Annotated in this window: 110 protein-coding genes (2 of these 110 running past the window's edge); 25 read left to right on the forward strand and 85 right to left on the reverse strand. The window is 66.9% G+C overall.

All coding sequences use genetic code 11. The features are described 5' to 3' along the window. Positions 1-160, reverse strand: partial view of a hypothetical protein gene (locus ACE37B_RS02635; RefSeq protein ID WP_409921725.1) — the 5' portion only. 38 nt of this gene lie to the left of the window's left edge; 160 of the gene's 198 nt are visible here — the first part of the coding sequence; it begins with the start codon at positions 158-160; the stop codon falls past the left edge of the window. Between the two features lie 152 nt (positions 161-312). Here ACE37B_RS02635 and ACE37B_RS02640 point away from each other — a divergent pair, with 152 nt between their 5' ends. Beyond that, a complete protein-coding gene (locus ACE37B_RS02640) occupies positions 313-1,092 on the forward strand; it encodes a ParA family protein (protein WP_409921726.1) in 780 nt (259 codons plus the stop codon). A 36-nt stretch (positions 1,093-1,128) separates the two neighbouring features. Here ACE37B_RS02640 and ACE37B_RS02645 read toward each other — a convergent pair whose 3' ends face one another. From ACE37B_RS02645 to ACE37B_RS02655, 3 genes are all read right to left on the reverse strand, one after another. After that, on the reverse strand, positions 1,129-2,292 hold the full coding sequence (locus tag ACE37B_RS02645) for a ribonuclease D (RefSeq protein WP_409921727.1): 1,164 nt from the start codon (positions 2,290-2,292) through the stop codon (positions 1,129-1,131). An 88-nt stretch (positions 2,293-2,380) separates the two neighbouring features. Then, positions 2,381-2,971: a molybdenum cofactor guanylyltransferase gene (locus ACE37B_RS02650; protein ID WP_409921728.1), complete on the reverse strand. Its 591-nt coding sequence runs from the start codon at positions 2,969-2,971 to the stop codon at positions 2,381-2,383. 3 nt (positions 2,972-2,974) lie between these two features. Further along, entirely contained in the window at positions 2,975-3,406 is a 432-nt protein-coding gene (locus ACE37B_RS02655) for a DUF3151 family protein (RefSeq protein WP_409921729.1), read from the reverse strand. 50 nt (positions 3,407-3,456) lie between these two features. Between ACE37B_RS02655 and ACE37B_RS02660 the strand changes: the two genes are divergently transcribed. Together ACE37B_RS02660 and ACE37B_RS02665 are read left to right on the forward strand one after the other, a co-directional pair. Continuing rightward, entirely contained in the window at positions 3,457-3,780 is a 324-nt protein-coding gene (locus ACE37B_RS02660; RefSeq protein WP_409921730.1) for a hypothetical protein, read from the forward strand. After that, on the forward strand, positions 3,777-4,988 hold the full coding sequence (locus ACE37B_RS02665) for an MFS transporter (protein WP_409921731.1): 1,212 nt from the start codon (positions 3,777-3,779) through the stop codon (positions 4,986-4,988). The genes ACE37B_RS02660 and ACE37B_RS02665 overlap by 4 nt, the downstream gene beginning before the upstream one ends. Here the strand turns inward: ACE37B_RS02665 and pyk are convergent, their stop codons facing one another. Then, the gene (gene pyk / locus ACE37B_RS02670) at positions 4,989-6,458 is read right to left on the reverse strand and encodes a pyruvate kinase (RefSeq protein WP_409921732.1); all 1,470 of its coding nucleotides are present in this window, start codon (positions 6,456-6,458) and stop codon (positions 4,989-4,991) included. A 20-nt stretch (positions 6,459-6,478) separates the two neighbouring features. On the opposite strand from pyk, the gene ACE37B_RS02675 reads away from it, so the two are divergent. Both ACE37B_RS02675 and ACE37B_RS02680 read left to right on the forward strand, forming a co-directional pair. Next, positions 6,479-7,102, forward strand: a complete 624-nt coding sequence (locus tag ACE37B_RS02675) for a histidine phosphatase family protein (protein ID WP_409921733.1) — start codon at positions 6,479-6,481, stop codon at positions 7,100-7,102. Between the two features lie 5 nt (positions 7,103-7,107). After that, positions 7,108-8,391 (forward strand): M18 family aminopeptidase, encoded by a 1,284-nt coding sequence (locus ACE37B_RS02680; protein ID WP_409921734.1) that lies wholly within the window; start codon positions 7,108-7,110, stop codon positions 8,389-8,391. Positions 8,392-8,415: 24 nt separating this feature from the next. Here ACE37B_RS02680 and ACE37B_RS02685 read toward each other — a convergent pair whose 3' ends face one another. From ACE37B_RS02685 to ACE37B_RS02695, 3 genes are read right to left on the reverse strand one after another with little or no spacing between them, the layout of a single operon-like run. Next, positions 8,416-9,090 carry a lysophospholipid acyltransferase family protein gene (locus ACE37B_RS02685; RefSeq protein ID WP_409921735.1) on the reverse strand — a complete coding sequence of 225 codons (675 nt, stop codon included), beginning with the start codon at positions 9,088-9,090 and terminating at the stop codon, positions 8,416-8,418. Then, positions 9,087-9,761, reverse strand: a complete 675-nt coding sequence (cmk, locus tag ACE37B_RS02690) for a (d)CMP kinase (protein WP_409921736.1) — start codon at positions 9,759-9,761, stop codon at positions 9,087-9,089. Before cmk ends, ACE37B_RS02685 begins: the two co-directional genes overlap by 4 nt. Continuing rightward, positions 9,761-11,194: a GuaB1 family IMP dehydrogenase-related protein gene (locus ACE37B_RS02695; protein ID WP_409921737.1), complete on the reverse strand. Its 1,434-nt coding sequence runs from the start codon at positions 11,192-11,194 to the stop codon at positions 9,761-9,763. The genes cmk and ACE37B_RS02695 overlap by 1 nt, the downstream gene beginning before the upstream one ends. An 89-nt stretch (positions 11,195-11,283) precedes the next feature. Between ACE37B_RS02695 and ACE37B_RS02700 the strand changes: the two genes are divergently transcribed. Both ACE37B_RS02700 and ACE37B_RS02705 read left to right on the forward strand, forming a co-directional pair. Continuing rightward, a complete protein-coding gene (locus tag ACE37B_RS02700; protein WP_409921738.1) occupies positions 11,284-11,982 on the forward strand; it encodes an alpha/beta fold hydrolase in 699 nt (232 codons plus the stop codon). Positions 11,983-11,995: 13 nt separating this feature from the next. Further along, a complete protein-coding gene (locus tag ACE37B_RS02705) occupies positions 11,996-12,922 on the forward strand; it encodes an L-threonylcarbamoyladenylate synthase (protein ID WP_409921739.1) in 927 nt (308 codons plus the stop codon). A gap of 4 nt (positions 12,923-12,926) precedes the next feature. On the opposite strand, the gene ACE37B_RS02710 is transcribed toward ACE37B_RS02705, so the two are convergent. Genes ACE37B_RS02710 through ACE37B_RS02725 form a run of 4 tightly spaced genes read right to left on the reverse strand, consistent with a single transcriptional unit; the run spans position 12,927 to position 16,418 of the window. Then, complete coding sequence (locus ACE37B_RS02710) at positions 12,927-13,493, reverse strand: J domain-containing protein (protein WP_409921740.1); 567 nt, start codon at positions 13,491-13,493, stop codon at positions 12,927-12,929. Then, positions 13,490-14,899 carry a xylulokinase gene (gene xylB, locus ACE37B_RS02715; RefSeq protein ID WP_409921741.1) on the reverse strand — a complete coding sequence of 470 codons (1,410 nt, stop codon included), beginning with the start codon at positions 14,897-14,899 and terminating at the stop codon, positions 13,490-13,492. Before xylB ends, ACE37B_RS02710 begins: the two co-directional genes overlap by 4 nt. After that, positions 14,896-15,525 (reverse strand): nitroreductase family protein, encoded by a 630-nt coding sequence (locus ACE37B_RS02720; RefSeq protein ID WP_409921742.1) that lies wholly within the window; start codon positions 15,523-15,525, stop codon positions 14,896-14,898. The genes xylB and ACE37B_RS02720 overlap by 4 nt, the downstream gene beginning before the upstream one ends. A gap of 2 nt (positions 15,526-15,527) precedes the next feature. Next, complete coding sequence (locus ACE37B_RS02725) at positions 15,528-16,418, reverse strand: enoyl-CoA hydratase/isomerase family protein (protein WP_409921743.1); 891 nt, start codon at positions 16,416-16,418, stop codon at positions 15,528-15,530. Between the two features lie 105 nt (positions 16,419-16,523). Between ACE37B_RS02725 and ACE37B_RS02730 the strand changes: the two genes are divergently transcribed. Further along, positions 16,524-17,942 (forward strand): ABC transporter substrate-binding protein, encoded by a 1,419-nt coding sequence (locus ACE37B_RS02730; protein WP_409921744.1) that lies wholly within the window; start codon positions 16,524-16,526, stop codon positions 17,940-17,942. Positions 17,943-18,018: 76 nt separating this feature from the next. On the opposite strand, the gene aspS is transcribed toward ACE37B_RS02730, so the two are convergent. The 30 genes from aspS to npdG form a co-directional block, all read right to left on the reverse strand. Next, positions 18,019-19,773 (reverse strand): aspartate--tRNA ligase, encoded by a 1,755-nt coding sequence (aspS, locus tag ACE37B_RS02735; protein ID WP_409921745.1) that lies wholly within the window; start codon positions 19,771-19,773, stop codon positions 18,019-18,021. Further along, the gene (hisS, locus tag ACE37B_RS02740; protein ID WP_409921746.1) at positions 19,770-21,023 is read right to left on the reverse strand and encodes a histidine--tRNA ligase; all 1,254 of its coding nucleotides are present in this window, start codon (positions 21,021-21,023) and stop codon (positions 19,770-19,772) included. The genes aspS and hisS overlap by 4 nt, the downstream gene beginning before the upstream one ends. Positions 21,024-21,045: 22 nt before the next feature. After that, positions 21,046-23,304, reverse strand: coding sequence for a RelA/SpoT family protein (locus ACE37B_RS02745; protein WP_409921747.1), 2,259 nt, complete (start codon positions 23,302-23,304; stop codon positions 21,046-21,048). A gap of 11 nt (positions 23,305-23,315) precedes the next feature. After that, the gene (locus tag ACE37B_RS02750) at positions 23,316-23,870 is read right to left on the reverse strand and encodes an adenine phosphoribosyltransferase (protein ID WP_409921748.1); all 555 of its coding nucleotides are present in this window, start codon (positions 23,868-23,870) and stop codon (positions 23,316-23,318) included. A gap of 44 nt (positions 23,871-23,914) precedes the next feature. Beyond that, positions 23,915-25,069 carry a protein translocase subunit SecF gene (gene secF / locus ACE37B_RS02755; RefSeq protein ID WP_409921749.1) on the reverse strand — a complete coding sequence of 385 codons (1,155 nt, stop codon included), beginning with the start codon at positions 25,067-25,069 and terminating at the stop codon, positions 23,915-23,917. Continuing rightward, positions 25,066-26,643 carry a preprotein translocase subunit SecD gene (gene secD, locus ACE37B_RS02760; protein ID WP_409921750.1) on the reverse strand — a complete coding sequence of 526 codons (1,578 nt, stop codon included), beginning with the start codon at positions 26,641-26,643 and terminating at the stop codon, positions 25,066-25,068. Before secD ends, secF begins: the two co-directional genes overlap by 4 nt. A 14-nt stretch (positions 26,644-26,657) precedes the next feature. Then, entirely contained in the window at positions 26,658-27,044 is a 387-nt protein-coding gene (gene yajC, locus ACE37B_RS02765) for a preprotein translocase subunit YajC (RefSeq protein ID WP_409921751.1), read from the reverse strand. Positions 27,045-27,065: 21 nt separating this feature from the next. Further along, positions 27,066-28,166 carry a tRNA guanosine(34) transglycosylase Tgt gene (tgt, locus tag ACE37B_RS02770; protein WP_409921752.1) on the reverse strand — a complete coding sequence of 367 codons (1,101 nt, stop codon included), beginning with the start codon at positions 28,164-28,166 and terminating at the stop codon, positions 27,066-27,068. Beyond that, the gene (queA, locus tag ACE37B_RS02775; RefSeq protein WP_409921753.1) at positions 28,163-29,215 is read right to left on the reverse strand and encodes a tRNA preQ1(34) S-adenosylmethionine ribosyltransferase-isomerase QueA; all 1,053 of its coding nucleotides are present in this window, start codon (positions 29,213-29,215) and stop codon (positions 28,163-28,165) included. The genes tgt and queA overlap by 4 nt, the downstream gene beginning before the upstream one ends. 11 nt (positions 29,216-29,226) lie before the next feature. After that, positions 29,227-30,372: a hypothetical protein gene (locus tag ACE37B_RS02780; RefSeq protein ID WP_409921754.1), complete on the reverse strand. Its 1,146-nt coding sequence runs from the start codon at positions 30,370-30,372 to the stop codon at positions 29,227-29,229. A gap of 94 nt (positions 30,373-30,466) precedes the next feature. Further along, positions 30,467-31,546, reverse strand: coding sequence for a Holliday junction branch migration DNA helicase RuvB (ruvB, locus tag ACE37B_RS02785; RefSeq protein WP_409921755.1), 1,080 nt, complete (start codon positions 31,544-31,546; stop codon positions 30,467-30,469). Continuing rightward, positions 31,539-32,129 (reverse strand): Holliday junction branch migration protein RuvA, encoded by a 591-nt coding sequence (gene ruvA / locus ACE37B_RS02790; protein ID WP_409921756.1) that lies wholly within the window; start codon positions 32,127-32,129, stop codon positions 31,539-31,541. The genes ruvB and ruvA overlap by 8 nt, the downstream gene beginning before the upstream one ends. Continuing rightward, positions 32,126-32,698, reverse strand: a complete 573-nt coding sequence (ruvC, locus tag ACE37B_RS02795) for a crossover junction endodeoxyribonuclease RuvC (protein ID WP_409921757.1) — start codon at positions 32,696-32,698, stop codon at positions 32,126-32,128. Before ruvC ends, ruvA begins: the two co-directional genes overlap by 4 nt. A 40-nt stretch (positions 32,699-32,738) precedes the next feature. Continuing rightward, entirely contained in the window at positions 32,739-33,191 is a 453-nt protein-coding gene (locus ACE37B_RS02800) for a peroxiredoxin (protein ID WP_409921758.1), read from the reverse strand. Beyond that, positions 33,188-33,937 (reverse strand): YebC/PmpR family DNA-binding transcriptional regulator, encoded by a 750-nt coding sequence (locus tag ACE37B_RS02805; protein ID WP_409921759.1) that lies wholly within the window; start codon positions 33,935-33,937, stop codon positions 33,188-33,190. The genes ACE37B_RS02800 and ACE37B_RS02805 overlap by 4 nt, the downstream gene beginning before the upstream one ends. A gap of 12 nt (positions 33,938-33,949) precedes the next feature. After that, positions 33,950-34,513, reverse strand: a complete 564-nt coding sequence (gene pdxT / locus ACE37B_RS02810) for a pyridoxal 5'-phosphate synthase glutaminase subunit PdxT (protein WP_409922882.1) — start codon at positions 34,511-34,513, stop codon at positions 33,950-33,952. Between the two features lie 11 nt (positions 34,514-34,524). Further along, entirely contained in the window at positions 34,525-35,412 is an 888-nt protein-coding gene (pdxS, locus tag ACE37B_RS02815; RefSeq protein ID WP_409921760.1) for a pyridoxal 5'-phosphate synthase lyase subunit PdxS, read from the reverse strand. A gap of 105 nt (positions 35,413-35,517) precedes the next feature. Further along, on the reverse strand, positions 35,518-36,633 hold the full coding sequence (locus ACE37B_RS02820; RefSeq protein ID WP_409921761.1) for a DUF3048 domain-containing protein: 1,116 nt from the start codon (positions 36,631-36,633) through the stop codon (positions 35,518-35,520). Positions 36,634-36,647: 14 nt separating this feature from the next. Continuing rightward, a complete protein-coding gene (locus ACE37B_RS02825) occupies positions 36,648-37,553 on the reverse strand; it encodes a M48 family metallopeptidase (RefSeq protein WP_409921762.1) in 906 nt (301 codons plus the stop codon). Beyond that, on the reverse strand, positions 37,553-38,104 hold the full coding sequence (locus ACE37B_RS02830; RefSeq protein WP_409921763.1) for a LemA family protein: 552 nt from the start codon (positions 38,102-38,104) through the stop codon (positions 37,553-37,555). The genes ACE37B_RS02825 and ACE37B_RS02830 overlap by 1 nt, the downstream gene beginning before the upstream one ends. A gap of 124 nt (positions 38,105-38,228) precedes the next feature. Further along, the gene (locus ACE37B_RS02835) at positions 38,229-39,416 is read right to left on the reverse strand and encodes a glycosyltransferase family 4 protein (RefSeq protein WP_409921764.1); all 1,188 of its coding nucleotides are present in this window, start codon (positions 39,414-39,416) and stop codon (positions 38,229-38,231) included. Beyond that, positions 39,409-42,075 carry a putative bifunctional diguanylate cyclase/phosphodiesterase gene (locus ACE37B_RS02840; protein WP_409921765.1) on the reverse strand — a complete coding sequence of 889 codons (2,667 nt, stop codon included), beginning with the start codon at positions 42,073-42,075 and terminating at the stop codon, positions 39,409-39,411. The genes ACE37B_RS02835 and ACE37B_RS02840 overlap by 8 nt, the downstream gene beginning before the upstream one ends. A 76-nt stretch (positions 42,076-42,151) precedes the next feature. Then, entirely contained in the window at positions 42,152-43,126 is a 975-nt protein-coding gene (locus ACE37B_RS02845) for a phosphatidylinositol mannoside acyltransferase (protein WP_409921766.1), read from the reverse strand. A 15-nt stretch (positions 43,127-43,141) separates the two neighbouring features. Continuing rightward, entirely contained in the window at positions 43,142-43,834 is a 693-nt protein-coding gene (locus tag ACE37B_RS02850) for a CDP-alcohol phosphatidyltransferase family protein (RefSeq protein ID WP_409921767.1), read from the reverse strand. A gap of 32 nt (positions 43,835-43,866) precedes the next feature. Continuing rightward, on the reverse strand, positions 43,867-44,412 hold the full coding sequence (locus ACE37B_RS02855) for a hypothetical protein (RefSeq protein WP_409921768.1): 546 nt from the start codon (positions 44,410-44,412) through the stop codon (positions 43,867-43,869). Positions 44,413-44,462: 50 nt separating this feature from the next. Continuing rightward, entirely contained in the window at positions 44,463-44,966 is a 504-nt protein-coding gene (locus tag ACE37B_RS02860; protein WP_409921769.1) for an HIT family protein, read from the reverse strand. A 10-nt stretch (positions 44,967-44,976) separates the two neighbouring features. After that, positions 44,977-46,971, reverse strand: coding sequence for a threonine--tRNA ligase (gene thrS / locus ACE37B_RS02865; protein ID WP_409922883.1), 1,995 nt, complete (start codon positions 46,969-46,971; stop codon positions 44,977-44,979). 64 nt (positions 46,972-47,035) lie between these two features. Continuing rightward, complete coding sequence (locus ACE37B_RS02870; protein ID WP_409921770.1) at positions 47,036-47,815, reverse strand: lysophospholipid acyltransferase family protein; 780 nt, start codon at positions 47,813-47,815, stop codon at positions 47,036-47,038. A 137-nt stretch (positions 47,816-47,952) separates the two neighbouring features. Beyond that, positions 47,953-49,083 carry a cysteine--tRNA ligase gene (gene cysS / locus ACE37B_RS02875; RefSeq protein WP_409921771.1) on the reverse strand — a complete coding sequence of 377 codons (1,131 nt, stop codon included), beginning with the start codon at positions 49,081-49,083 and terminating at the stop codon, positions 47,953-47,955. Then, on the reverse strand, positions 49,080-49,817 hold the full coding sequence (gene npdG, locus ACE37B_RS02880; protein ID WP_409921772.1) for an NADPH-dependent F420 reductase: 738 nt from the start codon (positions 49,815-49,817) through the stop codon (positions 49,080-49,082). Before npdG ends, cysS begins: the two co-directional genes overlap by 4 nt. A 70-nt stretch (positions 49,818-49,887) precedes the next feature. On the opposite strand from npdG, the gene fabI reads away from it, so the two are divergent. Together fabI and ACE37B_RS02890 are read left to right on the forward strand one after the other, a co-directional pair. Beyond that, a complete protein-coding gene (gene fabI / locus ACE37B_RS02885) occupies positions 49,888-50,679 on the forward strand; it encodes an enoyl-ACP reductase FabI (protein ID WP_409921773.1) in 792 nt (263 codons plus the stop codon). Between the two features lie 75 nt (positions 50,680-50,754). After that, a complete protein-coding gene (locus ACE37B_RS02890; RefSeq protein WP_409921774.1) occupies positions 50,755-52,821 on the forward strand; it encodes a thioredoxin domain-containing protein in 2,067 nt (688 codons plus the stop codon). Between the two features lie 21 nt (positions 52,822-52,842). Here the strand turns inward: ACE37B_RS02890 and ACE37B_RS02895 are convergent, their stop codons facing one another. The 5 genes from ACE37B_RS02895 to ACE37B_RS02915 all read right to left on the reverse strand — a co-directional run bounded on the left by ACE37B_RS02895 (position 52,843) and on the right by ACE37B_RS02915 (position 59,640). Continuing rightward, complete coding sequence (locus ACE37B_RS02895; protein ID WP_409921775.1) at positions 52,843-53,451, reverse strand: nitroreductase family protein; 609 nt, start codon at positions 53,449-53,451, stop codon at positions 52,843-52,845. A gap of 19 nt (positions 53,452-53,470) precedes the next feature. Further along, entirely contained in the window at positions 53,471-54,127 is a 657-nt protein-coding gene (locus tag ACE37B_RS02900; RefSeq protein WP_409921776.1) for a hypothetical protein, read from the reverse strand. A gap of 68 nt (positions 54,128-54,195) precedes the next feature. Then, positions 54,196-57,798 carry a DNA polymerase III subunit alpha gene (gene dnaE, locus ACE37B_RS02905; RefSeq protein ID WP_409921777.1) on the reverse strand — a complete coding sequence of 1,201 codons (3,603 nt, stop codon included), beginning with the start codon at positions 57,796-57,798 and terminating at the stop codon, positions 54,196-54,198. An 84-nt stretch (positions 57,799-57,882) separates the two neighbouring features. Then, positions 57,883-58,473: a proteasome activator gene (locus ACE37B_RS02910; protein ID WP_409921778.1), complete on the reverse strand. Its 591-nt coding sequence runs from the start codon at positions 58,471-58,473 to the stop codon at positions 57,883-57,885. 36 nt (positions 58,474-58,509) lie between these two features. Further along, positions 58,510-59,640, reverse strand: coding sequence for an alkaline phosphatase family protein (locus ACE37B_RS02915; RefSeq protein WP_409921779.1), 1,131 nt, complete (start codon positions 59,638-59,640; stop codon positions 58,510-58,512). Between the two features lie 71 nt (positions 59,641-59,711). On the opposite strand from ACE37B_RS02915, the gene ACE37B_RS02920 reads away from it, so the two are divergent. Then, positions 59,712-60,167, forward strand: a complete 456-nt coding sequence (locus ACE37B_RS02920) for an RrF2 family transcriptional regulator (RefSeq protein ID WP_409921780.1) — start codon at positions 59,712-59,714, stop codon at positions 60,165-60,167. A 43-nt stretch (positions 60,168-60,210) separates the two neighbouring features. Here the strand turns inward: ACE37B_RS02920 and ACE37B_RS02925 are convergent, their stop codons facing one another. From ACE37B_RS02925 to ACE37B_RS03040, 24 genes are all read right to left on the reverse strand, one after another. Further along, positions 60,211-61,140, reverse strand: a complete 930-nt coding sequence (locus ACE37B_RS02925; protein WP_409921781.1) for an RluA family pseudouridine synthase — start codon at positions 61,138-61,140, stop codon at positions 60,211-60,213. After that, on the reverse strand, positions 61,137-61,733 hold the full coding sequence (gene lspA, locus ACE37B_RS02930; protein ID WP_409921782.1) for a signal peptidase II: 597 nt from the start codon (positions 61,731-61,733) through the stop codon (positions 61,137-61,139). Before lspA ends, ACE37B_RS02925 begins: the two co-directional genes overlap by 4 nt. Positions 61,734-61,777: 44 nt before the next feature. After that, positions 61,778-62,710 (reverse strand): TraR/DksA family transcriptional regulator, encoded by a 933-nt coding sequence (locus ACE37B_RS02935; protein WP_409921783.1) that lies wholly within the window; start codon positions 62,708-62,710, stop codon positions 61,778-61,780. A gap of 89 nt (positions 62,711-62,799) precedes the next feature. Continuing rightward, positions 62,800-65,976 carry an isoleucine--tRNA ligase gene (ileS, locus tag ACE37B_RS02940; RefSeq protein WP_409921784.1) on the reverse strand — a complete coding sequence of 1,059 codons (3,177 nt, stop codon included), beginning with the start codon at positions 65,974-65,976 and terminating at the stop codon, positions 62,800-62,802. Between the two features lie 104 nt (positions 65,977-66,080). Then, positions 66,081-67,058 (reverse strand): DivIVA domain-containing protein, encoded by a 978-nt coding sequence (locus ACE37B_RS02945; protein WP_409921785.1) that lies wholly within the window; start codon positions 67,056-67,058, stop codon positions 66,081-66,083. 136 nt (positions 67,059-67,194) lie between these two features. After that, complete coding sequence (locus ACE37B_RS02950; RefSeq protein ID WP_409921786.1) at positions 67,195-67,818, reverse strand: cell division protein SepF; 624 nt, start codon at positions 67,816-67,818, stop codon at positions 67,195-67,197. Between the two features lie 65 nt (positions 67,819-67,883). Continuing rightward, positions 67,884-68,576, reverse strand: a complete 693-nt coding sequence (locus ACE37B_RS02955; protein WP_409921787.1) for a YggS family pyridoxal phosphate-dependent enzyme — start codon at positions 68,574-68,576, stop codon at positions 67,884-67,886. Beyond that, positions 68,573-69,274: a polyphenol oxidase family protein gene (locus tag ACE37B_RS02960; RefSeq protein WP_409921788.1), complete on the reverse strand. Its 702-nt coding sequence runs from the start codon at positions 69,272-69,274 to the stop codon at positions 68,573-68,575. The genes ACE37B_RS02955 and ACE37B_RS02960 overlap by 4 nt, the downstream gene beginning before the upstream one ends. A gap of 18 nt (positions 69,275-69,292) precedes the next feature. Next, entirely contained in the window at positions 69,293-70,402 is a 1,110-nt protein-coding gene (ftsZ, locus tag ACE37B_RS02965) for a cell division protein FtsZ (RefSeq protein ID WP_409921789.1), read from the reverse strand. A gap of 146 nt (positions 70,403-70,548) precedes the next feature. Then, positions 70,549-71,613: a cell division protein FtsQ/DivIB gene (locus ACE37B_RS02970; protein WP_409921790.1), complete on the reverse strand. Its 1,065-nt coding sequence runs from the start codon at positions 71,611-71,613 to the stop codon at positions 70,549-70,551. 155 nt (positions 71,614-71,768) lie between these two features. Beyond that, positions 71,769-72,749, reverse strand: coding sequence for a UDP-N-acetylmuramate dehydrogenase (murB, locus tag ACE37B_RS02975; RefSeq protein WP_409921791.1), 981 nt, complete (start codon positions 72,747-72,749; stop codon positions 71,769-71,771). Beyond that, positions 72,730-74,187 (reverse strand): UDP-N-acetylmuramate--L-alanine ligase, encoded by a 1,458-nt coding sequence (murC, locus tag ACE37B_RS02980; RefSeq protein WP_409921792.1) that lies wholly within the window; start codon positions 74,185-74,187, stop codon positions 72,730-72,732. Before murC ends, murB begins: the two co-directional genes overlap by 20 nt. A gap of 8 nt (positions 74,188-74,195) precedes the next feature. Further along, positions 74,196-75,350 (reverse strand): UDP-N-acetylglucosamine--N-acetylmuramyl-(pentapeptide) pyrophosphoryl-undecaprenol N-acetylglucosamine transferase, encoded by a 1,155-nt coding sequence (locus tag ACE37B_RS02985; RefSeq protein WP_409921793.1) that lies wholly within the window; start codon positions 75,348-75,350, stop codon positions 74,196-74,198. Positions 75,351-75,358: 8 nt separating this feature from the next. Continuing rightward, positions 75,359-76,624: an FtsW/RodA/SpoVE family cell cycle protein gene (locus tag ACE37B_RS02990; protein ID WP_409921794.1), complete on the reverse strand. Its 1,266-nt coding sequence runs from the start codon at positions 76,622-76,624 to the stop codon at positions 75,359-75,361. Between the two features lie 2 nt (positions 76,625-76,626). Further along, entirely contained in the window at positions 76,627-78,072 is a 1,446-nt protein-coding gene (murD, locus tag ACE37B_RS02995; RefSeq protein WP_409921795.1) for a UDP-N-acetylmuramoyl-L-alanine--D-glutamate ligase, read from the reverse strand. Then, on the reverse strand, positions 78,069-79,124 hold the full coding sequence (mraY, locus tag ACE37B_RS03000) for a phospho-N-acetylmuramoyl-pentapeptide-transferase (RefSeq protein ID WP_409921796.1): 1,056 nt from the start codon (positions 79,122-79,124) through the stop codon (positions 78,069-78,071). The genes murD and mraY overlap by 4 nt, the downstream gene beginning before the upstream one ends. Then, positions 79,121-80,539, reverse strand: a complete 1,419-nt coding sequence (locus ACE37B_RS03005; protein WP_409922884.1) for a UDP-N-acetylmuramoyl-L-alanyl-D-glutamate--2,6-diaminopimelate ligase — start codon at positions 80,537-80,539, stop codon at positions 79,121-79,123. The genes mraY and ACE37B_RS03005 overlap by 4 nt, the downstream gene beginning before the upstream one ends. A 166-nt stretch (positions 80,540-80,705) precedes the next feature. Beyond that, positions 80,706-82,370: a peptidoglycan D,D-transpeptidase FtsI family protein gene (locus ACE37B_RS03010; protein WP_409921797.1), complete on the reverse strand. Its 1,665-nt coding sequence runs from the start codon at positions 82,368-82,370 to the stop codon at positions 80,706-80,708. A 278-nt stretch (positions 82,371-82,648) separates the two neighbouring features. Further along, entirely contained in the window at positions 82,649-83,137 is a 489-nt protein-coding gene (locus ACE37B_RS03015; protein WP_409921798.1) for a hypothetical protein, read from the reverse strand. Further along, the gene (gene rsmH / locus ACE37B_RS03020) at positions 83,137-84,114 is read right to left on the reverse strand and encodes a 16S rRNA (cytosine(1402)-N(4))-methyltransferase RsmH (protein WP_409921799.1); all 978 of its coding nucleotides are present in this window, start codon (positions 84,112-84,114) and stop codon (positions 83,137-83,139) included. The genes ACE37B_RS03015 and rsmH overlap by 1 nt, the downstream gene beginning before the upstream one ends. Further along, the gene (locus tag ACE37B_RS03025) at positions 84,111-84,545 is read right to left on the reverse strand and encodes a division/cell wall cluster transcriptional repressor MraZ (RefSeq protein WP_409921800.1); all 435 of its coding nucleotides are present in this window, start codon (positions 84,543-84,545) and stop codon (positions 84,111-84,113) included. The genes rsmH and ACE37B_RS03025 overlap by 4 nt, the downstream gene beginning before the upstream one ends. A gap of 282 nt (positions 84,546-84,827) precedes the next feature. Beyond that, a complete protein-coding gene (locus ACE37B_RS03030; RefSeq protein WP_409921801.1) occupies positions 84,828-85,325 on the reverse strand; it encodes an HNH endonuclease in 498 nt (165 codons plus the stop codon). Between the two features lie 300 nt (positions 85,326-85,625). Further along, positions 85,626-86,846 (reverse strand): acyl-CoA dehydrogenase family protein, encoded by a 1,221-nt coding sequence (locus ACE37B_RS03035; RefSeq protein WP_409921802.1) that lies wholly within the window; start codon positions 86,844-86,846, stop codon positions 85,626-85,628. Positions 86,847-86,931: 85 nt separating this feature from the next. Then, complete coding sequence (locus ACE37B_RS03040) at positions 86,932-87,813, reverse strand: ROK family protein (RefSeq protein WP_409921803.1); 882 nt, start codon at positions 87,811-87,813, stop codon at positions 86,932-86,934. 88 nt (positions 87,814-87,901) lie between these two features. Between ACE37B_RS03040 and ACE37B_RS03045 the strand changes: the two genes are divergently transcribed. From ACE37B_RS03045 to ACE37B_RS03055, 3 genes are read left to right on the forward strand one after another with little or no spacing between them, the layout of a single operon-like run. Next, positions 87,902-88,897 (forward strand): AAA family ATPase, encoded by a 996-nt coding sequence (locus ACE37B_RS03045; RefSeq protein ID WP_409921804.1) that lies wholly within the window; start codon positions 87,902-87,904, stop codon positions 88,895-88,897. Positions 88,898-88,922: 25 nt separating this feature from the next. Further along, entirely contained in the window at positions 88,923-90,167 is a 1,245-nt protein-coding gene (locus ACE37B_RS03050; protein ID WP_409921805.1) for a DUF58 domain-containing protein, read from the forward strand. Continuing rightward, positions 90,164-92,482, forward strand: coding sequence for a DUF3488 and DUF4129 domain-containing transglutaminase family protein (locus tag ACE37B_RS03055; protein WP_409921806.1), 2,319 nt, complete (start codon positions 90,164-90,166; stop codon positions 92,480-92,482). The genes ACE37B_RS03050 and ACE37B_RS03055 overlap by 4 nt, the downstream gene beginning before the upstream one ends. Before the next feature lie 110 nt (positions 92,483-92,592). Here the strand turns inward: ACE37B_RS03055 and ACE37B_RS03060 are convergent, their stop codons facing one another. After that, entirely contained in the window at positions 92,593-92,922 is a 330-nt protein-coding gene (locus tag ACE37B_RS03060; protein ID WP_409921807.1) for a DUF3040 domain-containing protein, read from the reverse strand. Between the two features lie 31 nt (positions 92,923-92,953). After that, entirely contained in the window at positions 92,954-94,255 is a 1,302-nt protein-coding gene (dinB, locus tag ACE37B_RS03065; protein WP_409921808.1) for a DNA polymerase IV, read from the reverse strand. Between the two features lie 242 nt (positions 94,256-94,497). Between dinB and ACE37B_RS03070 the strand changes: the two genes are divergently transcribed. Genes ACE37B_RS03070 through ACE37B_RS03090 form a run of 5 tightly spaced genes read left to right on the forward strand, consistent with a single transcriptional unit; the run spans position 94,498 to position 98,427 of the window. Further along, positions 94,498-94,785: a hypothetical protein gene (locus ACE37B_RS03070; RefSeq protein WP_409921809.1), complete on the forward strand. Its 288-nt coding sequence runs from the start codon at positions 94,498-94,500 to the stop codon at positions 94,783-94,785. Further along, the gene (locus ACE37B_RS03075; protein ID WP_409921810.1) at positions 94,782-95,636 is read left to right on the forward strand and encodes an inositol monophosphatase family protein; all 855 of its coding nucleotides are present in this window, start codon (positions 94,782-94,784) and stop codon (positions 95,634-95,636) included. Before ACE37B_RS03070 ends, ACE37B_RS03075 begins: the two co-directional genes overlap by 4 nt. Before the next feature lie 56 nt (positions 95,637-95,692). Further along, a complete protein-coding gene (locus ACE37B_RS03080) occupies positions 95,693-96,373 on the forward strand; it encodes a response regulator (protein WP_409921811.1) in 681 nt (226 codons plus the stop codon). Between the two features lie 18 nt (positions 96,374-96,391). Continuing rightward, positions 96,392-97,831, forward strand: a complete 1,440-nt coding sequence (locus tag ACE37B_RS03085; protein WP_409921812.1) for an ATP-binding protein — start codon at positions 96,392-96,394, stop codon at positions 97,829-97,831. Beyond that, positions 97,831-98,427, forward strand: coding sequence for a GerMN domain-containing protein (locus tag ACE37B_RS03090; protein WP_409921813.1), 597 nt, complete (start codon positions 97,831-97,833; stop codon positions 98,425-98,427). Before ACE37B_RS03085 ends, ACE37B_RS03090 begins: the two co-directional genes overlap by 1 nt. Before the next feature lie 73 nt (positions 98,428-98,500). Here ACE37B_RS03090 and ACE37B_RS03095 read toward each other — a convergent pair whose 3' ends face one another. Beyond that, on the reverse strand, positions 98,501-99,535 hold the full coding sequence (locus ACE37B_RS03095; RefSeq protein ID WP_409921814.1) for a 6-phosphofructokinase: 1,035 nt from the start codon (positions 99,533-99,535) through the stop codon (positions 98,501-98,503). 75 nt (positions 99,536-99,610) lie between these two features. On the opposite strand from ACE37B_RS03095, the gene ACE37B_RS03100 reads away from it, so the two are divergent. Next, a complete protein-coding gene (locus ACE37B_RS03100) occupies positions 99,611-99,964 on the forward strand; it encodes a hypothetical protein (RefSeq protein WP_409921815.1) in 354 nt (117 codons plus the stop codon). Positions 99,965-100,094: 130 nt separating this feature from the next. Continuing rightward, entirely contained in the window at positions 100,095-101,561 is a 1,467-nt protein-coding gene (gene glpK / locus ACE37B_RS03105) for a glycerol kinase GlpK (protein WP_409922885.1), read from the forward strand. A 19-nt stretch (positions 101,562-101,580) separates the two neighbouring features. On the opposite strand, the gene ACE37B_RS03110 is transcribed toward glpK, so the two are convergent. Both ACE37B_RS03110 and ACE37B_RS03115 read right to left on the reverse strand, forming a co-directional pair. After that, a complete protein-coding gene (locus ACE37B_RS03110) occupies positions 101,581-102,195 on the reverse strand; it encodes a hypothetical protein (RefSeq protein WP_409921816.1) in 615 nt (204 codons plus the stop codon). Positions 102,196-102,222: 27 nt separating this feature from the next. Next, complete coding sequence (locus ACE37B_RS03115) at positions 102,223-103,428, reverse strand: aminotransferase class I/II-fold pyridoxal phosphate-dependent enzyme (protein ID WP_409921817.1); 1,206 nt, start codon at positions 103,426-103,428, stop codon at positions 102,223-102,225. Positions 103,429-103,471: 43 nt separating this feature from the next. On the opposite strand from ACE37B_RS03115, the gene ACE37B_RS03120 reads away from it, so the two are divergent. Then, the gene (locus ACE37B_RS03120) at positions 103,472-103,975 is read left to right on the forward strand and encodes an inorganic diphosphatase (protein ID WP_409921818.1); all 504 of its coding nucleotides are present in this window, start codon (positions 103,472-103,474) and stop codon (positions 103,973-103,975) included. A 46-nt stretch (positions 103,976-104,021) separates the two neighbouring features. Here ACE37B_RS03120 and ACE37B_RS03125 read toward each other — a convergent pair whose 3' ends face one another. From ACE37B_RS03125 to queG, 5 genes are read right to left on the reverse strand one after another with little or no spacing between them, the layout of a single operon-like run. Next, positions 104,022-104,969, reverse strand: coding sequence for an ROK family protein (locus ACE37B_RS03125; RefSeq protein WP_409921819.1), 948 nt, complete (start codon positions 104,967-104,969; stop codon positions 104,022-104,024). Then, the gene (locus ACE37B_RS03130) at positions 104,966-105,400 is read right to left on the reverse strand and encodes an SRPBCC family protein (RefSeq protein WP_409921820.1); all 435 of its coding nucleotides are present in this window, start codon (positions 105,398-105,400) and stop codon (positions 104,966-104,968) included. The genes ACE37B_RS03125 and ACE37B_RS03130 overlap by 4 nt, the downstream gene beginning before the upstream one ends. Then, the gene (locus tag ACE37B_RS03135; protein WP_409921821.1) at positions 105,393-105,923 is read right to left on the reverse strand and encodes a hypothetical protein; all 531 of its coding nucleotides are present in this window, start codon (positions 105,921-105,923) and stop codon (positions 105,393-105,395) included. Before ACE37B_RS03135 ends, ACE37B_RS03130 begins: the two co-directional genes overlap by 8 nt. Before the next feature lie 25 nt (positions 105,924-105,948). After that, complete coding sequence (locus ACE37B_RS03140) at positions 105,949-107,070, reverse strand: glycosyltransferase family 4 protein (RefSeq protein ID WP_409921822.1); 1,122 nt, start codon at positions 107,068-107,070, stop codon at positions 105,949-105,951. Between the two features lie 23 nt (positions 107,071-107,093). Continuing rightward, the gene (gene queG, locus ACE37B_RS03145; protein ID WP_409921823.1) at positions 107,094-108,185 is read right to left on the reverse strand and encodes a tRNA epoxyqueuosine(34) reductase QueG; all 1,092 of its coding nucleotides are present in this window, start codon (positions 108,183-108,185) and stop codon (positions 107,094-107,096) included. 176 nt (positions 108,186-108,361) lie between these two features. On the opposite strand from queG, the gene ACE37B_RS03150 reads away from it, so the two are divergent. Beyond that, positions 108,362-108,760, forward strand: coding sequence for a DUF6174 domain-containing protein (locus ACE37B_RS03150; RefSeq protein WP_409921824.1), 399 nt, complete (start codon positions 108,362-108,364; stop codon positions 108,758-108,760). Between the two features lie 230 nt (positions 108,761-108,990). Here ACE37B_RS03150 and ACE37B_RS03155 read toward each other — a convergent pair whose 3' ends face one another. The 4 genes from ACE37B_RS03155 to ACE37B_RS03170 form a co-directional block, all read right to left on the reverse strand. Next, positions 108,991-109,254 (reverse strand): hypothetical protein, encoded by a 264-nt coding sequence (locus tag ACE37B_RS03155; RefSeq protein ID WP_409921825.1) that lies wholly within the window; start codon positions 109,252-109,254, stop codon positions 108,991-108,993. Between the two features lie 80 nt (positions 109,255-109,334). Continuing rightward, a complete protein-coding gene (locus ACE37B_RS03160) occupies positions 109,335-110,405 on the reverse strand; it encodes a hypothetical protein (RefSeq protein WP_409921826.1) in 1,071 nt (356 codons plus the stop codon). Then, a complete protein-coding gene (locus tag ACE37B_RS03165; RefSeq protein WP_409921827.1) occupies positions 110,405-111,424 on the reverse strand; it encodes an MDR family oxidoreductase in 1,020 nt (339 codons plus the stop codon). The genes ACE37B_RS03160 and ACE37B_RS03165 overlap by 1 nt, the downstream gene beginning before the upstream one ends. 17 nt (positions 111,425-111,441) lie before the next feature. Further along, positions 111,442-112,668 (reverse strand): NYN domain-containing protein, encoded by a 1,227-nt coding sequence (locus ACE37B_RS03170; protein ID WP_409921828.1) that lies wholly within the window; start codon positions 112,666-112,668, stop codon positions 111,442-111,444. Between the two features lie 131 nt (positions 112,669-112,799). Here ACE37B_RS03170 and ACE37B_RS03175 point away from each other — a divergent pair, with 131 nt between their 5' ends. Further along, positions 112,800-114,473, forward strand: a complete 1,674-nt coding sequence (locus ACE37B_RS03175; RefSeq protein ID WP_409921829.1) for a DEDD exonuclease domain-containing protein — start codon at positions 112,800-112,802, stop codon at positions 114,471-114,473. 46 nt (positions 114,474-114,519) lie between these two features. Continuing rightward, positions 114,520-115,343, forward strand: partial view of a phospholipid scramblase-related protein gene (locus tag ACE37B_RS03180; protein ID WP_409921830.1) — the 5' portion only. The gene runs 49 nt beyond the window's last position; 824 of the gene's 873 nt are visible here — the first part of the coding sequence; the start codon lies at positions 114,520-114,522; its stop codon lies off the right edge, out of view.

Consider the following 115,343-nt stretch of genomic DNA (forward strand, 5'->3'; position numbering starts at 1 on the left):
TGACGCCGTACTTCTCCGCCAAGGCGGCGTACTCGTCTTCGTCATCGTCGTCGTCGTTCGACGACACTTCGCGGTCGCCAAAGCCGAGATCGAAAGCTCCCGGCCCGGACTGCTTGAGTTTTCTCGCCTCTTCGAAACGGCGATGCCGACCCTTCTTCACGACAGGGCTCCCACACTCTAGAAATCGGACATTGCAGATCATTGTACCGCCTGGACCTGGGACTTCGCGGATCGTGATCGAACATTGATTCGAGTCGACCGGATCGCGTCGCCCCTGGGCAACGGCGTCGTCCTGTGGCAGCATGTGAGCAAATGACCGATCGGACCGTTGCGGTACTGAATCAGAAGGGCGGGGTCGGCAAGACCACCGTCACCCTCGGATTGGCGTCGGCAGCCATGGCTGCTGGTCGTCGCGTCCTCGTCGTCGACCTCGATCCGCAGGGCTCGAGCACCTGGGTGCTCGGCGTCGATCCCAGCGACGTCGAGGTGTCGGTCGGCGACGTGCTCGACGCGAAACCCAAGGCCGATCTCCTCGCGGAGGCGATTCGCGTCTCGGCGTGGGGAGACCTCGTCGACGTCGTGCCGGCCCGCCCCGATCAACAGCGACTCGAGGACGGCACGGCGACCCGTCTCGCGAAGGCCCTGCAGAAGACCTCGGTCGATCTCACCCAGTACGAGGTCATCCTCATCGACTGTCCCCCGTCGCTGGGCAACCTGACCGTCAACGGACTCGCCGCTGCTCGCCACGCGCTCGTGGTGATCGAGCCGTCCGCGCTCGGGCTTCGCGGCATCGGCGGGGTAGCCGACACGATCGACGACATCTGGGATCTGCACAACCCCGATCTCGAGTTGAGCGGGGTGCTGCTCAATCGAGTTCCAGCGGTGTCGTCGGAGGCCGAGCGCCGTATCGACGAACTCACCCGCATCGTGGGATCCTCCGCGATCTGGGAGCCGTCGATCCCTCAGCGGGTGGTCTTCAACCAGGCGGTCGGCGAGCGGCGCCCGATCCACTCCTACGGCAGCCGGGCGGCCGAGCCGATCGAGGTCTTCGATCGGTTGTGGGGACGCCTGCGGCGCACCGTGCACGCCTGAGCGCTTCGACGGCGCTGCTGTACAAACGGAACCGCACTACACGGGCTGGAGCGTCAGGCGCCCCTGCGGGTCGAACGTGAGGCCGGCTTGGCCCGACACGAGGCGACGAATGCCCTCGCCCAGCAGCTCACCGCGCCATCCCATCGACAACCGAGCGTCCGGATCGTCGCGCAGGAGCGCGACGATGTCCGAGCGAGTCGCGAGCAGTGCGTTGTCGATCTTTTCGTCGCGGGCGAGCTGACCGACCCATGCCGAGATCAGCGTGATCGCCGGGCGGAGGTTCCGATCGAGATCGTCGGCCGAACGGGGCGCTTCCGGTGGATCGGCGTCACGAGCTGACTTCACCGCCTCGAGGATCTCGTCGGCGATGCCACCACGCGTGTGCCGTTCGTCGACACCGCGGGCCTGCTTGAGTTCGTTGATCGAGCTCGGCGCGCGTTGCGAGATACCGAGGATCGCGAGGTCGGGAAGCACTTGTCGAACGGGGATGTCGGTGCGCATTGCCCGACGCTCACGCCAGGCGGCGACCGCCTGCGCCACGGCGCGCCCTCGCGGCTTGAGCGACCGAGCGTCCTTCAGCCGAAGCCACGCATCGTCGGGGGACGCACCCGACACCGGCCGTGTCCGGAGCTCCTCGCACGCATCGAGGACCCAGTCGACCCGACCGGCCCGTTCCAACTTCGCGACGAGCAGATCATGCACGTGCAGCAGGTACTCGACGTCGGAGGCGGCGTACTGCTGCTGAGCCTCGGTGAGCGGCCGACGCAGCCAATCGGTCAGGCGATCACCTTTCGCCGGGGAGATGCCGATCTCACCCTGGAGCAGCGACACCAGCGACGGGGTGCCGTAGCCGACGAAACCGCCCGCGATCTGGGTGTCGAACATCCGGCTCGGCACGGCGCCGACCGAGTGGGTCAGGACGTCGAGGTCCTGTTGGGCCGCGTGGATGACGCACAACGAGTCCGTGGCGAACAGCCGCTCGAACACGCGCACGTCGACGGTCAGCGGATCGATGAGTGCCGAGCCCTGTCCCGACCCGTCGGAGCGGAGCCAGGCGACCTGCACGAGCGCGAGCTTCGGGTAGTAGGTCCGCTCCCGGTGGAACTCGGTATCGAGGGCGTAGCGAGGACAGGCGACGAGCTCGTCGACGAGCGCATCCAGTTCGGGCTGCGAGTCGATCCACTGAAAGTCGATATCCACGGCCCCGGACCCTACAGCGCGCACTCTGGCACGACGTGGAGGAGCCGACGATGCAGTGCACGCTGCAGTACACGGACCGACGACCGCGTCACGGCGTCGGTCGCCGCTTCCTGGCGGCGACGTCACCGGGCGTGTTGAGGTTGCGTAGGCCGCGAGCCGGCACCGAGACCGGCAATACGCGCAGCCCTCGCAGGGCCCGATGCACGGCGCGTTCGCCGCCCTCGAAACAGCGCACCAACTCGTCTCGAGCCGACGCATGCCACACTGCGCACATCGGTTCGAGGCGACCGGTGTCGGCCACGACCACGTCGGGCGACTCGCCGTCACCGACTCCGGCAAGAGCGGCCTCGGCGGCAGCCAGCAGCGGCCCCAGCACGGTTTGGTCGAGGTCCGGCGCATCGCAGGCGACGACGAGCACGGTCGTGACGTCGAGCGTCTCGAACACCCCCACGATGCCGCCGAGCGGACCGGACCCCGGATGACGGTCGGGCACCACGTCAGCATCGAGTCCGGCGAGCTCGTCCGGATCCCCGCCGTAGACGATGACCGGGGCACACCCAGCCGTCCGCAACGCCCGCAGGACCCGGTTGCCCATCGGCTCGCCATCGATCTCGATCAGCGCCTTGGTTCGCCCCATCCTCGAGCTGGCACCGCCGGCGAGCATGACTCCCGACGGCATGGCTCAGTTCGGGATGCCGGAAGGATCGAGCTGGAGCAGGAACTGTGCGCACCGTTCGGCTTCGTCGTCTTCGCCGATCGCTGCGGCCATCTGGCCGAGTCCGCGCAACGAGCGCAGGAAACCATGGTTCGTCGGCTCACTCCAGCGCACGTAGCCGCTGCCCCGCCATCCGTTGGCGCGCAACGTGTCGAGGCCACGGTGGTAGCCGACCCGGTAGGCCGCATAACGCTCGATCACGTCGCGTCCGAGATCGCCCAACTCGGCCCAGGCCGCGAGGAACCTCGGGGAGGCAGCCACGACGTCCACGACCGCCGAGCGTCGTTCGTCGGCCGGGAGCGCCAACGCAGTAGCGAGGCGCTCCGCGTCGGCGGCGTCAGGCGCAGGGATCACGGTCGTCGGGAGACCGCTGGAGAACTGGATCGGCGTGTCGCTCACCGCGACGAGGGTACCGGTGTCGAGACGATCGACGGGTCTACTCTGTGGCGGTGGATGGACTCGACCTCGACGCTGCCAAGAACATCGCCATCGGCATCGCCGTCATTTTCGCAGCGGGCTCGCTGCTCGCTGCGTGGTTGATGAAGACGATCGTCCAGAAAGTCGCCGTCGGTGCCGTCTTGGCGCTGTTGGCGTTTGCGGTCTGGTCGCAGCGCACGTCGTTGCAGGACTGTGCCGACCGTGTGACGAACGCGTTCGAACGGCAGGGCACCGATGTCAGCTTCATCGACACCGACTGCTCGTTCTTCGGATTCACCGTCACGATTTCCGATCCGCGTGACGAGTCAGCAGTGCGCGCCGAGTCGGCCGCGTGACCGGCGCCGCTCAGGCGCTTCCCCGTCTGACGGCCGCCAAGGCCGTTGCGAACACCGCGTTGCGGTGGGTCCCGCCCTTCCTGCCGACGCTCGAGCGTGCGTTCGGAGCGTCGACCACTCAATTGACCACGATTCTCGGCGCCAGCGAGGTCGCCGGGTTGTCGACGGTCGCCATCGGCCGACACCTCGACCGCGGCCGAGAGCGGCTCATCATCACCGTCGGACTGGCCGCGATCGCCGTCGCCTCCTTCGTCGCCCTGGTCGGCACGACGTTCACGTTCGCCATCGGAACCGTGCTCATCGTGTTCGGTGTGGCGAACTGCACCGTGGCAGGCCACGCCTTCATCGCGAGCCGCGTGCCGTACGCGCAACGCGCTCGATCGATCGGGCTGTTCGAGACCTCATGGGCGTTCTCCCTGCTGCTCGGCGCCCCGTTGATCGCCGTCTTGATCTCTCTGTTCGGATGGCGAGCGCCCTACGTCATGCTGGCCGCCGCTGCCACCGTCCTGGCCGCCGTGATCGCCCGGTCGGCGGTCTTGACGGTGCCCCCGCTAGCACCGGTGGGACCGAGCACACGAGCCGATTCGGTGACCGTCGTGGCGGGCCCAGCAGCGACCTCCGGGGCCCCTCGTGGCATGTTCCGATCGGTCAATCTCGCCGCGTGGCTGACGATCATCGGTTCGGCGTTCGTCGCGATGGCGGGCCTGTCGGTGTTCGCGATCTCCGGCAGTTGGCTGGACGACGCGTTCGGCGTGTCGACCGGTGGGCTCGGGCTCGTCGCGATGGGGTTCGGAGCGGTCGAACTGCTGTCCAGCGTCTCGTCGGCTGCGTTCGCCGACCGCATCGGCAAGTTACGCGGCACGGTGGCTGCGATCGTGCTCCTCATCGTCGGACTGGGCGTGATGGCGGCCGCCGACGCGACCCTGTGGATCGGTGTCGTCGGCATCCTTGCATTCCTCATGGGGTTCGAGTTCGCGATCGTCACGTCCTTCTCGCTCGTCAGCGAGGCGATGCCGGAAGCCCGCGGCACCACCCTCGGCATCTCCAACGGCGTCGGCACCCTCGCTCGGGGCACCGGCACGATCGTGGGCGGATGGCTTTACGGCATCCACGGCGTCGAAGGCACGATCACCCTGTCGGCCACAGCCGCAGTCCTGTCCGCGATCGCGTTCGCGTGGGGACGAAGCGTGCGGCCTGCGATCGCCTGATCAGTCGACCTGGACGAGGCGGAGCACGTCGGTCGCCGCATTGGGGCCGCTTCGCGGCATGCTGCCGCTACGCCCGCCGGTCGGAGCGCCGGCGAGCACCAGCACGGTGTCGCCGTGGTCGATCAACCCGCGCTGCAGCGTGGTCTCGACAGCGAACCACACCATCTCGTCGGTCGACTCGTACATCTCGACCTCGACCGGCTCGACGCCCCACGACAACGCCATCGTACGGACGGTCTTGGGATCGGGCGACAACCCGATCATCAATGAATCGGGACGAAAACGCGCCATCGCCCGGGCCGTTCGTCCGGTGCGAGTGCAGCACAGGATCGCCGAGGCATCACAGTCCATCGCTGCCTGCGACGCCGCGTGCGACAAGGCCATCGTGATGCGGCTCCCGACGTCGACGGCACCCACCTTGTGCTCGCGCTGTAGCCGGCCCAGGCGGTTCGCCCATTGCCGATAGCTCGCCTCGCGCTCGGCGCGGCGAGCGACCGCTGCGATGGTGGTGATGACGGCGACCGGGTCGCGGCCGATGGCAGTCTCGCCGGACAGCATCACCGCATCGGTTCCGTCGAACACGGCGTTGGCCACGTCGCTGACCTCGGCGCGCGTCGGCGTCGGGGCCACGATCATCGATTCCATCATCTGCGTCGCGGTGATGACCGGAACTCCGGCCTCGACACAGGCTCGGATGATGAACTTCTGCAGGTGCGGCACATCCTCGATCGGGCAGTCGATGCCCAGGTCCCCACGCGCGACCATCACGGCGTCGGACGCTGCGATGATCGAGTCGAGGTGGTCCATCGACGCCGCGGTCTCGATCTTCGACACGAGGTGCGCTCGATCTCCCACGACGGCGCGGACCTTGTCGACATCGCTCGCTCGACGGACGAACGACACGGCGATGAACTCCACACCGGCATCGGCCATGATCTCGGCGAGCACGAGGTCCTCGTCGGTCGGTGTGGTCAGGCGGAGCGATTCCGACGGAAGATGGAAACCGGGCGAGCCGTTGACCCGACCACCGGTCACCACGCGTCCGAACGCACGGTCATCGGACATCTCCACGACCTGCAAGCAGATCGCGCCGTCGCCGAGTTGGACCGAGGCGCCGACGGACAGATCGACCAACAAGGTCTCGTAGTCGACCGAGATGCGTTCGGCAGAACTGTCGTGGTCGCCCGGGACGAGTTCGATCAGCGACCCGACCGCGAGGTCGACGCCGCCGTCGGGGAACTCGCCGCACCGGACCTTGGGACCCGGAAGGTCCGCCAGCACCGCAACGGGCCGACCGACCTGTTCGGCCACCGTGCGAACCCGCTCGAGCACCGCGAGATGCTCGTCCACCTCGCCATGGCTGAGGTTGAGTCGCACGACGTCGACACCGGCCGCGATGAGTTCGCGCAAGGTCTCGGGATCGTTGCTCGCCGGGCCGATGGTCGCCACGATCTTCGTTCTGCGCGTCATATCTGCTTGTCTATCCGTCGATGGAACTGTTACTGATCCGCCATGCCCTGCCCGTTCGCCGAGAACTCGAGGAAGGAATCGCCGACCCCGAACTCTCGGAAGCGGGGATCGCGCAAGCGGTGCATCTCGGTCAGTATCTCTCATCGGAGCACCTCGATGCCGTTTATGCGAGTTCGCTGCAGCGAGCGCGTCAGACGGCGGAGCCCGTCGCCGACGGCCGCAGCCTCGATGTCGTCATCGAGGCGGACGTCGCCGAGTACGACAAGGACAGCCCGCAGTACGTGCCCGTCGAGGAGCTGAAAGCCGCGAACGACCCTCGCTGGCAGCAGATGCTCGACGGGGCCTGGGAGGGCACCGAAACGCAGCAGGAGTTCAACGAACGCACCGTGGGAGCGATCGAGCGGATCATCGGCGATCACCGGGGAGGCCGCGTGGCGATCGTCTGCCACGGCGGCGTGATCAACGCCTACGTCACCCGCGTGCTCGGGCTGCCCGAGGACACCCGAGGGTTCTTCTACCCGAACTACACCTCGATCCATCGCATCGCTGCTGCGTCGAGTGGCGAACGATCGATCGTCACCATCAACGAAACCAGCCACCTTCGCAACACCGGGTTGCCAATGGGAATGTTCCAGCGAGGCTGATCATCATGAACGCCGGCATCACGAGCAGCATCACGACCGACATGACGCCCGGTGCGGATCTGATCTCGTTCCTCGACGAGTCACCATCGCCGTGGCACGCGGTTGCATCGACGGTTCGACGACTCGACGGCTTCGTCGAACTCGACGAGCGCGAACCGTGGCCGTCGATTCCCGACGCCGGTCTCGTGGTGCGAGAGGGTGCCGTCATCGCCTGGCGCCTGCCTGCGAATCCCGACGCCGCGGCCGGATTCCGCATCGTCGGCGCACACACCGACTCGCCGTGCCTGCGAGTGAAGCCGAATCCCGACTCGTCCACGGTCGGGTGGAAACAACTCGCCGTGGAGGTCTACGGCGGGATCCTGAACAACACGTGGCTCGATCGCGACCTGGGCGTCGCCGGCCGGCTCGTGTCGAGTGACGGCAGCACGAGGCTCGTCGACGTACGTCGACCCGTGGCGAGGGTGCCGCAACTCGCGGTCCATCTCGACCGTGAGGTCAACTCGGGCGGACTCCGGCTCGATCCGCAACAACACCTCGCACCCGTGTGGGGGGTCGGCGGAGCGACGCGCGGGGAGTTCGCTCGATGGATCGGCGCAGAAGCCGATCTCGATGAATCCCCGTCGTGGTGGGAGCTGTGCCTCTACGACGTGCAGGGAGCCGCTGTGCTCGGCGCCGACTCGTCGCTGCTCGCATCGGGCCGCCTCGACAACCTCGCGTCGTGTTGGGCAGCCACGACGGCGCTCGTCGCCGCCGAGCCCACCGACCAGGTCGCCGTCCTCGTCTTCAACGATCACGAGGAGGTCGGATCCGCCTCGACGACCGGCGCGCAGGGCCCCTTCCTCGAAGCGGTACTCGACCGCCTCGTACGAGGACTCGGCGGCGATCGTGATGCGCTGCTTCGAGCGCTGGCCTCGTCGGCCTGCGTGTCGGCCGACAACGCCCACGCCGTGCACCCCAACTACGTCGATCGGCACGAGCCCGACCACCGGCCGATCGTCAACGCCGGCCCCGCCATCAAGATCAACGCGAACCAGCGATACGCCACCTCGGCCGAGACGGCGTCGATGTTCCAGCAGGCGTGCGAGCGCGCCGGGGTGCCGTGGCAGGTCTTCGTGTCCCGCAACAACATGCCGTGCGGGTCGACGATCGGACCGATCACGTCCACTCGTCTGGGGATCTCGACCGTCGACGTCGGCGTGCCGCAGTTGTCGATGCACTCGGCTCGCGAGTTGTGCGGCGCCGACGACCCCGGTCACCTGGCCGCTGCGCTCACTGCGTTCTTGACGTGACCTGACGTGACCTGGTGCGGTTGCTCAGCCGGCGACGGCTTGGGCTTCGTCGAAGAGTCGCTGCAATTCGACGTACAGATGCGCCGTCGCCGCGTTCAGCATCTCTCGTGTCGGCCGCCCCTTGTCGTTCGTCTCGACGTGAAACGGCTCGCCGACGACGACGTGCACCTTGTGCGGGAAGACGAACTTCGCCCCACGAGGCATCACTTTGGCCGAGCCGCCGATCCCCACCGGCACGATCGGCACCCCAGCCTTCGCGGCGACGAAGGTCGCACCATCGAACAGCGGTTGGACGATCGGGCCGTCCTTGCGTTCACCCTCCGGGTACAGCACCAAGGGCTCACCCGACTCGAGCACGTCGATGCACCGCTTCAGTGCCTCTCGATCGGCCGTTCCACGACTCACCGGGAAGGCCCCCAGCGCAGAGAACAGCCGACCGAGCCGGGGGTACTTCCACATCGAATCCTTGCCCATGAAGCGCATCCGGCGCGGCGAGACCCATGCCGAGATCGGGGTGTCGATGTAGCTGCGGTGGACGGGAGCAAAGACGTACCCTCCGGTCGCTGGCAGTCGCTCCTGGCCGTCGATCGACATCCGCGTGTACAGCCGCGTCGAGCCCGAGACGATCAAGCGGACGACGCGGTACAGCAACAGGCTGGCACGGCTGTTGCCGGCGAACGCCGTCGGCACGCCGCTCATCGATCGAGCATTCCCATGATCTCGAGCACGACGGCGTCGATCGACAGACCTGTCGTGTCGACCACCGTGGCACCGGCAGCCTCGACGAGCGGGCTGTCGTGGCGCGAGGAGTCCTGACGATCGCGCTCGATGATCGACGCCTCGACCTCGTCGACATCTCCGCCGATCTCCGCGACTCGCCGTTCGGCACGGACCCGCGGCGAGGCCGTCACGAACAGCTTCAGCGACGCATCCGGGAACACGACCGAGCCGATGTCGCGTCCTTCGACCACACCACCGCCGTGCTCGGTGACCCAGTCGCGCTGGCGTCGAACCAACTCGCTGCGCACCGCGCTGTTCGCGGCCACCGCACTCACCGCGGAGGTCACCTCTCGTCCACGGATCTCGATGGCCGCATCGACCCCGTCGACGACCACGCGGCCATCGTCGACGTCGAGTTCGATCGCCGCCGCAACCGCCGCGACGTCGTCGATCGACTGCGGGTCGATCCCGCGACGCAGCACGCCGAACGTCACCGCCCGGTACATCGCGCCGGTGTCGAGATAGTCGAGTCCGAGACGTTCGGCGACGGCGCGCCCGACCGTCGACTTCCCGGCCCCTGCCGGCCCGTCGATCGCGATCACCAACGGTGAATGGCCCGCTGTACCCGTCGGGGTCCTGGCCGCGGACATCACCAGCTCACCCCCAGCGGGCGACCTTCGTCGTAGCCAGCAGCGCCCTGTACCCCGACGACGGCTCGCTCCTGGAACGAGAGGATCGAGTGGGCGCCGGCATAGGTGCACGACGAACGCAACCCGGCGACGATCTGGTCGATGATGTCTTCGACCCCGGGACGGTGATGGTCGATGTACATCCGCGAGGTGCTGATCCCCTCCTCGAAGAGTTCCTTGCGAGCCCGGTCGAAGTCCGATTCGGTCTGCGTGCGGTTCTTCACCGCCCGGTGCGACGCCATCCCGAAGCTCTCCTTGTACAGACGCCCGTCGGAGTCGCGCAACGTGTCGGCAGCCGACTCGTAGGTGCCGGCGAGCCACGAGCCGAGCATCACGTTGGCCGCTCCGCCCGCCAGCGCCAGTGCGACATCGCGAGGGAACCGCACGCCCCCGTCGGCCCAGATCGCTCCGCCGAGGCGTGCCGCCTCCGCTGCACACTCGACGACGGCCGAGAACTGGGGGCGTCCGACCCCCGTCATCATCCGGGTCGTGCACATCGCCCCAGGCCCGACCCCGACTTTCACGACGTCGGCGCCCGCCTCGATGAGCTGGCGAGTGCCGTCGGCCGTGACGACGTTGCCAGCGACGATCTTGCCGTCGGGCACCGCTGCCCTGACCGCTTCGATCGCCGTCAGCATGCGCGTCTGGTGGCCGTGCGCCGTATCGATGACGAGCACGTCGGCGCCCATCCACGCAAGCCGCTCGGCACGCTGTCCGGGCTCCCCGTTGATGCCCACGGCGACGCCGATCATCAACCGACCGTCGGCGTCCAACGCTGGCCGGTAGATCGCCGAGCGCAACGCTCCCTTTCGGGTCAACACCCCGAGCAGCCGTTCGTCGCTGCCGACGACCGGCGCCACGTGAAGTCGGCGCTTGCCGAGCTCCGCATGCGCAGTCTGCGGATCGACGTCGGAGCCCAGGATGTGCAGGTTGGACGACATCACGTTGTGCAGTTGCGTGAAGCGGTCGAAGCCGTCGGCGTCCTTCTCGGTGAACACGCCGACCGGCACCCCGTCATCGACGACGACCACCGCACCGTGCGCACGCTTGTGGATCAGTGACAACGCATCGCCGATCGTCGCGTCACGCTGCAGGGTGATCGGTGTCTCGAAAACCGGATGCGACGCCTTGACCGCCCGGATCACGTTCTCGACGACGTCGAGTGGGATGTCCTGCGGCAGGATCGCGATGCCGCCCCGGCGCGCCACCGTCTCGGCCATGCGTCGACCGGCCACGGCAGTCATGTTGGCCACGACGAGCGGGATGGTGGTGCCGATCCCGTCGGGGGTCGACAGGTCGACGTCCATCCTCGACGAGACGTCGGACAGGCTCGGAACCATGAAGACGTCGTTGTACGTCAGGTCGTAGCCCGGTTCGGTGTGCAGCAGTCGCATGATCTCGGCTCCACCTCGTGTCGCTGGCCGGGCAGATCCCGACCTGAGAGGCGCACCGATGATAACGGCACCTCGCTACTGTGCTCACGATGAGCGCAGTGATGCTGATACACGGTTGGGGTGGCTCCTTCGAAGCGACGTGGCAACGCAGCGGGTTCACCGCCTTACTCGAAGACGGGGGCAAAGAGGTCATCGGCGTCGACCTGCTCGGTCACGGCGAGGCCCCGAAGCCACACGATCCCGACGCGTACAACGATCTGACCGAGCGGGTGATCGACGCACTGGACGACCACGACGAACCGGTCGCGGCGATCGGTTTCTCGCTCGGCGCGCTCACGCTCATGAGAACGGCGATGGCGCAGCCCCACCGCTTCGAGCGCATCGTGCTCGCCGGCGTCGGACGCAACGTGTTCGATCGCGATGCCTCGTCGTCAGCGATCATCTCCGAAGGACTCGATGCGCTGATCGCCGGAGCGGATCCGGCCAGCCTGCATCAAACGGCACGCCTCTTCGCACAGTACGCCCAGCAGCCGGGCAACGACCTGGAAGCCTTGGCGGCGATCATGCGTCGTCCGCCCGGGGTCGAGATCACTGCTGCGGGACTCGCAGCGGTCACGTGTCCCGTTCTGGTCGTGATCGGCGAGAACGACTTCGCACATCCCGCCGACGAGTTGGTCGATTGTTTTCCGAGCGGTCGGCTCGTGACGCTCCCCCGCACCGACCACTTCGCCACGACCGAGTCGTTCGGATTCTTCGACGCCGCCCTCGAGTTCGTCGGCGCGATCTGATCGTCTCGCCTCGATGTCGCCGTTGATCACCACCGACGTCGAACGGGCCGCGGCGGCGATCCGCTCCGGCGGCCTCGTCGCGGTACCCACCGAGACCGTCTACGGACTCGCCGCCGATGCCACTGATCCGGCCGCGATCGCCCGGATCTATGCGACGAAAGGACGACCGAGCGAACACCCGTTGATCGTGCACCTGGCCGACCCGCTCGACATCGAGCGGTGGGCGCCTGACGCCTCGAAGGCGGCTCGCCTGCTGGCCGCTGCGGTCTGGCCGGGGCCCGTGACCGTGATCGTGCCGCGATCGCCGGAGCTTCCCGCCGAGGTGGCGGGCGGCCGCGACACCGTCGGGCTCCGCGTGCCCGCGCATCCGATGACCCAGCAGCTGATCCGGTTGGCGGGTCGGCCGATCGCGGCACCGTCGGCCAACCGGTTCGGAGCCGTGAGTCCGACGACCGCGACCCACGTGGCCGACGATCTCGGTGACCGGCTCGATCCAGCGACCGATCTGATCCTCGACGGCGGTCCGGCGCCGATCGGCGTCGAGAGTACGATCGTCGATTGCACGATCGACCCGCCCCAACTCCTGCGCGCTGGCGCCGTGACCGCTGACCAGGCAGCGGAGTTGATCGGCGCGAGCGTCGCTGCGGCGTCCGGGCCCGCACGAGCCAGCGGGATGCTGGCATCGCACTATGCACCGCGTTGTCAGGTCCGTCTCGTCGACCATCCGGACGACGCGGCAGCGCTCGCCGCCGGAACCTCGCGAGCACGGATCCTCGACCACGGCGACGACCTCGCCCGCTACGCGCGAGACCTCTACGCGGAATTGCGGCGTGCCGATGCCGACGAGATCGGCACGCTCATCGCCGTACTCCCGCCCGCCGAAGGGCTCGGCCACGCGATCATCGATCGCCTCACCAAGGCTGCTGCCCCGCGCGGCTGATCGTTCAGAGCTGTGACCAGTCGAGACGGTTGAGCGAGTCGATCCAGGCGTTGCGGACCTGCTCGATCGCCGGTGGCGGCGCGCCGTCCGCCGGGGCGATCGACAAGCTCACCGTCGACGCTCCCGCGTCCGGGACGACGTCGAGGCGACACCAGCAGGCGAACGGTGCCGCCAGCAACACCTGCAACTCGTAGGGAGGATCGTCGTCGACCACCTCGCCCAGTTCGGCGGCGGCGAGCAACAGCGCTTCGAACGTCTCGACCGGCAGCGCCTCGACCGTGAACGACGGAGCGTCGCGACGACGATTCCGCCACACGTCGTCGGGCGCACCGGCCGCCTGCGACGTAGGAGCGGTGCCCGCCGATGTCGGAGACGGCGCCACGGTCGGGCCAGCCCCGTCGTCGGCGAGGCGGCGGAGCGCGGCGGCCGCCGCGGCGTTGACGCGACGCATGTCGTCAGCATCGCCTCCCGCGTCGGGGTGCATCGACTTCGCGAGCTCTCGCCGTGCACGGCGGACGTCGGCGGCGCTCGCATCCGCTGCGAGTCCGAGTTCGGTGAACGGGTCGCTCATGCGTCGCGCAGTTCGCGGTAGCGAGCCCGGATGTCGCCCCCGTCGACACCGTCGACCGCCACCGACTCGCCCAGTCCCCACCGTCGTTGGATCTCGGTCGGATCGACCTGCTCGAGCACGGAGGCCGCCTGGACGGCAGCACCGACCGCCACCGCCTCGTCGACGCGGCCCACCACGACCTCCAGGTCGCACAGCCCCGCCACGACACGTTGCACGGCGAGCGAACGCGCTCCTCCGCCGACCAGGACGAGGCGACCCGTGACGTCGGCATGGCTGCGAAGCGCGTCGAGGCCGTCGAGCAGGCCGCACACGACCCCGTCGACCGCCGCCCGAGCGAACTGCTCGCGGCTGACGTCAGGCCGCAGGCCCGCGAGCACGCCGGTTGCATCCGGACGGTTCGGCGTGCGCTCCCCGCCGAAGTACGGGAGCAGCACCGGTCCACCTGGTGTCGCATCGAGAGCGAGGCGGTCGAACTCGGCATGGTCGACGCCGAGCAGTCGGCGTACAGCGTCGAGCACGAGCGTCGCATTGGACGTACAAACGAGCGGGAGGAATCGTCCGGTCGCATCGGCGAAACCGGCGACGGCGCCGTCAGGATCGGCCGCCGGCTGCTCCGCGACGGCGAACACCGTGCCCGACGTGCCGAACGACATGACGGCGTCGCCGGCGCGAAGCCCGACGCCCAACGCTGCGGCCATGTTGTCGCCGGTACCGGGGCCCACCACGGCGTCGCGCCACGATCCGGCCGACTGCATCGGAGCGAGGACCTCGGGGACCACGTCGCTCCAGTCACGAGCCTCGTCGACGAGCCCGAGCAGATCCCAGCGGTACGAGCCCGTCGAGGGCGACCAGTATCCCGTCCCCGATGCGTCGCCACGATCGGTGGTGAGGCGACCGGTGAGTCGATGCGTCAGGTAGTCGTGCGGGAGCAGCACGGTGGCCAGCCGGGACCACGCTTGCGGGTGCGTGCGGTGCAGCCACGACAGCTTGGTGATCGTGAACGCGGCAACCGGCACACTGCCGACCGCTTCCGCCCACGCTGCTGCCGAACCGAGCTGGTCGATCAACCAGTCGGCGTCGGCGCTGGATTCGGTGTCGTTCCAGAGTTTTGCCGGATGGACCGGCACGCCCTCGCGATCGAGCGCCACCATGCCGTGTTGTTGTCCTGCGACCGAGATCGCCGCGACGTGATCACCACGGCGGAGGTTGCCGACCGCGGTGTTCCACGCGTCGTCGAACGCTCGGGCCCACGCCATCGGGTCCTGCTCGCTACACGGACCAGTGGCCGCAGGATGCGATGCCGACGCCGTCGCGGCCACCGCGCCGGTCTCGAGATCACGAATCGCGATCTTGGTCGACTGCGTGGACGAATCGACACCCACCACGAGCGTTGACGATGTCGTCATTCGTCCGCCCAGTCAGGGTGTTCGCCCCATCGGTCGACGAAGGTGACCTCGGCGACCGGTTTGCGCTTCAAGGGACCGTGCCGACCCTCTGGAACCCCCAGCGTGATGCATGCCGACAGCGCGACATGGTCGGGTATCTCCAGGGTCTCGCGGAGTTCGTCCTCGACCATGAGGTGCCACATCGTGAGCGCTCCTCCGTAGCCGAACGCACGGGCGGCGAGCAACAGGTTCTGGCAGGCCGGATAGACCGACGCGCCTTCCATCGGGTCGGGATCGCGGTACCGATCGAGGCACACGAGCACGACGATCGGCGTCTGTTCGAAGCGGTCCACGTAGCGCTGCATCGAGTCTGCGAAACGACTGGGTCGATAGCCGTCGGCGTTCCGTTTGGCATTCCACCCCGCCCGAAACGCCTCACCCAACAGCCGGCGCGCGACCACCGAGCGTTCGCCGTCGCGTAACACCAGGAAACGAAAACGTTGACGGTTCGATCCCGAGGGGGCGCGCCCGGCATACCAGAGGATCTCGCGGAGATCGTCGTCCGACACCGGCTCGTCCGTGTAGCGACGGATCGCGCGGGTCGTCGCCAGGCCCTCGAGCAATCCAACCGGGTCACGGGGCGGCATGGTCAGCGACCGCGGAACTCGGGCTCGCGCTTCTCCATGAACGCTGCGACGCCTTCGGAGAAGTCGTCGGTCCGCAGCAGCGGGAGGAGTTGCAAGAACACGTGATGCACGTTCTGTTCGAACGTCTCGGTCTCCGCGGCGCGCATCATCCGCTTGATCGCTCGGACTGCGAGCGGCGCGTTCGATGCGATCTCCTCGGCCATCACGCGCACTCGATCGTGCAACTCCTCCGCTGGCACGACGTGGTTCACCAGACCGAGCTCGAGTGCCTCGCTGGCCAGGAGCGTCCGGCCCGTGAAGGCGATCTCGGCGGCGCGGGCGTAGCCGACCATCCGCGGCAACAGCCACGTGCCACCGCTCTCGGGCAGGATGCCGCGCTTCGCGAAGCCGGGGTTGAGTTTCGCCGTGTCGGCCGCGATGCGGATGTCGCAGCCGAGCGCGAGATCGAGTCCGTAGCCGGCAGCGCCACCGTTGAGTGCGCAGATCGTCGGCGTGTCGAGCTCGTGCAGCACGATCGGCGGGGCGTCGCGGAGCTCGAACTCGCCGGTGAAGCCGCCGTCGTCACCTCCGCCCGACAGGTTGCCGAGACCGCCCTTGGGGCCGGCCATCTGTGCCTGCAGGTCGAGGCCGGCGCAGAAGGCGCGCCCGGCTCCGGTGAGCACGATGCAGCGAGCGTTGCGGTCTCGATCCGCGTCGAGAAGGCGCTCGCTGATCTGAGTCAGCATCTTCGACGAGATCGTGTTGAGCCGCTCCGGAGCGTCGAGCGTGATCCACGCGACGTGGTCGATCACCTCGTAGTGGACCTCGTCGCGCTCCGTTTCGACGGATTCGAGGGGATCGGAGCCGCCCGCCGCGTCTGTGACCGAATCGTTTCCTGCGTGCTCAGAGTTCATGAACTGGAACGTAGTGCGTGGCGCGCTCTGCATTCGATGCCTAGTATTCGCCTACCTGATACGTGTCGGCAATCCCGTCGACACCTTGATAGGGGGAGAAACAACATGCAGAAATCACGCGTCAAGCGCGTCGGTGCGCTGCTCGTCGGTCTCTCGCTCACCGCTGCCGCTTGTGGCAGCGATGACGAGCCCGCCGAGGAAGCACCCACCACGGAAGCCCCGGTCGAAGAAGCTCCTGAAGAGGAAGCTCCGGAGGAAGAGGCTCCCGAAGAGGAAGCACCTGAAGAGGAAGCACCTGAAGAAGAGGCTCCCGAAGAAGAGGCTCCCGAAGAAGAGGCTCCCGAAGAAGAGGCTCCCGAAGAGGAAGCGCCTGCGGGCGGTGCCGACGGCATCCTGCGCATCGGTGGCATCCTGCCCGAGACGGGCAACCTCGCCTTCCTCGGCCCCCCGGAAATCGCTGGTGTGAACCTGGCGGTCCAGGAGATCAACGAAGCTGGTGGCGTGCTCGGCAATCCCGTCGAGTACCTCCCGGGCGACTCGGGCGACAACGGTGAAGTGGCCAACGCCACGGTCGACCGTCTCCTCGCCGAGAATGTCGACGCCTTCATCGGTGCCGCCAGCTCGGGCGTGTCGTTCACGGTGATCGACAAGATCACCCAGGCCGGCAAGGTCCACTTCTCGCCCGCCAACACGTCACCCGCCTTCACCGACTACGACGACAACGGCCTGTACTTCCGTACCGCGCCGTCCGACGTCGTGCAGGGTGCCGCCCTCGCCGATCTGATGATCGACGACGGTGCCGCCACGGTCGGCTACCTGGTCCTCAACGACGCCTACGGCCTCGGTCTCCTCGAATTCTCGAAGGGCCCGTACGAGTCGCAGGGCGGCGTCGTCGTCGCCGAGCAGATCTACGATCCGGCGGCAGAGAACTTCGACGCCGAAGTCGGCGCCGTCGTGGCTGCCGATCCGGACGCGATCGTCATCATCGGCTTCGAGGAGACCTCGCAGATCCTCACCAGCCTGATCGAGGCCGGATTCGGCCCCGACAACAAGCTGGTGTACGGAACGGACGGCAACATGGGCAACGCCCTCGCTGCCAACTTCGACGATCCCTCGGTCGTCGCCGGCATGAAGGGCACCCTCCCGGGTGTCGACGTCAGCTCGCTGGGCGACTTCCGTGACCGTCTCCTCGCCGTCGATCCGGCGCTCGAGGACTTCAGCTACTCGGCAGAGTCCTACGACGCCATCGTCGTCATGGCGCTGGCAGCCATCGTTGCCGGCTCCGACGACGGTGTCGCCATCGGCGCCGAGATCAACGAGATCACCCGCAGTGGCGAGAAGTGCACCACCTTCGCCGAGTGCTTGCCGCTCGCCGAAGCCGGTACCGACCTCGACTACGACGGTGTCTCCGGTCCGCTGGAGTTCATCGACGCTGGTGAGCCGTCGCAGGCCTCGATCCTCATCCTGGAATTCGACGCCGACGGCGTCATCCAGGTCGTGGGTTCGGTCGACGGTCAGATCTGATCCAGATCACCTGAACACCTGAAAACGTGAACGGCCCGGGGCTTGCGCCCCGGGCCGTTTCGCGTCCGGCGTTGGCTCAGTCGATGCGTGGGAGCACCTTGAGCCCGAGCTCATCGAGCGCCTTGGGATCACCGGGGATCGGTGAGTTCGTCATCGGGTCCTGGCCGGACTGGGTCTTGGGGTAGGCGATGACCTCACGGATGTTCTCCTCCCCCGCGAGAATCGCCACCAGGCGGTCGAGGCCGAACGCGAAGCCGCCGTGCGGGGGTGCCCCGTAGTCGAACGGATTCAGGAAGAACCCGAACTTGCGCTCGGCCTCTTCGTCGCTGATACCCAGTGCAGTGAACACCTTGCGTTGCAGTTCCGGCTCGTGGATCCGGATCGAGCCCGAACCGAGCTCCCACCCGTTGAGCACCAGGTCGTACGCGATCGAGCGGACCTGCATGGGGTCGGTATCGAACTTGTCGATGTCGTCGGGGTGCGGCATCGTGAACGGATGGTGGCCTGATTTCGGGGCGCCGGTCTCTTTGTCACGGCCGACGAACAGCGGAAACTCGACCACCCAGACGTAGCGGTACGGACCCTCGTGAACGGGAGGCCGGCCGATCTCGTTGCGGAGCATGCCGAGCACCTCACACGTCGTCATCCAGTCGTCGGCGACGATGAGGAGGAGATCCCCCGGCTCGGCCGACATCGCGTCCTTCAACGCGCCTACTTCGGCATCGGACAGGAACTTCGCCACCGGCGAGTCGAACCCGTCGGCGGTCGCCTTGAGCCAGACGAGGCCCTTGGCACCCGCCGACTTCGCCCGATCCGTGAGCTTGTCGAGTTGATTGCGCCCGTACTCCTCGGCCGCGCCATCGACCTTGATCCCCTTGATCGCTCCCCCGCCCTGGGCTGCACCGGCGAACGCCTTGAACTCGGTCTCCGCGAAGATCGACGTGAGTTCGATGAGTTCCATACCGAAGCGGAGGTCCGGCTTGTCGATGCCGAATCGGTTCATCGCGTCGTGCCACGTGATTCGCTCGATCGGTAAGGGTCGCTCGCCGGTCGCCGCCTCGGCGGCCGCCAGGACCGCCTCGGACACGGCGTCGAGCACGTCGTCTTGTCCGACGAAGCTCATCTCCATGTCGAGTTGCATGAACTCGTACTGCCGGTCAGCGCGAAGGTCTTCGTCACGCAGGCAACGTGCGATCTGGTAATACCGGTCGACGCCGCCGACCATCAGCAGCTGCTTGAAGAGCTGCGGCGACTGCGGCAGCGCGTAGAACGAACCAGGTTCCTTGCGAGACGGGACGAGGAACTCACGAGCGCCTTCGGGAGTCGACGGTACGAGCATCGGCGTCTCGACCTCGACGAATCCCTGCTGATCCATCGCAGTGCGAACCGCGGCATTGACAGTCGAGCGGAGCCGCAGATTCTTCTGCATCCGTGCCCGACGCAGATCGAGGTACCGGTACTGCAGCCGAATGTTCTCATCGACGTTGTCGGCGCGCTCGTCGATCGGGAACGGGGGCGGTTCTGCGACTCGCAGGATCTCCACGTCGCACTCGCCGATCTCGACCGCGCCGGTCGGCAACGCTTCGTTGCGCGTGCCCTCTGGGCGCTCCCGGACCACCCCCGTGACCCGGACCACGTACTCGCTGCGGACGTCGACGTCGTCGTTGACGACGCACTGGATGATGCCGGAATGGTCGCGCAGGTCGATGAACGCGAGATGTTCACCGTGCTCGCGGCGTCGGCCGACCCAGCCGCAGACGCTGACCGTCACGCCGATCTGCTCGGGGCGGAGTTCGCCGCACAAATGGGTTCGCATCGAGGTGGAGCTCATGGTTCGTTTCTCTGGAGGTGATCGATCAGGTCGGTACGGGGGATGGTCACTTGCTCGCCGTTGCCGTGCATCGGCTTCACCGTGAGGGTTCCGGCGGCGAGTTCGTCGTCGCCCAAGATGATGGCGTGGGCAGCACCACTTCGGTTCGCCAGCTTCATCTGGGCTTTCATGCTGCGCTGGTCGAAGCTTCGGTCGGCGGCGAGTCCCGCGGCGCGGAGTTCGGCGGTGATCGCCACCGCCGCCGCGCCGCCGGTGACATCGACGACGAACGCGTCGAGCTCGCGGGTTGTCGCTGCGAACACCCCTTCGTCGTCGCAGGCGAGCAGCGTTCGATCGAGGCCGAGCGCGAACCCGATCCCAGCCGTGGCCGGGCCGCCGAGCGCTTCGACGAGTCCGTCGTAGCGCCCACCTCCGCCGAGCGCGTTCTGCGCCGACTCGAGCGTGCCGCCCTGGAATTCGAAGATCGTCCGGCGGTAGTAGTCGAGGCCGCGCACCAGCTTGGGTTCGACGTCGAAGGGGATGTCGAGCGAACGCAGACCGTCCAGCACGGTGTCGAAGTGATCAGCCGCCTCAGCGGAGTAGAAGTCGGCGATCTGCGGCGCAGCGTCGATCACCGCCCGATCACGCTCCCGCTTCGAATCGAGGACGCGTAGCGGGTTCTTCTGCAGTGTCTCGCGGCTCTGCTCGCTGAGCGCGTCACCGGCCACTTCGAAGTGCGCTCCCAACGCCTCGACGTAGCGGGCGCGGTCGTCGGGTTCACCGAGGCTGTTCACGATCAGGCGAACCTGACGCAATCCGATCCGCTGGTAGAACTCCCAGCCGAGGGCGATCACCTCGACGTCGAGGTGCGCATCGTCGACGCCGAGCGCCTCGATGCCGACCTGGTCGAACTGGCGATAGCGACCCCGTTGCGCCTTTTCCTGCCGGAAGTTCGGGCCGGCATACCAGACCTTCCAGGGAGCGATCGGGCGGTGCTGTGCGAAGGCGCGACACACGCTCGCCGTCATCTCCGGACGCAGCGACACGTGGCGTCCGCCACGGTCTTCGAAGGCGTACAGCTCCTTGGTGACCACGTCGGTCGCCTCACCGATACGCGTGAAGACGCCGACGTCTTCGATCAGCGGGGTGATCAACTGTCCGTATCCCGCCGACTCGACCAACTCGGCGAACACGAGCTGAAAGGCCCGCCAGCGGCCACTTTCGGGTGGCAGGATGTCCCGCATCCCGGGACTGGTCTGGAACGTCGGCACGGCCCGTCAGGCTATCGAGCCGTCAGGCAACGGGCTGTCTTGCACCCGGAATCGTGCGGTACGCGTCGTACACCGACGGGATGCCCTTGATGGTCCGCAGCACCGACTCCAGGTGGCCGGGGTTGGCGAGCTCGAACTCGAAGCGCATCCGCGCCTCGCGGTCGGCTCCGGTGACCGTCTCGCAAGACACGATGTTCACGCGATGCTCAGCCATCGCCGTCGCCACGTCGCGCAGCAGCATCGAGCGGTCGAGTGCGATCACTTCGATCCCGGCCGTGAAGGTCGCCTTCGACCGGGCTTCGCCATCCCAGTCGACTTCGATCATGCGTGTCGTCTGCTCTTCCATCAGCGACACGGCGTTGGCGCAATCGGCACGGTGGACGCTCACACCGCGACCGCGCGTGACGTAGCCGGTGATCTCGTCGCCCGGCACGGGCGTGCAACAGTTGGCAAGTCGCACGAGCATGTCGTCGAGCCCTTCGACATGTACGCCCACCTCGGGTCGCTGCCCCTCACGACGCTGGCGGCGTGGCGTCTCGATCGTCGCAGGTAGCTGCACGTGGTCTTCGCCGTCGCGATAGCCCCGTGCGATGCGCTGTGCGACGCCGACCGCCGACACGTGGTGCTCACCGATCGCAGCGAGCAACGCATCGAGATCGACATAGCCGAGGTCGGAAATGACCTCGTCGAGCTGCTCCGATTTCCACACTTGCGTGACCGGCAGGCCTTCGCGACGCAACCGGTCGGTGAGGTCGTCCCGACCGGCCTCGATCATGTCGAGACGCCGCTCGCGGCTGAACCATTGACGGATCTTGTTGCGCGCACGTGGCGATGCGACGAACGTCAACCAATCCTGCGAGGGACCAGCGGTGTCGACTTTGGAGGTGAAGATCTCGCAGTTGTCACCGCTCTGCATCACGTGATCGAGGCCGACGAGACGACCGTTCACCTTGGCGCCGATCGTGGCGTGTCCGACTTCGGTGTGTACCGCGTACGCGAAATCGACGGTGGTCGAGCCGACCGGCAAGGTGATGACCCGACCCTTTGGCGTGAACACGTACACCTCGTCCTGTTCGAGGTCGGTCTTGAGGCTCTGCATGAACTGGGCAGGGTCAGAGACCTCTTCTTGCCAGTCGATGATGCGTGCGAGCCAGTCGATGTCGGCCAGCGGCGACGTGCCCTTGCCGGAGCGGTCCTTGTACGCCCAATGGGCGGCCACGCCCCACTCGGCTCGCTGGTGCATCTCGTGCGTCCGGATCTGCACCTCGATCGGTTTGCCTGCCGGTCCGATGACCGTCGTGTGCAAGCTCTGGTAGAGGTTGAACTTCGGCATCGCGATGTAATCCTTGAAGCGGCCCACGACCGGTCGCCAGCGACCGTGGATCGAGCCCAACGCCGCATAGCAGTCCTTCATCGTGGGCACGATCACTCTGACGGCGACGAGATCGAAGATGTCGTCGAACTCGAGGCCCTTCACGACCATCTTCTCGTAGATGCTCCAGAGATGCTTCCCTCGACCGGTGACCTCGGCCTCGATCCCGAGCGCAGCAAGCCCCGACCGCACTTCGGCGACCGCTTTCGCCAGGTACACGTCGCGCTCGGGTGTGCGGATCCGAACGAGATGATCGAGCTCGGCGAAGCGCTTGGGATGCAACGAGGAGAACGAGAGGTCCTCCAGTTCCTGCTTCAGCTCCTGCATGCCGAGGCGGTGCGCGAGCGGCGCGTAGATGTCGAGCGTCTCTTGAGCGATGCGCTGCTGCTTTTCGAGCGGCATCGCTGCGATCGTGCGCATGTTGTGCAACCGGTCGGCCAGCTTGATGACCAGCACACGCAGGTCTTTTGCCATCGCCACGAGCATTTTCCGCATGGTCGCGGCCTGTTGCTCTTCGCGAGAATCGAAACGGATACGTTCGAGCTTGGTCACACCGTCGACGATCGCTGCGACATCGCTCCCGAAGCCTTCGTGGACATCGGCCAGGGTGATCTCGGTGTCTTCGACCGCATCATGCAGCAACGCCGCGGCGACCGACACTTCATCGAGGCCGATCTCGGCCACGATCTGTGCGACGGCCAGCGGATGGTTGATGTAGGCCTCACCACTTCGGCGCATCTGCGACTGGTGCGCATCAGATGCCACCCGGTACGCACGGTTGATCGTGCTGATCGGTGACTTCGGATGCCGACGTCGATACGCGGTGAGCAGCGGACCGAGTTCGCCAACGGCTGCAGCGGTCGCCGCCTGGTGCCGGCGCCAGGGAAGAACTCGATCGACGGTGCCCACGGTGCTCGACCTCAGTTGTACCGCAGCAGCGACTTCACCGAGCGCTCCCCGAGTCGGCTCCTGCCACCCAACGAGTCGAGTTCGAGGACGAACCCGAGCCCCGCGACCACCCCGCCCAACGTCTCGACCAGCTTGGCGGTCGCCTGCGCGGTGCCGCCGGTGGCGAGCACGTCGTCGACGATCAGGATGCGTTCTCCGGGGTGAATCGCATCTCGGTGGATCTCGAGCTTGTCGGATCCGTATTCGAGTTGGTATTCCTCACGCACCACCGCCCACGGGAGCTTTCCCGGCTTGCGTACCGGCACGAATCCAGCGCCGATTCGGTACGCGACGGCGGCACCGAAGATGAAGCCCCGAGCTTCCATCCCGACCACTCGGTCGACCGCCACCCCGGCGAACTCGTCGACGAGACCGGACACGGCTTGGGAGAAGGCGACCGAGTCACCGAGCAATGGCGTGATGTCGCGGAAGGTGATGCCGTCCGTTGGATAGTCGGCGACGTCGCGCACGAAGCCGCGCAGCGAGGAGTGGTCACGTACGTGGTCTGGACTCGTCTCGACTGCCATGGTCGGAGGATATCTCCGTCCGTCGCGTCCGACGGTGACCGCCGTCAGCGCCGCTTCTTCTTACGCGGACGCGGTGGGTGCGAGAGAATGCGCTCAGCGGGCACGTGCACCGCTTCGGTCCGGGCGACGTCGTCGTGCTCGTCGAATGACGATCGGTCGGCAGGCTCCTCCGTCAACACACGACCACTCACGCCGGCACCGATCACGGCAGCGCGCAGATCATCGCCGATCAGCCGTTCTCGCCGCGACGTGCGGCCGGACTTCGACTTCAGCACCGCGAGGAGGGGCGAAGCGACGAAGATCGACGAGTAGACACCGGCAATCATGCCGACGAGCAGTGCCAAGCCGAACTCGCGGAGTGTGACGGCGCCGAGCAGGCCGGATCCGATCAGCAACAACGAGATCACCGGCAGGATCGACGACAGACTCGTGTTGATCGAGCGCATCATCACCTGGTTCATCGAGATGTTGACGATGTCCTCGTAGGGCATGCGAACGCTGGCGTACTTCCCCTCGTTCTCCTTGATGCGGTCGAACACGACGATGGTGTCGTAGAGCGAATATCCCAGGATCGTCAAGAACGCGATCACGGTTGCCGGGGTCACCTCGAATTGCAGGACCTCGTACACGCCAACAGCGAACACGACGTCGTGGACCATCGCAGCCAGCGCGGCAACCGCCATGCGCCATTCGAACCGCAGCGAGATGAAGATCGCGACCACGATCAAGAAGATGACCAGTGCTCGCACCGCTTTCTCGGTGATGTCGTTACCCCAGGACGCGCTGGTGAACGAGAAGCTGACCTCGTTGACACCCACGCCAGCGGCCGCGGCGAACTCGCTGGTCAATCGATCGGCGGTCTCGGACGGGACCTCTTTGATCTGGATCGTGACGAAGCTGTCGGCATCCGTCGACCGAGTCTGGATCTTGGATCCCGTAATGGAGACGTCGTTGGCCTCGAGGATGTTCTCCGCCTCGTCGACGTCAAAGGTCTCACCGGCGGGAACGTCCCACGCCTGACCGCCTTCGAAGTCGAGGCCGAGGTTGAGGCCACGGGTAAACATCGACCCGAAGGTGACGACGAACACCACGATCGCGATGATGAGACCGATGCGGCGACGACCGTAGAAGTCGATCGCCGTCTGGCCTCGGAACAGACGCCCCAGTCGGCTCGCTGCGATGTGATCGGCACGACTCACTTGGCCACCTCCAGTCCGAACGCCTTCTTGCCGACCATGAATTTGCTCCGGGCGAGCAGCAGCACCGACGGACGGGTGAAGAAGTAGCAGACGAACAAGTCGCACAGCGTCGTGATGCCCAGGTACAACGCGAACCCGCGGACCGAACCCACGCTGAGCCAGAAGAGGATGGCGGCACCGATCATCGAGACCAGGTCGGCCGACCAGATGGTGCGCCACGTCGACGTGAAACTACGCGGCGCCGCGTTTCTCAGCGTACGTCCGTTGCGGATCTCGTCTTTCATTCGTTCGAAAAACACGACGTAACTGTCGACGGTGACGCCGACCGCGACGATGATGCCGGTGATGCCGGCCAGGCTGAGCGAATAATTGGTCGCGCTCGACACGAACGCCGACACGCTGAACACCGTGGCCGCCCACACCACCATGCCACCCACGATCACGAGAGAGAACCAGCGGTAGTAGGCCAACAAGAGCGCGAGGACGACCATCACGCCGAGCAGGCCGGCGATGATCGCCGCACGCAGCGAATCACTGCCCGCCGACGCCGACACGGTGCGGGCTTCTTGCGCTTCGATCTCGACGGGGAACGCGCCGCGGTTGAGGACCCGAGCGAGGCTGCGCGCCTCGTCCTCCGTGAAGTTGCCCGTGATGGACACCTGATCATCGAAGTTCGGCTGGTTCACCGTCGGCGCCGACTGGATGACGCCGTCGAGCACGATCGCCAACTGGCCCGAGGCACAGGTGGAGGTCCGCGAGAAACACTGCGAAGCCAGGCTGTTCCAGAAGGCGCGACCGTCGCCGCCACGCAGGGTTGCGACGACGCCCCAACCCGGGTTCAGCGTCGCCTCGGCGCCACCACGCTCGAACACGAGCACGCCGGTGGTGTTCTGGTCGGGACCGACACAGAGCGGCAGACCGTCTCGCGAGGGCAGGAGTTCGGCCCCCGGGGTCACCGGCGCGGTCGGCACCGGATCGAGGATCGGCGGCGCCGGATCGACCACCGGATCCGTCGTCGGCACCTCGGTCGCCGGAACCTCCGTCGTGGGCACCTCGGTCGCCGGCACCTCGGTCGTCGGAACCTCCGTCGCGGGCGGTTGGCGAAGTGGTTGCGGGCCGTCGGCGTCGCCGGTCGCGTCCGGGTCGGTGCTTGCCGGGTCGGTGCTGTCGGTCGTCGCAGTGGACAGATCGAAATCGGGAGTCAGGGCGGTCGGTGCGGCCTGGCACTCGAACGGGTTGACCACAGGACGGAGTTGGACTACGCCCGAGACGTTGACCGCCTCGAGCGCCTCTTGTTGATCGTCGACGCCGGGAAGATCGACCACGATCGTCTGCCCTTGAACCCGCACGTCGGGTTCGGCGATCCCGAAGTTCTCCAACTCCTGGCGCACCAGGTCACGGATGACGATGAGGTCCTCGCCGGAGGCCTCCTCGACCGGGGCGAGAATGACCGAGACACCACCTTGCAGGTCGAGCCCGAGAATAGGAGTGTTTCCGGTGACGAGGTTTCCACCGAGCGCTGCAGCGACGACGAGAATCGTCCCGACGAGCGACATCCACAAGCGACGAGTCATCGGGCCAGTCCGGCTCAGTCTGCGTCCGCGGACTGCGCGTCAGCGGCATCATCGACATCATCGGCGTCGGCCGGCTCGTTCGCATCGTCGCTGGTCCGCCCTTGGATCGCAGCTCGGGCGATGCGAACCTGCACGTCGTCGTCGATTTCCAACCAGAAGCGTGTCGGCCCGTCTTCACCGGTGATCGTCCCGAAGAGTCCAGACGTGGTGACGACCTCGTCGCCGACTCCAAGCGCCGCCTGCAGAGCTTGCTGCTCGCGCAGCTTGCGCCGCTGGGGGCGGATCATGAAGAAGTACATCGCGAACGGGATCAGCAAGAGGAGCCCGAGCGAGAACAGCGAACTCGCGCCACTGTTGGTTTCGGCCGATGCAACGAGCGCGGAGAATGAGGGCGAAGACATGACGGGACGAGATGCTAGCGCTCAGGCGTCCCAGACACTGAGCACCTCGGATCGAAGTGTCGCGAACGTGCCGTCGCGGATCGCTGTTCGCATCGCCGCCATCAACTCGATGGTCCACGCCACGTTGTGCACCGACAGCAATCTCGACGCTGTCGGCTCCCCCACCTGCAGCAGGTGCCGGATGTAGCCGCGACTGTGGCGGGCACACACACTGCACGAACACGCCGGATCCAACGGCTCGTCGAGTTCGGCATTGCGGGCCGCCTTCGCTTGGAAACGTCCCGTCGAGGTGAGCGCTGTGCCGTGGCGTCCGAGCCGGGTCTGCATCACACAGTCGAACTGGTCGACGCCGAGTGCCACCGCCTCGACCAAGGAGGCCGGGTCGCCGACCCCCATCAGGTATCGCGGCCGATCGGTCGGCAAGTGTTCGATCGCTGCAGCGAGGGCCGGCAACATCTCGGCTCGGGTCTCCCCCACTGACAAGCCGCCGATGCCGTACCCGTCGAAGCCGATCTCCACCGTGCGGCGGGCACTCTCGGATCGCATCGACTCGCTGATGCCGCCTTGAACGATTCCGAACAGCGCCTGATCCGGCCGCGTGTGGACGGCTTTGGCTCGCGCCGCCCACGTCGTGGTTCGTTCGAGCGCTGTGCGCACCACCTCCGGAGCGCTCGGCAACGGCGGGCACTGATCGAGCACCATCTGGATGTCGGCACCGAGTTCTTGCTGAACTCGCACCGCGTCCTCCGGAGTGAACCGGACCGTCGAACCATCGTAGGTGCTCTTGAACGTGACCCCGTCGTCGTCCACTCTCGGATCGAGTGAGAAGACCTGGAAGCCACCCGAGTCGGTCAAGGTCAAGCCGTCCCATCCGGCGAACGACCCGAGGCCGCCGAACTGTTCGATCAGTTTCGACCCGGGTCGCAGCATCAGGTGATAGGTGTTGCCGAGCACGATCTGGGCGCCGACATCGGCGTAGTCGGCAGCACTCAGGTACTTGATCGCGCCTCGGGTGCCGACGGGCATGAACAACGGCGTCGTGTACGAGCCGTTCGCCGTCGTCGCAGTTCCTGCGCGTGCAGCGCCGTCGACGGCGTCGACGCGAAACTCGACGGGCTTCACGAGGTCGACCGCTCGAGCAACGCCGACCGCTCCAGCAACATCGCGTCGCCGAACGACAAGAACCGGTACTGCTCGCGCAGCGCCACCTCGTACAACTGGCGCCATCGCGGCCCGACGAATGCATCGATCATCATCAACAGTGTGGTCTTGGGCAGATGGAAATTGGTCAACAACACGTCGACCATCTGCCACTCGAACCCACGCGAGATGAACAGGTCGGTTCGACCCGACAGTTCTCCTCGGGCCGCCGCTGACTCGAGGGCGCGTACGGCCGTGGTCCCGATGGCCACCACACGGCCCCCTTGGGCACGCGCCGCAGCGCACGCGTCGATGGTGCTGGGCGGGACCCGATAGCGCTCGGTGTGCATCGGGTGGTCCAGCGGGTTCGTCGTGCTGATCGGTTGGAACGTGTCGAGCCCGACGACGAGTTCGACCGTCGCCACCTGCACGCCTCGCGAGCGCAAACGGTCGAAGAGTTCGTCGGTGAAATGCAGTCCCGCCGTCGGGGCGGCCGCCGACGCCGGTTCGGCTGCGTAGACGGTCTGATAGCGATCCGGATCGTCGAGACGCGTGCGGATGTACGGTGGCAGCGGCATGTCGCCGAGCCGATCGAGCAGATCGAGCGGGTCACCGTCGGTCAGTAACTCGACGTGGAACGTGTCGCCAGCATCGCTGCGTCCGAGCATCCGTACGACCGGTGTCTCATCGTCATCGGTGTGGAGTTCCTCACCCGGTCTGACCTTGCCGCCCGGACGAACCAGCGCCTCCCAGCACCGTCGCGTCTCGTCGAGCGACTCGAGCAACAACACCTCGGCGGCGCCACCCGTGGTGCGGCGCAGCGCGAGGCGCGCCGGGATCACCTTCGTGTCGTTGACCACGAGAAGGTCGTCGGGTCGGAGCAGCTCAGGCAGGTCACGAACCCGTCGATGCTGCGGGACCATGTCGCCCTGGTCGACGAGCAGGCGCGCTGCGTCGCGAGGCGCGATCGGCGTTTGGGCGATCCGGTCCTCGGGCAGCTCGTAGTCGAAATCGGACAGCTGGAGGGGCATGTGCAGGGGGATCAGTCGACGAAGAACGACTCCGTCACCGTGGTCCAGATCGCTTCGTCGCCGGGCTCGAAGATCACCCCGAGCAGCCAGAACAGGTCTCCGGCGCCGTTGGTGCCTCCAGCGAAACGCGTCGTCGCATCGGTACCGGGGCACTGGTAGGTGTTCTCCGTCCCGACGTACACGCCATCGTCGTAGTCGATGCTCTCGACCAGCGTGCAGCCGTCGGCGCCGATGCTGGTGGCAATCCCCTCGAGTCCGGCCGCGCCGGCCTCGGCGCCGTTGCCCGCCGGCGCATCACCCGCCACGATGATCACACCGGGTCGGTTGAACGCCGCCAGGAAGGCGGCCGTGTCGGGCGCGGCGACGAGCTGACGGAGATCGCCATCGGGCCGGCCGTCGACCTGCGTCCACGTCGACGGGACGTCGACGGTGATCGTGCCACTCTCATCGGACACGGACTGCACGTCCGATGACGGGTCTGGCTCCGGCTCCGGCTCCGGCTCCGGCTCCGGGCCTGGCGCTGTGGCGACTCGATCGGCGGCCGCTTCAGCGGCGACGACGAGCGTGGCCTCGTCCAGACCGCAGGACTCGTCGAGGAAGCCAAGCAACTCCCCCTGCAGACCGCCGAAGTCCGCGAGCGCGCTGTTCACCTCGTCCTCGTTGGCGAGGGAGCCCAGTGCGCCGATGTCGTAGTCGACCTCATCGAACGCTGGAAGCATGATGTCGAGCAACTCCTGCGCTCGCCGCGGCGCTGCAGCGAACTCCTCGTCGGGCGCGTTGAGGAGGGCTCCCGAAAGCGAAACCGTCATCTCGTCGAACAGGGAGCGAGCTGCGGTGTCGTCAGATCCTGCGATGAAATCCAAGGCTCTCGCCTGCGAGTAGAAATCCGCGCTGGCGCTGCAGAACGCATCGAGGTCACCACCCTGCGGGTCGGTCGCAGGCGGCTCCGCGACCGGCGGCTCGGTCGCAGACGGTTCGGTGACGGGCGGCTCGGTGACGGGCGGCTCGGTGACGGGCGGCTCGGTGACGGGCGGCTCGGTCGCAGGCGGTTGCGTGGGGTCGGCCGCCAGCAGATCGGAGGCGTTGTCGCCTCCACATGCGGCGAGCCCGAGCAACGCGACGACGGCAAGACCTGTGGTTCGCTTGGTGGAGATCACGAATCGCAGTGTAGAGAAGCAGTGTCAACGCAGCGTGACCCGATCGCGCGTGCGGATCCCACTCCCGGGTTCGCAACGCCCTGAGGGACCCAGATCAGGTCTCGAACAGCGTGGACCCGCCGTCCGAGCGTTGCGACGGCGGCGTCTCCATCCCGATGTGCTCGTACGCCGCGGCCAGCGCCACTCGCCCGCGCGGCGTGCGCGCCAGCATCCCTTGCGTGATCAGGAACGGTTCGTAGACGTCTTCCACGGTCTCGGGCTGTTCGCCGATGCTGATGGCCAGCGTCGACAGGCCGACCGGTCCGCCGCGAAACTGTCCGCACAGGTTCGCGAGAATCGCCCGGTCGACCTTGTCGAGCCCGCGATCGTCGACCCCGAACAGCGCAAGGCCGTCGGAGGCCACGCTCGACGTGATCGCTCCGTCGGCGCGCACTTCGGAGAAGTCCCGAACCAACCGCAACAGCCGGTTGGCGATGCGTGGGGTACCGCGCGATCGACGCGCGATCTGTTTGGCGCCATCGGTGTCGATGTCGACGCCGAGGATGCCCGCAGCCCGCTCCACGATGCGCCGCAGTTCATCGGTGTCGTAGTAGTCGAGCCGAGCGACCAGCCCGAAGCGGTCGCGGAGCGGCCCGGTGATCATTCCGGTTCGGGTCGTTGCCCCGACCAGGGTGAAGGGCGGCATCGTCAAGCGAATACTCGATGCTGCAGGGCCCTTCCCGACCACGATGTCGAGCTGGAAGTCCTCCATCGCCGGATACAAGATCTCCTCCACCGCACGAGACAGCCGGTGGATCTCGTCGATGAACAAGACGTCGCCTTCTTCGAGCTTGGTGAGAATCGCGGCGAGATCGCCCGCACGCTCGAGGGCCGGGCCAGACGTGATGTGGAGCTGTGCGCCCATCTCGACGGCGACGATGCTCGCCAGCGTGGTCTTGCCGAGGCCTGGCGGTCCGGCGAACAGCAGGTGGTCAACCGCCTGCTCGCGGCCGCGCGCCGCCTGCAACATGATCGTCAGGTGTTCTTTGAGCTCACCTTGGCCGACGAACTCGTCGAGCGCCCGAGGCCGGAGTCCAGCATCGACATCGACCTCGTCGCCGGTGGCGACCTGCGGATCGACGGTCGCCCGGTCGCGGGACTCGCTGATGTTCGGGTCGTGGAATTCTTCACGCACGTCGGGCTCCCAGCGCCTTCAGCGCCTCTCTGAGCAGCGTGGCACTGTCGCGGTCGCTGGGCAACTCGCGCAGAACCTCGCGGATCTCGTCGGTGCCGTAACCGAGCCCGGTGAGCGCTTCGCGCACATCCGCCACCGACGAACCACCGCCCGATGCGTTCGCAGACCCGTCCAGCACCGCGATCGACAACCGGTTCTTCAACTCCACGATCAACCGCTCCGCCGTCTTCTTGCCGACCTTCGGCACGAGTTGGAGTGCCGCGACGTCGTTGTTCGCGACCACGTCGATGAGCGCAGCGGGCGGATGCGTGGCCAGCACCGCCATGGCAAGCGATGGACCGACGCCGTGGGTCGCGAGCAGCGTCTGAAACGTGGTCTTGTCGTCGATGGAGGTGAACCCGAAGAGCGTCTGCTCCTGCTCACGAATGTGGTGGTGAATCAGCAAGAACGCCGTCGAACCCGGTTCGAGTTCCGGAATCGCCCGCAGCGAGACCGTCACCAGATAGCCGACGCCGCCCACTTCGAGGAGCACGGTGCCGTCGACGTGACGCTCGATGATCGTTCCACGCAGCGAGCCGATCACGATGTCACCTCGGCAGTGCTGTGGTGTGCCGCACGCTGGCGCAGGTGGCGTCCGATCGGCGACATCGCCAGATGCGTCAACGCCAACGCCGCAGCATCGGCAGCGTCGGCGGGCTTGGGCAGCGCCGAGAGACCGAGTCGCGTCTGCACCATCTTTTGCACTTGTTCCTTGCTGGCGCCGCCCCATCCGGCAACGGCGTCCTTGACCTGGTTGGGCGTGTATTGCGTGACCTCGCAGCCGGCGAGCGCCGCCTCCGCGAGCGCGAGTCCGCTCGCCTGCCCGGTCGCCATCGCCGTGCGCACGTTGACCTGGAAGAACACCTGCTCGACAGCGACCACGTCCGGTGCGAACTCGCGAATCAATGCGGCGAACTCCAGACGCAGCGAAGCGAGACGCGTCGGTAGTGGATCGGATGCCGGCGTTCGGATCACGCCCATCGATACGGCGCGAGCCGTGCTGGCACCCCGACCGTCGACGACGGCGTAGCCGCAACGAGTCAGGCCAGGGTCGATACCGAGCACGCGAGTCGTTCGACTCGTCGTTGCGGAACCGACACCGTTGGCGAACACAGGTTCGTACTGTACTGCTCCGGACACGCCGGCGTGTGGATCAGTCGAGCTTCTCCAGCTCGGCGACGAGTTCTTTCACCGGCCGGAACGTGAGACCTGCGATCGCACGGTGTGCGTAGCGCACGATGCCGTCTGCGTCGATGATGAACACGCTGCGGCGAGGAAACCCGATCGGCCCGAGCGTGCCGTAGGCGCCGGCAACCGCTTTGTCGGTGTCGGCGAGCAGCGGGAACTCGAATCCGTGCTTCGATGAGAACGCTTCGTGGCTCGACACGTCCTGTGCCGAGATCGCGACCACCTGTGCGTCGAGTGCCTCGAACTGCTCGAGCCCTTCGTTGTAGCTGGCGAGTTGGCGAGTGCACACCGGCGTGTCGTCACCCGGGTAGAAGACCAGCACGAGTGGTTTGCCGGCGAACTCCGACAGCGAGTAGGACCGGCCGCCCGTCCCGGTCAGGGTGAATTCCGGAGCCTGCTCGCCGACCGACAAGCTCACGAAGACGCCTCCTCCATCAACTCGTCGCTGATGTCGAAGTTCGAAAAGACGTCTTGAACGTCGTCGTTGTCCTCCAGCGCTTCGAGAATCCGCAAGATCGCCTTCGCATCCTTCGGGTCGGTCACCGGCACCAGATTCTCCGACACCATCGGCGAATCTGCCGACACCACCGGGATCCCGGCCGCTTCGAGTTGTTCTCGCACGCGATAGACCTCCGATGGTTCGGTCATGATGCGCCACCCATCGCCTTCGGCGACGATGTCGTCGGCGCCGGCGTCGAGTGCTGCGAGCATCACGTCGTCTTCTTCGACGCCGGGACCGGTGACGATCACTCCCCTACGGGAGAACTGCCAACCGACCGCGCCGGGCTCGGCCATCGATCCACCGAGCTTGCTGAAGACCTGTCGCACGTCGGCGCTGATCCGGTTGCGGTTGTCGGTCAACACGTCGATCAGCAGCGCCACGCCACCCGGGGCGTACCCCTCGTACATGATCGACTCGTAGATGATGCCCTCGCCCGACTCCCCCGAGCCTCGCTTGACCGCACGGTCGATCGCTTCGTTGGTCATCCTCGCCGCTTTCGCCTTCTGCACGGCGGTCCGCAGCGTCGGATTCATGTCGGGGTCACCGCCCGTCTTGGCGGCCACCTCGATCTGGCGGGCGAGCTTGGCGAACAGCTTGCCGCGGGCGGCGTCGGCAGCGCCCTTCTTGTGCTTGATGGTTGCCCATTTGGAATGGCCGGACATCTCGGTTCTCCGTCAGCAGATCGAGTGGATGAACATTTCGTGGAGCCGCCCGTCGGGAGTCAGCTCGGGGTGGAACGACGCCACGGTACATGCTCCGTGGCGAAGCAGAACAGGCACACCCTCGTGCTCGGCCAACACCTCGATGTCGGGGCCCACCCGCTCGACCGCCGGCGCACGAATGAAGACGGCGTGAAAGACCTCGTCGAGACCGGCAACATCGATGTCGGTCTCGAAGCTCGCCAGTTGGCGCCCGTACCCGTTTCGACGGACGGTGATGTCGACCGAGCCGAAACTGCGCTGGTCAGGGCGCCCATCGAGCACCTCGGCCGCGCACAGGATCATCCCGGCGCAGGTGCCGAACACCGGAAGACCACCAGCGATCCTCTCCTGCAAGTCGTCGAAGAGGTCGTTGGTGGTCAACAGATGCGACATCGTCGTGCTCTCCCCTCCGGGGATCACCAGTGCGTCGAGGTCGTCGAACTGTTCGGCCTTGCGGACGAGCGGCGCCTCGACACCGAGTTCGTGAAGTCGTTGCCGATGAGCGCCGAACGCGCCTTGCAGCGCGAGCACGCCGATTCGCAGCGTCGTCACCAGCCCCGCTCTGCGTATCGCTGGTTGATCTCGTCCATGGCGATGCCGGTCATCGGTGCGCCCAGACCACGGCTGACCTTCGCGAGGATCGCCGGATCGCTGAAGTGTGTCGTTGCCTCGACGATCGCCTTCGCACGTGGGGCGGGATCGTCCGACTTGAAGATGCCCGAGCCGACGAAGACTGCCTCGGCCCCGAGCTGCATCGCCAGCGCCGCGTCGGCTGGCGTGGCGAGACCGCCAGCACAAAAGAGCGGCACCGGAAGCTTGCCGGTCTCGGCGATCTCCTGGATCAGCGGCAGCGGAGCCTGGAGTCGCTTGGCCCAGTCGAACAGCTCGGCCTGATCGGCCTGCGTGATGCGCTTCATGTCGCCGATGATCGAGCGAAGGTGGCGAACCGCCTCGACGACGTTGCCGGTGCCGGCCTCGCCCTTCGAGCGGATCATCGCTGCGCCCTCAGAGATGCGTCGGAGCGCCTCGCCGAGGTTCGTCGCACCACACACGAAGGGCACATCGAACGCGAACTTGTCGATGTGGTGTGCCTCGTCGGCCGGGGTGAGCACCTCGGACTCGTCGACGAAGTCGACGCCGAGCGACTGCAGGATCTGCGCTTCGACGAAGTGACCGATACGAGCCTTGGCCATCACCGGGATCGACACGGCAGCCTGGATGCCGTCGATCATCTCCGGATCACTCATCCGAGCGACACCGCCATCTTTGCGGATGTCGGCCGGCACTCGCTCCAGCGCCATCACGGCGACCGCGCCAGCGTCTTCGGCGACCTTGGCCTGCTCCGGTGTGACGACATCCATGATGACGCCACCCTTCATCATCTCGGCCAGCCCTCGCTTGACGGGGAACGTGCCTGTGCTACGCGTCTCGCTCATGGCGGGGAGCGTACTTTCCGATGCGTTGATTCTGCCTGATCGTTTGCGCGATCAGCCAGGTGTCACCGACACCCGCTCGGTCTCTGGGGCTCGACGTACCGACGATCAGCGGCCGCGGATGATCATGGCGACCGGCGACTCGCCTTCGCCGACGCTGCCATCGAACTCGGCGAGCTCGATCCACGTGTTGCCCGGTGTGAGCGGAATCGGGTTGCCATCGAGATCGTTGAAGCGAATCGGCGCAACGGCGAGCGTGCGGTCCCATTTGCCCTCGATCAGTTCGCCGTTGCTGAACACGTACACGAGTCCTTCGCCGAGGGTCTGCGCCTCGGGCGAGCGAGCGTCGACAGCGCTCGGGCGGTACTCCACCACCATCACGATGACGTTGGTGGCATCGATCGGTCCGTAGGTCTTGTCGACGTGGAACTCGCCGTCCATGATCCGCATGAACCGGGAGGTCTCCGGGTTCCACTCCCAGGTGATGTCTCGGCGGCGCATCTCCAGGTCGAAGCCGGCGACCTCGACACCGGCGAACTCCGAGTTCGCGGCGACGTAGTTCCACTGGATCGGCGGCGCGCCGGGATGATCTTCCGGCGTCTGCTCGTACAGCGCGTCGGTCGAGCTGTACAGGTCGTGCGGGGCGCTCCCCGGGCCGCGGAAGTACCCCGGGCTGCGCTGCGCGTTGAGATCGGTGAGGAACGATTCACGAATGATCCGTGTGACGCCCGGGTTGCCGCCGCTCCAGGCGAAGAGCGGCTCGTTGAACGACGACAGGATGTCGACGTCTTGCGATCGTCCCGACCGGATCGGACCCACCGGGTCGGCATCGTTGGTGTGGAAAACGGCCGCGAAGCGCGTGTTGTTGTCTTCGACGATCTCTTCGAACACGATGTCGGCCACGGCGAGACCAGTGTGATTGACCCGAGCCTGGTTCGCGTTGTCGATCTTCACTGCCAGGGCCGGACGGGTGATCAGTTCGTCGTCGGAGGCCACCGGTTCGCCGGTCAGCGGCTGGCGAATCGCTTCAGGCAGCGTCGTGGTCGTGGTCGCGGCTGGCCGCGTCGTGGTGGTGGTGGTGGTGGTCGACGAAAAGATCGGAGCCTCAGTTGTCGTGGTCTCCTGGGTGGTCGTGGTCTCGTCGGCGTCGCCTCCGCCTCCGCCGCACGCGGCGGCGAGCACGGCAGCAGCGGTCAACACGCCCACGAGGCGCAGCGAAGTCATGGGGGATGTGATCATCAGAGTTCTCTCAGCAGTGCGATGCGCTCGTCGAGCGGTGGATGGGTAGCGAACATCTTGTGCACGCCGGCGAGCTTTCCGCTGTCACCCACGCCACTCATCGGTTGTTCGATCCACAAGTGTGCCGTAGCGGTCGACGCACTGTGCGTCACGGTGGTGTCTTGTTGGAGTTTCTCCAGCGCGGAGATCAATCCAGGCGGGTACCGAGTCAGCTGGCAGGCGCTGACATCGGCAAGTGTCTCGCGGCGCCTCGAGATCGTCGCTTGCATCGCCTTGGCAATCAAGGGCGCGAGGATCAGCAGCGCGAACCCGACGATGGCCAGCGGGTTGTTCGTGTTGTTCCGATCTCCCGAGCGCGGCACACGCCCACCGTTCCACCACATCATGCGGATGGCGAGGTCGGTCATCAGTGCGACGGCGCCGACCATCGTGACCGCGAGCGTCGACACCAGGATGTCGTAGTTGCGGATGTGGCTGAGTTCGTGCGCCACGACACCTTCGAGTTCGACCCGGTTCATCGTGTCGAGCAGACCCGTGGTCACGGCGATCGCCGCATGGTTCGGGTTGCGGCCCGTCGCGAATGCATTGGGAGCGGGGTCGTCGACGATGTACACCCCCGGCTTGGGCAGTCCGCCGGCGATGCAGAGGCCTTCCACCAGGTTGTGGAGGCGCTGATACTGCTGTGGGTCGGCCGGGACCGCCCGGCTCATCCGCAGCGCGATGGCATCGGCCTTCCAGTACGAAGCGAAGGCGAACGCGCCGCTGAGGACGAGCGCTACGACGGTGAAAATCGGACCGTTGCCGACCAGGAAGCCGATGACGGCACCGACGAGTGCCACGACGATGACGAAGCCGGCGACCAGCAGGACACTGCGCCGCTTGTTGGCGCGGATGAGCTCGAACATCAGAACTCGACGTTCGGCACCGAACGCGCCGCTTCGTCGGCTTCGAAATACTCTCGCGGCACGTACTTGAGCGACTTCGCCAAGAAGTTGGTCGGCACCGATTCGATCTTGTTGTTGTAGGCCAACACGCTGTCGTTGTAGAACTGCCGCGCGTACGCCACCCGGCCCTCGGTCGCCGAGAGCTCTTCTTGCAGGGCCAGGAAGTTCTGGTTCGCCTTCAGGTCGGGATACGCCTCTCCGAGCGCGAACAGTTGACGCAGGGCACCGGTCATCAGGTTGTCGGCAGCGGCCTGGTCGTGCGGTGTGTCGGGCGCCGCGATCGCCACGTTTCGGGCCTGGATGACGCCTTCGAGCGTCTGGCGCTCGTGGGCGGCGTAGCCCTTCACGGTCTCGACGAGGTTGGGGATCAGATCGATGCGCCGCTTCAGCTGCACGTCGATCTGCGACCACGCGTTCTCGACCTGGTTCTTGCTGCGTACCAGCCCGTTGTAGAGCACGACGCCGACGACGAGCACCAGCACGACGACCACGATGAGGATGATGATCTCCATTGCGCCAAGTGTACGGCGGGGCGCCTCGCCCAGCGGCGATGCGCCAGCGATGGCCATTCGAGCGCCAGCCGCGCCGCCAGCCGCGCCGCCAGCCGCGCCGCCAGCCGAGCCGCCGTTCACGCGGTCAACGAGCGCCGGAGCGGTCCGCGATCACCTCGTGGTAGATCTTCAGGTATTCGTCGGCGAGCGCTGACATCGCGAACCGTTCGGCTCGGTGAGCTCCCGCTTCGCGGAGTCGTGCTGCCAGGGGTGCGTCGACAAGTGCTCGTTCGAGCGCGACCGCCAGTCCGGCGACGTCGCCGGGAGCCGACAGCAGTGCATCGACGTCATGGGTCGCGACGTTCTGGTAGCCGTCGAGCGAACTCGCCACGACCGTGGTCTGCGCGGCCATCGCCTCGATCAGCACCACGCCGAACGATTCGCCACCGAGCGACGGAGCGCAGAACACGTCGGCGGTTCGCAATCGGGCGAACTTCTCGGCGTCGCTGATCCGGCCAAGCCACTTGATCCGATCGTCGCCGACGGTCAGGGCGGTCAACTCTGCGGTGTCGGGTCCGCTGCTGGCGATCCACAACTCGGCATCGACCGGAACGTGCCGAAACGCCTCGAGGAGCACGCGGAGTCCCTTTCGGACCTCGTGGCGACCGCAGAAGAAAACCGCAGGAGGCGCGCCGACCGGACGATCGAGGGGTCGCGCCGAACGGATCTGAGCGACCTCGACGCCATTGAACAACACGTCGTAGTCGCCGCCGAGGTACGACTGCACCAGCGCGAGCGCGTCTTTCGACACCACCACCTTGCGATCGATCCGATTGATCAAACGGGCGAGAAAAGGACGCAGCATGCGATACATCGCGGACACGCCCGCGGCATGAAACGTGCCGACGGTCGGATGGCGATGGGTGAGGGTCGCCGTCACGGTCGGGCCGGGGGCGAGCGGTTCGTGGACGTGCACGATGTCGAAGTGCTCCTCGTCGAGCGCGCGGATGGTACGCATCACCGCCGGCGGATCCGGCGCCAGCGGAGCGATCGAGCCGTTGGCCGCAGTCGGCAGCGACTTGCCGAGCGGGGTGACGAAGCTCTCCGGCGGCGGGCCATCGCACGGTCCGAGCACTCTGGCCTCATGGCCTCGACGCCGCAGTTCACGAGCCAGGCCGAGCACCTGCATCTGCACCCCACCGGGCACCGTCAGGCTGTAGGGACACACGATGCCGATGCGCAACGAGCGCGTCGGCGACGACGCGAGCGACGAAGCAGCCGGCACCGAGTTCGGGACAGCACTCGGGACAGCGCGTGGGACGATGTCAGCCATTGGTGGCAGCGTAGACCGACGGCTCGTCGCTGATGCCGAAGCGTCGGTGGAGCACGGCGACTTCGAGCGGACGGGACAGCAGGTACCCCTGACCGATGTCGCAACCGAGTTGACGGAGCGCGGCGAGCTGCGTCGGCCGCTCGATCCCTTCCGCGACGCTCGTGATCTCGAGCGTCGCCGACATCTGCAGGATCATTCGCGCCAGACTCGATCGTTTCGCATCGCCGTCGACCTCGTCGACGAACTGGCGGTCGATCTTCAAGATGTCGACGGGGAATCGTTGCAGGTACGACAGCGAGCAATAACCGGTGCCGAAGTCGTCGATGGCGATGCGGACCCCGAGGTCGCGCAGCTCCTGCAGCACGCTCGACGCCGACTCGACCTCTTCGACGAGCACGGTCTCGGTCACTTCGAGCAGCACGTTCGCTGGCGCCAGCCGGTTCGTCACCAGCGCGCGTCGGACGTCGTCGACGAAGCCTTCGGCACGGAGCTGGATCGCCGACACGTTGATGCTCACGTACCGACGGCCGCGCGCCTGCCAACGCTGCGCCTCGCGCATCGCCTCGTTCATCACCCAGGTGCCGATCGGGCGGATCAGCCCCGAGCGCTCGGCGATCGGGATGAACTCGCCGGGAGAGACTTCGCCGCGCACCGGATGCCGCCAGCGAACCAGCGCCTCGGCACCGAGCACCTCACCGGTCGCCAGCGACACGAGCGGCTGGTAGACCAGTCGCAACTCGCCGTTGTCGAGCGCGTTGCCGAGCTCGGATCGGAACTCCAGTTGACTCGTCGCTCCCAGGCGCATCGCCGGATCGAAGATCTTGATCTGCCCTTTTCCGGCCCGCTTGGCTTCGTACATCGCGATGTCGGCATCGCGAAGCAGGCTCGACGTCGTCATCCCCGGCGCGGCCACTGCGACACCGACGCTCGCAAGTACCGCGAGGTCGTAGCCGGCGAGTTGGACCGGCTGACGCAGTTCTTCGAGCAGGCGCTGCGCCACGTCGAGCGCGCGATCCACGCCGCCACGGTCTTCCAGCAACAGCGCGAACTCGTCGCCGCCGAGTCGTGCCGGAGTGTCGCCAGATCCAGCGACGTGACGAATGCGGTCGGCGATGGTCCGCAGCAATTGGTCGCCCACGCCATGGCCGAGCGCGTCGTTGACCGACTTGAAGTCGTCGAGATCGACGAAGAGCACGACGACCGGGTCGGTTTCGGGACGCGCCACTCGCAACGCGTGGTCCATCCGGTCGAGGAACAGCGCTCGGTTCGCCAAGCCGGTCAGCTCGTCGTGGTACGCACGGTGGCTGAGCTGGCGTTCGAGGTTGCGCTGCTCGGTGACGTCACGGAAGGTGGCCACGATGCCGTCGACGGCATCGCCACCGAGCAGGTTGGCGATCGTCGACTCCATCCGTCGACGCTGCCCGTCGACACGGACGAGGTTCGACTCGAATTTCACCGTGCCCTCGGCACCCATCTCGATCACGCGTTCGAGTTCCGAGCGTGCCCGCTCGCGATCCTCGTCGGCGATCAGATCGACCACGGGACGTCCGATCCAGTCCGACGACCGATGACCGAGCGTGCCGATGAGACCGGGGCTCGCGTACTTGATGCCACCCGACTCATCGATCAACATCACGACGTCGCTGGAATGCTCGACCATGGCAGCGAGACGATCCTGACCTCGTCGTTCGGTCAGCGTGCGCACCGAGTCCATGAGGCCCCACATCCGCGCCAACGCGAGGACGACCGAGACGACCGCAGCGAGTGCGACGGCGAATCGGGTGGCGATCGACCCCAGGTCGCTGATCGTCAGGGCGAGCAGCACCGTCAAGGGGGTCAGCACCGCGACGCTCAAGCCCACCGTCCTGCCAACGCTGAGCGCCATTGCCTGGTCGTCATCGGAGACGTGGGTCGACCGGCAGAGCCGCATCGCCGCCCAGCCCACGACCAGCGGGGCGACCACGCCGAGCGCGGCGACGCCACTCCCCGCGCTGAACTCGTTGCGCAATTCCAGCACGCCGCGCAGCGCATCGGACGTCGTCTGGACACCGATGCCCACGACGAGCGCGACGAGCGGCACGTGGCGGAAGCCGGCGTGAGCCAGCAGACGGAACGCTGCTGCGAACGCAACCGCACCGAGGACCGGAGCGACGCCCGCCCAGATCGTCTGCGACAGCCCGAGGTCGTCGTCGCCCAGATACGGCTCGACGACGACCAACCAGATGCCGACTCCGACAGCGATGCCGACGATGGCGAATTCGAATGACCCGAACGCATCGTGGTCCGGAGCGGTTCCCCGGCTGAGCAGGACCAACGCGCCGGCGAGGACCGCGATCGATGCGATGTGCAGGCCGTCGGAGACCGACGGGAACGTCGACGCTGCGTCGCCGAAATACACCATCGACCACACCAGATGCGCAGCGACGAGTAAGCCCAGCGACACGGCGACCATCGCCCACGGCACCACGCGCGGCGGATGATGGCGAGCGATGCCGGCGATGACTGCGATGAAGCCGATGGCGGGAGCAGCGACGCGGATCGACTCGGCGGCGCTGCTCGGTTCCGCAAGGAGGTACGCGACGACGAGCACGATGCCCAGCACCATCAGCGCGAGCGAGCGCCGCGATGCAGAGAGTCCCAGAGTTCCAGCGATGCTCATGTTGTCGGCAAGTTCGCGTCAGGAGTTGAGTCGAGCTGGATGACAAATTCACCCGTCGGCGGAGCCATCGGCGAGCTCACGACACGGCAGCGTCGACACCCGCGGCATACCCCGGATCGGACGGCCAGTTCGGTTGGAACATGTGCCATTGCGCCGGGGCCCGGCGGATCAAGATCTCGAGTTCGTGCGCCAGATCCTGCGTGATCCTGGCCACGTCGTCGCGAAGCCTCGCGTCGGTGCGTTCCACCCGCAGCGGTGGACGCACCCATCCGAGGTGACCATCCACGCGGTCGGTGAAGTAGACCGCCGTCGGGAAGATGGGCGTACCCATGCGCAGCGCCATCGTGGCCGCACCACCCGGCAGCGTCGTCTCCTCACCGAAGAACTCGACAGTCGGGCCACTTCGTTGCAGATCTCGATCGGAGAGCAGACACACGATCTCGTTGCGTTTCAGCGCACCGAGCACCTCACTGCCGGCTTTCGGGCCGAGCGGAACCACGTTCATCCCCAACTTGGAACGCAGGTCGACGAACCACTCGAACAACTCCGGTGGGTCGATCTTCTCGACGACCACGGTCATCGGGTGACCCTGGTCGCAGATCCATCGACCGGCCCATTCCCAACCGCCGAGATGAGGCAGGGCGAGGATCGCACCGTTGCCGTCGCGGAGTGCCTCCACGATCTGCGGGTAGCCGTCGTCGCGAAACCCGCGGTCGACCGCCCGTTTCGACAGCGTCGGCAGCTGGAAGCTCTCGATCCAGTATCGAGCGTAGAAGTCGAACGCCTGCTGGGACGCTCGACGCAGCCGCAGACCGCGCAGCGACGGGTCGGCGCGTTGGAGTTGGCGCTCGATCATCGCCCGCCGCTCAGGGCTGGTGAAGCTCGCACCCGCACCGAGCGGTGTCGCGAGCGCCGCAGCGAACGCCGTCGGCGTCAACCGGGCCGCCAGCGCCCCGAGGCGATAGCCGCCGGTCGTGAGCGCGCTGGTCAGTTCCGCGGCGTCGGTCGGCAACCGTCCCCATCCCGGAACCTGGAACCGCCGCTCGGCCATCGACACCGATCCGGATCAGTCGCGACGGCGAGGAACGCTCGTCCGGCGCCGCTCGACGCGCGCGACGCGACGGCTCTGACGACGCGAGCGGCGCATCTCGATCCGCTCCTGGGTGACGGGGGCGACCGCCGCCTGGGTCCACACCTTGACGAACCGCTGGATCGCCGTGATGGACGTGAGCACGAGCATGATCCACAGGATCGGGATCAGCAGCGGCTCGACGGCGAGACCGATACAGATCGCGATGATGCGCTCGGCGCGCTCCATCAGCCCGCCCTTGGCGTCGATACCCAGCGACTCCGCCTTGGCCCGCTGGTAGCTGATCAGCGACGACACGCTGGCGATCGCGAATGGCAGCATCGCCAGCTGGCCGGAGAAATCCGGGTCGGTTGCGAAATACCAGGCGATCCCGCCGAGCAGGAAGGCATCGGTGACTCGGTCGACCGTCGAGTCGAAAAAGGCCCCGCGCTGGCTCGAGCTGCCCGACGCCTTCGCCAGCGCCCCGTCGAGCAGGTCGGGCAGCGCCGCCAAGATGACGAGCAGCAGCCCGAGCCACAGGTTGCCGGCAGCGATCGCCACGGCGGCCCCGATGCCGACCAGTAGCCCGATGACGGTCAGGTGATCGGGGGTGAGTCCGGTTTTGCGGAGCGCTCGACCCAGCGGCTTGACCGCCTTGTCGACCGGACCACGGAAGGTTCCGTCGAACATCGTGGTGACCCTACCGCCCGCTCACTGCCCGCTCACGGCTGCGTCTCGGAGGCGCGACCGGCATCGTCGACGTCGAGACGCGCCTCGGGGTTCGACTCGACCAGATGCTCGACGATGCGGGCGTCGATCGCGTCGACCAGCACCAGCGCCCGTTGCAACGGTGGCTCCTCGGACGAATAGCACAGCACCCGCCAGGTCGGTCGACTGCGGAATCCCCGCCAGACCTGCTGCGCCGAGGCATGACCCACAGCGAAGCCTGCTGCCTGTTGCGCGGCGACGAGTGCCTCCTTTTCGTCGACGTGCATCTTCCAGCCGGAGGTGATCGAGAACACGCCGACCGCGCCGAGCACGCCGGCCGCGAGCCACCAACCGCCGTTGACGATCGCCGCATCGTCGAACGCCACGACCGCAGCCACGCAGGCAGCCGCGAGCGCCAGATAGATCACGCCTGGCCAGCGTCGTCGGCTGTTGTCGGGAAACAGGTAGGCGCCGACGAACCCCGCCGGGTTCAAGTCGTCGGGCAGTTCGTCGCGGATGTCGTCAGGCGCCGAGGCCACATCGGTGCGATCGTCGGTCATGACTGCAGGCTACGGCGACAGAGTGGGTCAGACCCACTCTGTCGCCCGACTCACGGCCAGGCGGCACGCAGCCGCGCCGCACTCGCGTCGAGGCTCTCGGGCAGCGTCTGCGTGTTGCCGATCGCGGTCAGGAAGTTGCTGTCCCCGGTCCAGCGCGGCACGACGTGCACGTGCAGATGTGTCGGGACCGACCCTCCGGCGGGGCGACCCAGGTTGATCCCGACGTTGATGCCATCGGGACGATACGCGGCGCGCACGACTCCGACCGCCGTGGTCACCATCGACCACAGCTCGGCCGTCTCGTCACCGGTCAGGTCGGAGAGATCGGGCACCTCCCGGTAGGGCACGACCAGCAGGTGGCCGGTCGTGTACGGGTAGATGTTGAGGATCGAAAAGACCAGATCACCGCGATGGACGATGTGCGTCGCCTCGTCGGGTTCACCCGAGCGCAGCAGACGCGTGAAGACGCTCCCCTCCCCCGGCGCCGGATCGACCCGCGCCGGAGCCGACTCGACATAGCTCGCCCGCCAGGCCGACCACATCCGTTCCAGCACGAGGCAGGCCTCAGGCCGACAACGCGGCGGACTGGGCGTCGTCGACCTCGGCGCGGAACCGCTCGACGAACGCGTCGAACGCAACGTCTCGTTCGACGTCGTCGGCACCTTCGGTCACCAGGTCGCGGCGCAGGTTGACGCCGACGGTGTCGGCGGCCACGTCGTCGTCGCCGACCACCAGCACGTACGGCAGCTTCTCCATCTTGGCCGTCCGGATGCGCTTGCCGAGACCGACGTCGGCCTTGACCATGTCGGCACGAGCGCCGGCTGCTTCGAGGCGCTCCACGACGCCGGCAGCATGTTGCTCGTGTGCTTCCGACACCGGGAGCACCCGCACCTGCGTCGGTGCCAGCCAGGTCGGGAACGCGCCGGCATAGTGCTCGACCAGCACCCCGAAGAACCGCTCGATCGACCCGAACAACGCGCGGTGCAACATGATCGGGCGGTGACGTTCGTTGTCGGCTCCGACGTACTCGAGATCGAAGCGATCGGGGAGCTGGAAGTCGGCCTGGATGGTCGACAGCTGCCACGACCGACCGATGGCGTCGCGGACGTCGATGTCGATCTTGGGGCCGTAGAACGCAGCGTCGCCCTCCTTGATCGAGTACTCCAGACCGTGGGCGTCGAGTGCCTCCTGGAGCGCCTGCGTCGCTTCGACCCAGATCTCATCGGAACCCACGTACTTGTCGGGGTTCTTCGTCGACAGGTTGAACGTGAACTCGTCGAAACCGAACGCCCGGAGCACCGACAGCACGAAGTCGAGCAGCCCGGCGACCTCGCCGGCCATCTGCTCCTTGGTGACGAAGATGTGGCTGTCGTCCTGGGTGAACCCTCGGATCCGAAGCAAGCCGTGCAACGTTCCGGCTCGTTCGTAGCGGTACACGTTGCCGAGCTCGAAGAGCCGCAGCGGGAGCTCGCGGTAGCTGCGCTGACGACTCTTGTAGATCAAGCAGTGCATCGGACAGTTCATCGGCTTCATGTAGTAGGTGCCGTTGTCCATCTCCATCGGCGGGTACATCCCGTCGGCGTAGAAGTCGAGGTGGCCCGAGGTCTCGAAGAGCTTGCCGTTCGCCAGGTGGGGGGTGAAGACGAAGTCGTAGCCACCGTTCTCGTGGCGCAACCGGCTGTAGTCCTCCATCAGCTTGCGGACGATCGCCCCCTTCGGATGCCAGACGGCGAGGCCGCCACCGAGTTCCTGGGGAAAGCTCAAGAGATCGAGTTCGGTCGCCAGCTTGCGATGGTCGCGCTTGGCCGCCTCCTCGAGCTGATGGAGATGATCGGCGAGCGCCTGCTTCGATTCCCACGCGGTGCCGTACAGGCGCTGCAGCATCTTGCCGTTCTCGTTGCCGCGCCAATGGGCGCCGGCGACCTTTTGCAGCTTGAAGAAGCCGAGCTTGCCGGTCGACGGCACGTGGGGGCCCACGCACATGTCGACGAACTCGTCGGTGTTGCGATACGCGCTGATCGTGTCGCCCTGCACTTCACCGGCATCGAGCGCGTCGGCTCCCGCCGACTCGACGCGCTCGATGATCTCGACCTTGTAGGGCTGATCGGCGAAGAGTTCCTTGGCCTCCGACATGGAGTGCTCGGAGCGGATGAAGGGCTGGTTCTGCTTGACGATCTCCTTCATCTGCGCTTCGATCCGCGCCAGGTCGTCCTCGTGGAACGTCTGATCGTCGGGCAGGTCGAAGTCGTAGTAGAACCCGTTCTCGATTGCCGGGCCGATGGAGAACTTGGCCCCGGGGTACAGCTGGGTCACGGCTTGGGCGAGCACGTGCGCGGTCGAATGGCGAAGCACGTGTCGACCCTCGTCGGTGTTGCTGGTGACGATGGCCACCTCGTCGCCGTCGGCGAGCTCGCGGGTGAGATCGACATCGACGCCGTTGACCGTGGCGGCCACGGCCGCTTTACGCAGACCCGAACCGATCGAGGCAGCCAGATCGAGCGCCGTCGACGCCGTCGGCAGCTCGCGAACCGATCCGTCGGGCAGGGAAACTCGAATCAGGGAGGCGTTGTTCGACATGATCACGCCAGGATAGGAGGCCTGACGGACGCGACGGCGGACGGTTTCAGACGGCGCGGCGCATGGCCGCAGCACCAACCGGCATCGACGGCATCGCGGCCATCGTCGGCATCGCGGCCGGGGTGAAGTCGATCACGTCGGCTCGGCGTGCTGCGCTGCTCGGCTGCTGGTACTCGTCCACGTAGTGCTGGCCGGTCAGCGCGCCGACCGAGCGCATCACGGCGTCGGTCAGCGCGCGTCCAGCACCGGCATGGCCCTCCCGAGCGATCACGTCCGCCGGGCGAATCGGATCACCGATTTCGATCCGGCACCGTTTGCCGACCTTGGGCAGCGAAGCACCCGGCGGCTGGATGTCGGACGTCCCGGTGATGCCGACGGGAAGTATCGGGCACCCGACCTCGATGGCAAGGCGCGCCGCGCCCGTCCGACCCTTGTGCAGGTGACCGTCTCGACTGCGCGTCCCCTCGGGAAAGATCCCGAACACGGCCCCCTCGCGCAGCATCGCGGCGACGGTCTCGAGCGTCGCAGCGCTGCGTTCGCCGCCGGCGCGATCTACCGGGATCATGCCGAGCGCCGGGAAGAGCGCCCTGGTCTTGAACGACTCGAGGTACTCGGCCTTGCCGATGAACGAGATCGTGCGCCGCATCGTCAGCATCAGGAACGCCGAGTCGAGGAAGCTGATGTGATTCGGACACAGGATCGCTGGCCCGTCGGACGGGATCCGGTCGTATCCGACGGTCTCGATGTCCCACAACCGTGACGCCACGGGCCGGGCAACCCGACGGAAACGACGCTGCATGATGGTGGGATCGCTCAGAGCGTTCACGGCTGGGCACGGTACGCAGGCGATGCTGCGGGCACGGAACCACCGTGTGAACGCTCGGTGAACGCGCCGACCGAACCATACGAACGCAGCGAGCAGCCCGACCTGAGCGAAACGTGAACGCGGCGCGACGGCGGCCGTCAAGCCGGAGCGAGGTCGACGCCCAGCAACGCGCTGGCTTCGAGCACGCCATCGCCACGCGCAGCAGCATCGTCGATCGCTGCGAACACTCCCGGCGTGTCGAGATCGTCGTCGAGCCGTGCTCGCACCTCGTCGAGCAAGTCGGGGTTCGAGCGGGCGTTGCGCTCCCACCGAGCGAGCCGATCGACGTTGCGAGGCATGAGTTCGTCGTCCCATTCCCACTCGGTCCGATAATGGTGCTCGACGATGCCGAGTCGGATCACCCGTGGGTCGTAGATCTCACGCAGCGCGTCGACGAACACGAGGTTGCCCAGACTCTTCGACATCTTCTCGCCGTCCATCGAGATGAGCGCCGTGTGCATCCAGTGCTTGACGAAGGGTTCCCCGGTCGCCGCCTCGGATTGCGCACGTTCGCACTCGTGGTGCGGAAAGATCAGGTCGGCGCCCCCGCCATGGAGATCGATCGTGGTGCCGAGTTCGCGCAGCGCCAGCGCCGAACACTCGATGTGCCAGCCCGGCCGACCAGGGCCCCACAGCGTGTCCCACGACGGCTCGTCCGGCGCCGACGGGTGCCACAGCACGAAGTCGAGGGGGTTGCGTTTGTTGGCGTCGTCGACGTTGCCGCCGCGCTGTTTCGCGAACTCGATCATCTCGTCGTGGGTGTAGTTGCTGACCGAACCGAACGACTCGAACTTGGACACGTCGAAGTACACCGATCCGCCCGCCTCGTAGGCGTAGCCGCGATCGATCACCATGCCGATGAACCCGCGGATGTCGGGAATCGCCGACGACGCTCGCGGTGACGACGCGACCGGCAACGCGTTGAGCGCCACCATGTCGCGCTCGAAACGGGCCTCTTGTCCGGCCGCGAGGTCGAGATAGTGCACCCCGAGTTCGCGGGCCTTGGCGAACAACGGATCGTCGACATCGGTGACGTTGCGCACGCAGCGGACGGTGTGTCCCTTGTCGATGAGATGGCGCACGAGTACGTCGTAGGCGATGAACGTCGCCGCGTGTCCGAGGTGGGTCGCGTCGTAGGGGGTGATCCCGCACGTGTACATGAGGACGTGCTCGTTCGGTTCGAACGGCACCACCTCTCGACGAGCGGTGTCATGGAGCATGAAGGTCATGGCGTGTCAGGCAACCCCGACTCGTCGTCGGGCATTCCCGCCGGGGCGATCCGAGCGACGGGGCGATCGAGCTTGATCCCCGTGAGCTTCGGAGCGACGCGGGTCTTGTAGCGGACGTTGAGTTGGAGCAGCACTGCGGTGAACGCTTCGATCGCCGTGGCATTGGACAGCTCACCGGCGTCGAGCGGGCGACAACCCGGGATGTTCCAGACGATGTCGATCACTTCCTTCACCGCTGCCGCGTCGTCGCCGCACACGAGCACGTCGGAGTCGATGGGTTCCTCGATGTGTCCGAGTTCGGTCGCGGGAAGGTGATGGAACGCTGCCACGACCCGACACTCGGGGACCGCTGCTTGGACGTGAGCTGCCACGCTGCCACGCGGCGGGACCAGCGGCTGGAACTCCTTGTTGACCCGCACGAGCGCATTGGCCATCGAGATCACGATCTTGCCGCGAATCAGGTCGATGTTCTCCTGCGCCGTGCTCGCGGCGGAGTCCCACGGCGTGGCGATCACGATCAGATCGCACTCGCTCGCCGCGCGATTGTCGCCGTACCCGAGGAGGCTCGCCAGATCCGGCCACTTCTCGACGAGGCTGTCACGGGCTTCCATCGCTCGATACTTCGAGCGGGAGCCGATGACCGCTTCGTAGCCGATGCTGGCGAGTCGGGCGGCGAGCCCGCTGCCGGCGGGGCCGGTTCCGCCGAGGATGCCGATGCGAGTTCCCGTTGTCACTCCCCCAGCATCACACACCGCCGCGCTCACATCACAAGGCGCCGACGCGGAGGTGACTACGTTGCAGGCCATGGGAATTCTCGACGGCAAGAAGATCGTGGTCACCGGCGTCCTCACCGATGCCTCTCTGGCGTTCGGGGTGGCCCAGCTCGCGTTGGACGAGGGCGCCGACATCGTGCTCACCGGTGCTGGCCGTGCGCTCAAGCTGACACAGCGAACCGCCCGCAAGCTCGCCCATCCCCACGGCGCCGACATCTCGGTGTTCGAACTCGACATCACGGTCCCCGAGCACGGCGTCGCCGTACGTGAGGCTCTGCAGGAGAAATGGGGGCGCGTCGACGGGGTCCTGCACGCGATCGGGTTCGCTCCCGAGGTGTGCCTCGGCGACGACTTCATGGCGGCCCAGTGGGATGACGTCGCCGTCGCGATGCACATCTCGACGTACTCGCTCAAAGCGCTCGCCGATGCCTTCGTCCCACTGATGACCCCGCCCCACGGAACTGGCGGCTCGTTCGTGGGCCTCGACTTCGACAACAGCCAGGCGTGGCCGGCGTACAACTGGATGGGTGTCGCGAAGTCGGCGCTGCAGTCGGTGTCGCGGTACCTGGCCAAAGAACTCGGGCCGAAGGGCATCCGGTCGAATCTGGTCGCTGCGGGCCCGGTCAAGACGATGGCGGCCAAGTCGATCCCTGGGTTCGCGCTCTTCGAGGACACCTGGGACGGACGTGCCCCACTCGGCTGGGACGTCACCGATTCGTCAGCGGTCGCGAAAGCGGTCGTGGCCCTCCTCAGCGACTGGTTTCCCGCCACGACCGGCGAGATCATCCACGTCGACGGCGGCTACCACGCTGTCGGCGCCTGACGCGTCGCTGCAGCGCTCGGCCCTCCCTTGCCGGCCGACCGTGGCCATCTGGGATGGGTCGGTACCCTCGGAGTCGTGAATCGACTTGCTTCCGAGACGTCGCCGTACCTTCGTCAACACCAGGACAATCCCGTCGACTGGTTCGCCTGGGGGGACCCAGCGTTCGCCGAAGCCCGCGCCCGTAACGTCCCGGTCCTCCTCTCGGTCGGCTACTCGGCGTGCCACTGGTGTCACGTCATGGCCCACGAGTGCTTCGAAGACGCCGAGGTCGCCGAGCGGATGAACGCGTCGTTCGTCAACGTCAAGGTCGACCGAGAGGAGCGCCCCGACGTCGACGCGATCTACATGGACGCAGTGCAGGCGATGACCGGCCGTGGCGGCTGGCCCATGACCGTGTTCATGACGCCCACCGGCGAGCCGTTCTACGGCGGCACCTACTACCCGCGCGAGCAGTTCCTGAAGCTGCTCGACGCGGTCGACGACGTCTGGCACAACCGCCCGGCCGACGTCACCAAGAACGTCACGACGCTCGTCGCTGCGATCGACGCGACGGCGAACCTGAAGCCGTCCGACGACCTCCCCAGCGTCGAGCAGATGAACACCTGCGTCCAGCTGTTGGGACGGGCGCACGACGCCGAGCACGGCGGCTTCGGCTCGACGCCGAAGTTCCCGACGACCGCGAATCTCGAGTTGATGCTGCGTGCGTACATGTCGAGCGGCTCCGAAGGCGCGAAGCGTGTGTTGCAGACGACGTTGGATGCAATGGCGTCGGGCGGGATCTACGACCACCTCGGCGGCGGATTCGCTCGGTACTCGACCGATCGAGAATGGCTGGTGCCGCACTTCGAGAAGATGCTCTACGACCAGGCGCTGATGGCGAAGACCTACCTCCACGGGCTCGTCGTGCTGCGCGTCCCGGCGTGGCGCCAGGTCGTGCAAGAAACCGTCGAGTACGTGGTCAACACGATGATGCACCCCGAGGGCGGGTTCTTCTCCGCGGAGGATGCCGACTCGCTGGACGATGACGGCAACAGCGTGGAGGGCCGCTTCTACACCTGGACCCCCGACGAGATCCGAGCGGCCCTGCCCGACGTCAAGCCGGAGGTCATCGAGGAGGCACTCGCCTGGTGGAACATCACCGACGAGGGCAACTGGGAGGGCCGCTCGATCCCGAACCGGTTGCACGCCCGCGGCGAACTCGAACGCAACGACGCGATGAACTACATCCGGCATCGACTCGTCCAGGCACGCGCGACGCGTCCGCGCCCGGCGGTCGACGACAAGGTGATCCTCGAGTGGAACGCCCTGTTCCTCTCGACGCTCAGCGAGGCAGCGGGCGTGTTCGCACATCGCCCGTGGCTCGATGCCGCCATCACCAACGCCGAGTTCTTGCTGCGCGAGCTGCGCGGGCCCGACGGTCGCTGGTACCGCACCTGGCATGCCGACGGCGAGCCACGAGCCCGCCACGCGGCGCTCGCCGCCGATCACGCCGCACTCGTGGACGCGTTCACCCGTCTCGCCGAAGCCTCCGGACAGGCACGTTGGATCGAAGAAGCTCAACAGGTCGCCGACACGATGCTCGACTACTTCTTCGACCCGTCGAACGGCGGGCTGTTCACGACCGCCGAGGACGCGGAGGCACTCGTCGTGCGCCAGAAGGACATCATCGACAGCGCCACGCCGTCGGCGAACTCGCATGGCGCCTTGGCGCTGTACCGACTCGCGTCACTCACCGGCGAACTGCGCTACGCGCACCAAGCCGACCGGATGCTCCAGTTGATCGCCGCACAGATCGCCGACAAACCCACGTCCTTCTCCAATGCATTGCTCGCCACCGACGTGCGCCGACGGGGAGCCACCGAGGTGGCCATCACAGGCGATCGGCCCGACCTCGTGCGCATCGCGCAATCGATCTGGCGTCCCGACATCGTCCTCGCCTGGGGCGAGCCCTACGACGGTCCGATGTGGGAAGGTCGCTCTGACGGACTCGCGTACGTCTGCAAAGACCACGTCTGCAAACAGCCGGCGACGACGCCCGAAGAGTTCGCCGAGATGCTCTTGGGTCGCCCGGTCACGATTCGCGACTCGGCGGTGCGTGCCGACGCGAACGGCACGGACGACAGCGACCCGAACACCGAGTGAACGGGCCGGGCTCGCTGCGCTTCACCAACCGCCGCGGTGGATGATCTCATCGGGCGAACGGCGGGCACGAGCGGCGCTTCGACCGTTCCCGCTCACCGACTCCCGACGAGGCCAGCCCAGTGCGATCGCCCCGATCAGTTCGAGATGCTCGGGAATCGCGAGTTCTCGGCGCACCTCGTCGACGCGCTGGAAGACGCCGAAGAACAGGGCTCCGAGGCCGACGTCCTCCGCGGCGAGCAGCAGCGTCATCACCGACATCGATGAGTCGATCGTCCAGTACGGCGCTGGCCAGGCATCGACCCCAGTACCGAGGCCGCTGCGAGCCTTGTCCGGTTCGGCGTACCGCTGGACGTAAGCCGATGGATCGGCCAATGCCAGCGCTACTACCGGAGCGTGGAGCAGATGGGTCCATCGAAACGACGCACGCTTCTCCGCCGGCAACGTGATGTCCCAGTAGCGGGCTGTGTCGGCTCCCTCCAGCACCACCAGGTGCCAGCCTTGCGTCTTGCCGGCGCTCGGCGCACGAGCTGCCAGATCGACGAGCTGGTCGAGGAGCGCAGGGTCGACCGGGTCGGGCTCGAAGGCCCGGGTCATACGGCGGTTGCGGACGACCTCGACGAACTCGGTCACCGAAACGCTGCGCCTCGGATCAGCGCTTGCCGAGCTTGACGAGGTCTTCCGCCATCGTCCAGCCGTAGACGACCATCGCACCGCCCTTGCCGACCGGGATCTCCCCCATCATGGCGACGACGTCGGCATCGAGCGACTCGGGTTTCATCGACTCGAAGTCGAGATAGCCACTCTGGGCTTCGCTGCTCGAGATGAAGGACTTGGCGTCGTAGCTCTTGTCGATACCGAACCGCTTCGCAAGGCGCCGACCCCATGCACGTTCCTCGCCGACCGCGTTCTCGCCGGGTGAGGGTGTGACGTCGTCGAGATCCTTGAAAGCGTCACGCGCGTCGGCGTTGACGAACCGAGCGCCGACCACGACGTCTTCGTCGGGAAACGCCATCAGGGCGCGGTGGTATGCCTCGTTCATCAGGCCACGCAGCACCTGATCGCGTTTGCTCGACCGCTTGACGCTCATCAGGCCGATCAACACGCAGGGCGTACCGCCGATGCGCTCGAGGGTGGAGAAGGTGAACCCGTGCAAGACGTTGCCGAACCGTGCGGTCGTGATCAACACCCAGTCTTCCATCGCCTTGGAGAGCTGTCCGGTGTTGAACGCGTCTTCCATCGAGGCGAGCTCGTCCAGATCGGTGTCGTCGAGCGCAGATGCGTCGTTGGTCACAACTTCGAGAGCCATCGTGCCCATTCTACCGGCCGTTCTCGAAATGCCTGAACCTCAGAATCGCCGCAAGTCGATGGCCGTCATCAGAGCAGGACGGCTTCGTGTCCATAGGCCATCCGCAGTTCGCCCACCGCACGGTCGAGATCGACTCGGAACTCGTCAGACAGCTTGAGGATCTTGCCCTGACCGAGGTCGACCATCACCACGGAGTCGCCCGGGTGCTCCTTCACGATGCGCTTGAGCCGCTGGATCTTGAGCTCGTCGAGCGAGCTCGCGTGCAAGCGCAGCCGCAACGGCGCTGCCGGGCCAGCGTCGAGGCCCTGCAACACGGTGATCGTCTGGCCGATCACGCCGAACCGCGATTCGTCGCGACGGTCGAGGCGGCCCTTCACCGACACGATGAGATCGTCTTCGAGTTTGTGTCCTTGCTCGGCCAAGGTGCGCGGAAAGATCGTCACCTCGATCGAAGCGTCGAGGTCCTCGAGCAAGAAGACGGCCATCTGGTCGCCCTTCTTGGTGAACTTCCGGGCGAGGTTGGTGATGATTCCGCCGACGACGACGTTCGCGCCGTCTTCCATCGACGTGAGATCGATGATCCGATGCTCGACCTTTCGCTTCAGGGCCGCTTCGACCCCGAGCAGAGGATGATCGGACACGTACAGGCCGAGCATCTCCTTTTCGTAGCGAAGCTTGTCGGTCTTGTCGAACTCCATGTTCTGCGGGATCGGGGTGCGTTCGCTGAACGCTTCGCCCGCCGCATCGCCACTGCCACCGCTGCCACCGCTGCCACCGTCACCCCAGTCGCCGAAGAGCGACATCACGCCCTTTTCCTCTTCGCGTCGACGCTTGACCGTGGTGTCGATGATGTGTTCGAACACCGTGAGCAGCGCTCGGCGGTCGTGGCCCATCGAGTCGAAGCCGCCACCCTTGATCAGCGACTCGATGGTGCGCTTGTTGAGCACGTGCTCGGGGACTCGCTCCACGAAGTCGTGGAAATCCGTGAACTGGCCGTTCTCCTCGCGTTCGGCCAGCAACAACTCGACGAGCGCCTCACCGACGTTGCGAACAGCCGACAACCCGAACGTGATCGCGCCGGGGCTCCCGACCGGCAAGGACACGCCGGCCGGCACCTCGTCTGGTGACAGGGCGCCGAAGTTGATGAGCGAGCGATTGACATCGGGGGGCAAGACCTTGATGCCCATCGAGCGGCAGTCGGCAAGGTACGTCGCCGCCTTGTCGAGGTTGCTCTTGACACTCGACAACAACGACGCGAGGTACTCGACCGGGTAATGCGCCTTGAGAAACGCCGTCTGGTAGGTGATGAGCCCGTATCCGTAGCTGTGGCTCTTGTTGAACGCGTAGTCGGCGAACTTCTCGATGATGTCGAACAGCTGCGGGCCGAGTTCGGTGCCGTACCCGGTCTTTTCCACACCCGCCTCGAACGCGTCGCGTTCTTTGGCCATCATCTCGCGGATCTTCTTGCCGCACGCCTTGCGGAGGTTGTCAGCTTCGGCGAGCGAGTAGCCGGCGAACTTCTGCGCCACGCGCATCACGCTCTCCTGGTAGATCATCAGACCGTACGTGTCGTCGAGTACCTCCACCGCGTCGTCGTGGAAGTACTGCACCGGCTTGCGACCGTTCTTGCGGTCGGCGTAGTCGTAGTGCATGTTCGCACTCATCGGACCGGGGCGGTAGAGCGCGATCAATGCGCCGACGTCGTCGAACGAGTTCGGCTCCATCGCCTTGAGCAACTGGCGCATCGGCGGCGACTCCAACTGGAACACGCCGATCGTGTCACCGCGCGACAGCAGAGCGAACGTCGCCGGGTCTTCGAGGGTCACCTTCTCGGTGTCGAAGTCGGGATCGTGTCGCTCGCGGATCATGTGCTCGGCGTCGGAGATCACGTCGAGGTTGCGCAATCCCAGGAAGTCCATCTTCAACAAGCCGAGCGATTCGACACCGTTCATCTCGAACTGGGTGACGACGGGCGCGTCATCGGGATCGACCCCCGACTCCGGCTTGCGTTGAATCGGGACGTAGTCGGTGACGGGATCTTTCGTGATGACGACCGCCGCGGCGTGGATGCCGTCGGACCGCTTCAGACCTTCGAGCCCCTTGGCGACGTCGATGACCCGCTTGATGTCGGGGTCGGTGTCGTACATCGCCCGGAGATCGGTCGCGGCCTTGTAGCCGTCGAGATACTTGGGATGCTGCTCGAAGCAGTACTTCAGCGGCGTGTCACGGCCCATGACCAGCGGAGGCATGGCCTTGGCGATCTTGTCGCCGACGCTGTAGGGAAAGCCGAGCACGCGGGCTGCGTCACGGGCGGCGTTACGTGCCTTGATCGAGCCGAACGTGATGATCTGCGCGACGTGATCTCGTCCGTAACGCTCGGCGGCGTAGCGGATCATGTCTTCTCGGTAACGCGTCTCGAAGTCCATGTCGATGTCGGGCATCGAGATGCGGCTCGGATTGAGGAACCGCTCGAACAGCAGGTCGTACTTGATCGGGTCGAGATCGGTGATCCAGAGGCAGTACGCCACCGCGCAGCCCGCTGCCGAGCCGCGGCCCGGGCCGACACGGATGCCGTTGTCACGTGCGTACTTGATGAGATCCCACGTGATGAGGAAGTACGACGCGAACCCCATGTCGCAGATGACCTGGAGTTCGTAGGCCAAGCGCTCGACCGCCTCCTTCGGCACCTCCTTGCCCCATCGCTTCTCCGCGCCCTGCTGAGTCAGGTATCTCAGGTAGGCCTCGTCGTCGGCGAAGCCGTCGGGCAGCGGGAAGTCGGGGAGAAGCGGCTTGCCGAACTCGATCTCGACCTCGGCGCGCTCGGCGATCCACAAGCTGTTGTCGCACGCTTGGGGAACCTCGCGGAACAGGTACCGCATCTCGGCGGCGGACTTCAGGTAGTGATCGCTACCTTCGAACTTGAACCGCTTCGGATCGGACAACAGTGCGCCGGTCTGGACGCACAGCAGCGCGTCATGTGCCTCGTGGTCGTGCTCATGGGTGTAGTGGCTGTCGTTGGTGGCGAGGATCGGAGCACCGATGGTGCGAGCGATCTCGAGCAGCTTGGGGTTGGTCTCGATCTGCGCCGGGATCCCGTGATCCTGGATCTCGATGAAGAAGTTGTCTTTGCCGAAGATGTCCTGAAGGCGTGCTGCCTTCTCGAGGGCACCGCGCTCGTCGCCGTTGAGCAACGCCTGGAGGACGTGCCCGCCGAGGCAGCCACTCGTCGCGATGAGACCCTTGGAGTACTTCTCCAACAGTTCCCAGTCCATGCGCGGCTTGTAGTAGTAGCCCTCGAGAAACGCGAGCGATGACAGCTGGATCAGGTTCTTGTAACCCTCGTTGTTCTCGGCCAGCAGGATCAGGTGGTAGTAGAGCTTCTTGCCGCCGTCGGTCTCGCCGCCAGAGTCGTCGACGCGCCCCCGCCGAGACGGCCGCTCCGATCGATGGTCGTGGGCCATGTAGGCCTCGGTGCCGATGATCGGCTTGATCCCCTGGCGATTGCACTCCTTGTAGAAGTCGAGCGTGCCGTACATGTTGCCGTGATCGGTCATCCCGATCGCGGGCTGGCCGTCTTCCACGGCCTTGGCCACCATTTCGTCGAGACGCGACGCTCCGTCGAGCATCGAGAACTCGGTGTGCACGTGGAGATGGGCGAAAGAGTCGGTCACGTCGGCGCTTCGGTCAGAGTTACACGGGTGTGGTTCGAAGATAGCTGCTCGCACGCCGCACGGAGCGACGCGCAGGGCGCGCCGCTAGAGGTAGGTGCCGGTCTGGGGCGGCGCGGCACGCTGAGGCGAACCCTGACCGGTCGACTCGCCCTGACCTGGCAGCTCACGCATCTGTTGGAGCTGCTGCTGCGCAGCGAACTGCTGCGCCATGAGGCTCGCCTGGATCCCGTGAAAAAGCCCTTCCAGCCACCCGACGAGCTGCGCCTTGGCTACTCGGAGTTCGGCATCGCTCGGCACGTCGTCGTGGTCGAACGGCAACGCGAGGTTGCGCAACTCGTCTTGCAGATCTTCCGACAGCGCTCCCGACAACTCGACGATCGAGCGTTCGTAGACCTCGGCCAACCGCTCGCGCGAGGCCTCGTCGAGACCGGCGGCGCGCACCTCTTCGAGGAGTTGCTTCACCATCGATCCGATCCGCATGACCTTCGCCGGCTCGGTCACGGCTTCAACGGGGCGGGCCTCGTCGGAGTCGTCGAGAGCATCACCGGGCGAGTCGCCGTGCTCGCCATGGCCCGCTTCGACCTCGTCGGGCCGCAGTGCCGACGAGGGAGCCGAACTCGTCGACTCGGTGCCGTCGGACTCGGTTGGCGAAGGATGGTTGGCGTCGTCGGACATCCGTCCGTTCTATCCGCGATGACCAGCGACGCCAAGTCAGACGGCGGCGCCGACGAGTGGCACGTTGACCTCCGCGGAGGTCAACGAGCCGTGGCGGCACACGAGTTCGTACGGTCCGGAGTCGGCAGGGTCGAAGTAACTCACGGGGTCGCTCGCCACGAGCGCTACATCGCCGAGGCGTCGTTGGATCGGTGGCGACACCGTCGGACCGAACCACCGCTCGTCGAGCATCTGGGCTTTGGTCACCACCCAGCCGGTCGAGCCGATCTCGTCAGCGGCCTCGGCTGCGAGCGCCTCGACATCGCTCGGTGCACAGTGGAACCAGCGGAAACGCCCTTCGCCCGACTGCTCGGTCACTCGCGACAACAGCTCGTCGGAGGGGTACACGATCCGATCGCCGACGTCGACCTGTCCATGATCGGCGGTGACGAGTAACGCGGTACCGGACGGCAACGTGGCCACCAGATCAGCGACGAGTCCGTCGGAGTAGCGCAGTTCGGCTTCGTAGAAGTCTCCGAAACCGCGTTCGTGCGCGATCTTGTCGATGCCGTTGTAGTAGCAGTACACGAACGGCTGTCCGGCCCGTACCTGCGCGGCTGCTTCGACCGCGATACTCGAAGGGGCACGCCATCCGACCGGCCTACACCCTCGTAGATGCGCTTCGCTGAACGGCGAATTCTGCAACTCGCCCTGAGCGACGACCGGCACCTCCTCGCCCAGGAACGGCTCGAACGACTGCACGTCGCGAGGCGGGTGCGAACGCCGGACCTGTTGGTCGCCGACGGCCCATCGCAACACGTTGAGCACGTCACCGCCCAGCATCATGCGATAGCCGATGAGGCCGTGCTCGCCCGGCGTGAGTCCGGTCGTGATCGAGCTGAGCGCCGTCGCGGTGGTGGTCGGCGCCACCGTGTGGATCGATCGGCCCGACATCGACGACAGCGTCGGCGCGAGCGCAGCATGCTCCTGCAACTGGTCCCAGCCCAAACCGTCGAGCACGAGGAGCACCACCGCGTCGGCGCCGGCGACCACGTCGGGCATCCACGACGGCATGTTGCGGGTCCACTTGTGGTTCGCTGCGCCGGGGCCGAGCAGCGCAGGGATGATCCCGCGCACGTTCGCACCCATGTAGTCAGGAATGATCGGATGCCCGCCTGGTCGACTCACCGACCACAGTCCATCACCTTCCGGGCCGCGTAACAACACCGAACAGGGCCCCGGGGCCTACAGTGCTTCTCGTGCGAATCTCGACCCGAGGAGACTATGCCTGCCGCGCGTTGCTGTCGCTGGCGCTCCACGGCCCCGATGCCGGACCCACCTCGGTTCGCGACATCGCCGATCGCACCGGGCTCCCGCAGCCGTATCTCGAGCAGATCCTCCTCGCGCTCAAGGGCGCGGGGTTGGTCCGTTCCAAGCGTGGAGTCGGCGGCGGCTACGTCCTGCACCGCGCACCTCATGACATCCGGCTGTCCGAGATCATCTCGGCCGTCGATGGTCCGATCACCCTCGGCGACTTCGGACAACCACATCAAGATGGCGCCTGCGACCACGAGGGACAGTGTGTGCTGCTGGCGATCTGGGATCAGGCCGGGGCACACATGCGCTCACATCTCGACGGCTACACCCTTGCCCACATCGCGGAAATCGCGAAGGGCGAGGCTCCCTGGCCCGCTCCGATCGACCACGATCACTGAGCGACAGGCGGGGCGACGCGAACACCCACGCGCGTACCGGCGGTCACACGGAGGCTGCGTCGAGCCACTGTTGAAGGTCGGGTGCGAGCGGGCTGCGAAACGTCACTCGCTCACCGGTTCCAGGATGCTCGAACTGCAGTTCGGCTGCGTGCAGAAACGGTCGGTCGAGCCCGAGGGCCGCTCGCCGCTGGCCATAGGTCGGGTCGCCGACGAGCGGGTGGTTGATCGACGACAGATGGACCCGGATCTGATGGGTTCGACCAGTCTCGAGACGGCATTCCAGACGCGACACGGTCGCTGGCGAGGAGTACGTCCCGACGACGCGGTAGTCGGTCCGCGAGGGTCGACCGTCGGCGACCACCGCCATCCTGAGCGGATCGCTCCGACTTCGACCGAGCGGCGCGTCGATGATCCCGTGGGGCGCCTCGGGAACGCCCCAGACCACGGCGTCATACACGCGGGTGGCGCTGTGATCGGCGAACTGCTCGATCAGCCGGTCGGTGGCTTCGTTGGTTCGTGCTACCACGAGCAGCCCTGAGCTTCCGGCATCGAGACGATGAACGATCCCGGGGCGCATCCGATCACCGACGTGTTCGAGATCGGGGTACCGGGCGAGCAGGCCGTTGGCCAGGGTCCCGGACGAGTTGCCGGCACCGGGGTGCACCACGAGACCAGGCGGCTTGTCGACCACGATCACGTGCTCGTCCTCGTGGACCACGTCGAACTCGACCGACGAGTCGCCGGTGGGCAACTCGATCTGCGGAAACGTGGTCGGGTCGACCATGACCAGTTGTCCCAGTTCGAGGCGGACCTTGCCCGATCGAGCCGATGCCCCATCGACGGTGACGCCGCCACTGGAGATCGCCGCAGCAGCATCGGAACGACTGATGTCGCCGATCAACGCCACGATGCGATCGAGCCGCTCCCCCGCGAGCGCCGCTGGCACTTCCTCCACGATCCGAGGCGAGGTCACGTCGACCCCTCCGTCGACGCGTCGGCTGGCCCATCCGTCGACGAATCGGCTGGCCCATCCGTCGACGCGTCGGCCGGCTCCTCCGTCGGAGCGTCGGCCTGGGGGCTCGCTGCGATCTCGGCGTTCTCGCGGCGTGAGGTGAGCACGGCGTTGAGGATGAGCGCGCCGGCGCCGAAGTTGATCGCCATGTCGGCGATGTTGAAGATCGGGAACCACTGGAAGTCGATGAAATCGACGACTGCCCCGCGCAACCACGCGTCCCCGCGGAACATGCGATCGACCAGGTTCCCGGCAGCCCCACCGATCACGCAGCCCATCCCGAACGTGGCCAGTCGTCCGCCGACGCCGCGGAGCGCGATCAACAGCCAGACGATCACGATGGTCGCCACCACGGCGATGACCGGACCGAAGCCCTGTGCAGCACTGAATGCCATCCCGCTGTTGAAGGCGAGATTGAACTGCAAGGTCCAGATGACGTGGATGTCGCGCCCGTCGGCCAGTTCGTTCAGCGCCCAGTGCTTCGTCAACTGATCGAGCGCGACGATGACGATCGCCAGAAGGACAGGACCGCGCCAGGCGCGAACGGGGTTCATGAGCGGAGTTCGAACGATGGGTCGAGCCAGATGCGAAACCGCACTCAGCGTCGAGCGATACCGCTGACCTTCTCCGCGGCGAGCACGGTGGTCTCCGGGAGCGCCTCGAGACGCTCCCGCGGGATCGGCTGACCGGAGATCTCCGAGTAGCCGTAGGTGCCCTGTTCGATCCGCAAGAGCGCCGCGTCGATCTCCTCGACGGTCTGTCGCGCCTGACTCGACAGCACGCGGTCGAGGTCGCGCTGCACGACCATCGTGTCGCCTTCGCCACCTTCGTCGTCGAACTGCACGTCGCCCATCTCACCGTCTTCGATCAAGCTCTCGGCCTCGTCTTCGAGGCGTACCGCTCGCTTGAGTTCGGATTCGCGACGAGCAATGAGTTCCTCGCGCTGCGCCTTGAGGAACTTCACGTCGAAGTCCTTGGTGTAGGTGATGCCGTCCTTGCTGGTACCTCGGGGAGGTGGAATCTCGACGACCTCGGGGCGATCGTTGGAGAGGAGACCCGGAGCGCTCGCCCGCTTGGCGGCGGGTTTCGCGGCGGGCTGCTTCAGGGTGGCGATCTTCTTGGTCGCCGCTGGCTTGTCTGGCACCTTTGCTGCTGCTGCCTTCTTCTTCGTCGTGGATGTGGTGGTCGCTGCGGTCTTCTTGGTCGCCGCGGTCTTCTTGGTCGCTGCGGTCTTCTTGGTCGCTGCGGTCTTCTTGGTCGCCGCGGTCTTCTTGGTCGCCGCGGTCTTCTTGGTCGCTGCGGTCTTCTTGGTCGCTGCGGTCTTCTTGGTCGCTGCGGAGGCCGACGCTTTCGCACTACTCGTCTTGGCTACCGATGCCGATTTCTTGGCCACCGTCTTCTTGGCCGATGCGCTCGTGCTCGCAGACTTCTTCACCGTCGTCGTGGCCGCGGACTTCTTCGCTGTCGTCGTGGCCGCCGATTTCTTGCTCGCGACCTTCTTTGCCGGTGCTGACTTCTTCGCTGCGGCCATGTGCACTCCTTCGCAACCGTCGAAACGACGGCTCTGGTCGGCGGTGTGAGCGCCGGACTCTAGCGCAAAGACCAGGGGTTCGGACGCGGTCAGGTCAGCGCGCGGACAGCGATCACCGGCGTCGCATCGTCGCCAGCCGCCGTCGTGTCACCGTGCGCGGCGCCCGGTGTCTCGACCGGTGTTTCGATCAAGGTCTCCGTCAGTGTCTCGGCCATGACGAGATCTCGGTGAGCTGCGAGCGACTCCAGCCAGGCCGGGTTGGCCGTCACCGACAGTTCGATGCGGTCCGATACGTGCAGGTCGGCGTCGCGTCGAGCTTGCTGCACGAGGCGAATCAGATCGCGGGCGCGGCCTTCGACTTCGAGTTCGGGCGTCACCACGATGTCGAGCGCGACCACGCCGGCGTGGCTGCCGAGTCCGGTGCTGGCCTGATCGTCGGAAGCCACCTGTTCCAAGGTGTACTCCCCCGCTTCGAGGCGGATGCCACCCACGACGACCACGCGGTCGTCACCGTCACCCTCGACCGACCAGTCACCCTGCTTGTGCGCCCGGATCACCTGCTGGACGTCACCGCCGAGCCGGGGGCCGAGCTTGGCCGGGACGAGTTTGAGTTCTTCGGTCGCCACCGAGCCGAGATCTGTGGTGAGTTCGACGTGGCGGACGTTGATCTCGTCGGCGATGAGATCGACGAACGCTCCGAGACGTTCAGCGTCAGGAGACGCCACCGTCAGCGAGTTGAGCGGAAGCCGCACACGCCGCTGATGTGCCTTACGTACAGACAGACTCGAAGAACACACGTCGCGCGCCAGGTCCATCGAGGCGACCAGCTCATCATCGGCCGGCAGTTCGTCGACCGTCGGCCAGTCGGCGAGATGCACGCTGTCGACCGCTCCGTTGCGGGACGCGTCGTCCCCGCTCGTCTCCCGACCGTGCAGTCCGTCCGCGATGGCCTCGGAGATCAGCGGAAGCAACGGCGCCGTCAGGCGTGTGAAAACCGAGAGCACCGTGTGGAGCGTGTCGATGGCGTCGGCATCGCCTTCCCAGAAGCGCGACCGGCTCCGGCGGACGTACCAGTTCGTCAGCACGTCGAGGTAGTCGCGAACGTGCTGACAGGCGGCGAACAGGTCGTAGCCGTCCATCGACTCGGTCATGTCGGCGACCAGATCACGGGTCTTTGCCAGCACATAGCGATCGAGCACGTTCGCCGAGTCGATGCGAACCACTCCGTGGTGGCCAGCAGCGTTGGCATACAGCGTGAGGAAGTACCACGAGTTCCACAGCGGCAGGAGCACGTGGCGCACGGTCTCGCGCATCCCGGCTTCGGTCACCATCCCGTCGCTCCCCCGCAGGATCGGCGACGACAGCAGGTGCCAGCGCATCGCGTCGGCCCCGTGACGATCGAACATCTCGCCCGGATCGGGATAGTTGTTGAGCGACTTCGACATCTTCTGTCCGTCGTCACCGAGCACGATGCCGTGGCTCACGCACGACGAGAACGCGGGGCGATCGAACAGCGCCGTGGCCAACACGTGCAGCGTGTAGAACCACCCGCGGGTCTGGCCGATGTATTCGACGATGAAGTCGCCGGGATGGTGATGCTCGAACCACTCGGTGTTCTCGAACGGATAGTGCACCTGGGCGAACGGCATCGACCCCGACTCGAACCAGCAGTCGAGCACTTCCGGGACGCGTCGCATCATCGAGCGACCGGTGGGGTCGTCGGGGTTCGGGCGCACGAGGTCGTCGACCGTGGGGCGATGCAGGTCGGCGACCGACACGCCGAAGTCCGCTTCGAGCTGTTCGATCGATCCGTACACGTCGAGACGCGGATACGTCGGGTCGTCGGAGCGCCAGACGGGAATCGGCGAGCCCCAGAACCGGTTGCGGCTGATCGACCAGTCGCGTGCGTTCGCGATCCACTTGCCGAAACTGCCGTCCTTGATGTGCGCCGGCTGCCAGGTGATCTCCTGGTTGAGTTCGACCATCCGGTCACGGAACTTGGTGACCTCGACGAACCACGACGAGACGGCTCGATACACCAACGGCTCGGCACAGCGCCAGCAGTGCGGGTAGGAGTGGTCGTAGGTGGCGTGGCGGATGACGGTGCCGCCGCGCGCCTTGAGCGATCGGATCACGTCGGGGTTGGCGTCGAAGACGTGCGTGCCCACCCAATCGCGGACCTCAGCCGTGTACCGACCGTGCTCGTCCATCGGACACAGGGTCGGGATACCGACGGCGTTGCAGGCGACCTGGTCGTCTTCACCGAACCCCGGCGCCATGTGCACGATGCCGGTGCCGTCGTCGACCGACACGAAGTCGGCCGCGATCACCTGGAACGCCTCCTGCGTGCCGTACTGCTCGGTGTCGGCGAAGTAGTCGAACAGCGGCGTGTACCGGCGCCCGACGAGTTCGGAGCCCTTCATGGTGGCCACCACGTTGCCCTCACCCAACTCGGCCGCGTAGTTGCCGAGGAGCGCCTCGGCGACGATGTAGCGGCTGCCGTTCAACTCGACGGCCACGTAGTCGAAGTCGGGGCCGACCGCGAGTGCGAGATTCGACGGCAGCGTCCACGGCGTGGTCGTCCAGGCGACGAGCTTCTCGCCGGTCTCGAGCTCGAATGCCACGGTGAGCGCCGGGTCCTGTCGGTCGCGGTAGGTGTCGTCCATCCGGGTCTCGGTGTTCGACAGCGGCGTCTCGCAGCGCCAGCAGTACGCGAGCACCCGGTAGCCCTCATAGATCAAGCCCTTGTCGAACAGGGTCTTGAACGCCCACATCACACTCTCCATGTAGGAGAGGTCGAGAGTCTTGTAGTCGTTGTCGAAGTCGACCCATCGGGCCTGACGTGTCACGTAGCTCCGCCAGTCGTCGGTGTACTGCAGCACGCTCGTGCGGCACGCCTCGTTGAACTTGTCGATGCCGAACGCAGTGATCTCCGGGTGGCCGGAGATACCCAGTTCCTGCTCGGCTTTCACCTCGGCGGGGAGTCCGTGACAGTCCCAGCCGAATCGGCGCTCGACGCGGCGCCCACGCATCGTCTGATACCGCGGGATCGCATCTTTGACGTAGCCGGTCAGCAAATGGCCGTAGTGCGGCAACCCGTTGGCGAACGGCGGCCCGTCGTAGAACACGAACTCGTTGTCACCGTTGTCGCCAGCCTCACGCTGCTCCACCGACGCGACGAACGTGTCGTCGCGCTCCCAGCGTTCGAGGATGGCGCGTTCCAGATCGGGGAAGTCCGGCTGCGATTCGACGTTCGGGTATGGCACGTCCGCCAAGGCTAGCGACGCGGTCGGCGCGCCGGGCCGACGGTGTGGACCGGATCACCAGCCGCAATCGGCCGCTGGCACCGTCAACGTCTCCGGGCGCCGCTCTAGCGGCCGTCGTCGTAGGAGAAGCCGGTAGGGCCGTCGTCGGAGATGTCGGTCTGGATGATCAGTTGGCCGGTGTCGACCACGCCCGGCATGGGCTGTTCCGCTGGCGCATCGTCGTGATCGTCGTGGTCGTCGTCGAGCGGATCGTCTCGCTCGTCGTCGACGAGCGGCGCCGCCTCCGCGCTCTCGATCCCTCTCGGCGTCTCGGCTCCGTCGCGCCCGACGAGCGGCATCTCTTCGGTATGCGCGTCTGCCGAGGTGTGCGTGGTGCCCGAGGCGGGCGACGACGTTCCGAGATCATCTGACGCCGACAGCAGCGGACGCCGAACCTCGCCGAGACCGCCAGGAACGCGTTCGACCAGGTCCATGATCGACGTCGCCGCATCGCGGAGCCGACTGCGCTCGTCGACCAGGAACGTCTGCAGATGATCGACGTCCGATTCGAGAAAGTCACGCCGAGCGAGCAGAGCGTTGACTTCGCTCTCCACACGGATGCGTTCGGCCTCGCCGGTCCGACGGGCCTCGTCACGCGCTTCGTCGAGCAGGCGAGCTGACATCTCACGCGTGCTCTCGAGCGTCCGATTCGCTTCCTCGTCGGCCGTGGCGGTGATCCGGCGTGCTTCGGCTTCGGCTTCGGCGATCGCAGTGTCGGCGGTTCGTTGGGCGAGCAGCAGCGTACGACTGATCGTCTCGGCCTGGTCGATCGATGGCGTCACCTCAGCGCTCGGGCTCGGGCTCGGGGTCTCGACCGGCGCCGGCTGCGGCGCTGGTTCGGGAGCCGGTGGCGTCGCCTCGGAGATCTCCTGCAAGCGGGCCACGGCGGCACGCGCACGTGCTTCCATCGCCGTCGACTGGTTCTGCGCGCGTTCGAGTTCGTTGGCGACCTCAGCGAGGAACGTACGGACCTCGTCCGGATCCAGACCCTTCTTGATGGTTCTGAATTCTGCGGTGCGAACTCGCTGTGGGCTGATGTCCATTGCTGTTCCTACGTTCTTTCCGGGTCGGGCTCTGCGGGTCGGGCTCGAGCTGGCGGGGCCGTGAGATGGCGACCGCCGTGTCGGTCAGTCGGCTCGGTCAGTGGTTTCGGTCAGTGGTTTCGGTCAGTGGTTTCGGTCAGTCGTCGTATCCGTCGAAACGCTGAGGTCGGGCCGCCGATGGCTTGAGCAGATACACACCCGTCGCCACCTTCTCCATCGTTCCGTCCAATGCGTAACAGATCCCGCTCGCAAAGTCGATCAGACGTCGCGCCACGTCGCGCTCGGTTCCTTCGAGGTTCATGATCACCGGCGTGCCGCTCTTGAACGCGTCGGCGACTTCTTGCGCCTGGTCGAAACGGCGGGGGCGAACGGTGTGGGGCTCCATGGCTCCTCCTGGGATGCTGCGAAGCTGCGGTTGTGGCGATGGGGGCTCGGGCTGGCTCGGGCGCACCTGCACCCCGCTGTCGTCGGCAGTGCTGCGAGGCCCCTGCTGGCGTGCCGGCTGGCGGCGGGCGGCCGAGGCGTCGAAGTCCTTCGAGGGGAAGCTCGGTCGAGGCGCAACGGTCCGCACGGTCGGTTCGCCCTCGGGCTCCCAACCGCCGCGTCCGCCTCGTTGTCCGTGCGCATCGGCGGGTTCGGTGTCACGCTGGGCGCGCATCTGACGAGCCGGGGGCTCCGGCTCGTCGTAACCGTCGTAATCGTCGTACGCATCGTCGGGACCGAGACCCAGGTAGTCCATGGTCCGTTTCCAGAGTGACATTGGTTCCTCCTGAGCGCCGGATGTTAGCCGCACGCTGGCGTAGATCGGTGGACGGCCATGGCAGGTCAGCCTCGCGGGCCGAACAACGCGGTGCCGATTCGGACCTGCGTCGAGCCCTCCGCGACGGCGACGTCGAGGTCCGCGCTCATGCCCATCGAGCAGGTCGTGAGGCCGTGCTCGTCGACCGATCGGCGCAGCAGGCCGAACCCCGGACGGGCAGCGTCGGCTGGTCGGTCGGTCGGTCCGACGGTCAGCAACCCGCGCACGTCGAGACCCGCCGACCGGGCGGCGTCGACGAGCGCGCCGACGTCAGCGGGAGCACATCCGCCCTTGTGTTCCTCCCCGGTCGTGTTCACCTGGATCACGATCGCGGAACCCGGCGAGCGTGACGCGATTTCTTCGATGAGCCGTTGTCGGTCGACGCTCGCCCAGACGTCGACGACCCCTGCGAGGTGTCGGACCTTGTTCGTCTGGAGTCGGCCGATGAACTCGACGCGCGGTCGGCGGTCGCCGAGCGAATCGATCGTGTCGGCCTTCGACAGCAACTCCTGCGCATAGTTCTCCCCGATCGCCGCCGCGCCGGCGTCGACCGCATGCCGGACGATCTCCGGGCCGAACCCCTTCGTGACGGCGAGGATCTCGACCGGATGTGTCCAGCTGCGCTCGACGGCGTCGATACGTTCGCGCACCTGGTGCAGTCGCCGCAGGATCGACGCTGCGTTCGTGTCGGGTTGGCCAGCTCCATCGTCGGGGGTCACGGCGCGAGCTCCATCCAGCCGATGGTCGCATGACGCCCGGTATCGCGTCGAACCCGATGCGAGAACCAACGCTCGTCGCAACCGGTGCACGGCCCGAGCACGTCCAGTTCGATCCCGTGACGACGAAGCCCGGCGCTGACTGCGGCCGGCACGTCGAGCGCCGACGATCCTGCCTTCGTCCGTCCCGAGACTGCATCGACCGACGCGCCGACGCCAGCTGCCACCTTGCTCCGATCCGCTTCACCGAACTCGTAACAGCACGGGTGAATCGTGGGCCCGAGCGCGGCGACGATCGGTGTGCTGTCGGCGCGCCGGACCGCCTCGTCGAGCACCCCGGCCGCAAGCCCGCGCCAGCCCGCGTGCACCGCGATGAGGCGACCCGAGCCCGACATCAGCACGACGACCGCACAGTCGGCAGCCCACATCGCAACGTGCGCGCCAAGCGCGTCGGTCGACTGGATGTCGGCGATGCCCGCCACGACGGGGTCGTCGAGCAGCGCCGGGCGGTCGATGTCGGCCGACGCGGTGCCGTGCACCTGGTCGACCATCCACCACGGTGCGCCGGTGATCGCCACGTGCCGGTCGCGCAGCAGATCTGGCGCCGTGCGTATCGGGTGGACGTCACCGTCACTGCGTTCGGAGGTCACGATCCGCAACCGGCGCCGATCGACGACTCGGTCGACGAGCGTCAGCACCACGACGAGATCAGCGACGACTCACTTGAGGAACGACGGGACGTCGAAATCGTCGTCGTCGTCGACGAGCGGGTCGGCGTCGTCGGTGTTACCGAACAACTCGGTGATGCGCGTCGGCGAGGTGCGAGGTTGATCGACGTTGGCCGACGAGCTCGAAGAGGGCGCGTTGTACGACGGCCCGTCGGCGCGGTCGAAGCCTGCCGAGATCACGGTGACGCGCACTTCGTCGCCCATCTCGTCGTCGATGACCGTGCCGAAGATGATCAACGCATCCTGGTGCGCGACGCCGTGGATGATCTCGGCCGCCGCGTTCATCTCGAACAATCCCATGCTCGACGGGCCGGTGATGTTCAACAGCACGCCGCGCGCCCCGTCGATCGCCGACTCGAGCAGCGGCGACGAGATCGCCGCTTTGGCTGCGGACACGGCGCGTTCGTCACCGCTGGCCTGGCCGATGCCCATGAGCGCCGTGCCTGCATCTTTCAGCACGGCCTTCACGTCGGCGAAGTCGGTGTTGATCAGGCCCGGCGTGGTGATCAGCCCGGTGATACCCGATACGCCTTGCAGCAGCACCTCGTCGGCCATCTTGAAGGCGTTGAGGACACTGGTCTTGTCGTTCGCGACCGTGAGCAAGCGATCGTTGGGGATGACGATCAGCGTGTCGACCTTCTCCTTGAGACGCTGCACACCGTTGTCGGCCTGCACCGAGCGGCGGCGCCCTTCGAACGAGAACGGGCGGGTGACCACGCCGATCGTCAAGGCTCCGGCTTCGCGGGAGATCTCAGCGATCACTGGCGCCGCACCGGTGCCCGTGCCGCCGCCCTCGCCCGCGGTGATGAACACCATGTCGGCGCCGCGGACCATCTCTTCGATCTCGTCGCGATGCGATTCCGCTGCTTCGCGCCCGACTTCAGGGTCGCTCCCCGCGCCGAGGCCTCGGGTCAGGTCACGCCCGATGTCGAGCTTCACGTCAGCGTCACTCATGAGCAGTGCTTGCGCATCGGTGTTGACGGCGATGAACTCGACACCCTTGAGCCCGGCGTCGATCATCCGATTCACAGCGTTCACGCCGCCGCCGCCCACGCCGACGACCTTGATCACCGCGAGATAGTTCTGTGGCATGCCGACCATCAGTCGATCCCCTCGCTGGGTTGAGTGTGCTGTGTGTGCATCGCGTTCTCGCATCCGATCAGCCGTCTCGTTCGGAGACGTGGTTGTGTGCGCATTCTGTCAGGTCTTTCCGCGCCGTTGAGGGACGCTAGCGGCTCGGCGCCCCATCAGCGTTGCGTCGCCTGTTGTGTCGACACGTCGATGACGGTGATCGCTTGACCGTTGACATCGTCCAGCACTCGCTCGAGGCGAACCAGACGTTCGAACTGCGCACTATCTGCGATGGCCGCTCCGAGGCGGACCTCGATGTTCGGAGCAGGTTCACCGTTGAGCAACTGATTGGTGAGGTTGAGTCGGATGTCGGCCCCGTCAGCGGTGGCGGAGATCGAGACCAGCCGAGACCGAACTTCCTGGGTCAACTTCGTCACGAGGTTCGCCGCAGCCGCATAGCCGACGTCCGCGAACTGGCCGACCTCGAGGTCGAGGGTGCCGGGACCGGAGATGAGTACCGGAGCGACCGGCTCACCGTCTTCGATCGCCAGGACCCGCCCTTCGCGATCGAGAATCCGGTAACGCTCGTCGAACCCGCGCATGGTCGCGAGTGGCACCCGCTCGCGCAACTCGATCGATGCCGAGTTCGGGAAATCGGTACGGACCCGAGCGGACTCGACCCAGGCGATCTCCTCGAGGCGCCGTTCGGCGTTCGCCGTGTCGACGAGCAGCGTCGGCGTGCCGAGGAGATCGTCGACCACCTCTTGCACGGCGTCGGTATCGGCATACTGCTGCCCCGACACCGTGACGTCGTCGACGGCGAACAACCCGGAGCCGAGAACGGCCAGGATCGCCACCACGACGGCGAGCACCAGCGCACCGAGCGCCACCCATTTGAGTCGCCGACGGCTCTCCTGGCGACGGACACCGATGCGTCGTTGACGCAAGCGAGGCTCGATCGCCGCCTTGCCGGCCTCCTGGGGGAGGATCGCATCGCCTTGGCCGTCGTCGTCGATGAAGACGGTGCCGGCAGCGCTGTCGAGTTCTTCGTCGAGGTAGACCGCATCGGGGAGGTCGTCGCCTGCGATCGAGATCGTGGTGACGCCTCGCCGCGACGGTTCGGGGCGCTCAGCGGATCCGGGCCGGTCGGGCGAGAACGCTTTCGACAGTTCGTCGAGCACCAGATCGTCGGGCATCTCACCCGTGTCGTCGCTGGCGGCTTCGTCGAACGACTCGGCCATGTCATCCGCTGACGCGTCGCCCGTTGACACATCATCTGCTGAAGCGTCGCGGCCGCCCCGATCAGCGGGGCCGATGATGCGGACGTCGCTGAACTCGTCGCGAGCGTCGTCGTCGGCTGCTGCGCGCGCGGCCTGTTTCGCTGCCCGTCTCGATCTCAGTCCCACAGCGCCTCGAATCCGACCAGTCGAATCTCGCTGCGGAGGGCGAAGCCGGTCTCGGCGAGCACCCGGGCGCGCACCTCGCGCATCACCGCCACCACGTCGGCGGCGCAGCCGTCGGGGTCGGCCTGGATGAAGTTGGCGTGCTTGGCCGACACGCACGCCGTACCGACACGGTGGCCCCGCAAGCCGATCGAGTCGATGAGCGCACCGGCACTGACTTCGCCAGGGACGGGGTTGACGAACACCGAGCCAGCGTTCTGTCCGCCCGGCTGGTTCGCTCGACGCCACGCGACGATGTCGGAAAGTTCGCGTTCACCTGCCTCACGATCACCCGGCGCGAGTTGCAGCCGTGCCGTGAGCACCACGGCCGAATCCGGAAGTTCGCTCGCGCGGAATCGGAGCCCGAGGCGATCAGCGGGAAGGGTCCGACTTCGCTCTCCGGCGGCGCCGGCGAGGTCCCACAGGACCACGTCGACGAGGGCGGCGGACATGTCGGAGCCGTGCCCGCCGGCGTTCATCTTGACGGCGCCACCGACGGTCCCGGGCACACCGACCGCCCATTCGAAGCCGGTCAAGCCAGCTGCAACGGTTCGGCGTGCGAGCACCGGGAGCAGGACACCGCTGCCGGCCACCACCTGCGAACTGTCGGAATCGATGTCGATCTGATCGGCGATCTCGTTGATCTCGGTGATCGACACCGCGATTCCCGCGAACCCGACATCGCTCACCAACAGGTTCGAACCGCGACCGACGACCAGGACGGGCAGCGCTGACGCCGCAGCGGCGTCAGCCACCAGGTCGAGGTCGTCGATCGACCGGGCGCGGACGAACACCTCGGCCGCGCCACCCACTTTGTACGTCGTGAACGGCGCGAGCGACACGTCGCGTTCGGCGAGCGCGCCCAACGCGCGCGCGGCGACGTCGCCCGCACCGCGCCGCTCCGACGCAGGGCGTTCACCGTCGAGCACGTGCATCGAGCACCTCCGACGGGAACGAGGCGATGTCGCCGCAGCCCATCGACACCACGACGTCGCCATCACGCGCTTCGGCAGAGATGAACGAGACGAGGTCGTCGCGCCGAGGCAACCACACGACGCGTTGGTCAGGACGCTCAGCCGTGACGGCGTTGACGATGAGCTTGCCGGTGACACCGGGGATCGGCGTCGTGCCCGAAGGATAGATGTCGGTGAGCACGACGACGTCCGCGTCGCCGAATGCGTCGCCGTAGTCGTTCCAGATCTCGGCGATGCGGTTGTACCGATTCGGTTGGAACACGGCGATCACGCGTCGCCATTCGTCGCCACCGTGCCGGGCACCCGACAGGACCGCACGGATCTCCGAAGGGAGGTGGGCGTAGTCGTCGACGAACGTCGCTCCGCCGTCGGCTCCACGAATGTCGAAGCGGCGAGCGACACCGCCGAACTTGGCGAGCGATGCGATGACGTCGGCGATGTCGACACCGACCTCGAGCGCCATCGCGAGTGCGCCGACGGCGTTGAGCACGTTGTAGTCGCCACGCATCGGCAACGAGACGCGACCGAGTTCGACGACTGCGCCGTTCGCATCACGACGCTCGACACCGAACACGGTGGTGCCGTGCTCGCTGCGAACGTCCACGGCCCGCACGTCCGCGTGCTCGGAGAAGCCGAAGGTGGTTGCGCCGTGCCGGAACGCGAGCGATGCCGCTGCCGGGTCATCGGCCGACACCACCTTGGGTCCCGGCACCTGCGCGAGGAAATCGTCGAAGCTCGCCACGATCGAATCGAACGAGCCGTAGTGGTCGAGATGGTCCACCTCGACATTGGTCAAGATGGCGCCGTGCAGCGGGAGCTCGAGATGCGTGCCGTCACTCTCATCGGCTTCGACGACGAGCCATTCGCCACCGGTCCACTGTGCGCCGGTGCCGACGTCGGTCACGTCGCCGCCGACGACGAAGCTCGGCCGCAACCCCGCTTCGGCCAGCATCAGCATGAGCATGGACGTGGTGGTCGTCTTGCCGTGCGTGCCGGCGACGGCCAACGACTTCGCGCGCGCACAGATCGAGGCCAGCATTCCGGCGCGTCGCAGCGCGGGGACGCCTCGGTCACGAGCTTCGTCCAGTTCGATGTTGCGCGCCGGAATGGCCGTCGAAGCGGTGACGGCGTCGACGCCGTGCACCAACTCACGGTCGTGTCCGATGTGGACGGCGACCCCGGCAGCCCGAACGCGTTCGAGCACCGGGCTCTCGCGCAGGTCCGAGCCCGAGACATCGTGTCCCATCTCGGCGAGTGCGATAGCGATCGCACTCATGCCCGGCCCGCCAACGCCGACGACGTGCAAACGGTGCGGGATCGACAGGTCGAGCGGCGCGCTCGGCGCCGCCCGCGGTGCTGCGGACACAAGGCCGACGACGTCGTCGAGTGGGGGGCTCACGGGGCGCTTCACGATGATCGAGAGGTTAGAGCGACCTCGCGGATCAAACTGGCCAATGCGCCGGATCGGTGCACCTCGCCTCGCTGCCGTGCCGCGTCGGCGAGGGCTCGGCGAGCGTCGACGGATCCGCGGAGCCGTTCGATCTCGACGCCGAGTGCGCCGTCACGGCACGCCGCCTCGTCGACGAGCACAGCGGCGCCGACCTCGCTGAGCCACGCGACGTTGTCACTCTGGTGGTCGTCGGCCGCCCCCGCCCACGGAACCAGGATCGCGGGGGTTCCGGTCGCTGCGACCTCGTGGACGGTGCTCGCACCGCCTCGACCGATCAGCAGGTCGGCGCCGGCATAGATGGCGACCATGTCACGCTCGTAGCCCACGACCTGGTGCACGACACCGCTCGAGCCGTCGCCGACGGGGGCGACGGACGTCGCGAAGCGCTCACCGGCCACCTGGCGCACGGCGAGGCCGACGTCTTCTCGGTGCGCTGTCAGGTACTCGGCGATCGCGTCGTTGAGCACACCAGAGCCGAGCGAACCTCCCATCACCGCGACGAAGAACCGATCGTTCGGGATACCGAGACGGTCGCGCGCCGCTGCGCGATCGGTCTCACGATCGACGTCGAGCACGGCCTGTCGAACCGGTGCCCCGGTCATGCGCGCCCGTGGGAGGGGCGAGTTGTCGAATGCGACGGCGCACGCGACGGCGCTGCGGGCGGCGAGTCGACTCGCCCGGCCGGGCCGCCGATCGTAGGAGACGACCACGATCGGAATGCCCAGCTTCTTGGCAGCGAAGACCGCCGGCATGCTCGCGTACCCACCGACGGACACGACCACGGCGGGCCGGAGTTCACGCAACAGCGTCACGGCAGCTCGACGGGCGCGCAGCATCTTCGGGACGAACCCCAGATTGCGACGAGTCAGCGATCGTTGGAAGCCGACCACGTCGAAAAAGGTCCGCGGGTAGGGGGTCTCGGGAACCAACCGCGTCTCGATCCCCCGCTCGCACCCGACGTAGTGGACCTCGGTCGCTTCGACACCGTCGGCGACGAGCGCATCGGCCACAGCGAGCGCGGGAAGCACGTGTCCGGAGGTTCCGCCACCGGTGACGACGGCGAAGGTCGCGGCGGCGTTCGCCGCGCTGCGCGTCCGCGACGTGTCGGACATGCCTGCCGTCACCTGCTCCCGGTTCGGACACCGATGCGGCGCGCGACGCTCAGCAACAGACCGGCGGCCGCCATCGACACGAACAGTGAACTGCCGCCCGCCGAGAAGAACGGCAACGTCAGCCCCGTCACGGGCATCAATCCCGTGACGCCACCGAGGTTCACGATCGCCTGAACACCGAACCAGGAGGCCACGCCACCTGCCACGAGCATCCCGAATCGATCGGGTGCCGCGAGCGCCGTTTGGATGCCGAAGAACACGAGCAATAGGAATCCGCCGATCACCGCGCCCGCTCCGATCATTCCGAGCTCGTCGGCGATGATCGCGAAGATGAAGTCGCTGTGCGCGTAGGGCAGGTAGCCGAGCTTGGTCTTGCTGCCGCCGATCCCCGAGCCGCCCAGACCACCCGATGCCATGCTCACGAGGCTCTGGTACGTCTGCCACGACAGGTGGTCCTTGTTGCCCGTGATGTCCCGGAAGGCGGTGAACCGGTCGAGACGCATCGGGCTCGAGACGACGAAGAGCAGACCGATCGCCGTCGACACCGCCGCCATCACCGACATCGGCACGAACGGAACGCCAGCGATCCACGCGATCGAAAAGACGATCGCGCCGAGCACGATGGCCGAGCCGAGGTCGCGCTGGAGCAGACACAGCCCGGCGCCGACCGCGGCGATACACGCGAGCGGAGCGAGCGTCCGGCGACGATGGTTCATGAGGTCGGCGCGCCGCGTCAGGAGTTCCGCGACGGCGAGGATCACGACGAGCTTGAGGAACTCCGACGGCTGCACGCTGAAGCTGCCGACGCGAATCCAGGCGTTCGCTCCGTTCACGCTGGCGCCGATCCCTGGGGCGAACGGTCCGAACATCGCCGCGACGCCGAGGACCGAGAGCGGGATGATCAGCCGCCGCCACGAGTTGTACGGCACCTTGGCCATCACGATGAGGCCGACCAGCCCGATCGACGCCCAGATCGCTTGGCGGATGAACACCGTGTAGGGCGAATTCCCCTGGTTGGACTGGGTGACAGCCGAGGCCGACAGCACCATCACCAATCCGAGCATGACGAACACGGCCACGACCGCCACGATGCCGTACCACGTCCCGGTCGGGGGTCCGAGCCGCTCGATGCGCTGCGACGTCGCCGTTCGGTCACGGCGAGTCGCTTTCGGGCGAGTCCGCGCTGGTCGCCGCCGCTCCGGGCGGACGCCAGCATCGGCGAGGCGGTCGAGTGCTGCCTCCCGGCGGTCGCGGACACTGATCGTCGAAGCCATGGTCACGGAGCTCCTGTGCTGGTCGGGTCACTGGTCGCGTTTGCCGCGCTGCGTGGCAATCGATGGAGTCGTTCGACGAGCGCGACGAACTCGTCGCCGCGCGCCTCGAACGATGGGTATTGGTCGAGACTCGCGCAGCCGGGCGACAGCAGCACCGTGTCGCCAGGTCGGGCGATCTGGGCGGCGAGGTCGACGGCCTCGGTCAACGTCGCGCGGGTTTCGACGATCGGTACGGACGCGAACGCTTCGGCGATCGACGGCGCCGTGGTGGCGATGCCGATCACCGCACGCACGTGGTGAGCCCCGACCGCCATCTCAGCCAGATCGACGCCCTTGTCCTTGCCGCCGGCGATGAGCACGAGGTCGTCGAATCCGGCGATCGCAACGGCCGCCGCGTGCGGCGTCGTCGCCTTCGAGTCGTTGAACCAGTCGATGTCGTTCCAGCGTCCGACGTGCTCGAGGCGGTGCCGCGGCCCGACGAACGACGCCAACGCGGAGGCGATCGCACCTTCGTCGGCCAGGCCGCTCTCGAGGACGAGCGCCGACGCTGCGAGCGCATTGGTCACGTCGTGCGGGAGGCTGCGTCGCATCGCGTCGCGTCGCACGATGTCACCATGCGGACCGACGAGCACGTCGCCATCGGCTCTCCGCTCCAGTCGATAGTCGGCGTCGTCCGCGCCGAACGTGCGAACCCTGCCAGGGGCATCGGCGATCCGGCGCATGACCGTCGCGTCGCGAGCGAAGCCGACCGCCGTGTCCGACGTCCGCTGGTTGATCCAGATTCGGAACTTGGCGTCTTCGTACGTCTCGAGGTTCCGGTGCCAGTCGAGATGATCCGGTGCGAGGTTCAACCACGCAGCGGCCTCGGCACGGAAACTCGGCGTCCACGCGAGCCGAAAACTCGTGCATTCGACGACGAAGGCGTCATGGTCGTCCTCGATCGCGTCGACGAGCGGCGTGGCCGTGTTGCCCGCATCGACCGTCGACAGTCCGGCCGCCTGCAGCATCGCAACCGTCATCAACGTGGTCGTCGTCTTGCCGTCGGTGCCGGTCACCGCAAGCATCGGTCGCGGTCCACCAGGACGCAGTTGTTCCCACCGATACGCCAGCTCGATCTCGCTCACGACGTCGGCGCCCGCCTGGAGTGCGATCCGTACGACACGGTGCGTCTCCGGAATGCCCGGTGCCGGACTCACCAACTCGCACTCGTCGACCAGATCGGCCAGCGTCGCATCGTCGGGCGCGTCGAGGAGCGGGATCCCCAACTCCGCTGCGACCGCGGCTCGCTCCGGGGTCACGGCGTCGTCGGCGGCGACGACGTCGTAGCCGCGCCGAAGCAGCGCTCGCGCCGTCGACACACCGGTGACGGCGAGGCCGTAGACGAGCGCTCGCGGCGCGGCCGTCTCGACGTTGCCCGCCGCGACCGAATCTGGTGGTGCGTCGCTCACAGGCCTGACACCGCCAGGCTCGAGAAATCGGCGATGAAGATGCCCAGTGCGAGGCCGACGGCGATCGCCGAGATCAGCCAGAACCGGATGATGACCGTCGTCTCCGGCCATCCCATCAGTTCGAAATGGTGGTGGATCGGCGACATCCTGAACAGTCGTCGTGTGCGACCGGAGGCCTTGAACACGAGCATCTGGAGCCCGACCGAGCCCGCCTCCATGACGTTGACCGCGCACAACAGCAGGATCAGCAGATGTGTGTTGGTGGTCAGCGCGAGAAAAGCCAGAGCTGCACCGATCGCCAGCGCCCCGACGTCTCCCATGAAGATGCGCGCCGGTGCTGCGTTCCACCAGAGGAACCCGAGACAACCGCCAGCGAACGCAGCGGCGAACACGCCGAGCGCCAGCGGGTTCACCACCGACGGATAGAGGTCGCCGTTGCGGAACGCCAGGTAGGCGATGATCACGAACGCCCCGAACCCCATGAGCGCCGAACCAGCGGCAAGGCCGTCGAGACCGTCGGTGACGTTGACGGCATTGGTCGTCGCCCAGATGATGCCGCCGGCCCAGAGGATCCACACCACGGTCGGCACCTCGACGCCGAACTCCTCGGCACGCGTGATCGAGATGGTCTCGGAGATACCGGTGCCCACGACCAGCCACCAGGCCATCCCGAAGCTCGCGAGCATCGTGATGTAGTTCTTCTGCTTCCAGAAGATGCCACGGTTGTGGCGTTTGCGCACCTTGATGAAATCGTCGAGGAACCCCATCGCCGCCATGAAGAGCACGCCGACCCACATGATCAACGACTGTCGAGCGAACGGGAAATCTGGTCGCAGGTGGGCGATGAGCCAACCGATGAACGCAGCACCGACGATCGCGATGCCGCCCATGGTCGGCGTGCCCTGCTTGGCCATGTGGTGATCCGGCCCGTGGTCTTCCTTGCCGAGAATCGGCTGCCCTTGGCCGCGTGTCTGGAAGAACGAAATCAGGAACTTGGTTCCGAACAATGACACCGTCGTCGAGATGGCGGCGGCGAGCAAGATGGCGATCACGTATGGTCCTCTGCGGGTGATGAAGCGGTGCGTGCGTCGAGCACGGCGCGGGCGACGGCCCGGTCGTCGAAGTCGATGATGGAGTCGCCGAGATCTTGGGTCGTCTCGTGTCCTTTGCCCGCGATGACGACGATGTCGGCGTCGGTGGCCTGGGAGATCGCCTGGGAGATCGCCCGTCGCCGATCGGGTTCGGACGAGACCCGGGCACGGTAGCGGTCGTCGACCCCGTCGAGGATGTCATCGATGATCGCCGACGGAGGTTCCCGGCGGGGGTTGTCGGAGGTGACGACCACCACGTCGGCGACACGCGCGGCAACAGCACCCATCTGCGGCCGCTTCTCTCGATCGCGCTCGCCTCCACATCCGAACACCACGATCACGCGTCCCGCACCCGAGACCAGCCGCCGACTCGATTCCAGCAGCGTCTCGAGCCCATCGGGGGTGTGTGCGTAGTCGACCACCACCGCCGGAGCGGGCTGGTCGTCCTGGTCGTTCCGGCTCGAGCGACCGACCGATTCGAATCGGCCGGGGATCGGTGAGAACGACGCGATCGCCTCGACCGCGTCAGGCTCGCTCACTCCAGCAGCGGTGGCAATGCTGAGCGCCATCACCGAGTTGGCGACGTTGACCATGCCGCCGATCGGCACCCGGACATCGAGTCCCCGCCAGCGATACCGGTGACGGCTTGCCTCGACGTCGACCTCGGTCACGTCGTCGATGCTGACCGAGATGACCGACATGGCATCGGTGTCGCCGTCGCGTGCGGCCACTGCGTCAGCGAGCACTCGACCGTGCGGGTCGTCGACGTTGATCACCGCGATCGGAGCGAAGACGCGTTGGAACAAGCGTGCCTTGGCTCGAAAGTACGCCTCCTGTGTGCCGTGCAGGTCGAGATGGTCACGGCCGAGGTTCGTGAACGCGACGACGTCGAACGCGGTGCCGTCGACGCGGTGGAGATGCAGCGCATGCGACGAGACCTCCATCACCGCTGCCACTCGACGGGCTGCCACGAAACCGGCGAGTACCGCCTGCAGTTCAGGAGCTTCCGGTGTCGTCCGTGGCCCGTGCAACGTGCCGACGACACCCGTCGAACGGCCCGCTCCCTCGAAGATCGCCGCGACCAGTTGGGCGGTCGTGGTCTTGCCGTTGGTGCCGGTGATTCCGATCGTGGTCAGCGATCGACTCGGGTATCCGAACGTGGCAGACGCGGCCACCCCCGCGGCGATCCGCGTGTCGTCGACGACGAGTTGTGCGGCCGCGACACCGTCGAGCGCGTGATCGACCAGCAAGGCGACCGCACCGTCAGCGACAGCCTGCTCCGCGAAGTCGTGGCCATCGAACGAGGCACCGCGCATGCAGACGAACAGCGATCCGGACGTCACCGATCGTGAGTCGTGTGTTGCCGACGACACCATCACACCAGACCCGACACCAGACCCGACACCAGACCCGACACCAGACCCGACACCAGACCCGACACCCGCGTCGCCGCGTGTGTCGGCGTGCCGCGCCGACACGAGTGTGCAGCCGTGCCCGGCCGAGCCGAGGGCGTCGGCAACAGCAGCCAATCGCACCGCCACGTCAGCAGCCGCCACTTCCCTCGGGCGGCTGGATACCCAGTTCGTGGATCAACGTCGGGACGAGCTCCGCGAACACCGGAGCCGCGGCGGTGCCTCCGAACCGCACGCCCGTACCCGCTGGCGGTTCGTCGACCGCGATCAAGACCGTGACCTGGGGGTCCTCGGCCGGGAAGAACCCGACGAAGCTCGAGTAGTACACGCGATCTCCGTTGTCGTCGAAGTAGGTGCCGTTGTCAGCTGCCTTGAACGCCGTGCCGGTCTTGCCGGCCACGGACAGCCCGTCGACCTGTGCTCGCGTGGCGGTTCCTCGGCACACGACCTGCTCCATCATCTCCGTCGTCTGGACCGCGGCCAGCTCCGAGACCACCCGGCGCGTCTGTGATTGCGGCGTCGGCGTCGTCGTCCCGTCGGGCCCGACGGTCGCGAGGACCAGCTTCGGCTCGACGTAGACCCCGCGATTGGCGACCACGTTGACCGCCGCCGCCATCTGGATCGGCGTGCTGGACATGCCCTGCCCGTAGGCGACGGTGACGCGCTCCGAGCCCCACAGTTCGTCGGCGTCCTTGAACACGCCCGGCGATTCCCCGGGGAAGTCGAGCGCCGTCTTCTCACCGAGGCCGAACGACTTCATGTAGTCGTGGTGGACGAAGCGTCCCATCTGCTCTTGCACGGTGATCGTGCCGATGTTGGACGACTCGACGAGGATCTGCGAGACCGTCATGTTCTCCGTCGGATGTTCGCTGGCGTCCTTCAGCAAGTCGTCGTAGTACTGCTTGCGCCACGGCACCTCGAAGGTCGTGTCGGGCGTGACGACCCCCTCGTTGAGCGCTGCTGCGATCGTGATCACCTTGGCCACCGAGCCGGGCTCGTAACTGTCGACCGCGACGAAGTTGCCGCTGGTCACCACCGGCTCGCCCGTCGTCTCGTCGCGCCGGATCGAGACGTTCGCGTAGATCTCGCCGGTCTTGGTGTCCATCACGACCGCCAGACCGCCTCGACCGCTGATCGCTCCGACTTGCTCGACCATCACCTGCTCGGTGGCGAACTGAATCGAACGGTCCAGCGTCAGCACGATGTCGTCGCCGGCAACCGGTTCGACAGCGACCTGCTCCGACCCCGGAATCGTCCGACCTCCCGGGGCGATCTCTCTCGTCAGTTCACCGTCCGAACCAGTGAGGACGCCGTCGTACTGCTTCTCGAGGCCGGCGATGCCCGATCCGTCGATGTTGGTGCGGCCGATGACGCTGCGTCCGGTGCTCCCCCCTGGCATCACCCGGATGGTCTCGGGATCGACGTTGACGCCGGCTCGCCCGAGCGAGGCGATCTGCTCGCCGAGCGTGTCGTCGACCTGACGGGCGACATAGACGAACCCGCGATCCTTCGACGCGACCTCATCGAGGAGTTCGGCGACCTTGTCGTCGTCGAGACCCAGGAGATCGTCGAGCAACGCGACGGTGTCCGCGCCGTTTTCCAGCAGCTTCGGATTGATCGAGATCGCCGCCGCGGGAATCGACATCGACAGTTCGTTGCCGTGGCGATCGAAGATGGTGCCTCGCTGACCAGCGATGTGCTCGGTGCGGGTCCACTGCTGAGCGCCAGCGGAACGGAACGACTCGGCTTCGGAAGTCTGGAGAAGTCCGACGCGCACGACGATCGCGACCAGCATCGACGAGAGGACGAGCAGCGCGAGGACCAATCGGCGCCGCGGATGACCATGGCGCCGGTCACGAGCGCGGACCGTCGGCGACGGCGCGGAGATCCGACTCCGAACAGCGTCGCGACGTTCGACTCTCGTTCGGGGCGCAGTGCGGCGCGTCAGGCCCCGCGGCGGCGTCGGCGTCGGTCGCCGCCGACGAGCACCGCTCGGCGATCGCGTCGTGGAGACGTTGGCAGGTCGAGCAGAGCGAGCACGCGTCGCCGTCGTCGTGTGGGTGCGTGTGGCCGTCACGGTTGTCCCGCCGACACCGACTTGACGTCGCGGAACTGATCGAGCGGGTCTGCGTCGTCGATCACACGGACGATGTCTTCACCGATCGCCCCACTGGCTGCGATCTGACGAGCCAGTGCCGCCGCGTCGATCTGGGCGAACTCGCTCGTCTCGCCACGCACCATCCCCAACCGGACCGCTTCGTCCGCGATCCGCTGAGGTGAACGCAGCACTGCTCGGTCGCGACGCAGTTCGTCGAAGCGCTCACGAGCGTCGTCGACGCCCTGCTCGAGGCGATCGATCTCGAGCTGTCGCTGAGCGAGCTGTGTGTGGAACACGGCAGCGCCGAGCATGCCGCTGATCACCACGAACAACGCCATCCCGGCGAACATCGCAGGCCAGCGCCGCCGACGGCCGCCGATGACCGCAAGCGCGGGCTTGAGCGCCGTTCGCTGTCGGGTGCGCTGCTCGCGGACTGGCCCGGCGTTGCGAAGCGGAAGTGCCATCAGACGTCCGCCTCCTCGTCGCGAATCAGACGTCCGTCACGCTTGCGAACGGCATCGATCGCCTCGACGACACGCAACAGGGCACTCGTGGCTCGACGATTCGCCTCCTGTTCGACCCTCGACGGGCGCTTCGGGATTCCGCGCACGAGACGGACCGTCTGGATCGCATCGCACACGCACGGCAGGTCGTGCGGGCAGTCGCACACGCCGGCGGCATGCGCGAAGCGCTGCTTCACGATGCGATCCTCGCCCGAGTGATACGACAACACGGCGACACGACCCCCGACCGCCGTCGCGCGCACCGCCTGATCGATCGCGTCCGGGAGCACGTCGAGTTCGCCGTTCACTTCGATGCGGATCGCCTGGAACGTGCGCTTGGCCGGATGGCCACCGGTTCGACGAGCTGCAGCGGGGATGGCGGACGTGACGACTTCGGCGAGATGCGTGGTCGATTCGATCGGGCGCGCGGCGACGATCGCTGCGGCGATGCGTTTGGCGAAGCGCTCGTCTCCGTGCTGGCGGATCACGCGGACCAACTCGGCCGCCTCGTAGCCGTTCACCACGTCGTCGGCCGACCAGGTCTGCGTGGGGTCCATCCGCATGTCGACCGGGCCCTCGTTGCGATACGAGAAACCGCGCTCCGAACGGTCGAGCTGCGGCGACGACACACCGAGATCGAACAGCGCGCCGCTGATCTCGGTGACGCCGTGATCGGCGAGCGCCTCGTCGAACTGGTCGAAACGGCGATGGCTCGTCCGAACCCGATCGGCGAACTCGGCGAGCCGTTCGCGCGCTGCGGCGATGGCATCGGCATCCTGATCGATCCCGAGCACGTCGAGGTCGGGGCGACTCGCCAAGATGGCGGCGCTGTGCCCTCCCCCGCCGAGGGTCGCATCGACGATGGTGCCCGCTGGCACGTCTTTGAACAATGCGGTGATCTCGGCGACCATCACCGGGTCGTGGTCGAACGTGGTCACGGTCGGGCTCCTTCGTTCGGGCTCGCTCCCGACAGCTCGTTCCTGCCGACCGATTCCTCGGTCGCGAACATGTCGGGGTTCCACACTTCGATGCAGTCGAGAACGCCCACGACGACGACCGGTTCGTTCGCTCCGATACCGGCGTACTCCCGCAGGCGCTGATCGAGCATGATCCGTCCTTGCTTGTCGGGCGCCACGGTCACGACCGACGAGGCGAAGGCCCGCTGACGAGCTCGCGTCGACGACCCCGCCTTGACGTCGTCGATCAGCGCTTCGGCTTCCTTGCGAAAGGCCGCCTCGCTGAGCACCTTCACGCAGGCGTCTTCGCCGTAGGTCAGGTAGCAGAACTCACCGAGGTGCGAGCGAAAAGTCGTCGGCAGAGCGACTCGTCCTCGTTCGTCGAGCTGTCGCTCGTGCACACCGGTGAACACGCGATGGTCGTCCTTCTACAGAGATGGATCCGTGTACCTGCCATGCCGAGATCAACGGATCACTCCCCCGACGAGCCCAATACTGCCCCCAAATCCCCCCATCGTCAACCATCTTCCCCACATCCCCCCCAATTCTCACCCGGGATCACCCCGATCAGCGCGTCTGCAGGCGCGGCAACACCGCGATCGGATCCAGAGAACTCCCAGCTCAGCGATACCGCGTCAGCTCTCGGCCCGCCGATGGAAGCGAACTGCGAGGATCGCGTGCGCCCGGCGCGCAGCTCAGGAGGCGACGGGGAGGTACTGCCGCCACGTGTCGGGGATCCCCGAAACGGCCACCATCACCCACGCGGTGGCTCGAGGCGGCCGGCACGGCCGCGCCAGGCGCATGCCGGCCTCTTCGGGCGTGCGATCGCGCTTGCCCAGATTGCACGGACGGCACGCAGCGACCACGTTCTCCCACGTGTTCGGGCCGCCGCGAGAACGCGGGAACACGTGGTCGATCGAGTCGGCACGGTCGCCGCAGTACTGGCACCGGTGATCATCGCGAGCGAACACGGCCCGCCGCGACAATGCGACGCGGCGCACATAGGGCACCTTGACCATGTAGCGCAGCCGGATCACCGAGGGGTTCGCCAGCGCCAGATTCTCGGAGTGCACGAAGGTGCCGTCGTTCTCCAACATGTCGGCCTTGTCGGCCAAGACGAGGCACGTCGCGCGACGCGACGAAACGACGCTGAGCGGCTCATAGCTGGCGTTGAGAACGAGCGCGCTGGACATCGAACGACCTTACCGAGAGCGTCTCGGCGGCCTCCGTCGCGTTATCAGCCCCGCGCTCGGCGGGCGTCCCAGTCTCGACACCATCGCAGATAGTTCACCACATCGGCCGGCTCCCATGCATGCTCAGGGTCGCCATATTGCGTGGTCAGGCGAAAGCGCAGGTACTCGCCCGACGGGACCGGAAGAAACGGGCGGTGCTTCCACCACCCTGGGGGCGCGGTCCGGCGTATCTGGCGCAGCGCGGTGGCCCAGAGTGACGGACGCTTCGCGACGGCGATCGCTGCCCGGATCACGACGACGTCAGGCCGGCTTGGGCTCTTTGGGGAGCCCGAGGATCATCTCGCCGATGATGTTGCGCTGGATCTGGCTCGACCCCGCATAGATCGTTCCCGCTCGCGCGTTGAGGAACGTGTTCACCCACGACGCCGACGAGTTCGCTGCGCCCGGATCGTCCGCCGAGAACGACGATGACGGGGGCCGACCTTCGATGAACAGCGCGTCGGCTCCCATGATGTCGACGGCGAGTTCGGTGACGATCTTGTGGTATTCGCTCCAGAACAGTTTACCGATCGCCGCGTCGGGCCCCGGGTGGTGTCCGTTGAGGAACTGGGTGAGCACGCGCATGCCCAGGAACCTCATGATCCGCACCTTCGAATGGCACCAGGCGAGACGCTGTCGGATGATCGGATCGTCGGCGAGACCGCGCTCCTTGGCCATCGCAGTGAGCCGCTCGACTTCGGCCTGGAAGCGAATCGGCGCAGTTGCCGCCGCTTCGCCGCGCTCGAAACCGAGCAGCGACATCGCGACCGCCCAGCCGTTGTTGAGGCCTCCCACGATGTTGTCCTTGGGCACACGGGCGTCGGTGTAGAAGACCTCGTTGAACTCGCTGTCGCCGGAGATCATCTTGATCGGCCGCACTTCGATGCCTGGCTGGTCCATCGGAACCAGCAGGAACGAGATGCCCTTGTGCTTCGGGCCATCCGGGTCCGTGCGAGCCAGCGTGAAGATGTGATCGGCGAGATGACCGGCCGAGGTCCAGATCTTCTGGCCGTTGAGAATCCACTCGTCACCGTCGAGCTCAGCGCGCAGACCGACGTTGCCGAGGTCAGAGCCGGCATCGGGCTCGGAGTAGCCCTGGCACCAGGTGTCGTCCCCGCGGAGCAGACGCGGAAGGTAGTGCGCCTTCTGCTCGTCGGTTCCCCACATCAGCAGCGTGTTGCCGAGCATCTGGATGCTGAACGCATCGTTGGGCCCGCCGCCGGGCACCCCGGCCTTGGTGAATTCCTCGGCGAGGATCACCTGCTCGGTTGCGGTCAGGCCGCCACCGCCGTACTCGGTCGGCCAGCCCGGAGCGAGATAGTTGGCCTCATAGAGCGTGTGGCGCCACTGTGCGACGAACGTTTCCAGTTCTTCGCCTTCGAGGGCGCCGGTGCCCTGCCAGTTGGAGGGGAGCTTCTCGGCGAGAAAGGCCTGGACCTTTTCGCGGTAGGCCTCGGCTTCTGCGGTGTACGTCGGCTGCATGGCGACACGGTACCAACCAGACCGGGCGCGGACCGCAAAGAGCGGCACGCTCGGCGGATCCTGACAGAGCGGCACGCTCGGCGGATCAGCCCACCGGCAGATTCGCAGCGTTGCCGTCGACGGCGAGCGCGGCCGCCCGCACCAGCGGCGAGAGGTGCTCGACGGGTTCCAGGATTCGGAGTCCGGCGAGATTCGGAAGCCGAGATCGCTGCCCGATCTCGCGTCGGCACGCGTCCAAGAGCGCGTCGCCGAATCCGTCGACGACGCTGCCTGCGACGTAGACGACGTCGACGTCGACCATCGCGATCGTGGAGGCGATCGCGCGCCCCAACATGATCCCGGCGCGATCGACGATCGAAGAGTTCGCTCGTCGGAGCGGACGGCTCATCTCCGACTCGAGCGCCATCGCTCCGACGTACGGGTCGAGGCATCCGCGGGCGCCACACCAACACTCGCGTCCGTCGGGGTCGACGGTGGTGTGAGCGATCGAGCCTGCGTTGCCGTGTGCTCCGGAAAGCCGAATGCCGTCGATGACGATCGCCGAATCGACAACGGCATCGATGACGATCGACATGAAGCTCGGCGTGGTCTTGGCCTCACCGAGCCACCGCTCGGCTTCGACGGCTGCACCGCCAGCGGTGTCGAGGATGACCTGGCGATCGGTGAGCGCCTCGAGGTGTTCGCTCAGCGGGAACTGTCGCCACGATGCGACATGCGGCGGTGACACCGCACCAGAACGGACGTCGATCGGCCCGACGCAACTCACGCCGACCGCCATGAATGGCGGTACGGACTCAGGAGTCGCGGCGAGCACACGCCGCACGAGTCGCTCGAGCGACCGCCAGACATCGCGCGTCGGCATGGCGACGCGATCGCGCACGAGGACCGAGCCACGCTGGTCGACGAGGCCGGCGGCGAGCCGACCCGGCTCGATCGCGATGGCGAGCACCGGTGGCGACGTGGACATCCGGAGCACGATACGCCGATCGAAACCGGTGTGCGCTGTTCGCGCAGGCGACAGCGCGTCGCCACCTGGGGCGTCTACCCTGCTGGACGTGACGACGGACATCACCGCAGGTGGCACGACAGCAGACTCGGTCGGCAACCTGGCAGGACGCAGCTTCGCCGACCTGTTCGACAGCATCACCGGCAACATCTCCCAGGTCATCCACGGCAAGCCCGACACGATCGAACTCGCGGTGATCTGTCTCCTCGCCGAGGGCCACCTCCTCGTCGAAGACGTACCCGGTGTCGGAAAGACCAGCCTGGCCAAGGCGTTGTCGGCGTCGGTCGACTGCACGTGGCGACGCGTGCAGTTCACCCCCGATCTCCTGCCCACCGACCTGGTCGGCGTGAGCATCTACCAGCGCTCGACCGAGACGTTCCGCTTCGAACCGGGGCCGTTGTTCGCGAACATCGTGTTGGCCGACGAGATCAACCGAGCGTCGCCGAAGACCCAGTCAGCGCTCCTCGAAGCGATGGAAGAACGCCAGGTCACCGCGGACGGCGTGAGCCGCCGACTCGACCTGCCATTCATGGTGATCGCGACCCAGAACCCCGTCGAGCAGGAAGGCACCTATCGGCTCCCGGAGAGCCAGCTCGACCGCTTCCTGCTTCGCATCTCGATCGGATACCCCGGTCGCACCGCCGAGATCCAGATGCTCGACGACCAGGGCTCGGCCGATGCGATTCGTCGCCTCTCGCCCGTCGTGTCGGCCGCCGAGGTGATCGGCATGATCGACGCCGTCAAGGCCGTCTACATGGCCAGCGCGCTCAAGTCCTACCTCGTCGACCTCTCCGAGGCCAGCCGACGCCATCCCGGTATCGAGCTCGGTCTGTCACCGCGAGCGACGCTCCAGCTCGCATCGGCGGCGCGAGCTCACGCCGCCGCACGCGGCCGGAACTACGCCACGCCCGACGACGTCAAGGCGGTCGGCGTCGCCGCGCTCGCCCACCGCATCGTGGTTCGCACCGATGGCGGTTCCCAACTCCAAGCCGAGGACGCGATCCGCGAGGTGTTCCAGGCCGTGCCCGTGCCGGTCGCCCGCTGAACGCCCGTCTCATGAGCTGCCGACCATGCTGACTCGTCAGGGGATCGTCGCCGCCGTGGCCGGAATCGCGGCGATCGTGACCGGTCGCTTCTTCGGTGTCATCGAGCTCTTCGTCATCGGTGCGGGATTCCTCACCGCGATCGTGGTCGCGCTCGTGTTCGTCAGCGTGCGGATGCCACGGGTCACGGGCGATCGTTGGATCCACCCGAAGGTGCTCGTCGCCGGCGACGTCGGCCGCGTCGACCTGCAACTGCGCCACGACGGCGTCCTGACGTCGACGCGCTTCACACTCCACGAACACATCGGGCGGTCGACGAGCGGCGACCACGTCGCGCAGCTCGGCGTGGAGCCGATGCCTGGCCGCTGCGACGTCAGTGCCGGATACCGACTACCCACGTCGTCGCGTGGCGTGATCCAACTCGGCCCGCTGTCGGCAGAGGTTCGCGACCCGTTGGGAATCGCACGGCGGATCCGCCCCGTCGCCGGGATCGACCTCGTCACCGTGGCACCACGGGCGTACCTGCTCGACATCCCCCAACTCGGCAGCGGCCCACTGGGTCGTCAACTGCTCGCCGCAGCGCGACGACTCGGACCGGGTGAATTCCACAGTTTGCGCGAGTACGCCGACGGCGACGAGCCCCGTTCGATCCATTGGAAGGCCTCGGCCCGCTCCGAGACGCTGTTCGTGAAGGAACACGCCGTCGAAGGATTGCGCCGGATGCTGATCGTGTTCGACGGTGACCTGGCGTCGTATGCCGACGCGGCGTCCTACGAGCGTGGCGTCACCGCGGCGGCGAGTCTGGCGAAGAGCGCCGGCGCCGTCGCCTTGACCACGCGATTCGTCACCAACGGAGGTGTCGACCTTCGAGGCCCCGATGTCGCCGAGCGAGCGCTCCAGTTGCTCGCTCAGGTCGCTCCCACCGGAGCGCCGATCGGACAGCTCGATCGTGATCCCGGCGATGGCATCGGGCTGCTCGTGGTCGTGACCGGCTCGACGAGATCGGGCGGCTGGCGAGCAGCGGCCGACGTCGTCGATCCGACGCTGACGATCGTGTCGGTCACCACCGACGAGCCACCTCGAGGGCCGATCGGAGCTGCCGCCCGCACCGAGGCCGAACTCGTCCAGAGCTGGAACGTCCTCTGTGGCCGTTCCCGGAACTCGCGGGCGCAGTCGTCAAGCGCGCCGCACACGAATCGCAACCGTTCGGAAACACCGCTCGACGCGACGTCACCGCCCTTTGCTCCCCCGCCATCATCGGTCCTGCGATGAACGTCTCCGCTGGCGGTGAGTCCGCGCTCCCGCCACATCACCACGAGCACTCGCTCCTCGACGACCTCATCGCGACCGTCGCGCTCGCGCTGTTCTCGCTGGCGGTCGCGGCCGGCTTCGCTCGCGTGTTCAGCGGCTGGGACTTCTTCGACAATCTCGCAGTGATCGTGCTGATCGGACACGGCGTGGGCCTCGCGGCGCGCCGGCTCCAGCTGCCGTTCTGGTTGGCCTTCCCCGTCCAGGTGCTCGCGCTCGCCTGGCTGACCGGCGCGATGTTCTTTCGGAGCACCTACACGCTGTTCCTGCCGACCTCCGACACCTGGTCGCTCTTGCGGCTCGAGCTCGACCTCATCAGCGAGCGCTTCGCCACCGAGGTCGCACCGGTTGCATTCCAGGGCGGCTGGGACGTGCTCGCTGCGCTCGGCATGGGCGCCGTCATCGTGTTGTCCGACGCGTTCGCGTTCCGGGCATACGCCCGCGCCGAGTCGCTTGTCCCGGGCGGAGTGCTCTTCGTGTTCGTCGCGGCTCTCGGTGACGATCGCAACCGCATCGCCGTGTCGGTGCTGCTCGTCGCGGCTGGCGTCGTGACGACCGTGATCCTGCGTTCGCATCACGCCCCACGCCGATCGGCGACCATCGGCCGAGAACGCCGTACGATCGCCGTCGTCGTTCCCGCAGCGCTGGCAACCGCGCTGCTCGTCGCCGCCATCGCAGCGGCGGTCGGACCGCGTGTTCCCGGAGCGAACGCGGAACCCATCTACGAGACCAAGGGCGGCCGCGGCGGCAACGTGACCGAGGTGTTGAGCCCACTCGTCGACATCCGGTCGAGGCTGACCAATCAGTCGACACGGGAGTTGGTCATCGTCGAGGCGAGCGCCGACTCGTACTGGCGCTCCTCTGCGCTACCGCGCTTCGACGGTCGAACGTGGGGATTGCCCGAGCGTCAACTGCAGCGAACCGATGGAGCGCTCGCAGTGGCGCCGGCCGGGTCGGTCGAGATCCGCCAACGCATCACCATCGCTGCGCTCGGCGGCTCGCTGCTCCCGGCCGCCGCCGACCCGATCGCGGCGAGCGGCTCGGACGAACTCCGCTGGAACAGCGATGCATCGACGCTCGTCAAGACCGGTGACGAACTCGAACGCGGCGACGTGTTCGACGTGGTGTCGGCCGCTCCACGGTTCTCCGCCGATCAGCTCGCGGCCGCAACCTCCACCGATCCTGGCGACCCGATCTACTTCGAACTACCGAGCGACTTCCCGACATCGGTGGTCGAGACAGCGGTCGACGTCACGGCCGGCACCACCTCGCCCTACGAGGCTGCGCTGGCGTTGCAGAACTGGATGCGTTCCGAGTTCACGTACTCCATCGAAGTACGCGAAGGACACAGCAACAACGCGATCGAGGTGTTCCTCAACGATCGGATCGGCTACTGCGAGCAGTTCGCCGGCACGTACGCCGCGATGATGCGGGCGCTCGGTGTCCCGGCTCGTGTCGCAGTGGGATTCACCCCGGGAACCGACGACGGCACCGGAACCTACTCGGTGCTGGGTCGCAACGCGCATGCGTGGCCGGAGGTCTGGTTCGACGGGCTGGGCTGGGTGCCGTTCGAGCCGACGCCGGGTCGGGGCGCGCCGGGGTCCGAGCAGTACACCGGCATCGGCGCCGAGCAAGACGACGGACCGATCGACACCGATACCGCGGCCGATGCCGACCTCCAGGCTGCGGAACCGCCGGCGCCCGACGACGCGATCCCGCCGCCGACGCTTCCCGGCGACACCGCGCCGGTCACCACGGTGCCCGACGACGCGGTCCCCGATCTCGGCGATCAGGACCCCGCCGCCGCCACGCCGGCCGCCGGAACCCCTCCGTCTCAGCCGGGCGGATCGGTGCCCTGGTCGCTGCTCCTCGCACTGGTCGGCCTCGCTGGCGTGCTCGCGTTTCCTGCGCTGGTGCGTGCCGTCCGCCGACGAACGTCTCGCGAACCGGGCGTCGAGATCCAGATGCTCTGGGCACGAGCGCTGCGGGCGGTCCAAGACGTGGGGGTGACCCTGGCCCCCGACCTGACGCCTGGCGAGGCGGCGGCGGCGACCGCCTCACAGTTCCCGACGGCGGCGCGGCCGATGCAAGCGCTGGCCGATTCGGTGACCGCTGCAACGTACGGCCCCAACGGAGCCGATGTCCTCGCGGCGAGCGGGACCTACGGCACCACGTTGCTCGGCAACTGTTCGGTGTGGTGCAAGCAGATCGAAAAGGCGGTCACCGACTCGGTGACACCGCTCGAACGAGTACGCCATCACTTCACCCGCTGGGGGTGACGCTCGTCGGGCACTCGCTCGTCGGTGTGCGGACCGCAACCTTCACCGACCGACGACGAGCTCGATCAGTCCCGATGCCACGCATCGGCGGTGACAGAACAACGAGGTGATCAGTCGCGTACGTCGCTCTGCTCACCGGGGCGATGCCCGCTGAGCCAGGCGGAGATCGGCAGTTGCCCAAGGCGTTCACGCCCGATGAGGCGCAACTCCGATTCGAGCAGCACGGCCATGGCGAGCACGATCACGAACCCGACGAATGACACGATGAAGTTCACCGAGAGGCCACCGATGGTGATGGCCAGGCCGACGAGGAGTCCGATCACGAGCAGGATGGACCGACGTCGGGACACGCGGTATCCCTTCTGGGCGAACGTTGGATCTTGTTCCAACTCTTCTTCGATCTGGCGAAGAATCCGTTGTTCGTCTTCGGACAGCGGCACCCTTACATCATCGCACGTCCGCGCGCAATCCTCAACGCGTTGCGTCATCTTCGTGAGAGATTTCGCGAGACGGCGGTTGGTCGGGTCCCCACTGCTGGCCGCCCCGCTTGATCGTCCGGATCCGGCCGCCGACGATCGAGCTGCCGCGACCGATCGCGTCGCTGCCGAACTTGTCGCGGATCTCGTCGAGCGCATCGGTGGCCGCATGCCAATCCGGACGCTCGTCGGCCACGTCATCGAAGGTCAGTTGGGCGACCGGTGTGCCGAGGTTCGAGCCGCTGACCCCGAGGAGCCGAACTCCTGGACTCGGGTCGATGCCGGCGAGCACGGGCGTGAGCAGGTCGATGATCTCCTGGCTCTCGTCGACGGTGTTCTGCGTGGTGACCGAACGTGTGATGGTGACGAACCCTGCGAAGCGGACCTTCAAGGTCCACGTTCGAGCGCCGACCCCCTGTTTGCGCATCCGCTGGGTGACAGCGTCGATCAGGCGGATCAATTCTCGCCTGATCTCCGCAGGCGAGTGCTTGTCTTGTGCGTACGTCTCCTCGTGGCCGATCGACTTGGCCTCACGGTCCGGTTCGACGTCGCGATCGTCGGCTCCGACCGCCAGGGCTGCGAGGTGTCGAGCCTGATTCGCTCCGAGCGACGTGCTCAGCACCGACAGGTCGAGGCGACGAAGATCGGCGACGGTGACGACGCCGAGACGCTGCAACTTGTCGAGCGTCGCGGGTCCGACGCCCCACAGCCGCTGCACGGGCAACGGATCGAGAAACTCCTGCTCGGAACCCGGTTGGATCACCGTGACGCCCTCGCCGGGGTCGATCCGGTCACGATGTGCTCGCGGCTTCGCTTCGACAGACGCCAGCTTCGCCAGGAATTTGTTGGGCGCCACACCGACGCTGCAGCCGAGATCGAGTTCGTCGGCGATGGCGGCGCGGATCTGTGCCGCGATGGCGCGACCATCACCGAAGAGGCGTCGCGCACCGGTGACGTCGAGGAACGCTTCGTCGAGTGACAGCGGCTCGACCAGCGGTGTGTAGCGCTCGAAGATCTCGCGCACCTGGCGGCTGACCTCGGAGTACAGGGTGTGATCACCGGGCAGGAACACCGCATGCGGACATCGTCGCCGAGCCACCGTCGACGGCAGCGCCGAATGAACGCCGAAGCGTCGCGCTTCGTAGGACGCTGCGGCCACGACGCCACGGTTGCCGGTACCGCCGACGACCACCGGCTGGCCGGCGAGTTCGGGACGTCGCCGCAGCTCGACCGACACGAAGAACGCGTCCATGTCAGCATGCAGGACGGTCCGCATGCGTCTGCCGCTGTCGCTCACCAAGCCAACGGTAGCTATGACCTGGCGCCGAGCACGACGCGCCACACCGGAACGCCAGCCCCGCTGGCGCCGTTGGCGCCGCTGGCGCCGTTGGCGCCGCTGGCGCCGCTGGCGCCGAGTTCGTCAGCGTGCTGGCCCGTGTCACTGTGCGTCGCTGGGGTCGCACTGCGTCTCGACGGGGAGCATCCGGTGACGGATTCGGGGCCAGACGACGCCGAGCACGACGCCGATATGGTGAGCACATGCCCGAGATGGAGCCTCCACGTCCGCTGTCGGCGCTGCCGTCGGTCGGCGTGCGCATCGCCGCCTTCGTGTCGATCCTGCTCAGCGGACTCGCCGGCGGGCTCATCGGCTCGTCGCTGGTCGCGCTGCAGTGCGATGGCGACTGCGCCGTCCCCCAGGGAATCGGCATCCTGGTCGGCGCGGTGTTCGCTGCGGGCGGCATGGCCATCGTCGCCGTGCTCGTGATGCGAGCCCTCGGGGAATGGCGCGAGGTCGAAGATCGCACACGCGCAGGTCACGCCCCGTGAGCGACGCGTTCGCTGACGATCACCGGCCTGACAGCGCCGACTTCGACGCCCTCCGGCTCCTCGCTCTCGACATCGCCAGCGAGGCCGCCGGGTACGCCGACGCCGCACGAAGCGCACTCGGACCCGGCCGCCGAGTCGCGCACGAGACGAAGTCGAGCGATGTCGATCCGGTCACGAGGTTCGACCGCGAGACCGAGGCGCTGGTCGTCGAACGGCTCCGCGCTGCACGGCCCGATGACTCGATCGTCGGCGAGGAAGGAGCGAATCATCGAGGCAACAATGACTTCGAGTGGCACATCGATCCGATCGACGGCACCGTCAACTTCGTCTACGACCTGCCGGGCTGGTGCACCTCGATCGGCGTGCTGTACGGCGGTGAGCCCGTTGCCGCGGCCATCGTTGCTCCTCGCCTCGGTGACCGTTCGACGTCGACGTTCAGCGCTGCGCTCGGCGGGGGTGCCTTTCTCGGCGACGCCCCGATCCACGCGTCCGAGGCCACCGATCTGACGACGTCGCTGATGGCGACCGGGTTCAGCTACCACCTCGACGCGCACCGCGACCGCCAGGCAGCCCGCATCGCGGTGATGCTTCCTCAGGTCCGCGACATCCGCCGGATGGGCTCCGCGGCGCTCGATCTCGCCTTCGTCGCTGCCGGTCGTCTCGATGGGTACTTCGAGGAGTTCATCAGCTCGTGGGACGTCGCCGCCGGGGTCCTGCTGGTGCGCGAAGCGGGCGGGACGGTGACCGCGTTCGACGGCGAGCCGCTCGACGTGCGAGCCCCGCGGGGCGTTCTCGCCGCCGGGCCGGCGATCCACCGCGTGCTCGACGCTGCGTTGCACCGAGCGCGCTGAACACAAAGTCTGCTCGTTGTTCGCCGCGAGCAGGAGAAATGCGGCATCATGGGGGCGTGGGTACACGAATCCTTGCGGTCGAAGACGACGAGCGAATCCGTTCTGCGGTCAAGCTCGCGCTCGAAGACGAAGGATGGATCGTCGATGAAGCCGAGAGCGGCGAGGCTGCGATCGAGCTGTTCCACCGGTCGTCGCCCGACGTGGTCCTCATCGACATCATGCTTCCCGGCATCGACGGCTTCGAGTTGTGCCGCACCCTGCGCCGCACCAGCGATGTTCCGGTGGTCATGGTCACCGCCCGCAACGACACCCATGACGTCGTCGCCGGCCTCGAAGCCGGGGCCGACGACTACCTGACCAAGCCCTTCGCACCCAAGGAGCTGTCAGCGCGAATCCGTGCGCTACTGCGACGCGTCCGCCCGACCGCGCCGGGTCATGCTCGGCTCGTCTTCGGCGACCTCGAGCTCATCCCCGACGAAGGCAAGGTGCTGCGCGACGGCCAGGAAGTGCATCTCACCAAGACCGAGTTCCGCCTGCTGTGCGAACTGGCCGAGAGCCCGGGCAAGGTCTTGAGCCGCGAGGCACTGCTCGACAAGGTGTGGGGATACGACTACTTCGGCGACGGCCGTCTGGTCGATGTGCACTTACGGCGCCTCCGCACGAAGGTCGAAGGAGATCCTGCCAACCCGCGTCACGTGGTGACGGTGCGCGGACTCGGATACCGCCTGCAGACCTGACCGGCCGACGATGCCGTCATGATCGGCCCGCTTCGCCGGCTTTTTCATCGTTCCCGACCGGCCTCGATGGGGCTGCGCCGACGCATTCTCCTCATCATCACGCTCGGGTCGATCGCCCTCTCGCTGTTCCTCGCCATCACCACCTACGGCCTCGCACGCTCGAACCTGCTCCAAGAACGCGACGAGACGGCGATCAGTAGCTCGCTGCGCAACGCCCAGGGCGTTGCTCGCGATCTCGCGTCGCTGCCCAACGACCCCGAACCCGCACTGACCTCGCTCGACAACATCGGGGTGCAGCGGTTCCTCATCTGGTATCGCGAGAGCTTCTACGGCGGCGGTGGCACCTTCACGCAGAGCGACATCCCGCCGGGGCTCCTCGAGCGCGTCATCAACCAGGGCGGATCTGCACGCCAGGTCGTGCGCGTCGGCGACGAGCTCAACATCGTGGTCGGTTGGACGATCCCGCGCGTCGGCGCCTACTACTTCGAGTTCTTCAGCATCGAGAACGTCGAGTCGTCGCTGTCGAGCTTCCGACTCTCGTTGGTCCTCGCCGGATCGATCAGTACCGGTCTCGGAGTGCTGCTCGGCATCTTCGCGGCGCGCCGCGCCGTCCGACCGCTCGGCACCGCTGCGCAAGCAGCGTCGGCGATCGCTGGTGGCCGACTCGACACCCGACTCGAGACCACCGTCGACCCGGATCTGCGGATCCTGACCGAGTCGTTCAACGACATGGCGCAGGCGCTGGAGCAACGTGTGGAACGCGACGCACGATTCGCATCCGACGTGAGTCACGAGCTTCGTTCGCCGCTCATGACGCTGTCGGCATCGGTCGAGGTGATGGAGGCCCGCAGAGACGAGCTTCCGGAGCGAGCCCAAGCTGCACTCGATCTGCTGTCGAGCGACGTCGTCCGCTTCCAGGGGCTCGTCGAAGACCTCTTGGAGATCTCGCGCTTCGACGCCGGAGCCATCCGGCTGCACATGGAGGAACTGCTCGCCGCTGAGTTCGTACGCCAGGCGGTCGCCGTCAGCTCGATGCCCGACACGCCGATCCACGTCTCCGAACGTGCCGAACTCGCACTGATCCGCGGCGACAAGCGGCGCCTGGCCCGAGTCATCGCGAACCTGATCGACAATGCGAGGGCGTACGGCGGTGGCGCGCCGGAGATCACGATGTCGGTCGCCAACGAGCCCGACGAGCCGATCTCTCATCTGGTGATCGCCGTCGAAGACACCGGTCCCGGCGTCGCTCCCGAGGAGCGGCTGCTCGTGTTCGAACGCTTCGCTCGCGGCGGCGGGGCGGGTCGTCGCACCGGCAGCGAAGGCGCCGGGCTCGGCCTGTCGCTCGTCGACGAACACGTCCGGATGCACGGCGGTCGGGTCTGGGTCGAAGACCGCCTCGATGGCCAGCAGGGGGCCCGCTTCGTGATCGAACTCCTCGCCTCGGAGTTGGACGACTGATGAAACGGCTTCTTGCGATCCTGACCGTGGCGCTGGCTGCGCTGGCAGGCTGTTCGATCCGCGAAGACACCGTTCCGCGCGACATTCCGAGCGACCGCGTCGGCGGGTTCGGCGACATCGCGACAGGCGATGCCGCGGTGGGCGCAAGCCGCATCTTCCTCCTCACGCCGCCCGGAGCCGACGATCAACGCCAACTCCGAGCGGTGCCGAGAACGGTGACCGGTGGCCCAGAAGCGCTGTTGCGATCGCTGTTCGCCGGGCCGAACCCCACCGAGATCCAAGCGTCGCTGAGCACGGCGATCCCGCCGGAGCTCCAGCTCGATTCGGCCCGTGCCGTGGGCCGCGTCCTCACCATCGACATCGACGATGGGCTCGCCGAACTCAGCGACAGCGGTGTCAGGTCGGCACTCGCGCAGATCGTCGCGACGGCCACGCAGCTCGACGGCGTGGAGCGCGTGCGCATTCGAGTGTTCGGCGAGAATCAGGCGTGGCCGACGGGCAATGGCCGCCTGGTCGACGAGCCACTCAGCATCTATGACTACCCCGGCCTCCTCGAATCGTCCCAGCCCGCCTTCACGGCCCTCCCGCCGACCTGACCAACACCAGGGATTCAACACCTGGGGTCTGACCCCAGGCGTTCAACACCTGGGGTCTGACCCCAGGCGTTGATCAGGCGAAGAAGTGCGACGCGACGCCGTTGAACAAGTCCATGTCGACGGTTCGGGTCTTGCCGACGGCCACGGTGAGATCTTCGAGCTCGACGGTCGGGCCGCGCAGGACGGTCATCTTTCCCCACTGCTCGTCGTGGATCGCGTCGATCGCAGCGACGCCGAAGCGGGTCGACAACACCCGGTCGAACGCCGTGGGCGTCCCACCGCGCTGCACGTGACCGAGTTGCACGACCCTGGTCTCGAACCCGGTGCGCTCACCGATCGCCTGGGCGATCCGCGTGGCCACTCCGCCCAGCACCACGTGTCCGAACCGGTCGTAGGCCTTCTCCTCGAGTTCGAGGGTGCCCGGCTTGGGCTCGGCGCCTTCCGCCACCACGACGATCGAGGCAAAACGGCCGCGGTCGTGGCGTCGACCCAGCCGTGCGCACAGCTCGTCGATGTCGAACGGAATCTCGGGGATCAGCACCGCGGTCGCCCCACCGGCGATACCGGCGTGCGTGGCGATCCAGCCGGTGTGACGACCCATGACCTCGACGACCATCACGCGATCGTGGCTCTCTGCCGTGGTGTGCAACCGATCGATCGCGTCCGTGGCGATCTGCACGGCAGTCGTGAATCCGAAGGTGAGGTCGGTGCCTTCGATGTCGTTGTCGATCGTCTTCGGCACCCCGACGATCGGCAGACCGTGCTCGGCGTGCAGGCGGCAGGCGATCGACAGGCTGCCATTGCCGCCGATGACCATCAGTGCGTCGAGACCCAGATCGGAGATCGTCTGCTTCACCTGGTCGACGCCGTGTTCGGTGTCGAACGGACTCCCCCGCCGCGTGCCGAGGATCGTGCCGCCGCGAGGCAACATGCCGCGCATCGATTCGACCGTCAGCGGTGTCGTCCGGCGGTCGACGACGCCGTCCCAGGCGTCGAGGAAGCCGACGAGTTCGTCGCCGTAGAGCCGCTCGCCTTTACGAACGGCGGCACGAATCACGGCGTTCAACCCGGGACAGTCACCACCACCGGTGAGAATTCCGACACGCACGCTCGCCGATCGTACTCTCGGATCGTTGCGGTATCGACCGGCGTTCTGACGCTTCTCGCTGGTTGACTTGTGGCCATGGCGTGGGACAGCTCTCGACCGGTGCCCTGGCGACGACTCGTCCGCGAGTGGCTCATCTACGTCGGCATCATGGCGATCCTGCTGGCGATCTTCTTCCGCGACAGCGGGTTCGTCGGCGCGCTCGCCGGGTTGTTGATCAGCGGACCGCTCTACCTGGGGTTCGGCTTCGTGCTCGCCAAACTCGGCTACCAGCGCAAGTCGCTCAAGGAACTGCGTACGCCACGGGCCGAGCCCCGATCGAGCGGATCCTCGAGCTCCGACAGCGCAGGCCCCTCGCGCCCGCGCCCGGCGCCGACGAGCCGCACCTCGACGGGGATCAACCGCCCGAACGCCAAGAAGCGCAAGCGCTGACCGGCCTGGGCGGGCGCACGGAGCACCGTCGGCCCAACTCCCGCCGGATACTCTCGGCGACGTGACCGACACCGAGCACCCCGCCGAGCACCCCGCCGAGCAGCCCGCCGAGCACGAGTCCGCGCCGTGCGTGATCGCGATCGACGCCGGGACGACCGGGGTGCGAAGTCGGGCCGTGTTCACCGACGACACACCGACCGTCGCGTCGTATCGGGAGTTCACCCAGCACTTCCCGGAGCCGGGATGGGTCGAGCACGACGCCGAGGAGATCTGGACTGCGGTGGTCGCCACCTTGCACGATGTCGTCGACCAGGTCGGGCGGGCGAACGTCGCAGCGATCGGCATCACCAACCAGCGCGAAACCGTCGTCGCCTGGAACCGCCGCACCGGCCAACCGTACGGGCGTGCGATCGTCTGGCAGGATCGACGCACCGCGCACCGATGCGACGAGCTCGAAGCGGCCGGTCATCTCGACCTCGTGCGGGAGCGAACCGGCCTCGTCCTCGATCCGTACTTCTCTGGCACGAAATTCGCGTGGATGCTCGAGCATCGAGACATCCCGGTCGACGACGAACTGGCACTCGGCACGATCGATGCGTGGCTGATCTGGAACCTGACGGGCGGCGAGGTCTTCGCAACCGACGTGACCAACGCCAGCCGGACGATGCTGTGCGACATCCGGAGCCGTACGTGGGATCCCGACCTGTGCGATCTGCTCGGCGTCCCGATGACGGCACTGCCCGACATCGTGGCGTCGAGCGGACGAATCGGCGTCACGACCGACACCTGCGGCGCACCATCCGGTCTCCCGGTCAGCGGCGTCGCGGGCGACCAACAGGCCGCACTTTTCGGCCAAGCCTGCATCGTCCCGGGCATGGCGAAGAACACGTACGGCACCGGTTCGTTCGTGCTGCTCAACGTCGGCGAGACCTGCCCGCCACCCACCGAGGGCATGCTGACCACCGTCGCCTGGACCCTTGCTGACGGCACCACGCACTACGCCCTGGAAGGCGCGATCTTCGTGACGGGCGCGGCGATCCAGTGGCTGCGCGACGGTCTCGGCATCATCGACGACGCCGCCGAGACCGGCCCGCTCGCTGCGTCGGTTCCCGACACCGGTGGCGTGTACTTCGTGCCAGCATTCGCTGGACTCGGCTCGCCGTACTGGGATCCGTACGCACGCGGCACGGTCGTCGGCATCACCCGGGGCACTGCGCGGGCGCATCTCACCCGAGCGGTCGTCGAGTCGATGGCGTACCAAGTGCGCGACGTGGTCGACGCGATGGTGGCAGCGAGTGGAACTCCGCTCGTCGACCTGCGCGTCGACGGCGGCGCCTCGGTGATGGACTTGCTGTGCCAGTTCCAGGCCGACCAGCTGGGGGTCACCGTGCAGCGGCCAGTCGATCAGGAGACGACGGCGCTCGGTGCGGCGTTCCTCGCCGGACTCGCCGAAGGGGTGTGGCCGTCGACCGATGCGATCGGTGACGCGTGGACACTCGACGCGCAGTTCACCCCGAACGTCGATCGCACGAACGCGGACTCGCTACACACACGATGGTTGCGAGCCGTGGACCGCTCACGCGACTGGGAATCCTGAAACCGACCGATCGTTCGCTTCAGAGCAGGGCGTCGGCGAGACGCGCCAGCAGCGACACCCGGATGCGCTCCCGATCGTGGATCGGACGATCGGACCGACCGGCAGCCACGGTGAGCCCCGACGCGATCAGATGCGCCCACACGAGATCGCTCGGCAACGACTCGTCGATCTCGCTCAGATGCTCGCTGCCGGCCAAGAACGCCAGCAGCCAACCGATGTCCGGGTACGTCCCCACCTGGGCGATGACGTCACGCCCGCGAAGCACCACAGCCCAGTCCGCCTCCAGCACCCGTTCGACCCCGAGGCACAGCACCTCGAGACGCTCGTGCGGGTCGCTCTCGGCCAGTGCGGCACCCGACGCGAGCGCCGAGAGGTTCGGGTCGATGCGATCGAACTCGACCGTGCGGATGTTCTCCACCGACACGCCATCGACCGCGTCGATCTCCTGGATCAACAAGGCGATGAGATCGTCGTCGGGCAACGAGACGGTCAACTCGTCGATGACCTGATCGGCTCCCTGCTCGAGGATCTCGATGCCCAGCACGTCGCCACGCACCGCGCCGATCCGGCTGGCCACCTGGCCGAGCGCGCCAGGGCGATCGGGCATCCAGACGCGTACGACGATGGTCACCATGGGGCGGCAGGATAGGGACTCGGTGTGTCAGCCGAGTTTCGGGAGGCCGTGCTTCAGATTTCGCACGGCCTGATTGATCCGCATCTCGTTCTCGATGAGACCGAACCGCACGAACCCTTCGCCGCCCGGGCCGAAGCCGACACCGGGCGACAACGCCACGTCGGCTTCGCGCACCACATGCGAACAGAACTCGACCGAGGACATCTCTGCGTACGGTTCGGGCACCGGTCCCCACACGAACATCGAGCCGCCCGGCTTGGGCATCTCCCACCCGATCCGGCTGAGACCGTCGATCAGCGTGTCACAGCGCGACTCGTAGATCGCACGGACCTGATCGGGAAAGTCCTGCGCCTCGTTGAGCGTCACGGTGGCGGCGATCTGCACCGGCTGGAACATGCCGTAGTCGAGGTAGCTCTTGAGCTTGACGAGCGCCTGCACGACGCTCGAGTTGCCGAGCAGGAACGCGGAGCGCCACCCGGCCATCTGGAACGACTTCGTCATCGAGTACAACTCGACAGCACACTCCATGGCTCCTTCGGCCTGGAGGATGCTCGGCGGCTGATGCCCGTCGAAACCGATGTCGGCGTACGCGAAGTCGTGGACGACGATCATCTCGCGCTCGCGGCAGAAGTCGACCACGCGCTGCATGAAGTCGAGGTCGACGATCGCGCCCGTCGGGTTGTGCGGGAACGACATGACGAGCACGCGCGGCTTGGGCCAGCCGACGTCGTATGCCGTGTTGAGGCTGTCCATGAAGTCATCGGAGAAGTTCTCGCGGTCGGACGGATCGGCGAGGAACCGCATCGGGACCTGGCGCAGGTCGGCTCCGGCGAACAGCGGGCCATAGATGTGGATCGGGTAGCTCGGGGTCGGCACGATCGCTGCGTCACCGCGCTCGAGCAACACCCACATGAGGTGACTGAAACCTTCCTTCGCACCGATGGTGTTGGTGATCTCGAGGTCGGGGTCGAGGTCGACGTCCCACTTGTTCTTGTAGTAGCCGGCGATCGCTTCACGCAGCTTCGGAAGGCCCCGGCTGAGTGAGTAGCGGTGGTTGCGCGGGTTCTGTGCTGCCTCGGCCAACTTGGCCACTGCGATGTCGGGAGACGCCATGTCGGGGTTGCCGAAACCGAGATCGACGACGTCTGCGCCAGCACGACGAGCTTGGATCTTCAACTCGTTGATGATGGAAAAGACGTAGGGGGGCAGATTCTCGATCCGGCGGAACTCCATTTCATGACGTTACCCGGCGGGTCGCGTGCGATGCTGTTGGGATATGCCTCCGATTCCAGATCCCGACTGTGTTCACGTGGTCATCGAGATTCCCCGCGGCAGCCGGAACAAGTACGAGATCGACCACGACGACGGCCGTGTCTACCTCGACCGGCGTCTCTTCACGGCGACGACCTACCCGGCCGACTACGGATTTCTCGAGAACACCCTCGCCGGTGACGGTGACCCGCTCGACGCACTGGTGTTGAACGAAGAACCCGTGTATCCAGGGGTGATCTGCCAGGCGCGACCGATCGGCGTGCTCTACATGCGCGACGAGGCTGGTGAAGACGCCAAGCTGATCTGCGTCCCGCCGAAGGAGCCCCGCTTCGAGAACGTCCACGAGATCTCCGACCTCATCCCGCAGCTCGTGCAGGAGATCGAGCACTTCTTCAACGTGTACAAGGCGTTGGAGCCGCACAAGCACTCCTCGGCGTTCGGGGTCGGTGGGCGCGATGCAGCGTGGCGCGAGATCCACGACGCTCGCGCGAATTTCCCGGGGCACTGACACCGCTCGGGTCGGCACGACACCCCGTGCCGGCCCGCAGCACCGGTCAGCTCGCGCTCGACAGCAGCGCTGCGCCGATGGCGCCCGACAGGTGCCCGCATCGAGCGAAGGTCACCGTCGGGATCGAGCGCAGTTCGGGCTGGTAGAGCAACTGCTCGAACCATCGCGTGATCGGGTCGAGGTACAACTCGGCGCCGACCGCGAGTCCGCCGCCGAGCACGATCATCTCCGGGTCGAGCGCGTTCGTCAGGTTCGACAGGCCGAGCGCGACCCACCGGCCGAAGTCGTCGATCACGGCGAGCGCGTCGGCGTCGCCGTCCATCGCAGCAGCCTGCACGTGCTCGCCGCGCACGTTCTGCGGGTCGCCGCCGGCGTGCGCGACGACGGCGGTGAGTCGACGCGCCACCGCGGCTTCGCGGGCGAGCATCCCCAGCCCGCTGCCCGACGCATAGCGCTCCCAGCATCCCCGTCGACCGCACGGGCACCGAGGGCCGTCGGGGTCGACCACCATGTGGCCGAACTCACCAGCGAAACCGTTGCGCCCTCGTTGCAGTCGACCGCCGGCGACCACTCCCCCGCCGATGCCGGTGCCGAGCGTGACGAGCACCACGTCGTCGACGCCGACCGCAGCACCGACCTGCCACTCGGCCACCAACGCGCACGTGGCGTCGTTGTCGACGCGCACGTCGACACCCTCGAGGCGCGCCGAGACGCGACCGTGGATGTCGAGGTCAGCGACTCCGTCGAGATTCGGAGCGGCCCGCAACACCCCGCCACGGTCGACGAGGCCAGGCACACCGATACCGAGCGACGCACTCGGGCCGAAGCACGTCGCGAGTTCGACCAGCGTGTCGATCAACGGCTCGATGCTGTCGACGCCGCGCGGTGTGTCACGGCGCTCCTGTGCGACGACCTCGCCCGACTCGTCGACGGCAACCGCCAGGGCCTTGGTGCCCCCGACGTCGATCCCGATGCGGAGACCCGCAACGGTCACGCCTCGGCGCGGACCTTCAGTTCGCGCACGGTGTTGAGGATGCGCACCTCGGCGCGACGCTTGACGAAGCCGGGCAGCGGAACGACGAGGTCGATGGCGAGGTCGTAGCGGACCTCGGTCTTGCCGTCACCGGTCGGCACGAACGTGAACGCCCCGTCGATCGAGCGCTGGATGTCGCCGCGGATCATCGACCAGCCGAGCAGGCGTGGTTCTTCGGCGTAGCGATACTGCAGGGTGTAGTGGGTGCTGCGTCCGAGGGCGGAGGCTCGGAACTCGACCTCGCTGGGACGCCCGAACTCGTCGGTGTCGTGAATCGTGACCGCCTTGATGTCACGAGCCCATTCCGGATACTTCTCGAGGTCGACCGCGACACTCCAGACGTCCTCGGGTGAGGCGTCGATGATGATGGTCTCGGTCGCGGTCTCAGCCATGGTGCTCATTCTTGTCGATGGACGTGTTCGAAGTGGTGCCATTGGGCTCGTCGCCCAGATCGGTTCGTGCACGATACGACCCGTGGAACGCGGCCCACAGCCCGTTGAGCCCGAGTCCGAACATCGGAACCAGCACGCCAAGGGCGAGCGAGGTTCCGGGCGACCCGTCGGCGCTGTTCGGTCGAGCGAGCGCGGTGGCCAGGCCGACCACGATCTGGATCGCGAGCAGCGACAGCATCAGCCGGCGGACCGGCGACGGCGCGACACCCCCGGCGAGCATGTAGAGCTGCGTGACGGCCACCTGTTCGGCACGGCTTCGTTGCACCGCGTTCCAGAACGACCAGAGAAAGGCGACGATGCCCACGACGAACAGCGTCATCGCCGTGATCGCACCGATCCACTGCGGCCCGGACGTGAACAGTGCCGCAGCGACGATCGACGTGATCGTGAAGGCCATCGTGCCGACCACGTTGACGCGCACGATGATGTCGCCACCGTCCTGAGTTGTCGATGGGTCGTTCACCACGACGACAAGGTACCGGCGACGGTCAATCGAACACGCCGAGCGTCTCGCCGAGGCGCCGGGCCAAGACGTCGTACGCGAAGTCGGTCTCGACGCGTTCACGCGACCGCACGCCCATCCTGCGGCGCAGATCGTCGTCGTCGAGCAGCGCTTCGTAGGCGTCGGCGACCTCCTGGACGTTCTCCGGATCACGGATGACGATCCCGGTCTCGCCGTCGGCGACCGCTTCGGCCGCACCACCCGAGTCACCGGCGACCTGGGGAATACCGCACGCCGCCGCTTCGATGAACACGATCCCGAAACCCTCCTGCTCGAGCCCGCCCCACCGGTTGCGGCACAGCATCGTGTACAGATCGGCACAGCCGTACAGCTTGGGGAGGTCGTCGTGCGGGATACGGCCCGTGAAGCGAACCGGCGCGTCGAGTTCGTCGGCGAGCCGACGGAGGCGGTCGGCTTCGCGGCCGGCACCGCCGATCACCAGGAGCAGATCGGGACGGCGATGCTTGATCCGGTTGACCGCTCGGATCGCCGTGTCGAACCCTTTCCGGGGCACGAGTCGGGAGATGCCGACGATGAGTTCCGCATCGGCCGGCAGGTCGAAGTGAGCTCGGGCCTCGGCGCGTTCGGCGTCGCTGAGCACCCGGAAACGGTCGGGGTCGACCCCGCACGGCACCACCGTCGTCGGCAAGGGCCGACCGGCGGCATGCTCGGCCTCCGCTGCCGGATACCCGCCCGCGGCGATGATGTGGCGGGCGCGGGTGAGCGTGTACGACAGCGCTTGCTTGGAGAGCGGGAGTCGGCCGGGCACGGTGACCTCCGCCCCGTGCAGCACGAGGTCGTACGGCAGCTTCAGCGACGGGCCGACGAGTCCGAGCGGCACAGCGGGGTCGAGCACGACGAGGTCCGCGCCGAACTCGTCGGCGAGATCGTTGATCCGCTTCACCATCCACGGGTGCGGCAACAGAAACGGCTCCCGCGTGCGTTCGATCCGGTACGGCTCGCCGGCGTCGAACTCCGCGGTTCCCTCGTACGGGCTGGTGAGGACCGCGAAGCGATCGGGCGGCAGGCGGCGCCACCATTCCCAGAGCAGCGACTGGATGCCGCCGATCTTGGGTGGATAGTCGTTGGTGACGAGCAGATGTTTCATGGCGGATCAGGGGTCGCTGTGGATCAGGGGTTCGCGGTGGCGACGTCACGACGATCGTCGAGTCGCTGATCGGCCCAGCGAGCGTGTTCGGCGAGGATCGGGTCGTCGCCGAGACGGTAGCGGTCGAGCGTGGCTCGAACACGGGCATCCGCGGGTTGTGCGACGTTGCCGAGCACGACGAGCGCGTTGCGGCGCAGCCATCGCATCTCCCGGCCGGCGATGTACCAGTGTCCGTAGTGCCGAGCGATCCAGTCGTCGTCGGCGTCGAGCAGTTCGAGCGCGTCGACCCATGCCTGCACTTGCGGTGAGAGCGGCACGGTGTTTCGTTGCCCGAGCCGTGTCGAGATCGGGCAGACGTCTTGGCAGTCGTCGCAGCCGTAGATGCGATCGTGCATGGCGATCCGGTATCGCTCGGGAATCGATCCGCCCTTCTGCATCACCCAGCTGAGGCACTTCGCTGCGTCGATCACCCCGGGCGCCACGATCGCCTGCGTCGGGCACAACTCGATACAGCGGGTACACGTGCCGCAGCCGTCGGGCGCCGGCGTGGGGTTCGGCTCGTACTCGGCGGTGGTGATGATCGAGCCGAGCACGAAGAAGCTCCCGGCGCCCGGAAGCAGCAGGTTGGCGTTCTTGCCGAACCAACCGATACCGGCCCGGTGCGCGACGGCGCGGTCGACGATGGCGTTGTCGTCGGCGAAGACGACCGCTCGATGACCCGCTGCCTTGATGCGAACGGCAACCTCCCGCAATCCCTGCCGAAGCGGTTCGTAGTGGTTCTCCCACGCATAACGACCGACGCGCGCGTGCGGCCGCGTCGGATCGGGTTCGGGCGGGTCGGCGTCGGTGAGATACGGACGGGCGCCCACGATGACCGACTCCGCTCCCTCGACGGCTCGCTGCGGATCGGTGGAGCGCTCGGGGTTGCGATAGGTGAACTCCATCGTGTCGTTGAGCCCGGCCGCCTTGCGCTCGATCAGCGTCGACCGCGTCGCGGCGAGCACATCGGCCGACGCGACCCCCACCCGCGAGACACCGAACGGAGCGACGATGCCGATGATCTCATCGAGCGTCGGAAGCGACGGTCGCTGCACAGTGCGATGTCGCCCACTCATGCACCAAGCATGTCACCGGAACCCAACTCTCCACGTTTCAGCGACACCACCGTCATCGAACTGTGGCCGAGCGTCCGGCCCGACCCGCAGAATCAGAGGCCATCACCCACGCTCACTTGCGTGGAGCCTGCAATCTCCTCCTGCCCGCCAGGGACCGTCGGACATACTGGCTACCGATGAGGTACCGGGTGGCGATCCTGCTTCTCTGGCTCGTGGCCTCGGCCTGCGGTGGGAGCGAGTCGAGCGAGTTCCGTGATGAGCAGCTTCGGTGGCGCGAAGCTGGGATTTCGAGCTATTCGATCACCTATCTCGTCCAAGCCGGGATCAACGGGAGATCAACGCTCACAACGAAGATCGTCGATGGCGAAGTGGTCGAGCACCAGGGTGACGGCCGATTGGACATTTTCGAAGCACGGACCGTCGAAGACATGTTCGACGAGATCGACGCAGCCGACGCTGCGACCGTGACGTTCAGCTCTGAGTTCGGCTATCCGAGAAAGGTCTCCCTCGACGTCCACGCCGACGCCATCGATGACGAGTACGGCTGGGAAGTGTTGAGCTTCACGACCGAATGACAATCTGTGCGCTACGACGACCGCGGGCGCGTCTCCCGTTGTGCCGTGAACCTCGACTCGGGTCGAGTCCGTTTCGATTGCGGCGCTCGTCGAGCGAATCGGCTCCCCGAGCGGCATGCGGATGCGTGAGATCTGCCAGGCGCTCGAGGTAGCCGTCGACTGCCGATAGGCGCCTCGACCACCCGGTGCCGTGCCGGTCGTCCACTGGGCTCGATGGTGGTCGTCAGCGATCAGCCGGGGACCGGTGCGACCAGGCCGGCGTCGAAGTCGGCTTGGCTCACGAACACCGGAACGTCGTCGACCAGGCCTGCCCGCTGGAACATCGCGACCGCCCGATCGAGCGCGTGGGTCGGCGACAGCACCGGCACCGGCTCGAGTTCGATCGGCCCGTCGTCGTTGGCCAGCAGATGCGAGACGATGCAGTCGCTGCACGCGGTGGTGTTGGCCGCCACACAGGTGTGGCAATCGAGCGAGAACTCGTCGTCGAAGAACATGGTCGCCATCATGACGATGCCCTGTGACAGTCCGAGCCCATGGCGAGCCGCTAGCGGCTCGGATGCAGCTCGGATGCAGCTCAGGGACAGGTCGCGGCGGCGTCGACCGGGATGTCGACGGTGATGTCGAGTGCGACATCACCCGCCCGAACGATCCCGGAGTAGCCCACCCGGCCGTCGCCCTCGAACCCCTCGGCTGCCGCGTCGACGAGCTCGACGACGGCGCCACTTCCATCATCGATCGTGACGTCGATCATCGCGGAGTCGTCGTCGCGACGTTCGATCACAAACCGTCCGCCTTCGGACGTGATCCCCGCCGCCCCAGCACCGGTCGTACACGACGCCAACACGATGCGCGTGTGCGGGAAGGCGAGCTGCCCGGGCTCGTTGGTGACCATCGTGTTGGTGCAGTCCACGCCGGCACTCGGGTCGGGGTTGACGGCCACCAGTTCGTCGCCGAACTGCGCCACGAAGCCTGCGCCATCCGCCGCTGCCACGAACGACCCGTCGACGAACGACGCACCGGACAGCGCAGCGACGCCGCCGTCGGGGGCGTCGTGCAGCCGATCCACCACGCGCCCCCCGCCAGCGCCATCGCGGAAGAAGAAGCTCGACACGACGACATCGAGATCCGCCGGCGCCAGCGGTGTGTGTTCGACGCACGACGCTTCGATCGCGAACGCGGCGTCGCCGAGTCGGACGAAGCCGGGAGTCGGGAGCGCGTCGATGCCACTCGACGACCCCGAGCCAGCCGCCTGGGTCAGCTCCGCGTCGCTGCCACCCTCGATCGATTCGGTCGATTCGATCGATTCGGTCGACTCGGTCGATTCGGTCGACTCGGTCGATTCGGTCGACTCCGACGTCGAGTCGGAACCCGACTCCCCCGGGCCGGCGGTGACCGAACCCGATGTCTCATCGACCGCGGAATCGGTGTCGTCGTTGCTGGTGCCGACGACGACGAGTCCGGCGATCAGCGCGACGAACCCGACGAACATCGCGGGCACCAACCACGGCGAGCGATCGTCTCCCGGCCTCGGGATGTGACCGGTCTCGCCTGTCGCGACGATCGGCCGCGCGAGCAGCGGATCGGCGCCGGCGGCCACCACGATCGGCTCCGGGCCGTGCGCCTGGTCGCGCTCGGGATCGACCATCAGGCGTTCGGGTCGACGACGATGCGCCCGCGCACCTGACCGGCCATGATCGCCGGGCCCTGCTCGAGCAGATCGCTCATCGGCACGACCTCGATCATCGCGTCGAGCATCTCTGCCGGCAGGTCGGCGGCGAGGCGAGCCCACGCCTGCTTGCGCACGTCGATCGGCGCCATCACGGAGTCGATCCCCTGCAGACGCACGCCACGCAAGATGAACGGCATCACCGTCGTCGGCAGATCCACCCCACCGGCGAGCCCGCAGGCGGTGACGACGCCGCCGTACGACGTCTGGGCCAGCAGCTTGGCGAGCATCGTGGAACCGACCGTGTCGACCGCGCCGGCCCAGGTCTCGCTCTCCAACGGCTTGGGCGTCTCGGTCATCTCGCTGCGGCTCAGGAACGCCGTCGCACCGAGCGAGCTCAGGTAGTCGTGCTGCTCGGGGCGTCCGGTCACGGCCGTCACCGAGTAGCCGAGCTTGGCGAGCACGGCGACGGCGACCGATCCGACACCACCTGCTGCCCCGGTGACCACGACCGGGCCCGACTCCGGCGTGACGCCGCCCTCTTCGAGCGCCATGACGCACAGCATCGCGGTCAACCCGGCGGTGCCGATCCCCATCGCCTGGCGGCTCGTCATCCCGCTCGGTGTGGCGACGAGCCAATCACCGCGGGTGCGCTGTCGCTGCGAGTAGCCGCCCCAGTGCCGCTCCCCCACTCCCCAGCCGGTGAGGATCACCTGGTCGCCGACGGCGAATCGGTCGGACGTCGATTCGCTGACCGTGCCGGCGAAGTCGATTCCCGGCACCATCGGGAACGAGCGGATGATCCGCCCGGCGCCGGTCAGCGCCATTCCGTCCTTGTAGTTGAGCGAGGAGTAGTCGATGGCGACCGTGACGTCGCCGTCGGGCAGGTCGGCGTCGGTGAGCGCTTCGACCTTCGCTCGAGGACCGTCGTCGGTCTCACGGACGACGAGTGCGGAGAAGGCGTCGGTCGCGGGCGTCTGGGTCGTCGAGGACGTCATGGACGTCGAATCTACGCTCAGAGCACGGCGATGAAGGCATTGCTCGGCAGCGCATTGGCGCCGTCGGCCCGCACGTCGCGGATGATCTCCTTGTCGTCGGTCACGACCACGACCGATCGACTCGTCGGGAGACGCCGAACCTCGTCACGGATCAGATCGTCGGCGATGACCCCTTCCGGCGAGTACACGACCCGCACGAGCCGGCGTCGCGTGCTGTGCGCGCCGACGACCGAGGCACCGTCGAACACGACCGTGATGTCGGTACCGAATCGTCGAGCGAGGTTCTCGACGGCGTCGAGCAGTGCGTCGCGCTGCTGGTCGAGTCGACGCGACGGCCAGGCGAGCTTGGCGACGTTGTAGCCGTCGACGAGGATCGCCGCGTCGGAGCGGACGAACACCTCGGCCGCTTGGCGCGACGACGACAACACCCCACCCGGCAGGGCCATCGGCGCCCGCTGTGCCGGCCGCGTCGTGTGCGACGCGGCGGCGTCGCCGACGCTGGGCAGCAGCGACGAGAGCCGGTTGGCGAGCGACTGGGCTTCGCTCGCGGCCGCCTCGATCTCGGCGACCGATGCGACCGCCGCGGCACGTGCAGCGAGCACGTCGTCACGCACCTCGGCCGCCGTCGCCCGGGCCGACACGGCCTCGTCTCGGGCTGCGAGCGCGGCAGTCAGCTTGTCGGCGGCGGCACGCTCTCGGTCGCGCGCGTGGCGCACCTCGTTGCGCAGGTCGACGAGTTCGACGCTGAGCTCCGCGGCCTGTTCGGTCAACTTGTCGATGTCGGCGCGCAGGTCCTCGATCTCGGCGTCGCGCTGGACGATCACCTCGTCGCGCGCCAGCAGCTCCACTCGTACGCGTGCGGTCGCCGACTCGGCCGCCGCACGGCGACGCTCCGCGCGTTTGAGCTCGGCACGAGCATCGAGCGACGCGGACTCCTCCTCGGCGGCCTCGACGATGGCGGTCGCTTCGTCGAGCCAGCCCTCCGGCTGCGCCAGCCACAGTCGCCCGACGTCGTCGACCAACTCTGGCAACGCACCGGCCGACAGCAGCCGCCGGAACTCCGCGTCGGCTTCGATCACGCGACGAAGCCGGCCCAACGCGCCCGTCGGCACGCGCGGCTTGCCGAGGAACGATCGGAGTTCCTTCGGGAACGGGACCGGCGGGCGCCGCTTCTGGAACTCGGCAGCCATCAACACGGCGAACTCGATCGCCGACCGCAGATGGCGGTGCTCGATGTCGGCCATGTGTCGACGCTACCCGAACCGGTGAGGCCCGAGTCGGGTCTGGCGGGCCGCCAATGCCTCGATCGGCCGGGCGAACACCGTGTCGACCTTTCGACTTGACGGGGTACATTCGTTCGTGTTGACTCGACCCGATGCGAGTTGGGGCTGCCATCACCGATCATCAGCAACGTTCGTTCGACGAACTCGGCGTACCGCTGGCCGATGTCACGTTCTGCGTCCTCGATCTCGAGACCACGGGCGGAAACCGCAACGACGACATGATCACCGAGATCGGCGCGATCAAGGTTCGTGGCGGCGAGTGCGTCGGCACGTTCCAGACGCTCGTCAACCCGGGTCGGGCGATCCCGCCACAGATCACGGTGCTCACCGGCCTCACCGACGCGCTCGTCGCCCGCGCGCCGCGCATCGAGAGCGTGCTGCCGTCACTGCTCGACTTCATCGGCGACTCCGTGTTCGTCGCGCACAATGCCGGCTTCGACCTCGGCTTCGTCCGCGCCGCGCTCGAACGAGCCGGTCGTGACCCGTGGAATGGTCCGGTGGTCGACACGGTGACGCTGGCGAGACGGCTGGTTCGCGACGAGGTGCCGAACTGCAAGCTGTCGACGTTGGCATCACGGTTCCGGCTCGATCATCAGCCGAGCCACCGAGCGCTCGACGATGCGCTCGCCACCGCCGACCTGCTGCACCTGCTCATCGAGCGAGCGGCCGGCCTCGGCGTGCTCGGCCTCGACGACCTGATCGCCCTCGCCAAGATCGGCGGGCATCCGCACGCCGCCAAGCTCAAGCTCACCGCCACGCTCCCCCGCGCGCCGGGTGTGTACCTGTTTCGCGACGCCAACGACTCGGTGCTCTACGTCGGCAAGGCGACCAATCTGCGCCAGCGGGTCCGCAGCTACTTCGGCAGCGACGACCGCCGCAAGATCGGCCCGATGCTGCGCGAGATGCACCGCGTCACCCACATCGAACTCCCCGACCCGCTGACCGCCGAGATCGTCGAGACACGCATCATCGGATCGACCCTGCCCCGCTACAACCGTCGCGGCACCACGGCCACGAAGTACTGCTACGTCAAGCTCGACACCGATGCGGCCTGGCCCCGCCTGTCGATCGTGAAGGACCCAGCCAAAGCCGGCGAGCATCTCGGGCCGCTGCCGTCGCGAGCGATGGCCGCGCTCGTCGTCGACGCACTCCAGAGCGCCCTGCCGCTGCGGCGCTGCACACAGCGACTCGGACGCAACTACCAGCCGGCCGACGACGCACCGGTGTGTAGCGCCGCGCAGCTCGGCGTGGCGCACTGCCCCTGCTCGGGGTCAGCTGATCCGGCTGCCTACGCCTCGGCGGTCGAGTACGCGCAGCGAGCGATGCGCGGCGACGCGACGATCGTGATCGACCGCCTGCGCACCCGGATGCGGTCGCTCGCCGCTCAGCAGCGATTCGAAGAAGCCGCGTCGACACGCGACCGGATCTCGGCACTGCTCGGTGCGATCCGACGCACGGAGTTGCTGCGAGCCTTGTGCGACGCCGGCGACGCAGAAGTCACGCTCGACGGCACGACGTGGATCATCGGCGACGGGCGCCTCGTCGACGTGCGTGCCGACGGCCGCCTCACTGCCGCGCTGCCCGTCGAGTCGCTCGGACGACTCGAGGTCGGCCGACCCGCCCCACGCAGCCACGCCGACGAGGCCCTCTGCCTGGCCAAGTTCTTCGACCAGCGAGCCGAGCGGCTCGCGGTGTCGTGTTCCGGCATCTGGAGGTTCCCGATCGTCGCGACGGAACGCATCTCGCCGCTCGAACGCGCCGCGTGAGTTCGCTGCGCATCACCCTGTCTCGGCGCAGCCATACACTCACGACATGAGCTCGCTTCCCGCTGCCTGGCATCCCGATCCCACCGGTCGACACGAACTTCGCTATTGGGACGGCGCGGCCTGGACCGCCCACGTCAGCAACGCCGGCGTCACCGGCACCGACCCACTCGACAGCGCGCCGCCGGCCGCTTCGAAACTCGATCGCCTCGACGGCGGACTGACCGTCGGGAACGAAGGCAAAGCCGAGACGATCCAGCAACAACTGCGTGGCGACGGACATCGCGGGGTCGGGCTGTCCGGCATCGTGGAGGGCGGCGGAGGAAGCATCTTGAACGAGCCGATCCTGGTCGTGAACCAGAAGGCCAAGATCATCGAGCTGAACAACCAGTACAGCGTCTTCGATCAGCACGGCACGAAAATCGCTGCGGTCAACCAGGTCGGGCAGTCCACCGCCAAGAAGGTGATGCGACTGGTCTCCAGCTTCGATCAGTTCATGACTCACAAGCTGCAGGTGACCGACGCCAGCGGTGCGGTCGTGGTCAACATCACCCGCCCGGCCAAGTTCCTCAAGTCGACGGTGGTCGTCAGCGATGCGAACGATCAGGAGATCGGGCGCGTCGTGCAGCAGAACGCGATCGGCAAGATCAACTTCTCGCTCGAAGCCAACGGCCAACAGCTCGGAGCGATTCGAGCGGAGAACTGGCGGGCCTGGAATTTCCGGATCGAGGACGCAGCCGGACAGGAGATCGCTCGGGTGACGAAGACGTTCGAAGGCATCGCGAAGACGATGTTCACGACCGCCGACAACTACGTCCTCCAGATCGCGCACCGAGCACCTGAGCCGCTGAACTCGCTCGTCGTCGCGAGCGC

This window comes from Ilumatobacter sp., from assembly GCF_046290335.1.
Lineage (GTDB): Bacteria > Actinomycetota > Acidimicrobiia > Acidimicrobiales > Ilumatobacteraceae > Ilumatobacter_A.

Coding starts and splice junctions, on each gene's coding strand:
- ACE37B_RS02640 (WP_409921726.1), top strand. CDS start 313: ATGACCGATCGGACCGTTGCGGTACTGAATCAGAAGGGCGGGGTCGGC.
- ACE37B_RS02650 (WP_409921728.1), bottom strand. CDS start 2,971: ATGCCGTCGGGAGTCATGCTCGCCGGCGGTGCCAGCTCGAGGATGGGG.
- pyk (WP_409921732.1), bottom strand. CDS start 6,458: ATGACGCGCAGAACGAAGATCGTGGCGACCATCGGCCCGGCGAGCAAC.
- ACE37B_RS02675 (WP_409921733.1), top strand. CDS start 6,479: ATGGAACTGTTACTGATCCGCCATGCCCTGCCCGTTCGCCGAGAACTC.
- ACE37B_RS02680 (WP_409921734.1), top strand. CDS start 7,108: ATGAACGCCGGCATCACGAGCAGCATCACGACCGACATGACGCCCGGT.
- ACE37B_RS02685 (WP_409921735.1), bottom strand. CDS start 9,090: ATGAGCGGCGTGCCGACGGCGTTCGCCGGCAACAGCCGTGCCAGCCTG.
- cmk (WP_409921736.1), bottom strand. CDS start 9,761: ATGTCCGCGGCCAGGACCCCGACGGGTACAGCGGGCCATTCACCGTTG.
- ACE37B_RS02695 (WP_409921737.1), bottom strand. CDS start 11,194: ATGCGACTGCTGCACACCGAACCGGGCTACGACCTGACGTACAACGAC.
- ACE37B_RS02700 (WP_409921738.1), top strand. CDS start 11,284: ATGAGCGCAGTGATGCTGATACACGGTTGGGGTGGCTCCTTCGAAGCG.
- ACE37B_RS02705 (WP_409921739.1), top strand. CDS start 11,996: ATGTCGCCGTTGATCACCACCGACGTCGAACGGGCCGCGGCGGCGATC.
- ACE37B_RS02710 (WP_409921740.1), bottom strand. CDS start 13,493: ATGAGCGACCCGTTCACCGAACTCGGACTCGCAGCGGATGCGAGCGCC.
- xylB (WP_409921741.1), bottom strand. CDS start 14,899: ATGACGACATCGTCAACGCTCGTGGTGGGTGTCGATTCGTCCACGCAG.
- ACE37B_RS02720 (WP_409921742.1), bottom strand. CDS start 15,525: ATGCCGCCCCGTGACCCGGTTGGATTGCTCGAGGGCCTGGCGACGACC.
- ACE37B_RS02725 (WP_409921743.1), bottom strand. CDS start 16,418: ATGAACTCTGAGCACGCAGGAAACGATTCGGTCACAGACGCGGCGGGC.
- ACE37B_RS02730 (WP_409921744.1), top strand. CDS start 16,524: ATGCAGAAATCACGCGTCAAGCGCGTCGGTGCGCTGCTCGTCGGTCTC.
- aspS (WP_409921745.1), bottom strand. CDS start 19,773: ATGAGCTCCACCTCGATGCGAACCCATTTGTGCGGCGAACTCCGCCCC.
- ACE37B_RS02750 (WP_409921748.1), bottom strand. CDS start 23,870: ATGGCAGTCGAGACGAGTCCAGACCACGTACGTGACCACTCCTCGCTG.
- secD (WP_409921750.1), bottom strand. CDS start 26,643: ATGACTCGTCGCTTGTGGATGTCGCTCGTCGGGACGATTCTCGTCGTC.
- yajC (WP_409921751.1), bottom strand. CDS start 27,044: ATGTCTTCGCCCTCATTCTCCGCGCTCGTTGCATCGGCCGAAACCAAC.
- queA (WP_409921753.1), bottom strand. CDS start 29,215: ATGCCCCTCCAGCTGTCCGATTTCGACTACGAGCTGCCCGAGGACCGG.
- ACE37B_RS02805 (WP_409921759.1), bottom strand. CDS start 33,937: ATGTCCGGCCATTCCAAATGGGCAACCATCAAGCACAAGAAGGGCGCT.
- pdxS (WP_409921760.1), bottom strand. CDS start 35,412: ATGAGCGAGACGCGTAGCACAGGCACGTTCCCCGTCAAGCGAGGGCTG.
- ACE37B_RS02820 (WP_409921761.1), bottom strand. CDS start 36,633: ATGACTTCGCTGCGCCTCGTGGGCGTGTTGACCGCTGCTGCCGTGCTC.
- ACE37B_RS02825 (WP_409921762.1), bottom strand. CDS start 37,553: ATGTTCGAGCTCATCCGCGCCAACAAGCGGCGCAGTGTCCTGCTGGTC.
- ACE37B_RS02830 (WP_409921763.1), bottom strand. CDS start 38,104: ATGGAGATCATCATCCTCATCGTGGTCGTCGTGCTGGTGCTCGTCGTC.
- ACE37B_RS02835 (WP_409921764.1), bottom strand. CDS start 39,416: ATGGCTGACATCGTCCCACGCGCTGTCCCGAGTGCTGTCCCGAACTCG.
- ACE37B_RS02840 (WP_409921765.1), bottom strand. CDS start 42,075: ATGAGCATCGCTGGAACTCTGGGACTCTCTGCATCGCGGCGCTCGCTC.
- ACE37B_RS02845 (WP_409921766.1), bottom strand. CDS start 43,126: ATGGCCGAGCGGCGGTTCCAGGTTCCGGGATGGGGACGGTTGCCGACC.
- ACE37B_RS02850 (WP_409921767.1), bottom strand. CDS start 43,834: ATGTTCGACGGAACCTTCCGTGGTCCGGTCGACAAGGCGGTCAAGCCG.
- ACE37B_RS02855 (WP_409921768.1), bottom strand. CDS start 44,412: ATGACCGACGATCGCACCGATGTGGCCTCGGCGCCTGACGACATCCGC.
- cysS (WP_409921771.1), bottom strand. CDS start 49,083: ATGACCTTCATGCTCCATGACACCGCTCGTCGAGAGGTGGTGCCGTTC.
- fabI (WP_409921773.1), top strand. CDS start 49,888: ATGGGAATTCTCGACGGCAAGAAGATCGTGGTCACCGGCGTCCTCACC.
- ACE37B_RS02900 (WP_409921776.1), bottom strand. CDS start 54,127: ATGGCTCTCGAAGTTGTGACCAACGACGCATCTGCGCTCGACGACACC.
- ACE37B_RS02910 (WP_409921778.1), bottom strand. CDS start 58,473: ATGTCCGACGACGCCAACCATCCTTCGCCAACCGAGTCCGACGGCACC.
- lspA (WP_409921782.1), bottom strand. CDS start 61,733: ATGAACCCCGTTCGCGCCTGGCGCGGTCCTGTCCTTCTGGCGATCGTC.
- ACE37B_RS02935 (WP_409921783.1), bottom strand. CDS start 62,710: ATGGCCGCAGCGAAGAAGTCAGCACCGGCAAAGAAGGTCGCGAGCAAG.
- ACE37B_RS02945 (WP_409921785.1), bottom strand. CDS start 67,058: ATGGACATCAGCCCACAGCGAGTTCGCACCGCAGAATTCAGAACCATC.
- ACE37B_RS02950 (WP_409921786.1), bottom strand. CDS start 67,818: ATGTCACTCTGGAAACGGACCATGGACTACCTGGGTCTCGGTCCCGAC.
- ftsZ (WP_409921789.1), bottom strand. CDS start 70,402: ATGGTCGGCATGCCACAGAACTATCTCGCGGTGATCAAGGTCGTCGGC.
- ACE37B_RS02970 (WP_409921790.1), bottom strand. CDS start 71,613: ATGGCCGAGTCGTTCGACGAAGCCGCCAGCGACGACACGGGTGAGATG.
- murB (WP_409921791.1), bottom strand. CDS start 72,749: ATGCACGTGCTCGACGGTGAACGCCCTGCGTCGGAGCGGCGCGGTGCG.
- ACE37B_RS02985 (WP_409921793.1), bottom strand. CDS start 75,350: ATGTCCGACACGTCGCGGACGCGCAGCGCGGCGAACGCCGCCGCGACC.
- ACE37B_RS02990 (WP_409921794.1), bottom strand. CDS start 76,624: ATGGCTTCGACGATCAGTGTCCGCGACCGCCGGGAGGCAGCACTCGAC.
- ACE37B_RS03005 (WP_409922884.1), bottom strand. CDS start 80,539: ATGGTGTCGTCGGCAACACACGACTCACGATCGGTGACGTCCGGATCG.
- ACE37B_RS03010 (WP_409921797.1), bottom strand. CDS start 82,370: ATGCTGGTCGCGATCGTCGTGCGCGTCGGACTTCTCCAGACTTCCGAA.
- ACE37B_RS03015 (WP_409921798.1), bottom strand. CDS start 83,137: ATGGCACTTCCGCTTCGCAACGCCGGGCCAGTCCGCGAGCAGCGCACC.
- ACE37B_RS03030 (WP_409921801.1), bottom strand. CDS start 85,325: ATGTCCAGCGCGCTCGTTCTCAACGCCAGCTATGAGCCGCTCAGCGTC.
- ACE37B_RS03035 (WP_409921802.1), bottom strand. CDS start 86,846: ATGCAGCCGACGTACACCGCAGAAGCCGAGGCCTACCGCGAAAAGGTC.
- ACE37B_RS03040 (WP_409921803.1), bottom strand. CDS start 87,813: ATGTCCACGTCGCCACCGGTGCTCGCCATCGCGATCGAGCCGGGTCGG.
- ACE37B_RS03050 (WP_409921805.1), top strand. CDS start 88,923: ATGCTGACTCGTCAGGGGATCGTCGCCGCCGTGGCCGGAATCGCGGCG.
- ACE37B_RS03055 (WP_409921806.1), top strand. CDS start 90,164: ATGAACGTCTCCGCTGGCGGTGAGTCCGCGCTCCCGCCACATCACCAC.
- ACE37B_RS03070 (WP_409921809.1), top strand. CDS start 94,498: ATGCCCGAGATGGAGCCTCCACGTCCGCTGTCGGCGCTGCCGTCGGTC.
- ACE37B_RS03085 (WP_409921812.1), top strand. CDS start 96,392: ATGATCGGCCCGCTTCGCCGGCTTTTTCATCGTTCCCGACCGGCCTCG.
- ACE37B_RS03090 (WP_409921813.1), top strand. CDS start 97,831: ATGAAACGGCTTCTTGCGATCCTGACCGTGGCGCTGGCTGCGCTGGCA.
- ACE37B_RS03100 (WP_409921815.1), top strand. CDS start 99,611: ATGGCGTGGGACAGCTCTCGACCGGTGCCCTGGCGACGACTCGTCCGC.
- ACE37B_RS03110 (WP_409921816.1), bottom strand. CDS start 102,195: ATGGTGACCATCGTCGTACGCGTCTGGATGCCCGATCGCCCTGGCGCG.
- ACE37B_RS03115 (WP_409921817.1), bottom strand. CDS start 103,428: ATGGAGTTCCGCCGGATCGAGAATCTGCCCCCCTACGTCTTTTCCATC.
- ACE37B_RS03120 (WP_409921818.1), top strand. CDS start 103,472: ATGCCTCCGATTCCAGATCCCGACTGTGTTCACGTGGTCATCGAGATT.
- ACE37B_RS03130 (WP_409921820.1), bottom strand. CDS start 105,400: ATGGCTGAGACCGCGACCGAGACCATCATCATCGACGCCTCACCCGAG.
- ACE37B_RS03140 (WP_409921822.1), bottom strand. CDS start 107,070: ATGAAACATCTGCTCGTCACCAACGACTATCCACCCAAGATCGGCGGC.
- queG (WP_409921823.1), bottom strand. CDS start 108,185: ATGAGTGGGCGACATCGCACTGTGCAGCGACCGTCGCTTCCGACGCTC.
- ACE37B_RS03150 (WP_409921824.1), top strand. CDS start 108,362: ATGAGGTACCGGGTGGCGATCCTGCTTCTCTGGCTCGTGGCCTCGGCC.
- ACE37B_RS03155 (WP_409921825.1), bottom strand. CDS start 109,254: ATGTTCTTCGACGACGAGTTCTCGCTCGATTGCCACACCTGTGTGGCG.
- ACE37B_RS03160 (WP_409921826.1), bottom strand. CDS start 110,405: ATGGTCGATCCCGAGCGCGACCAGGCGCACGGCCCGGAGCCGATCGTG.
- ACE37B_RS03165 (WP_409921827.1), bottom strand. CDS start 111,424: ATGACGTCCTCGACGACCCAGACGCCCGCGACCGACGCCTTCTCCGCA.
- ACE37B_RS03170 (WP_409921828.1), bottom strand. CDS start 112,668: ATGGCCGACATCGAGCACCGCCATCTGCGGTCGGCGATCGAGTTCGCC.
- ACE37B_RS03175 (WP_409921829.1), top strand. CDS start 112,800: ATGCGAGTTGGGGCTGCCATCACCGATCATCAGCAACGTTCGTTCGAC.